The sequence below is a fragment of the Pelosinus sp. sgz500959 genome (genome assembly GCF_042610375.1).
In the GTDB taxonomy this organism is placed as follows: domain Bacteria; phylum Bacillota; class Negativicutes; order DSM-13327; family DSM-13327; genus CTSoil-075.
In genome coordinates, this window is sequence record NZ_JBGJZL010000001.1 from 57,672 (window position 1) to 173,014 (window position 115,343).

General features: G+C 38.4%; 93 protein-coding genes (2 of these 93 cut by a window edge). 3 read left to right on the forward strand and 90 right to left on the reverse strand.

Going from position 1 to position 115,343, the window contains the following annotated elements; all coding sequences use genetic code 11:
* The 16 genes from uvrA to secA all read right to left on the reverse strand — a co-directional run.
* Nucleotides 1-1,576, reverse strand: partial view of an excinuclease ABC subunit UvrA gene (uvrA, locus tag ACAN52_RS00265; protein ID WP_378950449.1) — the 5' portion only. The gene continues 1,274 nt to the left of window position 1, outside the view; the window shows 1,576 of its 2,850 coding nt (coding positions 1-1,576); its start codon is at nucleotides 1,574-1,576; its stop codon lies beyond the left edge, outside the window.
* A gap of 5 nt (nucleotides 1,577-1,581) precedes the next feature.
* Complete coding sequence (uvrB, locus tag ACAN52_RS00270) at nucleotides 1,582-3,654, reverse strand: excinuclease ABC subunit UvrB (RefSeq protein WP_378950452.1); 2,073 nt, start codon at nucleotides 3,652-3,654, stop codon at nucleotides 1,582-1,584.
* A gap of 98 nt (nucleotides 3,655-3,752) precedes the next feature.
* The gene (locus ACAN52_RS00275; RefSeq protein ID WP_378950455.1) at nucleotides 3,753-5,000 is read right to left on the reverse strand and encodes a PDZ domain-containing protein; all 1,248 of its coding nucleotides are present in this window, start codon (nucleotides 4,998-5,000) and stop codon (nucleotides 3,753-3,755) included.
* Between the two features lie 74 nt (nucleotides 5,001-5,074).
* The gene (locus tag ACAN52_RS00280) at nucleotides 5,075-6,217 is read right to left on the reverse strand and encodes a S41 family peptidase (RefSeq protein WP_378950458.1); all 1,143 of its coding nucleotides are present in this window, start codon (nucleotides 6,215-6,217) and stop codon (nucleotides 5,075-5,077) included.
* Nucleotides 6,218-6,351: 134 nt separating this feature from the next.
* A complete protein-coding gene (locus tag ACAN52_RS00285; protein ID WP_378950461.1) occupies nucleotides 6,352-7,479 on the reverse strand; it encodes a murein hydrolase activator EnvC family protein in 1,128 nt (375 codons plus the stop codon).
* A gap of 13 nt (nucleotides 7,480-7,492) precedes the next feature.
* Nucleotides 7,493-8,380: a permease-like cell division protein FtsX gene (gene ftsX / locus ACAN52_RS00290; RefSeq protein WP_378950464.1), complete on the reverse strand. Its 888-nt coding sequence runs from the start codon at nucleotides 8,378-8,380 to the stop codon at nucleotides 7,493-7,495.
* A complete protein-coding gene (ftsE, locus tag ACAN52_RS00295) occupies nucleotides 8,370-9,056 on the reverse strand; it encodes a cell division ATP-binding protein FtsE (RefSeq protein WP_378951783.1) in 687 nt (228 codons plus the stop codon). Before ftsE ends, ftsX begins: the two co-directional genes overlap by 11 nt.
* Before the next feature lie 105 nt (nucleotides 9,057-9,161).
* Complete coding sequence (locus tag ACAN52_RS00300; protein ID WP_378950467.1) at nucleotides 9,162-9,905, reverse strand: site-2 protease family protein; 744 nt, start codon at nucleotides 9,903-9,905, stop codon at nucleotides 9,162-9,164.
* Nucleotides 9,906-10,016: 111 nt separating this feature from the next.
* On the reverse strand, nucleotides 10,017-10,952 hold the full coding sequence (locus ACAN52_RS00305) for a transketolase family protein (RefSeq protein ID WP_378950470.1): 936 nt from the start codon (nucleotides 10,950-10,952) through the stop codon (nucleotides 10,017-10,019).
* 94 nt (nucleotides 10,953-11,046) lie between these two features.
* Nucleotides 11,047-11,892 carry a transketolase gene (locus ACAN52_RS00310; protein WP_378950473.1) on the reverse strand — a complete coding sequence of 282 codons (846 nt, stop codon included), beginning with the start codon at nucleotides 11,890-11,892 and terminating at the stop codon, nucleotides 11,047-11,049.
* A gap of 73 nt (nucleotides 11,893-11,965) precedes the next feature.
* Nucleotides 11,966-12,820 (reverse strand): YitT family protein, encoded by an 855-nt coding sequence (locus ACAN52_RS00315; protein ID WP_378950476.1) that lies wholly within the window; start codon nucleotides 12,818-12,820, stop codon nucleotides 11,966-11,968.
* Between the two features lie 3 nt (nucleotides 12,821-12,823).
* A complete protein-coding gene (gene csaB / locus ACAN52_RS00320; RefSeq protein ID WP_378950479.1) occupies nucleotides 12,824-13,933 on the reverse strand; it encodes a polysaccharide pyruvyl transferase CsaB in 1,110 nt (369 codons plus the stop codon).
* A complete protein-coding gene (locus ACAN52_RS00325; RefSeq protein WP_378950482.1) occupies nucleotides 13,926-15,977 on the reverse strand; it encodes a DUF5693 family protein in 2,052 nt (683 codons plus the stop codon). Before ACAN52_RS00325 ends, csaB begins: the two co-directional genes overlap by 8 nt.
* A gap of 35 nt (nucleotides 15,978-16,012) precedes the next feature.
* Nucleotides 16,013-16,705, reverse strand: a complete 693-nt coding sequence (locus tag ACAN52_RS00330) for an LmeA family phospholipid-binding protein (protein ID WP_378950485.1) — start codon at nucleotides 16,703-16,705, stop codon at nucleotides 16,013-16,015.
* Between the two features lie 32 nt (nucleotides 16,706-16,737).
* Nucleotides 16,738-17,836 (reverse strand): peptide chain release factor 2 gene (gene prfB / locus ACAN52_RS00335; RefSeq protein ID WP_378950488.1). Its coding sequence is split into 2 segments (ribosomal slippage): nucleotides 16,738-17,763 and nucleotides 17,765-17,836, totalling 1,098 coding nucleotides; the frame shifts between segments, so codons are not numbered across the junction.
* Nucleotides 17,837-17,865: 29 nt separating this feature from the next.
* Complete coding sequence (secA, locus tag ACAN52_RS00340; RefSeq protein WP_378950491.1) at nucleotides 17,866-20,382, reverse strand: preprotein translocase subunit SecA; 2,517 nt, start codon at nucleotides 20,380-20,382, stop codon at nucleotides 17,866-17,868.
* Between the two features lie 222 nt (nucleotides 20,383-20,604).
* Between secA and ACAN52_RS00345 the strand changes: the two genes are divergently transcribed.
* Entirely contained in the window at nucleotides 20,605-20,850 is a 246-nt protein-coding gene (locus tag ACAN52_RS00345; protein WP_378950494.1) for a hypothetical protein, read from the forward strand.
* A 19-nt stretch (nucleotides 20,851-20,869) separates the two neighbouring features.
* Here the strand turns inward: ACAN52_RS00345 and nrfD are convergent, their stop codons facing one another.
* The 65 genes from nrfD to ACAN52_RS00670 all read right to left on the reverse strand — a co-directional run bounded on the left by nrfD (nucleotide 20,870) and on the right by ACAN52_RS00670 (nucleotide 108,828).
* Entirely contained in the window at nucleotides 20,870-21,991 is a 1,122-nt protein-coding gene (gene nrfD, locus ACAN52_RS00350) for an NrfD/PsrC family molybdoenzyme membrane anchor subunit (RefSeq protein ID WP_378950497.1), read from the reverse strand.
* 22 nt (nucleotides 21,992-22,013) lie between these two features.
* On the reverse strand, nucleotides 22,014-22,862 hold the full coding sequence (locus ACAN52_RS00355) for a 4Fe-4S dicluster domain-containing protein (RefSeq protein ID WP_378950500.1): 849 nt from the start codon (nucleotides 22,860-22,862) through the stop codon (nucleotides 22,014-22,016).
* 45 nt (nucleotides 22,863-22,907) lie between these two features.
* On the reverse strand, nucleotides 22,908-24,449 hold the full coding sequence (locus ACAN52_RS00360; RefSeq protein ID WP_378950503.1) for a [FeFe] hydrogenase, group A: 1,542 nt from the start codon (nucleotides 24,447-24,449) through the stop codon (nucleotides 22,908-22,910).
* Nucleotides 24,450-24,629: 180 nt separating this feature from the next.
* Nucleotides 24,630-25,157 carry a ribosome hibernation-promoting factor, HPF/YfiA family gene (hpf, locus tag ACAN52_RS00365; RefSeq protein WP_378951786.1) on the reverse strand — a complete coding sequence of 176 codons (528 nt, stop codon included), beginning with the start codon at nucleotides 25,155-25,157 and terminating at the stop codon, nucleotides 24,630-24,632.
* A gap of 251 nt (nucleotides 25,158-25,408) precedes the next feature.
* Nucleotides 25,409-25,606 (reverse strand): cold shock domain-containing protein, encoded by a 198-nt coding sequence (locus ACAN52_RS00370; RefSeq protein ID WP_378950506.1) that lies wholly within the window; start codon nucleotides 25,604-25,606, stop codon nucleotides 25,409-25,411.
* A gap of 109 nt (nucleotides 25,607-25,715) precedes the next feature.
* Nucleotides 25,716-26,435 carry an amino acid ABC transporter ATP-binding protein gene (locus ACAN52_RS00375; protein ID WP_378950509.1) on the reverse strand — a complete coding sequence of 240 codons (720 nt, stop codon included), beginning with the start codon at nucleotides 26,433-26,435 and terminating at the stop codon, nucleotides 25,716-25,718.
* Nucleotides 26,422-27,087 (reverse strand): amino acid ABC transporter permease, encoded by a 666-nt coding sequence (locus ACAN52_RS00380; RefSeq protein ID WP_378950512.1) that lies wholly within the window; start codon nucleotides 27,085-27,087, stop codon nucleotides 26,422-26,424. The genes ACAN52_RS00375 and ACAN52_RS00380 overlap by 14 nt, the downstream gene beginning before the upstream one ends.
* A gap of 131 nt (nucleotides 27,088-27,218) precedes the next feature.
* Nucleotides 27,219-27,995 (reverse strand): basic amino acid ABC transporter substrate-binding protein, encoded by a 777-nt coding sequence (locus tag ACAN52_RS00385; RefSeq protein WP_378950516.1) that lies wholly within the window; start codon nucleotides 27,993-27,995, stop codon nucleotides 27,219-27,221.
* A gap of 158 nt (nucleotides 27,996-28,153) precedes the next feature.
* Entirely contained in the window at nucleotides 28,154-28,924 is a 771-nt protein-coding gene (locus tag ACAN52_RS00390; protein ID WP_378950519.1) for a basic amino acid ABC transporter substrate-binding protein, read from the reverse strand.
* A gap of 591 nt (nucleotides 28,925-29,515) precedes the next feature.
* Nucleotides 29,516-30,805, reverse strand: a complete 1,290-nt coding sequence (fliD, locus tag ACAN52_RS00395) for a flagellar filament capping protein FliD (protein ID WP_378950522.1) — start codon at nucleotides 30,803-30,805, stop codon at nucleotides 29,516-29,518.
* Between the two features lie 131 nt (nucleotides 30,806-30,936).
* Nucleotides 30,937-33,048 (reverse strand): peptidase domain-containing ABC transporter, encoded by a 2,112-nt coding sequence (locus tag ACAN52_RS00400; protein ID WP_378950525.1) that lies wholly within the window; start codon nucleotides 33,046-33,048, stop codon nucleotides 30,937-30,939.
* A 1-nt stretch (nucleotide 33,049) separates the two neighbouring features.
* Nucleotides 33,050-34,411: an HlyD family type I secretion periplasmic adaptor subunit gene (locus ACAN52_RS00405; RefSeq protein ID WP_378950528.1), complete on the reverse strand. Its 1,362-nt coding sequence runs from the start codon at nucleotides 34,409-34,411 to the stop codon at nucleotides 33,050-33,052.
* Nucleotides 34,412-34,414: 3 nt separating this feature from the next.
* Nucleotides 34,415-36,559, reverse strand: coding sequence for a peptidase domain-containing ABC transporter (locus tag ACAN52_RS00410; RefSeq protein WP_378950531.1), 2,145 nt, complete (start codon nucleotides 36,557-36,559; stop codon nucleotides 34,415-34,417).
* A gap of 135 nt (nucleotides 36,560-36,694) precedes the next feature.
* Nucleotides 36,695-38,449 carry a glycosyltransferase family 2 protein gene (locus ACAN52_RS00415; protein ID WP_378950534.1) on the reverse strand — a complete coding sequence of 585 codons (1,755 nt, stop codon included), beginning with the start codon at nucleotides 38,447-38,449 and terminating at the stop codon, nucleotides 36,695-36,697.
* Between the two features lie 14 nt (nucleotides 38,450-38,463).
* Nucleotides 38,464-39,573 (reverse strand): DegT/DnrJ/EryC1/StrS family aminotransferase, encoded by a 1,110-nt coding sequence (locus ACAN52_RS00420; RefSeq protein WP_378950537.1) that lies wholly within the window; start codon nucleotides 39,571-39,573, stop codon nucleotides 38,464-38,466.
* Nucleotides 39,573-39,989 carry an FdtA/QdtA family cupin domain-containing protein gene (locus ACAN52_RS00425; protein ID WP_378950540.1) on the reverse strand — a complete coding sequence of 139 codons (417 nt, stop codon included), beginning with the start codon at nucleotides 39,987-39,989 and terminating at the stop codon, nucleotides 39,573-39,575. The genes ACAN52_RS00420 and ACAN52_RS00425 overlap by 1 nt, the downstream gene beginning before the upstream one ends.
* A 49-nt stretch (nucleotides 39,990-40,038) precedes the next feature.
* On the reverse strand, nucleotides 40,039-40,410 hold the full coding sequence (locus ACAN52_RS00430; protein ID WP_378950543.1) for a tetratricopeptide repeat protein: 372 nt from the start codon (nucleotides 40,408-40,410) through the stop codon (nucleotides 40,039-40,041).
* A gap of 14 nt (nucleotides 40,411-40,424) precedes the next feature.
* Nucleotides 40,425-41,381 carry a radical SAM/SPASM domain-containing protein gene (locus ACAN52_RS00435; RefSeq protein ID WP_378950546.1) on the reverse strand — a complete coding sequence of 319 codons (957 nt, stop codon included), beginning with the start codon at nucleotides 41,379-41,381 and terminating at the stop codon, nucleotides 40,425-40,427.
* Between the two features lie 104 nt (nucleotides 41,382-41,485).
* Nucleotides 41,486-42,064 (reverse strand): GNAT family N-acetyltransferase, encoded by a 579-nt coding sequence (locus tag ACAN52_RS00440; RefSeq protein WP_378950549.1) that lies wholly within the window; start codon nucleotides 42,062-42,064, stop codon nucleotides 41,486-41,488.
* 4 nt (nucleotides 42,065-42,068) lie between these two features.
* Nucleotides 42,069-43,436 carry a long-chain fatty acid--CoA ligase gene (locus ACAN52_RS00445; RefSeq protein WP_378950552.1) on the reverse strand — a complete coding sequence of 456 codons (1,368 nt, stop codon included), beginning with the start codon at nucleotides 43,434-43,436 and terminating at the stop codon, nucleotides 42,069-42,071.
* Nucleotides 43,437-43,482: 46 nt separating this feature from the next.
* The gene (locus tag ACAN52_RS00450) at nucleotides 43,483-44,457 is read right to left on the reverse strand and encodes a ketoacyl-ACP synthase III (protein ID WP_378950555.1); all 975 of its coding nucleotides are present in this window, start codon (nucleotides 44,455-44,457) and stop codon (nucleotides 43,483-43,485) included.
* Between the two features lie 31 nt (nucleotides 44,458-44,488).
* Nucleotides 44,489-45,175 carry an MBL fold metallo-hydrolase gene (locus ACAN52_RS00455; protein WP_378950558.1) on the reverse strand — a complete coding sequence of 229 codons (687 nt, stop codon included), beginning with the start codon at nucleotides 45,173-45,175 and terminating at the stop codon, nucleotides 44,489-44,491.
* A gap of 5 nt (nucleotides 45,176-45,180) precedes the next feature.
* Nucleotides 45,181-45,888, reverse strand: coding sequence for an SDR family NAD(P)-dependent oxidoreductase (locus ACAN52_RS00460; protein ID WP_378950561.1), 708 nt, complete (start codon nucleotides 45,886-45,888; stop codon nucleotides 45,181-45,183).
* Between the two features lie 9 nt (nucleotides 45,889-45,897).
* Nucleotides 45,898-46,194 carry a hypothetical protein gene (locus ACAN52_RS00465; RefSeq protein ID WP_378950563.1) on the reverse strand — a complete coding sequence of 99 codons (297 nt, stop codon included), beginning with the start codon at nucleotides 46,192-46,194 and terminating at the stop codon, nucleotides 45,898-45,900.
* Entirely contained in the window at nucleotides 46,191-48,401 is a 2,211-nt protein-coding gene (locus ACAN52_RS00470) for a glycosyltransferase (protein WP_378950566.1), read from the reverse strand. Before ACAN52_RS00470 ends, ACAN52_RS00465 begins: the two co-directional genes overlap by 4 nt.
* 12 nt (nucleotides 48,402-48,413) lie before the next feature.
* Nucleotides 48,414-48,704 (reverse strand): hypothetical protein, encoded by a 291-nt coding sequence (locus tag ACAN52_RS00475; protein WP_378950569.1) that lies wholly within the window; start codon nucleotides 48,702-48,704, stop codon nucleotides 48,414-48,416.
* Between the two features lie 64 nt (nucleotides 48,705-48,768).
* Nucleotides 48,769-49,506 carry a class I SAM-dependent methyltransferase gene (locus tag ACAN52_RS00480; protein WP_378950572.1) on the reverse strand — a complete coding sequence of 246 codons (738 nt, stop codon included), beginning with the start codon at nucleotides 49,504-49,506 and terminating at the stop codon, nucleotides 48,769-48,771.
* Nucleotides 49,507-49,537: 31 nt separating this feature from the next.
* The gene (locus ACAN52_RS00485) at nucleotides 49,538-51,256 is read right to left on the reverse strand and encodes an alpha-1,2-fucosyltransferase (RefSeq protein ID WP_378950575.1); all 1,719 of its coding nucleotides are present in this window, start codon (nucleotides 51,254-51,256) and stop codon (nucleotides 49,538-49,540) included.
* Nucleotides 51,253-55,719, reverse strand: a complete 4,467-nt coding sequence (locus ACAN52_RS00490) for a glycosyltransferase (RefSeq protein WP_378950578.1) — start codon at nucleotides 55,717-55,719, stop codon at nucleotides 51,253-51,255. Before ACAN52_RS00490 ends, ACAN52_RS00485 begins: the two co-directional genes overlap by 4 nt.
* 35 nt (nucleotides 55,720-55,754) lie before the next feature.
* Complete coding sequence (locus ACAN52_RS00495) at nucleotides 55,755-61,766, reverse strand: tetratricopeptide repeat protein (protein WP_378950581.1); 6,012 nt, start codon at nucleotides 61,764-61,766, stop codon at nucleotides 55,755-55,757.
* Nucleotides 61,767-61,982: 216 nt separating this feature from the next.
* The gene (locus tag ACAN52_RS00500) at nucleotides 61,983-71,621 is read right to left on the reverse strand and encodes a beta strand repeat-containing protein (RefSeq protein ID WP_378950584.1); all 9,639 of its coding nucleotides are present in this window, start codon (nucleotides 71,619-71,621) and stop codon (nucleotides 61,983-61,985) included.
* A 212-nt stretch (nucleotides 71,622-71,833) separates the two neighbouring features.
* Nucleotides 71,834-72,181, reverse strand: coding sequence for a hypothetical protein (locus tag ACAN52_RS00505; RefSeq protein ID WP_378950588.1), 348 nt, complete (start codon nucleotides 72,179-72,181; stop codon nucleotides 71,834-71,836).
* Entirely contained in the window at nucleotides 72,168-72,560 is a 393-nt protein-coding gene (fliS, locus tag ACAN52_RS00510; protein ID WP_378950591.1) for a flagellar export chaperone FliS, read from the reverse strand. The genes ACAN52_RS00505 and fliS overlap by 14 nt, the downstream gene beginning before the upstream one ends.
* A 31-nt stretch (nucleotides 72,561-72,591) precedes the next feature.
* A complete protein-coding gene (fliD, locus tag ACAN52_RS00515; RefSeq protein WP_378950594.1) occupies nucleotides 72,592-74,190 on the reverse strand; it encodes a flagellar filament capping protein FliD in 1,599 nt (532 codons plus the stop codon).
* Nucleotides 74,191-74,217: 27 nt separating this feature from the next.
* Nucleotides 74,218-74,637, reverse strand: coding sequence for a flagellar protein FlaG (locus ACAN52_RS00520; protein ID WP_378950597.1), 420 nt, complete (start codon nucleotides 74,635-74,637; stop codon nucleotides 74,218-74,220).
* Between the two features lie 97 nt (nucleotides 74,638-74,734).
* Nucleotides 74,735-75,844: a Gfo/Idh/MocA family protein gene (locus ACAN52_RS00525; protein ID WP_378950600.1), complete on the reverse strand. Its 1,110-nt coding sequence runs from the start codon at nucleotides 75,842-75,844 to the stop codon at nucleotides 74,735-74,737.
* 11 nt (nucleotides 75,845-75,855) lie between these two features.
* Nucleotides 75,856-77,163, reverse strand: coding sequence for a nucleotide sugar dehydrogenase (locus tag ACAN52_RS00530; RefSeq protein WP_378950603.1), 1,308 nt, complete (start codon nucleotides 77,161-77,163; stop codon nucleotides 75,856-75,858).
* Entirely contained in the window at nucleotides 77,160-77,738 is a 579-nt protein-coding gene (locus tag ACAN52_RS00535) for an acyltransferase (RefSeq protein WP_378950606.1), read from the reverse strand. Before ACAN52_RS00535 ends, ACAN52_RS00530 begins: the two co-directional genes overlap by 4 nt.
* A gap of 1 nt (nucleotide 77,739) precedes the next feature.
* Nucleotides 77,740-78,993, reverse strand: coding sequence for a DegT/DnrJ/EryC1/StrS family aminotransferase (locus ACAN52_RS00540; RefSeq protein WP_378950608.1), 1,254 nt, complete (start codon nucleotides 78,991-78,993; stop codon nucleotides 77,740-77,742).
* A 96-nt stretch (nucleotides 78,994-79,089) separates the two neighbouring features.
* Complete coding sequence (gene pseI, locus ACAN52_RS00545; RefSeq protein ID WP_378950611.1) at nucleotides 79,090-80,139, reverse strand: pseudaminic acid synthase; 1,050 nt, start codon at nucleotides 80,137-80,139, stop codon at nucleotides 79,090-79,092.
* Between the two features lies 1 nt (nucleotide 80,140).
* A complete protein-coding gene (locus ACAN52_RS00550; RefSeq protein ID WP_378950613.1) occupies nucleotides 80,141-80,839 on the reverse strand; it encodes a PIG-L deacetylase family protein in 699 nt (232 codons plus the stop codon).
* Entirely contained in the window at nucleotides 80,836-81,630 is a 795-nt protein-coding gene (locus ACAN52_RS00555; protein ID WP_378950615.1) for a class I SAM-dependent methyltransferase, read from the reverse strand. The genes ACAN52_RS00550 and ACAN52_RS00555 overlap by 4 nt, the downstream gene beginning before the upstream one ends.
* Before the next feature lie 17 nt (nucleotides 81,631-81,647).
* A complete protein-coding gene (gene pseG, locus ACAN52_RS00560; RefSeq protein WP_378950618.1) occupies nucleotides 81,648-83,384 on the reverse strand; it encodes a UDP-2,4-diacetamido-2,4,6-trideoxy-beta-L-altropyranose hydrolase in 1,737 nt (578 codons plus the stop codon).
* A gap of 1 nt (nucleotide 83,385) precedes the next feature.
* Complete coding sequence (locus tag ACAN52_RS00565) at nucleotides 83,386-84,009, reverse strand: pseudaminic acid biosynthesis-associated methylase (RefSeq protein ID WP_378950621.1); 624 nt, start codon at nucleotides 84,007-84,009, stop codon at nucleotides 83,386-83,388.
* 54 nt (nucleotides 84,010-84,063) lie between these two features.
* Complete coding sequence (locus ACAN52_RS00570) at nucleotides 84,064-85,458, reverse strand: B12-binding domain-containing radical SAM protein (RefSeq protein ID WP_378950624.1); 1,395 nt, start codon at nucleotides 85,456-85,458, stop codon at nucleotides 84,064-84,066.
* A gap of 42 nt (nucleotides 85,459-85,500) precedes the next feature.
* A complete protein-coding gene (locus ACAN52_RS00575; RefSeq protein ID WP_378950627.1) occupies nucleotides 85,501-86,232 on the reverse strand; it encodes a cytidylyltransferase domain-containing protein in 732 nt (243 codons plus the stop codon).
* Complete coding sequence (gene pseC, locus ACAN52_RS00580) at nucleotides 86,229-87,392, reverse strand: UDP-4-amino-4,6-dideoxy-N-acetyl-beta-L-altrosamine transaminase (protein WP_378950630.1); 1,164 nt, start codon at nucleotides 87,390-87,392, stop codon at nucleotides 86,229-86,231. Before pseC ends, ACAN52_RS00575 begins: the two co-directional genes overlap by 4 nt.
* A 1-nt stretch (nucleotide 87,393) precedes the next feature.
* Complete coding sequence (gene pseB / locus ACAN52_RS00585; RefSeq protein ID WP_378950633.1) at nucleotides 87,394-88,377, reverse strand: UDP-N-acetylglucosamine 4,6-dehydratase (inverting); 984 nt, start codon at nucleotides 88,375-88,377, stop codon at nucleotides 87,394-87,396.
* A gap of 71 nt (nucleotides 88,378-88,448) precedes the next feature.
* Nucleotides 88,449-90,617, reverse strand: a complete 2,169-nt coding sequence (locus tag ACAN52_RS00590; RefSeq protein ID WP_378950636.1) for an LIC12162 family protein — start codon at nucleotides 90,615-90,617, stop codon at nucleotides 88,449-88,451.
* A 4-nt stretch (nucleotides 90,618-90,621) separates the two neighbouring features.
* Complete coding sequence (locus ACAN52_RS00595; protein ID WP_378950639.1) at nucleotides 90,622-91,542, reverse strand: NAD-dependent epimerase/dehydratase family protein; 921 nt, start codon at nucleotides 91,540-91,542, stop codon at nucleotides 90,622-90,624.
* Nucleotides 91,543-92,070 carry a dTDP-4-dehydrorhamnose 3,5-epimerase gene (gene rfbC / locus ACAN52_RS00600; protein WP_378950642.1) on the reverse strand — a complete coding sequence of 176 codons (528 nt, stop codon included), beginning with the start codon at nucleotides 92,068-92,070 and terminating at the stop codon, nucleotides 91,543-91,545.
* A 50-nt stretch (nucleotides 92,071-92,120) separates the two neighbouring features.
* Nucleotides 92,121-93,206 carry a CDP-glucose 4,6-dehydratase gene (rfbG, locus tag ACAN52_RS00605; RefSeq protein ID WP_378950645.1) on the reverse strand — a complete coding sequence of 362 codons (1,086 nt, stop codon included), beginning with the start codon at nucleotides 93,204-93,206 and terminating at the stop codon, nucleotides 92,121-92,123.
* 2 nt (nucleotides 93,207-93,208) lie between these two features.
* A complete protein-coding gene (gene rfbF, locus ACAN52_RS00610; protein ID WP_378950648.1) occupies nucleotides 93,209-93,976 on the reverse strand; it encodes a glucose-1-phosphate cytidylyltransferase in 768 nt (255 codons plus the stop codon).
* 37 nt (nucleotides 93,977-94,013) lie between these two features.
* On the reverse strand, nucleotides 94,014-97,334 hold the full coding sequence (locus ACAN52_RS00615; protein WP_378950651.1) for a glycosyltransferase: 3,321 nt from the start codon (nucleotides 97,332-97,334) through the stop codon (nucleotides 94,014-94,016).
* 61 nt (nucleotides 97,335-97,395) lie between these two features.
* The gene (locus ACAN52_RS00620; protein ID WP_378950654.1) at nucleotides 97,396-99,501 is read right to left on the reverse strand and encodes a glycosyltransferase; all 2,106 of its coding nucleotides are present in this window, start codon (nucleotides 99,499-99,501) and stop codon (nucleotides 97,396-97,398) included.
* 111 nt (nucleotides 99,502-99,612) lie between these two features.
* Nucleotides 99,613-101,232 carry a flagellin gene (locus ACAN52_RS00625; protein ID WP_378950657.1) on the reverse strand — a complete coding sequence of 540 codons (1,620 nt, stop codon included), beginning with the start codon at nucleotides 101,230-101,232 and terminating at the stop codon, nucleotides 99,613-99,615.
* Between the two features lie 202 nt (nucleotides 101,233-101,434).
* Entirely contained in the window at nucleotides 101,435-101,668 is a 234-nt protein-coding gene (csrA, locus tag ACAN52_RS00630) for a carbon storage regulator CsrA (RefSeq protein ID WP_378950660.1), read from the reverse strand.
* A gap of 2 nt (nucleotides 101,669-101,670) precedes the next feature.
* Entirely contained in the window at nucleotides 101,671-102,129 is a 459-nt protein-coding gene (fliW, locus tag ACAN52_RS00635; RefSeq protein WP_378950663.1) for a flagellar assembly protein FliW, read from the reverse strand.
* Nucleotides 102,130-102,158: 29 nt separating this feature from the next.
* Nucleotides 102,159-103,067, reverse strand: coding sequence for a flagellar hook-associated protein FlgL (gene flgL, locus ACAN52_RS00640; RefSeq protein WP_378950666.1), 909 nt, complete (start codon nucleotides 103,065-103,067; stop codon nucleotides 102,159-102,161).
* Nucleotides 103,068-103,080: 13 nt separating this feature from the next.
* Entirely contained in the window at nucleotides 103,081-104,565 is a 1,485-nt protein-coding gene (gene flgK / locus ACAN52_RS00645; protein ID WP_378950669.1) for a flagellar hook-associated protein FlgK, read from the reverse strand.
* A 12-nt stretch (nucleotides 104,566-104,577) separates the two neighbouring features.
* Nucleotides 104,578-105,075 carry a flagellar protein FlgN gene (locus tag ACAN52_RS00650; protein ID WP_378950672.1) on the reverse strand — a complete coding sequence of 166 codons (498 nt, stop codon included), beginning with the start codon at nucleotides 105,073-105,075 and terminating at the stop codon, nucleotides 104,578-104,580.
* A gap of 24 nt (nucleotides 105,076-105,099) precedes the next feature.
* Nucleotides 105,100-105,384, reverse strand: a complete 285-nt coding sequence (flgM, locus tag ACAN52_RS00655; RefSeq protein WP_378950675.1) for a flagellar biosynthesis anti-sigma factor FlgM — start codon at nucleotides 105,382-105,384, stop codon at nucleotides 105,100-105,102.
* 96 nt (nucleotides 105,385-105,480) lie between these two features.
* Entirely contained in the window at nucleotides 105,481-105,888 is a 408-nt protein-coding gene (locus tag ACAN52_RS00660; RefSeq protein ID WP_378950678.1) for a flagellar protein, read from the reverse strand.
* 108 nt (nucleotides 105,889-105,996) lie between these two features.
* The gene (locus tag ACAN52_RS00665) at nucleotides 105,997-106,656 is read right to left on the reverse strand and encodes a ComF family protein (protein WP_378950681.1); all 660 of its coding nucleotides are present in this window, start codon (nucleotides 106,654-106,656) and stop codon (nucleotides 105,997-105,999) included.
* Between the two features lie 18 nt (nucleotides 106,657-106,674).
* Nucleotides 106,675-108,828: an ATP-dependent RecD-like DNA helicase gene (locus tag ACAN52_RS00670; protein ID WP_378950684.1), complete on the reverse strand. Its 2,154-nt coding sequence runs from the start codon at nucleotides 108,826-108,828 to the stop codon at nucleotides 106,675-106,677.
* A gap of 202 nt (nucleotides 108,829-109,030) precedes the next feature.
* Between ACAN52_RS00670 and ACAN52_RS00675 the strand changes: the two genes are divergently transcribed.
* A complete protein-coding gene (locus ACAN52_RS00675; RefSeq protein WP_378950687.1) occupies nucleotides 109,031-109,276 on the forward strand; it encodes a TIGR03905 family TSCPD domain-containing protein in 246 nt (81 codons plus the stop codon).
* 50 nt (nucleotides 109,277-109,326) lie between these two features.
* On the opposite strand, the gene ACAN52_RS00680 is transcribed toward ACAN52_RS00675, so the two are convergent.
* The 8 genes from ACAN52_RS00680 to ACAN52_RS00715 form a co-directional block, all read right to left on the reverse strand.
* On the reverse strand, nucleotides 109,327-109,470 hold the full coding sequence (locus ACAN52_RS00680; RefSeq protein WP_378950690.1) for a YvrJ family protein: 144 nt from the start codon (nucleotides 109,468-109,470) through the stop codon (nucleotides 109,327-109,329).
* Nucleotides 109,471-109,501: 31 nt separating this feature from the next.
* Nucleotides 109,502-109,714, reverse strand: coding sequence for a DUF2922 domain-containing protein (locus ACAN52_RS00685; RefSeq protein WP_378950693.1), 213 nt, complete (start codon nucleotides 109,712-109,714; stop codon nucleotides 109,502-109,504).
* 64 nt (nucleotides 109,715-109,778) lie between these two features.
* Nucleotides 109,779-110,003 carry a DUF1659 domain-containing protein gene (locus ACAN52_RS00690; protein ID WP_378950696.1) on the reverse strand — a complete coding sequence of 75 codons (225 nt, stop codon included), beginning with the start codon at nucleotides 110,001-110,003 and terminating at the stop codon, nucleotides 109,779-109,781.
* 72 nt (nucleotides 110,004-110,075) lie between these two features.
* Nucleotides 110,076-110,657, reverse strand: a complete 582-nt coding sequence (locus ACAN52_RS00695; protein WP_378950699.1) for an RNA polymerase sigma factor — start codon at nucleotides 110,655-110,657, stop codon at nucleotides 110,076-110,078.
* Between the two features lie 148 nt (nucleotides 110,658-110,805).
* Entirely contained in the window at nucleotides 110,806-112,701 is a 1,896-nt protein-coding gene (locus ACAN52_RS00700; protein ID WP_378950702.1) for an ABC-F family ATP-binding cassette domain-containing protein, read from the reverse strand.
* Nucleotides 112,702-112,926: 225 nt separating this feature from the next.
* On the reverse strand, nucleotides 112,927-113,763 hold the full coding sequence (locus ACAN52_RS00705; RefSeq protein ID WP_378950705.1) for a family 1 encapsulin nanocompartment shell protein: 837 nt from the start codon (nucleotides 113,761-113,763) through the stop codon (nucleotides 112,927-112,929).
* A 41-nt stretch (nucleotides 113,764-113,804) separates the two neighbouring features.
* Nucleotides 113,805-114,146 carry a rubrerythrin gene (locus ACAN52_RS00710; RefSeq protein ID WP_378950708.1) on the reverse strand — a complete coding sequence of 114 codons (342 nt, stop codon included), beginning with the start codon at nucleotides 114,144-114,146 and terminating at the stop codon, nucleotides 113,805-113,807.
* A 127-nt stretch (nucleotides 114,147-114,273) separates the two neighbouring features.
* Complete coding sequence (locus ACAN52_RS00715) at nucleotides 114,274-114,438, reverse strand: hypothetical protein (protein WP_378950711.1); 165 nt, start codon at nucleotides 114,436-114,438, stop codon at nucleotides 114,274-114,276.
* A gap of 226 nt (nucleotides 114,439-114,664) precedes the next feature.
* Between ACAN52_RS00715 and ACAN52_RS00720 the strand changes: the two genes are divergently transcribed.
* Nucleotides 114,665-115,222, forward strand: coding sequence for a hypothetical protein (locus tag ACAN52_RS00720; RefSeq protein WP_378950713.1), 558 nt, complete (start codon nucleotides 114,665-114,667; stop codon nucleotides 115,220-115,222).
* On the opposite strand, the gene ACAN52_RS00725 is transcribed toward ACAN52_RS00720, so the two are convergent.
* Nucleotides 115,199-115,343, reverse strand: partial view of a hypothetical protein gene (locus ACAN52_RS00725; RefSeq protein ID WP_378950716.1) — the 3' portion only. It continues 332 nt past the right edge of the window; only the last 145 of its 477 coding nucleotides appear in the window; its start codon lies off the right edge, out of view — the gene reads right to left on this strand; the stop codon is at nucleotides 115,199-115,201. The genes ACAN52_RS00720 and ACAN52_RS00725 overlap by 24 nt on opposite strands.

Sequence of the window (115,343 nt, forward strand, 5' to 3'; positions counted from 1 at the left end):
AACGATTATTATCCCGTTGGTGAAGGCCAATACTCGGTTCATCCAAAATATAAAGAACACCAACAAGACCTGAACCAATTTGAGTTGCCAAGCGAATACGCTGCGCTTCCCCACCTGACAATGTGCCAGCAGCTCGATCAAGAGTCAAGTAATCAAGACCTACATTGAGTAAGAATCCAAGCCGTGCATTAATTTCTTTTAAAATTTGCTGAGCAATCATTTGTTCCCGCGTTGTCAGTTCTAGTTTATTAAAAAACTCCTGACACTCAGCAATGGTCAAACGAGTCACTTCATAAATACTTTTTCCGCCAACTTTAACAGCTAAGGTTTCAGGTTTCAGCCTAGCTCCTTTACAAGTTGGACAAGGTCTTGAACTCATATATTCTTCAATATCTTCCCGCGACCAGTCAGAAACGGTTTCGCGGTAACGGCGATTCATCAGCGGAATGACGCCTTCAAAGACGGCATTATAACGTTTATTTTCACCATACATATTGTCATATTCAAAAGTAAACTGCTCGCCATCTGAGCCATTTTTAACGATTCCTTGAACTTCTGGGGATAAACTATCCCAGGTATTGCTCAAAGAATAGCCATATTTATCAAGAACGGCATCCAATTGACACATAAAGTAAGAGTTAATATTCTTACTTAAAGGAGCAATCGCTCCATCAAGAAAGTTCTTACTTCCATCAGGGATAATTAAGGATTCATCAATTTCCATATTATTCCCAAGTCCAGTGCAATCTTGGCAAGCACCAAAAGGACTATTAAACGAAAAAATCCGGGGAGCAATTTCTGGCAGCCCAATGCCACACGTTATGCAGGCAAAATTTTGGCTGAATACTAATTCTTTATCGCCAACGACATCAACCGTGACTACGCCTTCACCGAGATTCAAAGCGGCTTCCAAGGACTCGGCAAGACGAGAGGCAATCCCATCTCGATTTACGAGTCGATCTACCACCACTTCGATGGTGTGCTTTTTATTTTTTTCCAATTTAATCTCATCTGTAAGTTCGCGAATTTCACCATCAATTCGCACCCGTACATAACCATTTTTACGAATATCTGCTAGGACTTTTTGATGCTCACCTTTTTTCCCGCGTATCACTCCAGCCATCAAAATCAGCTTTGTTCCCTCTGGTAATATCACTAATTGATCAACCATTTGCTGGATCGTCTGCTGACTAATGGGTAAACCACATTTAGGGCAATGAGGCCGACCCGCCCGAGCAAAGATGAGACGTAAATAATCATAGATTTCTGTGACGGTTCCCACTGTAGAACGTGGATTTCGGCTGGTCGTCTTTTGATCAATGGAAATAGCTGGAGATAACCCCTCGATATAATCAACATCAGGTTTATCCATCTGCCCCAAGAACTGACGAGCATAGGACGATAAGGATTCCACATACCGCCGTTGCCCTTCTGCATAAATGGTATCAAAGGCTAAAGAAGATTTACCAGAACCACTTAGCCCTGTAATGACGACAAGTTCATTGCGGGGTATCTCAATATCAATATTTTTCAAATTGTGCTGACGCGCACCTTTAATGATAATTTTCTCTTTCATTTGTATTATGCCTTTCCCTTTCTCCGCGGTTTTTTATCTTTCACGGCAGTTTTTACATATTGAGCTCGTTCTTTGAGTTCTACGATCATATCTCGCAGTTCAGCAGCCCGTTCAAATTGCAGTTGTTTAGAAGCAACGCGCATTTCTTTTTCTAAATTACCAATCATATCGATCATTTCACTTTGACTTAAATGACCGATACGATCCACTGTATAGACTTCACTTTGTTCTGCAACTTTCGTCGTTTCAATCAAATCTTTCACTCGCTTTTGAATGGTCATCGGCGTAATGTCATGCTCAACATTATAAGCCTGTTGTATGTCACGCCGTCGATTTGTTTCTTCAATAGCCCGTTTCATGGACTTGGTGATGACATCAGCATACATAATAACTCGGCCATTCACATTACGTGCGGCCCGCCCAATGGTCTGAATCAATGAAGTATCTGAGCGTAAAAATCCTTCTTTATCTGCATCCAAAATAGCAACTAAAGTGACTTCTGGCAAATCCAGTCCTTCCCGGAGTAGATTAATACCAATTAAAACATCAAAAACCCCTGCCCGCAGATCACGAATAATTTCACTTCGCTCAATGGTCGGAACATCAGAATGTAAATATTGTACTTTGATACCGATTTCTTTTAGGAACTCAGTCAAATTTTCGGCCATTTTCTTCGTCAATGTAGTGACGAGCACCCGTTCACGAGCGGCGACTCTTATTTTAATTTCACCTAATAAATCATCCATCTGACCAGTAATAGGACGTACCTCAATTTCAGGATCAACGAGTCCCGTAGGACGAATAACCTGCTGCGCTACCTGACCGGCGGCCTCTCCTAGCTCATATGGACTAGGCGTGGCTGATACATACACAATTTGATTAATACGTTCATTAAATTCTTCAAAAGTAAGAGGCCGGTTATCATAGGCTGATGGTAAGCGAAAGCCATTTTCTACTAAGGATGACTTACGGGCTTTATCACCAGCATACATAGCCCTAATTTGTGGCAGCATGACATGAGATTCATCGATAACAATCAAAAAATCTTCAGGAAAATAATCAATCAAGGTATAAGGGGACTCTCCAGGTTTACGTCCTGTCAGGTGGCGAGAATAATTTTCTATTCCCGAACAGTAACCCATTTCTTGCATCATTTCTAAATCATAACGAGTGCGCTGCTCAATCCGTTGGGCTTCAATTAACTTGCCATTATTCTTAAAATTTTCTAGTTGAGTCGTCAGCTCTGCCTCAATATCAAGAGCGGCCCGCTGCATATTTTCTCGTGTCGTTACATAGTGAGAAGCAGGATAAATGGCAATGTGTTTCCGTTCTCCCATGACCTCACCCGTTAATGTATCAATTTCTAGAATCCGCTCAATTTCATCACCAAAAAGTTCTACACGTATAGCGCTTTCGCCGTGAGCTGCAGGGAAAATTTCGACTACATCCCCTCGCACGCGAAATTTACCACGAACAAAATTAATATCATTTCGTTCATACTGAATATCAATGAGTTTGCGCAGAATGGCATTCCGATCTTTAACTTGTCCTTGTCTAAGGGACAATACAAGACCATGGTATTCATCAGGAGATCCTAGTCCATAAATGCAAGATACGCTGGCCACAATAATAACATCTCGACGTTCAAACAGAGAACTCGTCGCAGAGTGGCGCAATTTGTCAATTTCATCATTAATGGATGCATCTTTTTCAATAAAAGTATCTGTATGAGCAATGTAAGCTTCAGGTTGATAATAATCATAATAACTCACAAAATACTCTACAGCATTATGCGGGAAAAATTCTTTAAACTCACTAGCCAGCTGAGCAGCTAATGTTTTATTGTGGGCAATCACCAGAGTTGGCTTTTGCACTTTTTCAATTAATTTTGCAATAGTAAAAGTCTTACCTGTCCCCGTCGCTCCTAAAAGTACTTGAGCACGTTCACCTCTCATAATACCATCTTCCAGCTGACAAATAGCCGTAGGCTGATCACCCGTCGGTACAAATGGTGCTTCAACTTTGAAAGGGATGCCCCCTTCTTTGTATACAGTTGTTAGTTTAGGTACAGTTGCCATTACAATCACCAGTCTTTACTAAGTATTTATTATTTATTGATAGTCATTATATCACATAGTTACGCGATAAAAAATACTTTAATCGAACATACATACGATTATTTATTTTTTCTCATTACTTTCTTGCACCATTCCCACAACAAAAACTTATCCTCGACTAACTCGATATAATGCAATTCATCACCTGATGGTACTAAAATAACACCAAGTATCGTCTTTTCTTTGACCATCTTGATTTTTCGTTGTTTAATGCGTCCATTTCGTAATAATTCTATGATAAAAGAATGGGGAGCAGTCTCAAGGGCTGATGCTAATTGCCTAGGATGATCTATAGGTAAACCATGTACATTCAGCAGAATATCTCCTGGTTGCAAGCCTGCTTTATAGGCTGGACTATCAATGACTGTATCTAAGATCATCACCCCTTGCGCTGGTGGCACATAATGAGGAGAACTCTCGAATTCCTGGCGACTATCAAACTGAATGAACAGTTCATGACCTAAGGGAGATAGAAGAGCTGCTGTCAGCTGCAGCCATTTATATTGAACTGATAATAAGGCAACGGTTAGCAGCGTTAAACTATATATGGCTAAATACATGGCAGACCTACATCGCCTCCTTTGAGGCGAACTAGCAATCGCAAGATCAGTATAACCCAAGGCTGCCACAACAGGGATCATGGCATACATCCATTGATGTCCTTCAGGGAGCGCCTGAACCACAGGTAATAAAGGCCACCAATCAGGCATACTGATCATACTGGCAGATATCTTAGCATTTGGTACAGCGACAGCTGACATCAACACCAAAGGGAGGGGCCAAAAGTTTTGCAGATTAAAAGCTCCAACTAACTGGCCATCCGTGCGCCGTAAAATCACAGGAATGTTCCCATAACGCCCGCTCATGACAATCAATAGGCTTTCCGTAATGTGCAAAATTGCTACAAATACCAGGACCTGAGGGACATCAACAATAGGCCAACCAAATAACACCTTAGATAAAGCAACTAATCCTCCTGCATACGCAAAGCATAAATATCTCATGTTAATCGCCATGAGTACAATGGCGACAGGCCAAATATAACTAAGCCCTAATTGACTAAGATTAACCCCCATCAATGTGAGTAAAAAACTGCCAATTATACCGCCCACACTGCCAAAGAAAATCGTCATTGTAACTTGCTGCGGGAGTGAAAAAGTATCAACCCCGAGCATACGTCGCTGACTTTTCTGAACTTGCCAATACTGATAGATAATGAGCAGAATGACTAGCCAAAACATAGGCTCGAAATAGACTGCAACGACACCACTGATCATGAGTTGTAACATGTCCTGCCACGGAAACATACTTTCACCTCTAATCTAAAAAGTATTAAATGGGGAAAAAGCGGCTAAGGCCAAAGCCCGCCGCTGATACTCTACTATTTGATTATTTTTTCTTTTACAACTTCGATTGCTTTATCTAGCTGCACATCCTTTTGCGCATCTTTTTCCATTTCCACTTTAATATCAGGTTCAAGACCAATGCCATTAATTGAACGATCATTTGGTGTTAAATATTTGGCAATTGTCAGCTTAATTCCACCACCATCTAAACGAAGTATGGTTTGAACTGAGCCTTTACCATATGTTTTAGTACCAATTAGAGTGCCTGATCCTGTATCTTGAATGGCACCTGACACAATCTCAGAAGCACTAGCGCTCCCCCCATTGACAAGAACAGCAGCTGGATATTTTACTTTTTCCAAACTAGACGAATGTACTTCGCGCTGACCATCCCGAGTTACCACGGATACCACAGGACCTTTCGGTACAAATAGATTGGCAACCTTCACACTTTCTTGAAGTAATCCACCTGGATTATCTCGAAGATCTAAGACGACAGCTTTCATACCTTCTTTTTCTAGTTCTTGATATTTACGTACTAAATCACTGCCTGTATTCTCATTAAACATCGAAATACGAATATAACCAATTTCATCAGATAACATTTTTCCTGATACCGTCTTAATTTGAATACTAGAACGAGTCAAAGCATAATCTTTTAAGGGTTCATTGCCGCGACGAATCGACAAGGTTACAGTTGATCCTTCTGGTCCTCTAATTTTTCCAACAGCTTCATCTAACGCCATATCTTTACTGTCTTTGCCATCAATCTTGGCGATTTGATCACCACTTTTAATACCTGCTTTTTCACTCGGCGTGCCTTCGATAGGGGAAACAACAGTGAGCATTTTATCTTTCACACCAATGACAATACCCACACCACCAAAAGACCCTTCCGTTTCAATCATAAATTCCTTATACATCTTAGCATCCATATAAATAGAATGAGGATCACCTAAGGAATTAACCATCCCTTTTACAGCACCCGCCATTAAAGTTTCCATAGGTACCGGTTCAACATACCGACTTGTAATAATTTGTACTGCTCTGAAAAATTTTAACGTACTGACTACATCAGTAGAATTACCATTGATAAGGTAGATAAATCCACCAGCAGTTACAGAAAAAGTAAATATTACTAACAAAATAGCACCTATAATGATTTTACGACGACTCAATATACACACCCCAATTCGAGATATGGGCATCGCCCAATTCTTTAATGCAACTTATATATATGTAGAAAACCTAAAAAATATTCTATATACCGTAAGGGCACCCTAGACGGGTACCCTTACCATATCGTGACATTTTATAGATAGCTCAATGGGTTAACCGGAGAACCACCTTGTCGTACTTCAAAATGCAAATGTGGCCCTGTTGAATAACCAGTTGAACCAACTCTTGAAATCGGTTCACCTTTACGTACACGTTGCCCTTCACTTACAAGTAACTCTGAATTATGACCATATAATGTGGAGATACCATTGCCATGCTCAATAATCACAGCTTTACCATATCCACCCATCCAATCAGCAAAAATAACTACGCCACCATCTGCAGCTCGCACCGTATCACCATATTCAGCACCAATATCAATACCGCTATGAAAACGTTGTGAACCAAAAACAGGATGACTTCGCCAACCAAAAGGTGATGTAATTTCCGTAACTTCTGTCGGCCACATCATGGAGCCTGTGCTACCAGTTGGTCCTCCTTGTTTTGACGATTGCCGATTGCGAATCATCTGTTCAATTCTCTGCGATGCTTCTGCCAATTCTTGATAAGCCTGCTCTGATGCATTTTTTTCACTTACTGCCGCATCCAATACACGTTCGCGTTCTTTTTTACTGGCTTCAATTACTTTTTTCTTTTCGTCTATTGTTTGCTTTAATACCAAAATTGATGCCCGATCACGATCTAACTCGGATTTTGTCTGCAACACCAATTCTCGTTCAGCTTTAACTTTGAGAATCAATTCTAGATCTTTATTAATGATCCGTTTTAAAATATCTACACGCGTTGTAAAATCACCAAAATCATTCGCACCAAGTAATACATCTAAATAACTTAGCTGTCCATTTTGATAGATATCACGGATGCGAGTATTTAAGATCAAACTTCTTTCAGATAATTTTTTTTCTGTTGCTGCTAAAATCACTGTATTTTTTTTAATTTGCTCTTCTGTTGCACTTAGCTTATTTTGAACAGACTTGTAATCACCTTGAGCCGTTTCTAATTCAGTCTGGACCTTACGCAGTTGCTCAGATACACTATCAACCTTTTGCTGAGCCGCCGCCGTTTTCTCTTTCTGTTCTTGCATTTGTTGCTGAACTTGTTGTTGTTGTTCCCCAAGTTCACTTGCCAATACAGGTCCTACAACCATGATAGACATAAGCAGCACTAACCCGCAAGCAAGATATCGTCGAAATCTAAACATGAAAAACCTCCCGCTATACTTGCATAAATTTTCGCAGTGATATAGTACTGCCTAAGGCTCCAATGATAGTACCGATCAGCAGTAATACAATACTAATATAATTGATAAATGGATATTGTGGAATCAAGGGCAAAAAGGCTAAGGATTCATACACTTGATGAATCAAAGCACCATAGGTTTGATTCAGGAGCACGACTGCAAGGAGCGCTCCACCAAAACCTAAAATAATTCCCTCAAGCAGAAAAGGCCAGCGAATGAACCAATCAGTCGCACCTACATATTTCATAATACCAATTTCTCGGCGCCGTGCGAACACAGTTAAACGAATAGTATTGGAAATAATAAACAATGCTGCCAAAGCCAAAAAACCAATGAGAATTACGCCAAAGATGCGTATCATTCGAGTCAGCGTAAATAATTGTTCCACGACTTCTTGACCATATTTAGCATTTTCTACGCCTTTTATTTGAGCAATGGCTTGAGCGACAGGTTTAACCTTTTCAGGGCTGTCCATCTTCACCTCAAAGGCATTCGGTAATGGATTGTTACCATCAAGAGCCTTTAGAATGCTCTGCTGTTCACCCAATCGCTCTTTAAACCGACTCATCGCTTCTTCTTTAGCAACAAAAATAACCTGGTTTACTCCAGGAAGTTTAGTAATTTTGGTACCGATTTCACGCATTTGCACATCACTAAGTCCATCTTGCAGATAGACAGAAACCTGTACTTGAGATTCCAAATTAGATGCCATATTGTTCAAATTAAGAACCATAATCAAAAACATTCCCAGAATTAAAAGAGATAAAGCAACCGTACTAATGGATGCAAAACTCATTAAGCCATTACGTCGAATTGAACTAACGGCCTCTTTAATAAAATATTCAATTGTTCTAATCTTCATAGCCATATACCCCTTTGACCTCATCGCGAGCAATCTTACCCTTTTCAATGGCAATCACGCGTTTTTTCATCGCATCAACAACAGTTTTGTCATGAGTTGCCATCACAATTGTTGTTCCACCTTTATTAATGCGTGCAAAAATCTTCATGATTTCCCAAGAAGTTTCGGGATCTAGATTGCCTGTTGGCTCATCAGCAATGACCACCACTGGATTATTGACGATCGCCCTGGCAATGGCAACACGTTGCTGCTCGCCACCTGACAATTCACTGGGGCAACTTCCTGACTTATGTCGAAGACCCACTAAATCAAGTACATGAGTCACCCGTTTTTTAATATCCCGATGTGATGATTCAATGACTTGCATAGCAAACGCTACATTTTCATACACAGTTTTATTAGGTAATAAACGATAATCTTGAAAAACAATCCCTAAATTTCGCCTTAAATAAGGCACCTCTGATGGTTGAAGTTCACCAACATTACGACCATTGACAATAAGTTTCCCTTTTGTTGGAAGTTCTTCCCGAAAAATCATCTTTATGAAAGTAGATTTACCAGCACCGCTTGGTCCTACTACAAATAAGAAATCACCTTTAGGAATGTCAATCGTAATATCAGAGAGGGCGACACAACCATTATCATATACTTTAGAAACACCAGACAAATGAATCAATCTATAGTCACTCTCCCTACGAATCGCCAAGTTTCAATTCTACTTACTAAAACTTTGACATTTTTCATAAAATACCTCTTTTATTTATGATTTTTTTCATAAACCTTACTTTAAAATCTCGACAATATACAATGTTGTTCCTCCTAATACACCAACCAATCCGAAGTACCACCAACCCACCGACAGCCGCTGCCGAATCGTCAGCTTATAATAAAGTAAATTCTCATCAACATCTTGACTTTGCCACAATCTAAATAAGGAAAAGACTAGAATCAGAAAGACAAAGACATTATAAGTATATACAAATAACAGCCCAATCACAATACTTCCTAACCACCACAAACGAGGAGAAATTGCAGCAGCAATACGTCCACCATCCAAGGGTTCACAAGGTATCAGATTAAATAAATTGAGCAAACAAGCTGTATAGGATAATATTAACAATAACATATTATTTGTCCATAAGTAAAGAACCAAGCAAAACAAAGCACTGAGTGTCCCCATCGCCGGACCACCAATCGCAACATTGGCTTCCATTTTCACATTAAGAGGTAATTCTTTTATACGAATCACAGCCCCAAAAAAAGGAATAAAAATAGGACTAGAAACGTGTAGTCCTACCACCTTTGATGCTACTAAATGTCCAAATTCATGAGCAAAAAGTAATAATACAAAACCTAAAGCAAATTTCAAACCAAAAGCCACAGCATAGACCGCGATGGAAATGAGCATCGACAGGGCCATCATCAAAATTGGCCCAAGCTTTAGCATGGCAATACAACTTGCCAAACAAATCACAGTTCGCCGAATCATCTGCCGACCTAAACCAATAACTTGCCAAGCCTTCATACAGCCACCTCCTGCTCCTTACAATGGAATGTTTCTTCTCACTCTATTATCAATAAAAAAAGACTCTCTTCATGTTTATGCATGAGAGAGTCTTTTTATCTATCGTGTCGTTTATTTTTTGCGTCCCACTACTTTTTTTGCAGCAGCGATAATATCATCCGCTGTTAAATGATATTTCACAAGTAAAGTTGGTGGAGTACCTGATTCACCAAAGGTATCCATGACACCGATACGTTCCATTGGCACAGGCATATTTTCTACAAGAACTTCAGCAACTGCACTTCCCAGACCACCAATGATGCTATGTTCTTCACAAGTTACAATGGCACCAGTATCTGTCGCTGCTTTAATAATCGCCTCTTTATCGATCGGCTTAATGGTATGAAAATTTAAAACGCGTGCGCTAATCCCTGCACTCACTAAGGCCTCAGCTGCAGCTTTTGCAGGAGCAACCATAATACCCGTTGCCATAATCGTTACATCTGTACCATCAACTAATTCTACAGCCTTACCATGTTCATATTGATAGTCAGCTGTAAATAGATCCGGCACGGACATACGACCTAAACGAATATAGACAGGTCCCTTATACTCAGCAGCAAATGCTACTGCTTGGCGAGTTTCCTCAGCATCAGCAGGTACAATCACTGTCATGTTAGGAATACTGCGCATCAAAGAAATATCTTCAATCGCTTGATGAGAAGCTCCATCTTCGCCGACTGTCAAGCCTGCATGAGTAGCAGCAATTTTTACATTAAGCTGTGGATAGCAAATTGAATTACGAACCTGTTCAAAGGCGCGTCCAGCAGCAAACATAGCAAAAGTAGAGACAAAAGGAATTTTACCAGAGGCTGCAAGACCTGCGCCAACCCCCATTAAATTTTGCTCTGCAATCCCCACATTAAAAAATCGTTCAGGAAAAGCCTTAGCAAAAACAGCAGTCTTCGTTGATTTGGATAAATCTGCATCTAATACTACGATATCTTTATGTTTTGCTCCAAGTTCTTTTAGTATTTCTCCGTATGCTTCACGAGTTGCTAACCCCATTCTAAACTCCCCTTTCTGGCTATCTCAAAACGTCCACCTACATGACTACTTCTGCCGTGAACACTTGAACGTTTGAATTAGCCTTCGTTATATTTTATTGATTCTCTAAATCACTTAATTGTGCAAGGAATAATTCACATTGAGCGTGAGTTGGTGCTTTACCATGCCAGTCAGCGATGTTTTCCATTTCACATACGCCTTTACCTTTAACAGTTTTAGCCACAATCATGGTTGGTTTACCTTTAACTGTTTTAGCAGTTTGAATGGCATCATAAATTGCGTTTATATCATGCCCATCAATAACAAGCACATTCCAATTAAAAGCCTGCCATTTTTCAGGGATTGGTAAAGGTGATAGGACTTCAGATACAGGGCCATCAATCTGGAGTCCATTAAAATCAACAAAAGCTGTTAAATTATCCAGTTTGTAATGGGCAGCAAACATAGCTCCTTCCCATACCATACCTTCTTCTAATTCACCATCACCAAGGATGGTATAGATGCGACGATCACTGCCATCAAGACGAGCTGCTAGTGCCATGCCCGAAGCAACACTCAAACCTTGGCCTAGTGAACCAGTAGACATATCAATCCCTGGCAAATTTTTCATACTTGGATGACCTTGTAAACGACTATCTATTTTTCGTAATGTTAATAGCTCTTCTTTTGGGAAGAAACCTTTCTCTGCCAACGTTGCATACAGCACAGGTGCTGCATGACCTTTGGACAACACGAAACGATCTCGATCACTCTCTTGTGGGTTCTTGGCATCTACATTCATTTCAGCAAAATATAATGTTGTCAAAATATCAGTCGCTGATAAAGAACCACCTGGATGGCCAGACTGGGCCTCAGTCACCATAGAGACAATGCTAGAACGAATGGATTTTGCATAACTCTCAAGTTGCGCTACTTCTTCTGTCGTAAGTTTTTTAGACATAAATTCTACCCCCTTTTTTTACGAATTGAGACAATATATCACGTTCTCAATTCCAAGTAAGAACGACTAAGGCTTATGACCTCAACCTTTTCACCTCTGTAAAACCTTCGCCCAATACCTCATGGGCAGATGTAACAATAACAAAAGCCTTCGGATCAATTTCATAAATTAACTCTTTTAGTTGAGTCACTTCACTTGTACTGACCACACATAATAACATTTGTCTCGGCTCTCCAGTATAACATCCTTTGGCCTCCCAAAGAGTTACACCCCGATCCAATTCTATAAGAATCGCATCAGATACTTGAGTCGGTTGACTGCTCATCACAAAAAAAGCCTTAGATGAACTAGGTCCTTCCTGAACCAGATCAATAATCTGGCCTGTAACAAACATAGAGATCAAAGCATATAAAGCAAGTTCAGGGCTTTTAAAAGCCACACCAGCAAAAATGATAACAAAAAAATCTGCTGCCATCATGGCTTGCCCAATGCGAATTCCTAGTAACTTATTCAAAATAACAGCTGCTAAAGCCGTACCAGCAGTATTGCCCTTAGATCGAAATACCAGACCTAAACCAATACCACCCACTACTCCACCATATAAAGAACTTAATAACAAATCATTTGTAAGAACTGGAGTAAAAGGCGCTGTCATATCAATAGCCACAGAGAGTACACCAGCGCCAAATAATGTATTGATCCCATAGCGAGCACCCATGATCTTAATACCAGCGATAAATAAGGGAATATTAAATGCGAGCATGATAAGACCAACGGGCCAGCCTAACAAATGATGGAGTACTGTCGCTAAACCACTCACGCCACCTGCCGCCACCTTATTGGGTATCAAAAACATATTCAGACTCACTGCTGTAATAACAGCCCCTACTGTAATTCCCAGATAGTCACGCCATACTATTTTTTTCATGACTTATTCCTTTCTGCATGTTGCCTGTGAAATAAGCTCGAGAGCTAACTCAGCATTGCGAAAAGCTTTATCTCGCAAATAATGACTCTGCTGCGACTTTTGCTGATGACTATCGATCGCAGTTGGCCATAACTGACGTACTTTGTCGAGTAGCTTGTCTACTGTCACATTCTGCAAAGTTCCTGCATTACACTCACCAAGAGTCTCTAGAAATCGTTCAATTTTAGGATCATAGGAAATACCTACCATTGGCACATGCATCACAGCGGCGAAAATCAACGCATGGAGACGAATACCAATTAGTATATCAAAATTGCCAACTAAAGACAATAATTCATTGGTTGTATATTCTTCAGTCAATACAATCCCTTTTTCCTTAGTTCGGCTGGCAATTTTTCTAGAAACAGCAACATCTTCAGGCCACTGCATGGGTAAAAATACAATACGCGCTCCAAACTCAACTGCCAGTTGATCGGCAACTTGCGCCAAAACCTGTTTGTAATGTCCCCAATCTTTCCATTCCCGCACCGAGATACCAATAAGCGGAGCTGTACCTGTGACTCCTGCTTTTTGCAAGATTCTGCGCCCCACTTGTTTATCAACTTGATGCATCGCCAAGACTGGATCAGCAGTCACGTAGATCGGCGGCTTAGTAACTTGTAAGCGCTTGAGTTCATCTTGGGAACCTTCATCCCTTACAGTGATCAAATCCACCATATTGCCAATATAACGCATAATATTTCGCGCTAACCGCCCACGCACTGGACCAATTCCTTGTGCATACAACATAACGGGTGTGTTCAATTTTTTCGCTAGCATCATAATACTTAAATAGTAATATAAACTACGTTCACTCGTAACGTCTTGAAGTAAACTACCACCACCACTGATTAACAACTGACTTTTGGCCAGCAGTCTTGCAATTTCGGGATAATTAAGCCGATAGACCGACGCTACTCCATGACGTTTACGAGTTTCTTCCGGATTACCGGAAATAACAGTAATGTTTATATCTGATGCAAGTTCAGTCAACACTTCGATCATGGCTGCCAACATAGCTTCATCGCCAGCATTGCCAAAACCATAGTATCCTGAAATAACAATCTCACTCATGCTCAGTTGGTCTCCTTCCTAGGACAAACGACAAGTAAGTGAGTACCTGCACGCCAATAACTGCCAGTACACCAAATACTATGCCAACCACCATACCATCCAGCCCGCGGACGAAGGACATAAAGACAGGTGTACGCAAATGGGCAAAGGTTTCCACCAAAGAGCCTTGACCAATCGTCGCAACAACGATCAAAGCATAATGTATCACTCGCGGCCACTGACGATATACCGCCATCACTGCTAGAAAAAATGCGGGATGCCCTATCATAAATTCTTTTTCCCGAGGACGAGCGTACATAATACGTTCTAGAAAAGATCGCATTTTAATCTCAATATCAGGAACAGGTACGCCAGCGGTATGACCAGAACGACCAACAAAGACCCAAGCACCTAATGCTACAAAAGCAAACACTAACAAGGTCTTAATATAAATCGGATAATCAAGCATCTTGACGACCTGCTGCCAAATTCCTTTTGTATCACTATTTTTCGTTGAAAATAAGTCATATCTAGCTAGATATACGGCTGTAATCAAGAGAATCGGTGCAATAAATGTCAGTTTTACACCACGGAAAATTTCCATTTCTAAAAAGAAACGAACATCTCCCAGCATACCAGCTACATACATTCCACCAATCATTGATAACAAAACAGTCACGATAATTCCACCAATACCATGAATCATAATACCCATGAGAGCTCCCTTTTTCGGACTCACCATGTTTTTCCAACGATCAATCTGCCAGGTCATCGCTAATACAGGAAATAAAATTGCACTGGCCAAGGCTACTGCTTGACGAACTACATTACCACTGCCTTTTAGAATGGGTAGCATCAACGCAATCGACAATATAATTAGCAAACCATATTGATAATACGTATTAAAAGGGCGTACTAATGTTAAGAACAATACTCCTGCTGCCACTGCACCAAGACTGATGAGCGCTAACAAGAATGGATTGGGGAAGTAAGGCTTAAAAGTACCTGCTTGACCAATGGTAAATCCTTTTTCCACTAATCCTGTTTTTACACCTGTAATATAGTCGATATTTGTTTCCACAAGATTCTTGCCAGGTTCAGGTTTATCATATTTACGCAGTAGATTCATGCGAATATTTCGTTCCTGATCTGTAACAACCCAGCGTTGAATGGCTTCTTCTGATTTGAGTTTAGGCTGCTCATCTTTTGGAATTACATACATCCGTGCTGCTTGATAATCATTGTTTACAGCCATAGGAACAAGACCTTCTTGTTTAAAAAACTGCAATTGCAACGGATGCTCAATAAGAATTAAAGTCAATTTCTTGGCTTTTACCTGTTCAAGTGTAAGAGGTAACAAATCAGGATAACCCAATGCCTCATCACCAACAAACATGAGTGCTGAGACTTTATCAATGCCAGCTAGACGACCAAATACAGACTTTACATCATCCGCCTGTACTTTAGTATAATTGGTAGGCCTCGCCACTACATAGAAACCTTGATTTACCACATAATGCATCTCATCTGTCGGAAGACCTAAATTCCACTTGATCACTTTTTCATAATTTGCCTTTACTGATAAGATCTGCCCTTCTTTATCAAAGACAGCCACTCGTTCTGGACTCAATCTGAGCATTAAGTCTTCTTTCACCTCAGCAAATACTTGGCGATCATGACCAACGACATAAACATCTTCAGCTTGAATGCGACTACTTTCCACAAAACCACGCCACATTGGATCATTGAGCATACCTGCATGATATTGATTCAAGATTTGCGCTCCAGATAAGGCTGTAATTTTACCACTTTTATTTAACTTTTCTAAGGTAGTTTCATAAACTGCTAAGGAAGTGATACCTGCACTGCGAACTTGCTGCATGAGACCATCTAGTGGTACACCTTCAAGTTGAGCGAGTTCAACAACGTCCTCATATTCCATGACCAACTCAACCTTAGTATTACTTTCTTCCACATTGTGCCGTTGCCAGACAATTGTTAAAGAGGCCATTAAACCAATCAGAATACACACGAGTAATATCCGGTTATAGTTAAACTGTTTCAAAAAATTTCCCACCTTATGTAGAAATACGATTAAGTTTAATGTGAACGATTATCCAAATACAAAGTTACTTTTCCATTTCCCATTACAATATCACGAACACTCACATGAAATGGCAGCTTATTCAGATCAACTAAAGGAATCTCAGTTAGTAAAGAGCCGCCAATATTACCTGTTGTCATATTATTAATTAAAACTCGATCAGTAACAAATTTAATTTTTTGACTGTCACTAATAATTTTACCTTCCAAACTAACTGCCACATTCGCAAATCCGCCAATGGCAAAGGTACTACTGGCTTTTACTTTATCAGGAGTAATCACAACAGTCGCATTTTTAACCCCTTTAACGGATTGGTTGAGATGTTGAGCAAGTTCCTCTTGCCCAACCACTGCCGTAATATCAATATCATCAACTGATTTCAAATCAACAGCTCGACTACTCCAAAGTTTTCCCATATCGAGTTGAGCATTGGATAAGGCAATACTCAACTCAGAAAAAGTAATCTTATCAATCTTAGCATGATTTGCCATAATATGAATAGTATCAAATTTACCGCCAAGCATCAGCAGCGCTGGTTTTGTACTGACAGTTGTACTCGCACGATCACTACCTGCCAAACTCATCAGTCCTTGATTGAGAGCCGCTGACATCATCATTGGCAAAAATAGTTCACTGGCTACGAATAACATCAACACCAATAGGATTACGGCTATCAAGCGTTTTCCCACAACAGTGCGCCTCCCCTTGCCTTGTCTTGTCTTTACTTGCCTTGTTTTAAATAGGCTTCAATAAAGCTTGTGAGTTCGCCGTCCATGACAGCATTCACATTACCAGTTTCATTATTCGTGCGGTGATCTTTGACCAAATTATAGGGATGAAATACATAAGAGCGGATCTGACTTCCCCATTCAATCGCTTGATAATCCCCGCCCAGTTCTGTTTTGAAATCAGCTTGTTTTTGCTGTTCCAGTTCAAATAACCGGGCTCTGAGCATCTTCATACATTGTTCTCGATTTTTAATCTGTGAACGTTGACTCTGACATTGAGTAACAATTCCAGTCGGCACATGTGTCATCCGCACGGCTGAATCGGTCTTATTAATATGCTGTCCACCAGCACCTCCTGCACGAAAGGTGTCAACGCGAACATCAGCCATATTAATATCAATTTCCACATTATCATCAATTTCCGGCATGACATCAACAGCAGCAAAGGAAGTATGACGACGGCCACTCGCATCAAAAGGGGAAATGCGCACCAGTCGATGTACACCTTTTTCAGATTTCAAATATCCATAGGCATTAAGACCTGATATCAATAGTGTAGCACTTTTAATACCAGCTTCATCACCAGCTAAAAAGTCCATTGTTTCAACTTTATAGCCACTCTTTTCTGCCCAACGGACATACATTCTAAGGAGCATTTGGGCCCAATCTTGAGCCTCAGTCCCCCCTGCTCCTGCATGCAATGTCAAAATAGCATTGCTATGGTCATGGTCGCCGGATAACATGAGAGTAAGCTCCAGTTGCTCAATGGTTTGCGTCATACGGCTAATCATATCAACAAGTTCAGGATATACACTCTCATCATTTTCATCCATGCCAAGTTCCCATAACATGGTCATATCATCATGATTGGTCATCAATTGCTGGTACTGGGCTACAGTACTCTTTAGATCATTTAGTTCCTGAGCTACTTTCTGGGCTGCACCAGGGTCATCCCAAAACCCTGGCCCCCCCATTGTATCTTCTAGTAATGAAATCCGTTCTTCTTTGCCAGCAACGTCAAAGAGAAACCCTCACTTCAGCTAATTTTTCTTCAAAAGCAACAATAGACACTCGTAAATCTTCTAATAACAAACTTCTCAACTCCAATAAATTCAAAAATCTTATTGATTGGCTCCGCAGCATTTTTTATATTTCTTACCTGAACCGCAAGTGCATAATTCATTGCGGCCAGTATGTTCTTTATTGACTATCGGTTGTTTTACCTTAGGCACTTCTTCTTCTTCCTCACCGTGAACCGCATGAGCTTGTTGCAAACGGTCTTCTGGCTGACTCACAATATTCACCCTGTAGATATATTTTGCAATATCTTCTTGAATAATCTCAATCAATTGCTGGAACATATCATAGGCTTCAATTTTATACTCAATGAGTGGATCACGTTGACCATATGAGCGAAGACTAATCCCTTCGCGCAAGGTATCCATCGCATCCAAATGCTCCATCCATTTTGAATCAACTACTTTGAGCATGACTACTTTTTCCATTTCTCGCATGTTATCAGTACCAAATAGGGCTTCACGTCCATCATAAGAAACTGTTGCCACACGCAATAATTCTTCTCTTAATTCTTCGCGACTGAATTTAGCAAGTTCATCTGCTTTGAGCTGACCGGCAGGAGCAAAAATTTCCTCACAATACTCAACTAATCCTTGATAATCCCACTCTTCAGAGTAAACTTTTTCATCGGCAAAAAGTGTCATACCGCGATCAATTAATTTTTCAACCATATGAAAAATATTTTCTCGCATGCTTTCACCCATTAAAATTTGACGGCGTTGTCCATAGATCACCATACGTTGTTGATTCATTACATCATCATATTCTAACACATGTTTCCGTATGTCAAAGTTGCGACCTTCTACTTTCTTTTGAGCCTGTTCAATCGAACGGGTAATCAAACTGTGTTCGATTGGCTCATCTTCTCCCATACCTAGTTTTTCCATAATGGTCGCAATATTATCAGAACCAAATAAACGCATCAAATCATCTTCCAAGGATAAATAAAAATGAGAAGAACCTGGATCACCTTGGCGACCAGCACGTCCACGCAATTGGTTGTCAATACGACGACTTTCGTGACGCTCAGTTCCAATAATATGCAAGCCACCAAGTTCAGCTACACCTTCACCAAGAACAATGTCAGTACCACGTCCTGCCATATTCGTTGCAATCGTTACGGCACCCATTTGACCAGCTTGAGATATAATTTGCGCTTCCATTTCATGGTACTTAGCATTCAAAACATTATGGGGCACACCTTTTTGTTTCAGTAAATGACTCAATTCTTCCGATTGAACAATGGATGTCGTACCAACCAAAAGAGGTTGCCCTTTAGCATGACGCTCAGTAATAGATTCAACAACTGCCCGATATTTAGCCCTCGTATTTTTGTAAATAATATCTGGCAAATCTTGACGAGAAACAGCTTTATTCGTAGGAATTGTAATAACATCAAGATTGTAAATTTTACGGAATTCCGATTCCTCCGTTTTAGCTGTACCTGTCATACCTGACAATTTGTTGTACATACGGAAATAGTTCTGGAAGGTAATAGAGGCTAACGTCTGACTTTCGCGTTCTACTTTTACCCCTTCTTTAGCTTCGATTGATTGATGAAGACCATCTGAATACCGACGACCAAACATCAATCGTCCTGTAAATTCATCAACAATAACAACTTCTCCATCTTTCACCACATAATCCCGGTCACGCTTCATCAGTCCCCGTGCCCGCAAGGCTTGATTAAAATGATGAGACATTTCAATATTCTCACTATCATATAAGTTACTGATGCCTAATAGCTTTTCAGCTTTGGCAATGCCACTTTCTGTCGGCGCAACAGTACGAGCCTTTTCATCAATGGTGTAATCTTCTACTTCTTTTAATTTCGGAACAATTCTAGCTAATACATGGTAGAGCTCAGTGGATTTTTCCCCTGGTCCAGAAATAATAAGCGGAGTCCGCGCTTCATCAATCAAAATACTATCTACTTCATCCACAATAGCATAATTCAGCGGACGTTGCACCATTTGTTCAGGGTAAATTACCATATTATCACGAAGATAATCAAAACCAAATTCATTATTTGTGCCATATGTAATATCAGCATAATAAGCTTGTTTACGATCTACAAAATCCAAGCCATGGACAATTAAACCAACAGACAGGCCTAAAAAACGATAGACTTTTCCCATCCATTCACTGTCACGTTTAGCCAAGTAATCATTCACTGTAACCACATGCACACCTTTACCAGGAAGAGCATTTAGGTAAGTTGCTAGAGTACCGACTAAGGTTTTACCTTCACCAGTACGCATTTCAGCAATATTACCTTCATGTAATGTCACACCACCGAGCAGCTGAACATCAAAATGGCGCATTCCGAGCACACGACGAGATGCTTCCCGTACGACAGCAAAAGCCTCTGGCAAAATCTCATCAATCGTTTCGCCTTTCTCCAAACGACGCCTAAAGACCTCTGTCTTACCTGCAAGAGAAACATCACTTAGTTTATGCATTTCAGCTTCTAATAAGTTAATTTTCTCTACATATTTCATCATACGTTTAATTTCTTTTTCATTATCGTCGCCAAATAATTTTTTTAGAAACTTAATCAAAAGGTATCAGCTCCTTAATAATTGGCACATCAAACAATATTTTCATCATTTGGTTTACAGTATATGCCTAATTTTAAATTTTATCAAACTATCTGCTATAAGTCAAAATAAACAAGGTTTTTTCTATTATATAAAGATTTTTTCATTTTATTTCGTATTATTTCTTGAATATATGGGTACACTTGGTAATATAGTTTTAATTTCTTAGTGAGGTGCATTCTTTTGAAAATAAATGACATCAATCTGATTGGGAAGCTGGCAGACCTAAAAGATACAGAGTATAAAAATACCCTTGCGATTAGTATACTCATCGAACTCCTCATCGATAAAGGGATCTTCACGCGAGAAGAATTCACCCATAAATCATGGGATATTGAAAAATCAACCCTAAGTGAAATTATTTCTAAACGTCGTCTTGAACTGCTACACACTTCACAACTCCATCTCGAAAAGAAAGATCCCTGCTGAGCAAGGATCCACTTTTACATTATGCAGAAAGTTGACTTCTTTCTTCTATTTCTTCTTCATCATGACCAAAAACACGAAAGTTTTCTACAACAAAGCAATAAGCTAAGCAACCAAATGACAACAAGCCAATACTAACGATAAATTCCCAAACAGATGGAATATATCCTCCTCCACTCGTTTTGGACATCCCCACAAAAACAATATTTAAGCGATTCAGAACGACTCCACCACCTACTAACAATCCATAGATAAATAATCCAATGCGCGTCTTTCCTGCTTTACTAAACACAATCCCTATGGGAACAATAAGACCAAAAATGATCTCCATCAGAAAAAGATTTCCTTCTAAATTGCCAAGAAATATAAGTCCAAAAATATCACGTTCTACTAAATCATAAATCTTTAAGGTTAAATACATCATCATCGTATAACAACTTATTTTAGCTAGCCCATGCAATGCAGAAACAGAAATCTTATGATTAAAGACTTTACCAGCCAATATGGATTCCACACAAATCATGGCTGGCCCAACAAAAAAAGATGACATTAAAAAAAATAAAGGTATAAATGGCGACCACCACAAAGGATAGAGTTTATGAACAGCAATTAAAAATAATCCACCTAAGGACGATTGATGCACCGTCGGGAAAACCACACCGATAATCATCAACACGGGTAACATTTTCTTAAATAAATTGTGGATTTTCACGCCGATTCGTTCTGTAACAATTTCACCAAATTCAAGAAGTTGGATCGTCGTATAAATTGAAATGCACCAGAACACTTCAAACAGCACGGAAGAACTTCCCCACGATACAAAAGGTCTCCAGAAGTTAAACCATTGACCAATATCTAAAAACAAGCCTCCCATTACAAGCAGATAACCAAATAAAGATGTCAACAAAGCACTACGAGCGATCGAAAGATATTGATCACGATGCAGAATATGCACTATCAAAGCTGTAAAATACCCACCACCAGCCAGTGCCACTCCTGTAAGAACATCAAAAGCAATCCATAGTCCCCAAGGACAATCGTCACTTAAATTCGTGACCATACCGAATCCTGTAATTAAGCGAAAAATTATAACTCCTACACTCATAATGCCGATCATCATCAAGCCAATACGAGATTTAGTCATCGTAAACCTCCAAGGTGCAAACTCAGCTTTCATCTTTTTCTTCCCCCATTAACTTAGATTCATCAATCTGTTTCTTTATTTTTGGGCTACGATCTTTTTTGACTAATTTTTTATTAGCTATTTCGGCGCGTCGCTTCGTATAATAATACAATCCTGTCAATACCATCCCCCAAACAAAAGCCATGCCTGGAATATTTTTGAGAAAACTATGACTGTATGTTGGTAAAGCTGTCACCCCTAAATTCATTTTAAAACCTAACTCTTCAAAAGGTATATCTGAAATATATAGCCAAGCCGTTCCCCCAACTTCTTTTTCACCATATACACTTTTAACATACCCTTCATCCTTAGCAAGAGTATTTTTAGCCTGCAGCAATAGAGTGTTTCTTTCGCCAAATTGCATAACACCTGTAGGACAAACAGCGACACAAGCTGGGACCTCGCCTTTTGTCATACGTGTCGAACACATCTGACATTTTGTTACCAGCGGAAAAGATTTGTCCCATTCATATTTGGGAATATCAAAAGGACAAGCCACCATACAATATCGACAGCCTACACACAAATGAGGGTAATAGGTGACTGCACCTTCCTCGTCTTTCTGCAAGGCTTTCGAAAAGCATGCAGAAGCACATGCAGGCTCTTGACAGTGAAAACATTGCTCTTTCACAAAACGCCGTACAAGCTCATGATTTTTATTTGTTACTTCATGACCATTTACCACTGTCCAATTTTTAGCATCCAGTTTTATATTAGAGCCCATTGCAGGCTTTTCCTTATCATAGCTTAAACCATTCCACAAATTACAGGCTACCGTACAGCTTCCACATCCTATGCATTTTGTTACATCCACTAAAACACCTTTAGCCATCTCATCCACCTCGTCTTTTATCCAACACTATTGATTATGTTCTTTCTATTTTTTCTTGGCAGTCAATTGATGACTGCGGTCAGCATAATGAGTATGAAGCAGTTCTTCAGAAAGTTCACTCCCTGGATAGTTAAGATACTCAGTATATAAATCTTTAATTTCTTGATTTTTATAACTCACCCGTTTTTTATAAACTTTACCATCTAGATTGTACAAACCAGCGCTACGTGCCTTCCTGACCTCATCTGCCGCTGTTAGAGAAGTGCGTGGTTGGCCGCCACCACCGATACATCCACCTAAACAACTCATAAATTCAACAAAGTGCCATGGAGATTTCCCTGCCCGAACTTGATCAAGAATCATTCTGGCATTTTTTAAGCCATGACAAACGGCAACTTTCAATTTTCCGATTCCTGGGATATCAACTTCAGCCTCTTTTACACCTGCAAGCCCTCGTACAGGGCTAAAGTCTAAAAGTTCCTCTGGAGGATTTTCTTTGCTCACTAGAAAATAAGCAGTACGTACAGCAGCTTCCATAACCCCTCCTGTTGCACCAAAAATTACACCGGCTCCACTACTTTCACCCATCAGATGATCATAATGAGCATCTTCCAACTTGTTTAAATCAATGCCTTTAAGTTTGAGTAAACTTGCCAATTCTCTAGTTGTTAATACAATATCAACATCACGAATCGTAGGATTACCATTTTTTTCTCCAACAGCATTCATTTCAGGACGTTGACATTCGAATTTTTTAGCCGTACACGGCATAATGGCTACAGAAATGACTTTTTCTAACTGTAAACCTCGTTTCTCCCTGTAATAACTTTTAACAAGGGCACCCAATATTTGTTGAGGCGATTTAACAGAGGATAAATTACCAATTAAGTCAGGATAATAATACTCACAGAATTTTACCCACCCTGGACAGCATGAAGTAAATTGGGGCAATTTATTATGGTCTCTACCAGTGATACGTTTGATTAACTCTGTTGCTTCTTCCATAATTGTTAGATCAGCACTAAAGTTCGTATCAAATACAGTATTAAAACCCACTTTTTTAAGAGCAGCGACCTGTTTACCCTCTACCATACTGCCAGGTGGCAGACCAAATTCCTCTCCTAAAGAAACACGAGTCGCTGGCGCGGTTTGCACGACTACATGTACACTCTCATCATCAAGAGCCTTTATCACCTTACCAACATCATCGCGCTCCCTAATGGCAGCTGTTGGACACCACTGTGCGCACTGTCCACACCCTACACAAGTGATATCATTTTTTATCGGCAATTCATAGTATCCATAAACACTCTGTACCTTCTCACACACCTCCAAACACTGACCACATAGAATACACTTGCGGTCATCCCTAACGATAGAAGGATTGTTTGGATCAATGGGAATACGTCCTTTTACTTGTACTGGCCAGTTCCCGGTTCCACCATACTGTCCAGGAATCCACCCTTTACCGCCAACTGACTCATTCGTACAACCAGCGATACTAGCGGCCACACCCGTTACGGTAATTCCCCCCATTAATTTAAGGAAATTAAGCCTTGTAACTCCTGTTGTTTTTTTCAATTCCATACTATTCCTCCTCGATTGACCTTTCTGATGACTAATGCCTATTTTGGATATAAAAAAAGCACGCAAAGAAGACTTACTAACTATCGATAGGATAGTTTAGTATCAGTCTTCTCTGCGCACTATTCTCTACACTCTGTGCGACACAATACATTTATTCTTTTTTTAGTACGATGAGTAGCCTTATTTAAATTCTGGTTCAATCAACCCGTAATTACCATCTTTACGACGATATAGGACGTTAGCTTCTTCGGTTTCAGCATTAGTAAATACAAAGAAATCGTGGTTAATCAGATTCATTTGTAAAATCGCTTCTTCCACATCCATTGGCTTGATTGGGAAACGTTTTGTTTTTACTACTTTAGTTCCATCATCTTCAGGAACAACAGTAGTAACTAACTCACCTTTAAAATTACCACCTTTAAGACGACGGGATAATTTAGTTTTATATTTTTCAATTTGTTTTTCAATCTTATCAACTACAAGGTCAATTGAAGTGTACATATCGGCAGTAGCTTCTTGACCTCTAAGCATCATGCCATTAACAGGGACTGTTAGTTCAATAATATGACGACCTTTTTCCACGATAAGAATTGCTGTAATTTCGCCGAGAGAATCAAAATATTTTGTTATTTTACTCACTCGTTTCACAACATAATCCTTCAATGCTGGTGTAATCTCAATATTTTTGCCTCGTACAGTTATGGACATAATCGCCATCTCCTCTCGTGTATCATACATATATTATTCTCCATTAATCACTAAAGTCCTGTCTGAAAATTCATTATTCACTTAAATTATTATGTTTTTTTACAAATAAAAAAAGACTTGACTTGTGCCAAGCCCTCAGACGCAGGCAGAAGTCTTAGTCGTTCTTACTTGCGATCGAGAAAGTTCTATACTTTTTGATTGCGTCAAAAAAACCCGACTATAATAGCCGGGTATATTTGTCTAAATGCAAATTAAGCTTTAGCAACGTTAGCTGCTTGAGGTCCACGTGCACCTTCAACGATATCAAATTCAACTTCTTGACCTTCAGTTAAAGTTTTGAAGCCTTGATCTTGGATTGCGGAAAAATGTACAAAAACATCTCCACCATCTTCTCTTTCAAGAAAACCATAGCCTTTTTCAGAACTAAACCATTTAACTTTACCAATCATTATGAAACGCCTCCTAAAATAAACAATAAACTGCGATCAACCAGTGATCATACCACAAAGTATACCACCACTGGTTATTGCTGTCAACGTGAACACCGCGGCTCTTCTACTACAGTATCTTCGATAGAAAAGCTTGCGTACGTTCCTCTTTAGCAGACATAAAAATCTGTTCTGGCGTACCTTCTTCAACAATACGACCTTCATCCATGAAAATGACCCGATCACCCACTTCACGAGCAAATCCCATCTCATGAGTCACAATTGCCATTGTCATTCCTTCATGAGCCAAACTTTTCATAACATCAAGAACCTCATTTACCATTTCTGGATCAAGAGCTGATGTCGGTTCATCAAAAAGCATGACTCTCGGACGCATTGCTAGTGCTCTGGCAATAGCAACCCGCTGCTGCTGTCCACCTGACAACTGTTCAGGATAAGCATGAGGTTTATCGCCTAACCCAACTTTCGCGAGTAGATCAAGGGCAATTTTCTCGGCCTCGTCCTTACTCAATTTGCGTACTTGCATGGGAGCTAAAATCACATTTTCTAGTACTGTTTTATGAGGAAATAGATTAAACCGTTGAAATACCATCCCCACTTCAATCCGTACTTTGTTAACATTTGCCTCACTATCAAGAGGAATACCATCAACAACGATTGTTCCTTCAGTTGGTTCTTCCAAGAAGTTAATGCAACGTAGCAATGTACTCTTACCAGAACCACTTGGCCCGATAATAACCACTACCTCTTTTTCATCAATATGAAGATCAATGCCTTTGAGTACATGAAGTTTCCCAAATTTTTTATGAATATTTTTAATGTTTATCATCGATTTTATACCTCCGCTCCAAATAATCTACCAAGCGGGAAATTGTAAAAGTCATAATCAAATATATAAATGCGACTGACAACCAAATTTCAAAGGATCCATACGTACGGGCAATAATCAGCTGCCCTCTGCGTGTTAATTCTTCAAAACCAATGACTGATACCAATGAAGAATCTTTCATCATCGCAATAAATTCATTTCCTAAAGGTGGAATAATACGTTTAAAAGCTTGGGGTAAAATAATATGTTGCATCGTTTGTCTCCAAGTCAAACCAAGAGAACGACCAGCTTCCATTTGTCCTTTATCAATCGACTGAATGCCACCTCGAAAAATTTCAGCAACATAGGCACCACTATTAATACTACAAGCCGTAATAGCCGCGATAAAAGGATCAATACGTGTTCCCAGAACAATTGGCAAAGCAAAATAAATCAGAAATATTTGTACCAACAATGGTGTACCACGGATAAAATCCACATACACAGCCGCTAAGGCCTTAATAATCCATGTTTTTGATAACCGAGCAATACCGACAATCATTCCAATTAATAAACCAACACTCACACTAACTGCTGTAATTTGCACAGTAACGCCTGCACCTAACAGCAATAAAGGAAAAGAACGGACAACCAAATCAAGATCAAAATTCATATCTTTTCACCCTTAATTCAAATAATATAAACTTATGCATAGAAATACATAATATGATTATAATCATACAATATAGGACTGTCAATGATATTTAAATAGGCGTGATTCACATCACGCCTATTCAGAGATATTTATTGAGCTTTTTTGCCAAACCATTTCATATGAATTTTATCATATTCGCCATTCTTTTTAAGTTCGTCTAAGGCTGCATTTACTTTTTCTGTAAGCTCTGTATTTTTCTTCGTCATCGCCATACCATATTCTTCAGCATTCATGATATCACCAAGCAATTTAGCATTTTTATCGCCGCTTTTTGCCAAATAATATTCATTCACTGGCAAATCGTTAACCACAGCATCTACGCCGCCAGCCTTAAGTTCCATATAAGCTTCGGAATTACTATTATATTCTCGTACTTTTGCATCTTTAATTTTTTTGGCTTCCTCGGCACCAGTCGTACCAATTTGTACTGCAATATTTTTACCTTCTAAATCTTTAAAGCTTTTAATCGTAGCATTATCTGCTTTAACTACAATCGATAAACCTGACTTATAGTAAGGTTTAGAAAAAGCCACTTTTTTAGTACGTTCTTCAGTAATGCTCATTCCGGAAACAATAATATCAATATTACCAGCTTCCAAAGCAGGAATCAGTCCATCAAAGCCAACATTTTGAATTTGCACTTCATAACCCATTTGTTTACCAATTGCTCTGGCCAGATCCATATCAAAGCCAACATATTCTTTACTGCCTTCCTCTTGGAATTCAAAAGGTGGAAAAGTCATCTCCGCACCCACCTTCAGCACCTTGGATTCAGTTTTAGTTGCATTCTTTTGACCACAACCCGCCAAACCCAAAGACAGTATCATAACCCCCAAGATCAGTAGCGACATCAGTTTTCTAGACATGTAATAACCTCCACAGTATCTATATTTTTTCCCTCTTCCTATTGTACATGGTTTTACAGTATATTCAAGTCTTTTGTACTAAAAAAATAGTACAAATAAAACAACGTCCCATTCTACGCTTTCGTCATCGCATAGAATAGGACGTTATTGATTATTTTTTATTGAGCTTTTTTACCAAACCATTTCAAGTACATTTTATCATACTCGCCATTCTTTTTAAGTTCATCTAATGCTTTATTAATTTTCTCAGTTAATTCTTTATTTTTCTTAGAAACTGCAATACCATATTCTTCAGCAGTTAATGGTTGACCAATTTCTTTCGCATCTTTGCCACCAGCTTTAGCAATATAATAATCATTAACAGGTTTATCATTTACAACAGCATCAACGCCACCAGCTTTAAGTTCTAAAAATGCTTCTGGAGCGCTATTAAATTCGCGAATTTGAGCGTTTTTAACTTTTTTAGCCTCATCAGCACCAGTCGTACCTAATTGTACAGCAATTTTTTTGCCTTCTAAGTCTGCAAAACTCTTAATCGTCGTATTATCATTTTTGACTACAATCGTCAAACCTGATTTATAGTATGGTGTAGAGAAGTCAATCTTTTTACTTCTTTCTTCTGTAATCGTCATGGCTGAAATCGCTACATCAACAGTACCTGATTCAATACCTGGAATCAAACCATCAAAACCCATATTCTGAATTTGCACTTCATAACCCATTTGTTTACCGATCGCTTTAATTAAATCCATATCAAAACCAGCATATTCTTTTGAACCCTCTTCTTGGAATTCAAAGGGAGCAAAAGAAGCTTCAGAACCAACTTTAAGCACTTTAGGCTTAGCCGCTTCTTGCTTGCCACACCCAACTAAACCAAAAGATACTACAAGGACCATAAGCATCATGAATGACATTATTTTTTTAGACACTATGTATACCCCCCCACATATTTAAAATATGCTTATAATTATACATATTCATTGTATAATTAGTCAATGTTTTTTTATTAAAACATTGACTAATTATTGTTATATAATGGAAAGCCTGGATGATAAATCATCCAGGCTTTATAAACTATTCATTTTACTATTTTAAAAAGGACCATATTGCTTAGCTGACCTGGTCTTTGCCCCCACACCCGCCTGCTGGAAGGTTCGCTAATAAGAATTCAATCTCCTCACTACTACCACTCTCGAATCTAGCTAATTAAGCTAATAACTCGGCAGGACTTACCCCTAAACCGCACCATGCTCAGAGCCACTTTGGACTCCTTATGTGGATCGTTTCGCCTGCGACTGGCCTCGACTTTCAACCACAGACCTAAGCAATATGTTCGCAAAGTGTATTATAATTCTTTTAATGATAAATTGCAAGGTTTTTAAGGATAAAATCATCATATATAAAATCGACTTCATATTTTAAGTCTACTTTATCAGATTTTTCTTTTTCCTTAGGCTACATTCTGGACATAATATCTGCTACTCTTTCATCACTTAGAATTCCTTGAATATCCGTTCCCATCAAACCGTCATATTTAAAAATAGACCTTGCGCTAAATTATTATTCTTTGTTAACCAACCATTACTGTTATATGGAGAAGTATAATTTAATGTATCCAGCGCACTTGGTGGTTTTAAATAACTGTTCACTGGCGCAGTAGATATTTCCTTCGAAACACGCTCTACTATTTTCCCCAGGCTAGCAGAGCCGATTAATAAGCTTTTCACTTTATCAGGACTAGACGCTAAGGCAGTAGAAATTTTTTTGTCGTCTAATGCTAAACTACCAGTGGTTTTGTCTAATGTAATTCCGATGCTAGCAAAATTTGAAGACATGGTCTTGCCAACAAGAGATTCCACACCATCTAAAGCCCTTCCTCCTCGCTTAGTCACATAATCGCTATCACTTAATACATCATTCAATTTATTATAATTAGTAACAAGATTTTTTACTGCATCAACTACTTTACTATCGTCTTTACCAACATTAACTTTAATGGTGCCTGTCGTCGTACTATTTAAAGATAATGTTAGATTACCATGATCAAGAGATACTTTATTAGTGGATGACTGATAATTCGTTCCATTGACCACATATGAAGCATCTGCACTATTCTTCACCGTATTAGTCAATTGTAATGTCGTTGCTCCATTACCATAGATATCTCGAATGGCAAATGAGTTCGCAGCCCCTGTATCTTTGGAAATTACACTTAAATATTGATCATTACCTTTTGTTTTTACTTCAGCGCGTACGCCATTTCCACTATTATTAATCGCACTAGCAAATTTTTTCAGTGCCTGTCCATTTGTATCCGTTGCTAAGATATTTACAGATACCTGACGTTCGGTACCACTCCCAACGGTAATTCCCAAGGTAGAAAGTCCTGTAGACACTCCACCATACGCAGAACCTGTTAAGGTTTTTCCATCATTCTGTTGCCCTGTCGCAACCTGACTGACAGAAACATTGTATTGAGTTTCCGTCGCACCACTCTTCGCATCACCGCTCACAGCTGCCCCTGTACTTGTCGATACATACTTTTGATTAAAAAAATTAGCCGCTGTTAGTAGCTTAGCACTTTTATTTGTCTCACTCACACTATTATTAAACGTAGTAATCCGATTACGATATTGCTCTTGTTGTGTTTGAATATTTTGTATTGTGAAATTCGATAAGGCTTGTAACGACTGAAAATTATAATCCGATTGATCTTGTTGTAAATTCCCAGATTTCATATTAGTGGCAGAGGAAAGTGAATATAACTTTTTCCAAATAGAATTTGTACTGAGTTGGGAAATGCTACTCATAATATCCACACCCTTTTCATCACGTTACTTGCAATAATAACTTTGTCTAATTTTATTGTAGCACGTTGACAAATAAAGATAAATATGCGTACTAAATATAATTTGTTATATTTAGTACGCATATTGGAAAATTATCGTTCTTGTTGGCGATATAAATGATGATAAATTCCCTGCTGAGTAAGTAGTTCATCATGGGTACCCGACTCTGCGAGCATGCCTTTGTCAATCACAAGAATCACATCCGCCTTCCTGATCGTAGATAAGCGATGTGCAATCATAATCATTGTACGCCCATTCGCAATTTGATCAAGATTATCCATAATAATTTTCTCTGATTCATAATCAAGGGCACTTGTTGCTTCATCAAAAATTAAAATACTTGGATTAGGTAGTAGTGCTCTAGCAATCGCAATGCGCTGGCGTTGCCCACCAGATAAAGATGTCCCTCTTTCACCAACTGCAGTATCATACCCCTCAGCCAGTTCCATGATAAATTCATGAGCACCAGCAATTTGAGCAACGTGCAGTATTTCTTCTTGAGTAGCATTAGGTTTAGCAGTCGCAATATTATCTCGAACAGAACCATTAAACAAAAAATTATCCTGCAAAACAACACCTATTTGTCGCCTGAGCCATGCAGGTTCAATCTGAGCCAAATCAACTCCGTCAATAAGAACTCTACCAGACTCAGGAACATATAAGCGCTGAATCAGCTTGGTGAGTGTACTTTTCCCTGATCCCGAACGCCCAACAACGCCAACTCGCGCTCCAGCCGGAATATCAAGACTCACTTGCCGCAATATTTCACGACCATCAGGTTTATAGCGAAAAGTCACACGATCCAGTACAATTGAACCTTCAATAGCAGGTAATGTCGTACGATTGGGATTAAAAGCTGGCTCCGTCACATCATTTAAAATATCCCCTAAACGGTCGACAGATACCATGGTTTTCTGGAAAGACTGCCACAGATTAACCAACCTTAAAATAGGTCCAATGACCTGCCCCGCCATCATTTGAAAAGCAATCAATTCCCCCATAGAAAGATTGCCTTCTAATACCGTTCGAGCACCAATCCATAATAAACACAAATTAAAAGCCTGCTGTATAAAACCTCCAATATTACCAGCCACATTGGATACATTTGCGACAGTAAATGCTGTCTTTATCAAGCGCGAAAGCATCTGTTCCCAACGTTGAATAAAAGCAGCTTCAACGGCTAACGTCTTAACTGTCTGAATTCCAGTAATGGATTCAATTAAAAAAGACTGAGATTCACTGCCAATCTGAAATAATCTATTTAATAAGGTCTTATAAATAGGTGTGACTACTAAATTTAGTATTACGAATAATAAAACGACACCTAAGGTAATAATCGTTAGTATGCTATTATAACTAAACAATACAGCAATATAGATTGTTGCAAAAACAACATCTAAGACAACGGTCAAAGCAGAACCAGTAATAAACGAACGTACTTGTTCTAGTTCCCGCACACGAGAAACCACATCACCGACTTGCCAAGTTTCAAAATACTTTATGGGTAAGTTGCTAATATGACGAAAGATTTTAGCACTCAATACTACATCAATTTTATTTGTCGTATATGAAAACAAATAACTGCGCACTCCACCAAGAACAGTTTGAAAAACATTAACCACAATCATCCCGATCATCAACATATTTAGTGTATTAACACTACGATGCACCAATACTTCATCAATAATTACCTTGGTAAATACAGGGCTCAATAAGCCAATCAGTTGCAATATCAATGATAAAAACAACACCTGACCAAACAAGGATTTATATTGAATAATAATAGGAAAAAACCATGATAAACCAAATTTCCTTACTTTCTCCTGAATCACAAATCGTTTCGCAACAAGCAATACCTGTCCAGACCACTCAGAAAAAAACTTATCAAGAGGTACTCCAATGACATTTGGATAATAGGGATCAACCATGAAAACAGTCTGACCATCAGAGCGTAAAACCACGACCCAATTGTTATTTTTTAATAAAAACATGGCTGGTAATGGTAATTTCGCAAATCGTTCTGGCAACCTTTGTAACAAACGAGACTTTAAACCAAGTTCTTTGGCTGCCCTCATCAGACTGAATTGATCGATCCCCTTATCATCCATACTATAAGCCCGTTGCAACTGCTGTTCATCAGCTGGGATTCCAAGTAGCCTGGCTATGGTCACAAGGCATCGTAGAGCGGTATCTATTTTTTCCATACTACCTCTCCTTAAGTGCCTCATTTTTATATTTTCGGAAACTATCTAAGAAGAATTCAATAATTCTTTTCTCACGGATTTTAATCTCTGCATTAACAGTCATACCAGGGGACAAACTGCGTTGCTGATCAATGATATTTATGAAACTTTTATCCAAAGTTAAAATAACTCGGTAAGCCTGAGACTTTTCCTTGCTATCAGGGCGTTCTACAACATCTGGACTAATTTCCTTGATCTCTGCTTCTAACAACCCAAAACGTTGGAAACTAAAAGCATCTACTTTAATAGCCGCTTTTTGTCCAACTTTAACAAAACCGATATCTTTATTAGCGATCCAAGCTTCGACTTCCATTTGTGCATCCTCTGGTACAATCATCATCAACGTCTGAGCAGTCGTAACAATCCCTCCTACCGTATGGATTGCCAATTGATTAACTCTGCCTTCAGTAGGCGCGACAATATTAGATAACCGATTTTTTTCTTGTGCTTTTTTCAATTCTTCGTTTTGTGCCTGTAATTTTCGGCGTGATTCTACCATCTGTGTCGCAATTTCTTTATTTCTGGCTTCACGCAAACCCAGAATTTCTTTTTGGCTACGAATGACAGCCCATTGCGCCCTATCGACTTCTCCATCTTGCGCTTCTAACATCTTATACAGTTGAATACGCTGTGAACGCTGATCTAATAAGGTAAAATAAGCAACTGCATTCTCTTTGGTTAATTGTACAATTCGATCTTCCTTTTCACTGGCAATATCCAGTCTTTCCTTGTACTCTCCTTTGCGCGATAAGGCACTTGCTAACCCAGCTTCCGCTTGGCGGACATTAGTTTGAGCAATCTCTAATTTCATTTGATATTCGCTCATTCGTGTATCATATAAACTAAGCTGATACTCTAAATCCTTCTTATCGAGTCCTGGCAAATTAGTATTTGGTACAAAAGGTTTATCGAACTGTTCAGCTAGTAAACGGTCAATTTCCAACGTATAATAAGCTACATCTTTCTTAAGGCGTTCAAAGTCTGCTTGCGTGATGGTAGAATCCAGCTCAACTAAGAGTTCTCCCTTCGTTACTTTTTGTCCCTCAATCACATGAATATGTTTTACAATGCCTTTATCTTCTGCTTGTACCGCCTTAACATAACCTACAGGAATAATTTTGCCAGGAGCAGTGGCAACCTCATCCACTGTGCCAGCAATCGCCCAACCAAGTACACTGCTGAACCATATGAATAGTGCATAAATAACCATACGGGCAACAGGCGAAACGGGCGTTTCTACGACTTCAACCGCAGCTGGCATAAACTCAGTTTCTTCGCTGGTCAACATATCGTCAAACTTATTTTTCAGAAACTTTTTTAGCATCTCTTATCCCTCTTGTTGTAAATATAAATTATAATATAGACCTTTTTTCACCATTAGTTCGTCATGATTACCACTTTCAATGACCTTTCCATGATCAAGTACAATAATTAAATCACAACAGTGTACCGTAGAAAGACGATGAGCAATCATCAATACCGTTCGTCCAGCGCAAATTGTATCTAAGTTATCTAGAATGATTTTTTCCGACTCATAATCAAGAGCACTTGTTGCCTCATCAAAAATTAATATTTTAGGATTGGTAATGAGAGCGCGAGCAATCGCAATACGTTGTTTTTGCCCACCTGATAACGACATTCCCCGTTCTCCTACGGGAGTATCATACCCTTCGGCCAGTTCTAGAATGAAATCATGAGCGCCCGCTGCTTTCGCTGCTGCGATAACCTTATCAATCGGTGTACTAGCAGCCGCCATCGAAATATTATCACGCACACTACCAGTAAACAAATAATTTTCCTGCAATACAACACCAATCTGCCGACGCAAACAATTGACATCGAGCTGACGCAAATCTATACCATCCAATAGAATTCTTCCTGATTCAGGGAAATACAATCGTTGAATCAATTTGGTCAACGTACTTTTACCAGAACCAGACCGACCAACGATTCCAACCCTGGCTCCTTGTGGAATATGAATATTGACCTGATCTAAGATGAGTTTTCCTTCCAAGCGATAACGAAAATCTATATTTTCTAATATAATATCACCTTGTATCTCATAGTAAACAGCGTCTGATGGTGAATGAGCTGTTTCTGGAACAGCACTTATAACATCACCAAGTCTCATAACCGCCATGGCGACCTGCTGGACACTTGGCCACAAAGCAAATAATTTCATTAAAGTGCCCGTCGCCTGAGAGGCCATCATCTGAAAGGCAATCAACTGACCGATTGTCATATCGCCCTCCATGACAGAGTAAGCACCATACCATAGCACAGCAAACCCTACCATACTTTGAATTAAATTGCTAGTATTGCTAAGAATTAAATTAAATACAGAGGTATCAAAGGCTGTTTGTACATAGCGAGATAACAATTTTTCCCAGCGATGCACGAACTGGGGCTCAATCGCCAGGGACTTCATAGTATGAATCCCTGTAATTGCTTCTACTAAGAAAGAATTACTAAGGGCCGAAGCCGCCCATACAGTCTCTAATTTTTTTTGGTAAATCGGTGTAATGACAATATTTTGCAGTAAGCTAAGCGGCACGACCAATAAAGAAATAATAGTCATCGACACACTATAGTAGATCATCACCCCTAAAAAAATAAAAGAAAAAAATATATCTAAAAGGGCACCTAACGCTGGTCCTGTTAAAAAATCTCGCACACTATTCAGTGCAGCTACTCGAATTAAGGTATCCCCCACTCGCCTAGACTCAAAATATTGTAGGGGTAGACTGACAATCTGTCGAAAAAGCTTGATCCCCAAAATCACATCAATTTTATTCGTTGTATGATTAAATAAGTATGTACGCAAAATACTCGTAAGGGTCTGAAAAAATAGCATCAATAAAAATGAACCAGCTAGTACATCCAACGTAACTAATCCATTATTTGGCAAAACTTTATCAACAATGACTTGGGTGAACAAGGGCATTAATAACCCTAATAACTGCAAAAAGAAGGCAGCGATTAGGGTTTCACCTAATAAATCCTTATATTGAGAAATAATTGAGATAAACCAATCCAAATTCATTTTTCGCAACCATTCTCGCAAACTAAATGGTTGTTCTATCGTAATCAAAGTGCCGTCCCACGCTTGGAGGAATTGGCTAAGAGGCACATATACGGGTCGACCGATTAAGGGATCAACCACCATAATCCGTTCACCATTACATTGACCAACAGCGATATAATGACCATTTTTTATGCGAGTAATGGCTGGAACAGGAATATCTGGTAACTGTTCCACATCTACTGTCTGTACATAAACTTGTAGTTTGTGCTTTTTTAATGCTTGAATAATATTCTGTTCTTCTTTTTCTTCCTTCGGCCAAGCTAAACGCACCTCTTGATCACTGACTGTCCTGCCTAGAGAACGTAGTGCCATCCCCACACATGTAATGGCCGTATCTCTAAGAGCTTCCGACGGCTGAGTTAGCTCTTGTTGCATTTCACTTGTCATTACGTTACCTCACTTAGTCCTGTGTATATCAATAAAACTATTCTATATAGATATGGAGTTCTGACTCTATTAAATTGAAAATAGCACATAGTGTAGAATCTTACCATACTGTATGGTAAGATTCTACACTATGTATTATTTTCCTGCAGAAGGATTCTTCACACTAGTCATCCTATTAAAATCCCGCGCGATTTCACTCATTGACTCATGCAATAAATGAGCAACCCCATTTTTTCTGGCTACCTCATATAGACCGATCAATATATCAATATTCTGATCCGCTTGATGGATGATCCCTAAGCAATATTTTTTCACAATATCTTTACGCCATTTTTGTAAATCTTCTTTAGGATAATCACACACTAGGGCATTCATCACAGCTAGATCAATGTATTCTAACGTCATAGAATAGCTTTCTAAGGTTAAAATTCCACTACTTTTTTCAAACTCATCTGGACATTTTGCCACTACCTTATTATGAAAAGCAATATTACTTTCCACAAACATCCAAGGAAACATCAATTTATTAATATTTTTTAGATACCTTCCTAGATCACCAAAAAACAATTCTTGCTTGAAAATTGTCGTACAAGGTCTACACCACAATTTATCATAATTGGCAAACAGCCATTGTCCGCTAATTTTTGTGCAGGATTGTTCTGAGAAAATATCGATATTATCTAATCCACGTTCTTCCTGTATAAGAGCGCTTGATCCTTTTAACAAAGAATAATTAGCAAAGGAAATACTGATGTCCTCATTAGCAATCATGATTTTTACTGCTGATGTTATATATGTATGATCCGTAAGGTACTCTCCTACATTCATCAGCATAATGTAATCACCATTTAAAAGTTGCTTAACAAGTTCATAATTGGCCTCAAAAGGGACTTCCGCATATTGAACGGTCTTACCATATAATTGTTTTTCTCTTGCAAAATCCATATATTCTGACCAAAAATAGCAATGACTATTTACAATGATCTCAATATAATAATAATCTTGCGCCAATACACTTTCGATGGTTTGGTTTAATATTTTTAAATTTTCATCAACAGTTATATTTTCATTCATTTCAAAATTAATCAAAATCGAAACTTTAGGTACAAGTGGGTATAGTCGCAAATTATAATCAGCAATCACTCTCTCTGGAACAATTCCCCTTAAATCATATTCTTGTTTTAACCATTTAAGATAGATTATTTTTTCTAAGTTCCCTATGCTACTTCCCATAACATTCCCATGCTGCTGGCGCATATGAAGCATTTGTTGCTGATTGTATACAATTTTCCCACAATCTTTCTTTACACCACTTACGATTCCTCTCAAATGTGCATGACTTTCCTGTTGATACTTACGTGCATATTGTTCATCAAAGCACCCTTTACGAATCACATTCATTGAAATAAGCATATTCTCCAGTAGTAAATGAGGATTATAATGCTGTGAAAATAATACAAAGTCTTGGTAGCTCGTAAAACAGGAAGGCATTTGTACCAAATTTTGATATCCTGCCATTTTAAATATCAATAAGGCTGGCTCAAATTTTTCTAACTGTGCCAATATGATTTCAATTGCACCATCAACTAAAAGATCATTTTCACCAACAATCCAAATATATTGACCCGTTGGTTCTTCATAGGCTTGAAAGATTTGATCTACAATGCTAATCTCAGTTTCATTTTTTTTATAAATTAGGGGTAAATCAAAAGTTGAAATCAGCTCTGCCGTATCATCAGTTGAGTTATTATCAAAAATATGAATTTTAATAAGTTCGCTGAGAGGTGGTTGCTGAGTAATTTGCCTTTGTATCGAGTCCAGTAATTCTGTTAACTCTAAGCAGCAGTTTCTTGTAGGTATGGCAATGGATAGTTTTTCCTTCCTTTCCATGATAGCCTCCAATGTTAAATTCCTTCTCCCACGGAATATACTATTTTCTCGATTACATGTTTAGCTTGATCCTTCATATGCGGGCCTACGGGTAAACTCAATACTTCATTTGCCATTCTTTCAGCAATAGGATAATACCCTTTTACCCACCCATATTCTTTATATGCACCTGACAAATGGGGAGGAATTGGATAATGGATCAAACTACCGATTCCATGCTGCGTTAATTTTTTCTGTAATTCATCGCGTTTTTGGCTACGAATCACAAATAAATGCCATACAGGTTCTGCCCATTCCGGAACATAAGGTAAAAGAATTTCTTTACAATCGCCTAATTCATATAAATAACGTTGAGCGACTTCCATTCTGCGCTGATTCCACTCATCAAGGTGCCTAAGTTTTACTCTCAGCAATGCAGCCTGCAATTCATCAAGACGGGAATTATGTCCGACCACCTCATTATGATATTTTACACGAGAACCATAATTACGGAGGACTCGTACAGCATCGGCTGTTTCATCATCGTTAGTCGTGACAACTCCAGCATCACCAAAGGCTCCTAAATTTTTACCTGGATACATACTGATACCTGCTGCATCTCCCAAACCACCTACTCTTTTACCATAACATGTAGCACCATGAGCTTGGGCAGCATCTTCTAACACTTTTATATGATACCTTTTTCCAATCTCATTAATGGCAGGCATATCAGCAGGTTGTCCATATAAATGTACTGCAATAATTGCCTTGGTTTTTTCAGTGATTGCAACTTCAATTTTATTAGGATCGATATTATAAGTACGTTCGTCTGGTTCTACTGGTACAACTTTTGCCCCAGTATAAGTAACCGCTAACCATGTGGCAATATACGTATTGGTAGGAACAATGACCTCATCACCTTCGCCAATTCCCCATGCTTTTAAAATTAAAAATAAAGCATCTAAGCCATTGCCCACTCCAATACAATGTTTGACATCACAATATTGAGCAAACTCCTGTTCAAATGCTTCTACTTCTTTGCCAAGTACATACCAACCCGATTCCATGACCCGTTGATACGTCATATCCAGTTCATTTTTCAGTTCTAAATAAGGTGCTTTCATATCCAGAAATGGTATTTGCATTACTTCACCCCCGATTTGACTGCTGCTACAAACTCATCATAATCTCGATAATAATCAGCCTCATCATAATATTCCGATGCTAAAACCATCAATACTGAACCAGATGAAAAGTTAACAAGGTCACGCCACGTCATGGATGGTAAATATAATCCTTTATAACTCCGGTTCAGATTCACTGTCTTTTTAGCAAAACCATCATCTAACACTACATCGAAACTTCCAGACATGGAAATAATAAATTGTTGTAAATTTTTATGAGCATGTCCACCTCGCGTTTCTCCACCAGGAACATCGTACAGATAATACACACGTTTTATTTCAAAAGGAATATGCCTTGAACTTTCAACAAAAGTTAAATTTCCTCTCGGATCATGTATTTTGGGTAAATCTAATATTTTACATTGTTCCAAGCTCATATTGCTTCCTCCTTATTTCTAATAGCCCTTTAGCAAATATCACCTAAAATTATTTAACAGTATCGCCATAAGAAAGGGTTTGTATTAACAATTTTCGTGCAATACATTCCTCATAAACTATGATCGCTCCATTCAAGTCTCCTATCTTAGTCAACATTCGTGCCAAGGATAGATAATAAATAGTCTCCTCTGGTGCTGCAGCAATTGCACGACGCAACAATTCAACCGCTAGTTTATAATTTTTGGCATCAAATGCTAACTCTCCAAATAAAGACAGTATTTCAGCATGCTGTGGATATTTTTCTAGCATTAACTGATACAAAGTGGCTGCCGTATTTAAATCACCACTCCGATGAGCCGATACAGCCATCTGATAAATTTCTTCACCCGTCCAAACTTGATTTTCCAGGATGTTCATCATTTCCACCTCTGCTATTAAAATGCAATTTTAATTCGTTTATCATCTATATACTGATTAAGCTCTGGCATGAGAGAAAAAATAGCCTGACGATCCACTTGCAAATTTAAATGGCATAACTGACAAATATCTGGCGTTCTCCCTTGCAAAAATTCTCTGCGCACCTTAACTAACTGCTCATCGAAATAATAGCTTGTTAGACCTGTAAAACGTCCCAGGGAAATTTCCTTAAAATCAGTGCAACAAAGAGCCATCTCACCATTTGCTCTAATGCTAATCCGATCAAATGGCTGCATACAGGTTAATTTTTTTTGCCCCTCAATAAATTCAAAGTAATGGTCTTTCAGTTCTTCTACATAAATTCGTTCAAATAGTTGCCGCTTTTCATTCCAATGTTTCAAAGGCAATAACACATCGATACGAATGCTATCGACTAAATGACTCCAACAGTTAACAAACAAATTTACATTGGTTTTTCTAGTCAATAAGAGATTGACCTCACGAATCGGCCTCTGTACACCCTTACTCTCCAGTAATTTAATTTCGTGATCTAATCGTTCCATATTGTGTTTCACACTTGCAAATGATAATCCTTTGCGATAAAATTCATAACTTTCTTGATCCCATCCTTCGATGGAAAGTAACAAATTATCACATTTTAATAGATCATCCATAAATTTATGCGCCAATGCCATATTCGTAATACAATGAATTTTATAACCCCATTTTTTCAAAGCACTCACATACTCTCCAAAATAAGGGTTCATTAAAGGTTCTCCTGCGGCTGCTAATACGATCGTTCGTATGGAAGGTGTCTTTCTCAGTTCGTACAATACTTTATCAAAAATATCCGGAGTCATCACGCCCGAAAGTGGTGTTTGCAGATGCTGACGTAAACAAAAAGGACATTTTGCATTACAATTATATGAAATATCAATAAGCGCAGAGGTTACTTGGCAATAATAACTATACATCTTTCCACCCACACTCTATATGATTTTATCTATTTTAAAAACTCCTATTTATAAAAACGTAAAACAAACTTACGATCTAACTTTTGCTAAGTGAGTTTATTTCATTATGATTTAGACGAATACTTTGATAATAAATTAATCATTTCGATAAGTTTAGGACGGCAGATTTCTCGATATTCATTTTCTAATATTGATACCATGATACCACTGATATATTGACCATTATCATAAATGTAGTCTCTCAAAATACCATCTTGGTGATAACCTAAATAAGAACGCAATTTGATCATGCCTTTATTATCTTCTCGAATATCACCACTAATTTTATGCAATCCTAATGTTTCAAAGGCATAATCCAGTAATAAGACTTCAGCCTCAAAGGATACTGGTGCATTGCCGACAACAGACTGTTCACCAATTAACAACCTTCCAATGATTGCATTCCGGTGAGTTGTACTAATATCATGAAGAGCAATCATACCAACAGGTAATTGCTGGTACTCAATGATAAAATTCAAATCTCCAGCTTTTTCTCGGACTGCGATCCAATTTTCCTGTTGTTCTACAGTCTGCGCCCCCTTATTTAGAAGTCGTGCACGATCACTGAGTCTCCATTGCAAAGTAATGGGAGCATCCTCAATCCTTAACGGTCTCAACGTCGTAAGTTTACCTTTTAATTCCATATCCTTAATCCTTTATGCTTTCATCGTTCTTGCGTAATTTTTTAAAGCGTTGGCTATGTTGTTCATCTTTGGAAACAATCAGAAAACGCATGGGAACTTTATATTTAGCCAATTTTTCCAAACAGAGCTTACGCAGGCGCTCCTTTAATACGCTGTGGTCTTCTTCCCCATGAATTGAAATACGAGCATGAACGACTTGTCCTAATAATGGATGCCCTACACCATACACCGAAGCCTCGCAGATATTTTCTGCCTCTAGCAGCACTGTTTCCACCTCGACAGGAAATACTTTCTTGCCACCAACATTAATAATCTCTGACTTACGTCCTAAAAAACGCATGTATTCGCCCTTAACCTCAACTTGATCACCAGTACACATCCAGCCTTCATCATCAATCGGACTGGGAGCATTGAGATATCCCACCATATTAGCCTCAGAACGTACCCATAATATATCATCAACGATTTTTGTTTCAAAACCTTTACCACCAATTTTCACCCAGACGGAGTCATCATGTTCTGACTTTGAACGTAAGACCCCTAGTTCCGAAAGACCGTAGGTTTGCTTAAGCTTAGCATTCGGAAAAGCCTCTCGCACTTTTTTCAAGGTTACAGCTGACATTAATTCTGTACCATAGGTAATTAACTTGATGGATGATAAATCAAAATTCTTATAAACACCAGAAGCAAGAAGAAAATTGAGGAAGGTTGGCGTTGTAGGTAGCAAATCAGCCGAAGATTCTTCGATCGCACGACATACAGCTTCGGGAGTACGCTCACCGACACACACACTCATTCCACCATAAGCAAAGGTTGATAATAATGTATTAAATCCGCCAAAATGATCCATTAATAAAAAAAGGACTGTACGCCAACCTTGGCGGTTAACGACAAATTTCTTCATGACATACTCACAATCTTGGAGAATTCCCTTCGGCACACCTGTTGAACCGGAGCTAAATACAATGAGGCCCGGATGTTCCCTCTCCAAAAAAGACTCTACTAATGAAGGTATCTGAACATTGGAAAACTCTTTAAAATGAAAATCATCATTCATATCAAAGCTAATCATACATTGGACACCAGCAATCTGAGAAAATACAGGTATTTCTTTTTCAATTTCTCGCGTAAAAGGGACAATAATAGCTTTTTCCTTCATGAGCGCATAGAAAACCGCACAACTTTGAGGAGAATAATCGCCATGTACAGCGCAAATTGTCCCTTGACCGATCCCTAATTGATTGAAACGACCAATCCATTCATCGATAAGACTTACAAGATCAGAGTAAGAAAAGACCGTACCCTTCCAGTACATGGAAGATTTGTTTCCGTGTTCTCTCATTCGAGATATAACTTCTTTAATAGCCTCCATTCTTTACCTCCTTGAAACAAAATGAACTCTTTGGCAACTGTCTATTTTATATCCAATTAATAATGCATCCACCCCAAGAAAGACCTACACCAAAACCAACAGCCATAACACGCATTCCTGGTTTTAAAATACCTTGTTGCTCAGCATCATACAAAGCAATAGGGATCGACGATGAAACCGTATTCCCTTTTTCACTCAGATTGCAATATCGTTTATGTCTAGGTATGTGTAACATAGCATTTAAATAATCAAGAGTAATTTTACTCCCTTGATGGAAAACGAATAAATCAATATCATCCATCGTAAGTTCAGAGCCTTTTAATAAAGAACTGACCAAGGAAGGTACTTCTTTCTTGATAAAATCAAGTACTGCCGCCCCATTCATAGAAATGGCTTTTTCTTGTGCTTCGTTTTCTGCCGTTTTTCTAGCCCCACCTTCTGAGACCATAAAATGTTTCGCGCCACCCCCATCAGTTCCCATTTGGCAGAGGCCTAAACCATCTTTGCCTGCTCTTACAAGAGTAGCCGCAGCTCCATCACCAAAAAGGGTTATCGTCCCACGATCATCAGAATTCATTAATTTTGAATAGGTCTCTGCCGTAATTAACAAAACAAACTTAGCCGCCCGAGATCTGATCAGAGCTTGGGCTAAAAAGAGACCATAAACAAAACCAGAACAAGCCAATGTATAATCAAAGGCTGCTACATTTCGAGATAAACCAAGTCGTTCTTGTAACAAACAGGCATTGGGTGGCATGGGATAGTCTGGCGACTGGGTACAAAAAAGGACTGCATCGATTTTTTTTGGATCTATATCAAGTCGAGAAAATAGAGCATGGCAGGCTACCTCAGCAATATCTAGTGCAGTTTCGTTATCAGCACACCAGTGGCGATTTATCACTCCCGTCCTAGCTGCAATTTGATCCATATTCCATTCGGGATGTAGCATTGATAATTCAGCATTACTGATACAACTTGAAGGCAATGCGTACTCGATACCAGCAATATATGCCTCTGTCATAAAAGCCTCCTTTTTGATTATGAGCATGACTTTACTTTTCGAACTTATTGTATTCAGGTGGGCTGAGATGAATTTTCTGCCACCAAACCTTAGCTTCTTCTATAGGCCATGGTCGTCCATGTCCTGGAAAAAGAATCACTGATCCAATGTCCATCGCAAGCAGTTGGCTAATAGATTGTGTGATCTCCTGTACGCTTCCTCCTGGTAAATCAGTACGCCCAACATGTTCAAATAACAACGTATCACCAGTGAAGAGAACATCTCCCAAAAAATAACAAACACTTCCTGGAGTATGTCCAGGTGTTGGAATCGCCAAAATTGGACAGTTGGCAAAAGGTATGACTGGCAAATCTTCATATAAATGGACTTTATCAGGAACAGCAATCATCGCCCCAGTAAATCGTGCAGCATAAACGGGTGCCATTCTTAACAATCTTGCATCTGCTTTATGCAGATAGCACTCAACAGAGAAAATCTCACATAATTCTTTTACAGCCCCAATATGATCATGATGAGCATGGGTCAAAAGAATACCTTTGACGATTCCCTTCTGCAGATTTATTGTTTTAATAATATCCTCAGCATCACCACCTGGATCGATTAAAAGCATTTCCCTTGTCGGAATATGTTGTACAAGATAACAATTTTCTTTCCATTGAGCCCCTGTAATGATTCTAATAATCTCCCATTGGTTCATTGTGAATTGATCGGTATGCATAGACTTTACACCACCAATCCCATATGAACGACTTGTCCTGTTACACAGCTACTTTCGGGAGCCGAAAAAAATTCTACAACATTGGCAACTTCACGAATCGACAACACTCTTTTTATCGTTAATTTCTCCAAGGCTCTCGCAATAATGGATTCACCTAACACTTCAACTAAATCAGTCATAACCATTGATGGAGCTAAGACATTGCACGTAATACCCATGGGCGCCAGTTCCTTGGCAAGAATTTTCGTCATTTCAACAATTCCACTTTTCGAGGCAGAATAAGCCGCAGTCCCTTCTTCATGAAGCCCTACCGCCATTGAAGATAGAGTAATGATACGTCCACTGCGTTGCATCATCATGACTTTCGAAACTTCCCGGCACACCTGAAAAGTTCCTTTAATATTTGCATGAAATACATTGTCTAGCACTTCATCAGAAGTCATAGTTAAAAGCAAGTTCGCGGGTGCGATCCCTGCGTTACAAATTAATACATCAATGCGACCAAATTTTCTTTTTATGGATCGAATCCATGCCCGCACTTGAGCGGAATCCCCAATATCAACTTCATCATGACAATAAGCATCATTTAGAAAAGTAGTAGAACCTCTGCTGCATCCTGCTACCAGATAGCCGTGGTTAACAAAATACTCTGCCAAACCACGACCTATTCCTTTACTGGTTCCCGTTATAACCATTATAGGCAGTTGATTCATTTCAGACTCCTACTTTCCTGCCGCATAAACAATATAGTCAGCTAATTTACCAGCAGTAAGATACTGATTATCAATATTAAATTCATGAATTTCACTCAAAACTAAATATATTTCTTTCTCGGCTACACTACTGATGCGATCCTCAATATCAGTAATGAACATTACAAAAGCAATGGAATCGAGTGGTGATCCCGCGCCAAGTATCACGGTCTCTTCCTTAATTTTAATTTCCTGTTCTAACATTCCAGACCGATGTAAACTACTAAAAGCATCCTGAAGAATTTGAAAAGCAATTTCTTTTGTCATAATGATTGTCCTCCCTTATATAAATAACTCCATCCTGTCTTATACTGTAAATAACTCCATATCATATCCTCCTCGGGCCAAGAAGATATTTTTTCATATTCTGTTAAGATGGCATGTATTGCTGGTAATGAAGAATAAAGATCTTGTAAACCTTCATTCCATCCATCAATATGATCCGATTTAATCTTTTTTGCCAACTCATTTCCCACTTTATTTCGGAGGGAAACATCTTTGATTAACGCATCAATTTTTTGTTCATAGGTTAAATGATGCATAGGAAAAAGATCTTGCTCTCGCCCAAAAGATACATCATCAATTTTCAATAATTTTGCAATTTGCTTCTCAAAGCAGACGACTGGTAACCCTTTTAATCCTGCTTCCAAGGAGGCTGTCAAAGATCCGATAGAAAATGAATCCAAATAAAGATCCGCTGCACAATGAAATACATCCAAATCATACTGTGTACCCATGGCACATACTCGACCATTTGTCTGAATACGTAGTTGTCTCCACTCGTCCTCATCAGGCGGTCCAATCACCAATACTATAGCATGAGGATGTTTTTGTACTAATTCGTACAACATCTGTAAGAAATTATAATTCCCACAGGGTGTATACTTATAAGTTGCAGCAATACTTAACAATAGGACGGCATCCTCACCAATTCCCAGTTTTTCTCGTGCACTCTTTCGTGTATAGTGAGTAGCAGACTCCGCCATGGGAATGGACAGTAGCATCGAACGTGCTGTTCCTCTACGTTTTATTGTTACATCTTGCCCTGCAGGGCGAATCTCAGCAACCATATCCGCAATAAATGCACCAATCCAAAAGACATGATCAGCATGATTTAGCAACATAACAGGTGGACCACCATCGACACCAAAAGCAATACTTGGAATCACATCCCAGGGATGAATATGTAACACAATCACATCAGCCCAAGAGTATGCAACCTCTCTAAGTACCTTCGCCGTGAGAAGCAATGTCAAATTTTTTTGCCCTAAATCAAGATACCATCCTCCTGACGATTCCGCAATGTCTACAATCCATTTTGGCATCACCGGTCCAGCCCATAATGAAATGACAGAATGAATAGACTCAGAGTCCTGCTCCATCCACCGTGCTGCTAACCGTGTATGACCGCCGGTTTCATACCCCTCACTAAAAACATGCAAAACATGTCTTTTATCTCCTACCCTCTTAGGTCCATTTGTAATGGATTGCTTACAGATGGTATTCAAATTTTCTGCACAACATTTTAATATATTTTCTAGATCAGGAGAGAAAAATAGGCCTGTATGGTGATAATGTGCATCTTTCCCCGCCTTTTGTACAAGATCGGCTGCTTTTTCCCAGTCGCCAGATAACATTGCTTGTTCGGCGTCAAAAATATGTTGATTGAGTATATATTTCGAACGACTAAGTAATTTTTTTGCTAATGTAATATCATCTTCGGTAACAAGCCATTGACGTAAAAGCTCTGTTTGTTCTTCCTTATGTACTCGATCAGGTATAGGAGTTAGTTCATACACAGAAGGAAATAAATCCTTTGAATACTCATTTAAAAAAACTTGCCGATATTGTTCATAACCATTACTTATATTAGGCACTCCACTATCATGAATACACCAGGGCGTCTGTTGCTCAGGTATGCCTACTGCATAACCAGCTCGCAGAAACTCTAGACTCTGTGATATATCGTAAAAATGCCAACCTGTAAAAAGATCTTCTCGCCAAGTTATATCATATTGAGTGATCAAAATAAGTCCATCAACACATTGAACTGGCGCATAATCACCGTGAACATCATTAAATTGCAGTAATTCCATCCGATCCTTGTGAGTATCATAAGCAGTGCCATATAATTCTGTGGATTCCCACCACATCCCATTGGAAGGTAATTTCTTACAACCGATTACCCCCATCAACCCAAGATTGTCATGATTCTGAAATACTGTAATCACATCTTGAATGAAGTTTTTGTTAATAATAAAGACATCTTGATGCAAATAAACTTTATATTGGGCATCGGTAGAATGCATCGCACTATTGTACCCTTTTGTGATGGATGGAGCATGTTTAATCTGAATCTTTTGCACTTCAATTCCTTCAGGAATAATTAAGTGATCGATATACAATAATGATTCTTGATAGACTCTCTCATCATTAACACAGGTAATAAAACAAATCTTATTCTTATTCATCATGCCTCCATCATCTCACTCACCCGAAGTGGTCATCAATTCCGTCATACCCTGCTGATAACAAGCGGTCGCTACACTCTGCAACAATTCTTCTTTCTTGATCATATCTTTATGAATAATATAAGCTACATCCTTGGCTGCAATGATTTCCCCCATAATTAACTGTGCAAGTTGCTCAAGATTACGTTCTTTGTCAATATCATTTTCAATCCTTCGTAACATAAAAATGACTTCTTGCACATCAACCACTTGCTTACTGGCTGACTTTAACTGACCAGTGTCTTGGCTTTTAAATTTTTCAGTCATGGACAAAACTCCTCTTTCTGCCAAACTTCCTCACTCTATCACTTCAATGTGAACCATAACCATTCTACTGAAAATATCGTGTTTCAGTTTCTACTTTTTCCTTTGTTAACATTGTTAAAAATTGATAGGTGGATGCAAGTGGATCTTGAAGCAATTGAGAGATAAAAGCTGGATGTAAATTATATTTTTTTATATTGATTTCACTTTTATTTATGTCACGTTGCAAAAAATACAGTTTTTCAATCGTCATATCTAAATTGTGGATTAGTTGTTGCAGAGTCTGCAAAGTAAAGAATCTAAGATGGGTTTGTTCTAAAATTCCAGAGTCAACATATTCAAAATTTCCATGCAATAATGCAATTCGAATGGCACCAAATGCAATGTTGGGTACAGAGATTATAATTTTAGTTTTTAGCGAAATTCCTTTCAAAAGCTCTGTTAAAAACAGTAAGGGATCATCGATATGTTCAATCACATCAGCCAATACAATAAAATCATACTCTTCCTGTGCAATTTCATGAATCACATCTTGGGCAAAACCAATATGAAACTTACGGTAACGCTTAGAATCCCAAGCTAATTGGGCAGCCCGTTGATTAGGCTCAATCCCATCAATAATCAAGTTTTTATGTTCCGCATGTAATACATGAGCGAGCAAACCTGCTCCTGCACCGATATCCAAAACTTTAGAGCCGTCAGGAATTATTTTTGAAATTCGATTTAATGGGTTAGGTTCATCTTGTAAAACATTCATGACCATTTGCTGGTTATAAGAGTAGGTCTGATCTAACCGTTTAAACATTTGACACCCCCATATGTAATACTCTACAAAATTAACTGCGTAAGTCTGTTACGATTTCCTTAATAAATAATATTTTAGCAAATTTCTCATTGATATGTCCCTGATAACCAGATTGCCGAATTTCTTCTAATGACTGAACATCATAGCGTAAAAACAAGCGAATGAAAAAATCAATATAAACTTTCGAGAAATGATTAATTTGCAGCTTATCAAAAAGATAAAAATACTCAAATAAATTAATGGTTTTATTATTTTCGCAAATTGTTGTCATCTTTGTTTCATTGATGGCATCAATACAGATTAATGGTTGCTGTGTATAAACAAAATTCGGATTTAAACTCAGCAATTGAATATAAAAATCCAGATCCACCAACCATTTTAATTGATCATCAAATAACAAATCACACTTTCTAAAAATAACTGCACTTGGCGCACCAATAATATTAGCCAAAAATAAACGTTTAGGATCTCTATAGAGTAATTGAATTTCTTCAGTTGGAAGTATATGGCTAGAAATATAAACATCCTGTTCATAATGACGAGATGAACAAAAAGCCACCCCTGCTTGAGGATTTTGATCGAGCATCTCCACAAATGCACCTAAACTCTGTTCATCATAAAACCAATCATCATGATGGAGAATTTTAATGTATTCTCCACTGGCATGTTCCATCGCAAAATTCCAATTTGCAGGGGAACCCAATTGCTGTTCATTTTTGATATATTTAATGGTGAGCATGGAAGAAAATTCATCGACAACAGGCTTTAAACAATCATCCCGTGAGTCATCTGTGATAATGATTTCATAATCCTTAAAACTTTGCCTATCTATTGATGCTAAACACCTTTTCAATAAAGCTGGTTGACGATAAGCAGGAATACAGATTGACACTTTGGGATTTTTTCTTTCATATCCAACTGGCAAAGTAATCCATTGCTTTGGAATCAAATCCGAGATATTTGAAGTCAAATCGTTAAACCACTGCTCTGGTGCAATCACAATTTTATTCAAACTTTCGTTGAGCCACCCTCCCCACCAGCTATATGTGCTGTTGGCAATAATATTATGGCGACAGCGGCTCATGAGCCATAAATCTTCCTGACTTCCCTTCCCCCGTGTATGCTCGACGATCACACAGTTAGGTAGACTCGCAAATTGCTCCTTGCACCACTCTGTATCATCGGAAAAAATATAAAATCTAACATCTGAATTTTTTTGTCCAATGTAATGAATGGCACGTTGATAATATTCCATTCCCAAGACAGCATGATATGCGGCTTTTCCAAGATAATCACCTCGACGCACGTGAATGGCAACGGATGGCTGTTGGCTCATTTTCATGCCTAGACTCAAAGTTTCACTTGATAACGTCTGGCAGCTAGGGGTCAATTCTTGGCGAATGGTATCACTAAACTCCTGAAAGTATTGTTCACTTTGCCAATATCCCTCTGCTAAAATTACAGGTTCACGCAAAGAAAGTACTGCAGGATCAAAATTAAAATGTCGTTCTTTCCAAACAGAAATACCTTGAATCCCCAGCCTAAAACCAATTTCTTTCAATTCATCGAAGGAATGAATCAATCCTGCTTGTATATTTAATTTATCCAGTTCATAAGAACGCTGAGTATCGACCGCGTAATGGCGTAGATCCAGATATAGTTTTTTACCTGTTCGTAAAGCCAATGCCCTACCACACGCATATTGAAACATCTGATTGCCCAGTCCACCAAGTAGCTGTACTACAATCATATCAAACCTCCGCTATCATCTAGATCGTCAATCTTTTGCTGTTTCTTAATTAATTCCTCAGTCCACGTAATCTGCTCTTTGATGACTTTGGCAGGACTACCTCCAGCAATACAATTGCTGGGAACAGATTTAGCAACAACAGCCCCTAAGGCTACCACACTGTCCTTACCTATTTCCACGCCCTTTAGTACAGTCACATTTTTACACACCCAAACATGATTTCCTACAATAATATCACGCCCAAAATTCACTCTCTCCCGCGTAGTTAAATCAATCACGGAATGAGTATCGGAAGTCATAAAATTTATGCCCGAAGAAAATAAACACTCATCACCAATGATAATCTGAGTATCATCATCAGCATACTCAAAAACCGCACCATTAATGGTCACTAATTTTCCTAGTATCGCTTTGCAACCACCACATTCGTGATAAAACTTAAAATGGGTGTAAAACAAATTATTCGATTCATTAATAAAAACTTCATTATTAGAACCTGTAAAATGGAAGTAACAATTTTGTAAATTTACATTTTTACCGATCGTGACTTTATTATTACTTCCTTGGAAAGCAAAACTAACATTGGTCAGATTGCATTGATTCAATTGGATTCGATTATTAAGAATTGGCAAAAATTTCAATTCATCGACGTAATCACTATCAAGAGTAGCGTTTATCATGGATTCAATACCAAAAAAATCTCTAAATGGGATCTGGGGTATTGCCTCGCCTATCACTTTAACTTCTGCGAATAGCTTTTGTATTTTCCCTTGTTCATTTAGTTCAAAACATAAATAGTCATAGGGTACCCTGATCATTTCCCGTTCAGATTGAACCTCTATACAATCCTGTGCCAAAGATAAAATTTCATAAGACAAAGATTTTCCCCAAGGGGTAAAGTGATTGTCAACGCCTATAAAACCGACTACTTCCACACCATTTTCCTTAAAAAGTCGACAACGTTTTTCCCACGTCGATACTTCGCCAACTATAATAAGTCGCTGTGCATCCTTCTCTTTTCTTTCCTCTTTGGCAGTGTGTACCTCTTCTTGCTTTGATTGTTTGTCTAGTATAAACATCACTTGCTGATAAAGATGTTGTATACGTTCCTCTGCGATAAGAACCTGACAAACTGCCTGCCAATATCTCATCAATACAAGAGTAAATTCAGGTTCTGGATAATACAACCGTTTTGCATTAGCATTTTTTAATACAATCAGCCAATTACCTACGGCCTCAATAAATCCTAAATCGGCTGGAAATTGACTTAAATGCAATGCTCTGTGCACTAATAATTGTTCCTGGCTAGGTTCAATTCTCAATCTGTTAAGCTGCTCTACATAGACTTTTTCTGCCGTTCCAATTTGTACATCACTATATTGATGACTAACCTGTTCTTCAGAAAGCCGGTAATACAGCAATACCTCATTTATATTCGCTAAATTTTTTTCTGCAGCAAGATCAATCCACAGTTTATAATCTTCCCCATGATGATATCCTGATGAATACCGATGTTGTACACTACCAGATAAAGCATCGGCACGGAGCATGACTGTCGGATGCGCAATGGCATTATAGAATAACAATAAACATTTTAGGATTTTGCTATCTAAGGGATAACTATTTTCCCCCATGATCCTACTTTGGCTCACACCAATGGTCTCCATCCATGTTCCACAAACAGCGATATCTGGATGTTCTTGCAGATAAGTAAGCTGCTTTGCTAAACGTTCAGGCTTACTAATATCATCTGCATCCATTCGAGCAATAAATTCACCTCTAGCAACATCAAGACCACGGTTTAAGGATTTAATCAAACCCATATTATGTTCATTCTTTAGTAAGATAATCCTGGGATCATGATAAGATTGTATAATTTCTAAACTCTTATCCGTAGAACCATCATCAACAATCAAAAATTCAAAATCCGTAAACGTCTGCCCTAAAATACTCTCAATCGTCTCTCGCAAGTAAGTCTCACCATTATAAACAGACATCAAAACAGAAATGCGTGGTGTTAAGGGTCTTCCTTCTATCACCCTGATAAAATTTTCTAACATTTTTTCTTCCGTAAACAAATTAGCAGCGCGCTCATAACACTGCTCTCCGATGATCGAACAGCGTTTTCTATCAGAAGCCAACAATTCGATCATCCTAGCAAGCTCATGTACAGTATTTTCCGTATTCAAATTCGGGTCTGGCAATACAATTCCCGCATCATGTAAAATTTCTGGAATACCACCGACAGCACTGGCAATGACCGGCATTTTTTTAGCCATTGCTTCCATAATGCTTAAGGGTAAACCTTCCGTAAATGACGGCAATACAAAAATATCCGAGGCATCAAGTAAGTCGGTAATATCTTGTCGATTTCCTAGTACATGTACTTTTGACCTTAATCCTGCCTGAGTCACTATCTTTCCTATTTCTTCCTCTCGTTCACCCGAACCAGCCCAAACAAAAAACAGTTTGTCCCATACCTTCGTCCGATGCAAACGTTGTATCGCAGCCAATTGCAAATCAAACCCTTTTAATGAATCCAGCCGTGCTGCTGTAAAACAAACAACCCCTTCTTGGGGAATGCCTAAATCATTACGCAGGCGATTCCGAATCGTCATATTGCGAGGCTGAAAAAATTTAGCTGGTCGCCCAAGGTAAATAACCTCGCCCTGATCTGATGGCAAACGAAATAAACTCTCCAAGCACTCTTTACTAGCGTGACTCACAGCAATCACAGCATTGGCTTTTCGATAAATCCGTTCTCGTTCATCAAGTAACAGGGCAAATCGTTCTGCTAAAAAAGGTACTGTTGCATGTTCTACTTCAATAAAAGGTATTTTTAGCTCAATCGCCACACGTTTTGCAGCAAAATTGGAAAAAGGACAACAATCACTAAAAATAATTAAATCTGGTTTTTCTGCTGCAAAATATTTTTGAGGTTCATCCGTTTGCTGTACGGTTTTGCCAAATTCTTTAATCGTATCGTAAGCTAACCACAGATGCTTAATTCCAATGAGCTGCCGTTCTTTCACCCATGAATGTTCATTGTAGGTTTGCACAATGCTAACCTGATAACCAGCCCGGCGCAATCCCACGGTTAATGCATGATCAAAATGCGCCGCTCCGCCAAAACAAGGATCATCAGTATACACAAGTATATGTTTAGTAGCCGGCAATACCTTGTCAGTTAAAGGAATCGTCGCGAATCCATCATAGCTAGTAAGATACTTATAGGAAAAAGGTAAACTTTTATTTCCTTCTATCGTTTGTACTTCTTGACTCGGCATAATCACAAAATCCCAAACTTGCTGAAGATTGGTTTCATCTATCGAATTGCAATGCACACGTGGCAAATCTAAGAGATCCTCAATTAATTCATCATAACCCTCTTCTTTACGATACAATATGTCAACTTCTTCTTGCTTTCGATGTAGTTCCTGAATTTGTTGATAAAGATCTAGCCGTTTAGGAAAACTTTGACCACTGACCAAAATATTACGTTTCATTCGCGGCTCAAGAGTAAGGTCATATCGCGGCTCAACCATGCCATGCCACACCAAATCCAATAATTGCTGGCGTTTTTTCTCTGGCGAATGATTTGCCCAGACTTCTTGATAACCAGCTAACGCCATCTGAAAAACTTCTTGGGGGTGATCTAACAAATACTTGCTCTTATCAACTAAATCATGAAAAGAATCGTAATACAATAAGTGTTTTCCTTCTTCAAATAATAAATCCATGCCAGAATGAGGAGAAGGACGGTCTGCGAGTAGCATCCCGCCTGCAGATAAAACTTCAAAGGTTCGAAGTCCCACATTACTATTTAATGTACATTCTAAACTAATCAAAGATTGTGCATATGCTTGTAGCGCTTGTATACCAGGGATTTGCAGCACCTGCAAGGGAAATCCTTGCTGCTGTAAACCATCCAAAAAATTTTTACGTCGTGGATGAAACCGTCCTGTCTGACCAATAAACGTCATCACTTTCTGACGTTTTACCGCAAAAGGCATTTCTCTTGCTAACGCATTGAGTCCTGGCAACCAAAATATATTTTTACATCCTGCCTCACGAAAAAAATGCAAATGATGCCGATTATCAAAGGCCACTAGAAAATCCCACGGTTCAGACTTAGCATAAGCTATCACTCTTTCAATCGGTCTGTCCATATGATGTGTATCTGCAATCAATAATACCTTCGGTCCTGAAAAACATCCTAGATTATATGGCTGGGCTACACAACTGGAATCTGCCCAAACAACAATCATATCAGGCTTTTGATGAGCAGGTAGCCTATCAATGACTACCTTTATATCAAATCGTCCTGCTGGAGTCTGAATATGAGTATAACCATGTTCAGAGTGTCTCGTCGGCCAATTCGGACCACAAACAACCTGCTCATCAGATAAAACAGCACAACCAACATAGTGCTCGCTCGTATGAGTGCAGTACAAAATACGCATCGTTCATTCCTCACTTACATGAATTATCGGTTTTCTTATTTGCTTAGGCATTCTTCCCACATACTACGATATTGCTGCTCTAACTCTCGCGTAAATTTAATTCCGTCCAAAAGAAGAGAACTAGGCAGCTGCTGACTCAGTTTTTCACGTACTCGTCGTAAGCCTTCTACATCAGTTGCCAAATTTACCGCAAGCTCAATATATTCCCTTTCATTGCTGGCAATCAATTCTGGCAGACCCGAGTAGTGTAGTAAACTGGTTCCTACCCTTGACACGTGACTATCACCAGTAAGGGTTATAACTGGCACTCCCATCCACAATGCTTCACATGTCGTCGTTGTGCCATTATAGGGAAATGAGTCCAAAGCAATATCAATTTCTTGGTACATATCCATATGACTACTATGATTGAATTGATACCCTTGCAAGATAATACGCCCTGAATCAACGCCTTGTGCTGCAAAAAATTCTTTGATTTGTACCTGCACAACCTGATCGGCATGCCCAATTGATTTTAGAATAAGCCGAGAATTGGGCACCCTTCGAAGAATATGACACCAAACATTGAGTACCTGAGAAGTAATTTTCGTTAAATTATTAAATGAACCAAAGGTCACTCGTCCACCATGCTTGGTATAAGGCAGGATGAGTTGTTCTGAACGAGCTACTTTCGGTGAGTAACTCAAAAAACAATTGGGCATTCGTATAAGTTTTTCCGTATAAAACTCCTGAGTCATACCTATCGGATCAGCATAGTGATCTGTAATCCGATAATCTATGGCCTTCATCCCAGTTGTATTGGGATATCCAAGCCAAGTGACCTGAATTGGTGCAGGCTTGTGAGCAAACATGAGTAACCTATGACCTGCGGTATGACCAGACAAATCGACCAAGATATCAATGCCCTCTTGGTGAATGTGCTGCGCTACTACCTCATCACGCAATTGACTAATATCTATCCACTGGCTTGCCAAGCTTTTAAACTGCTGTGAAACAGCATCCAGCACGTTTCCATTATTATATAAAAACACTTGAAAATTAGCGCGATCATAATGTTGCAAAACAGCCTGCATGAAATAGGCTACCGAATGTTCCCGAAAGTCAGCAGAAACATAACCAATTTTTAGTACTTTATTAGTTTTAATCACTGTTGGATAAGTAAAATATTGTCGCAACGCATTAGCATGCCGCTCCCCCCAAGCACAATGTTCTTGAAAAATGACTTGATGGCTATAGGTTGGCAAACAATTCAATGTGGATAATAGATTGCTATGGTTTTCAATTAAAGTCGGGTTAAGCTCTGTGACTCTACGATAATACTCTAATGCTCTTGTGCTATTACCACTCATCTTATAGGCAAATCCCAATCCTTGCAGAATTCCTGTATCTTGAGGATAAACGGTCAAACCTTTTTCCAGCAAGGTAATCGCTTGGCTGCATTTACCACATTGAGTAAAAAAATCACTGACTTCACAAATAAGATCCTTCGATTCTCCTGATAATTGCAAAGCCTGCTGATAAAGACTACTAGCTCTATCAGCCTGTCCCAAGCTTTTATAGCCACGTGCCAAATTAATATTAACGCCTAGATGATAGGGCCTAAGGTTATACGCCTGTTCCAAATAAATTGTTGCCTGCTGAAGATCATATTTTTTTTGATATAATAATGCCGCATTATACAACGCTTCAAAATAACCAGGATCGATACCTACAACTTGCTTGATGAGTGAAATACCGCCTTCAAGATCTCCCCTTTGCCCCATAATCAATCCCAAACCATGTAAGGCAACAGTTTCCTGTGGTTTTAGTTGAAGGACTTTTTCATAAAATACCTTGGCACTGGCAAAGTCACCAGCTGCTAGTGCAGCATTACCTTGTACTAATTCGTGTTCTAATTCCTTCACATCAAAGCTTGCACTGCTATCGTCAGGTAAAACCTCACCCATCCTATTTAAGTGTCGTTTCCACAATTTATGATATGTACCTTCAAGATTCTTAGTAAATGCTCTAGTCTGCATGAGGGGTGATGCCAACATTCGTGGGCGGAGTTTTTCCCTAATTTCTGTTAGCTCCCTACGATCACTTGCTAATGCTACTGCAATAGCCACATATTCATCAGCAGTAACGGCAATACACTCTGCTAGTCCCACATTTGATAGCAAACTCACACTCACTCGTGATACATGGGCACTGCCAGCCAATGTAACGACGGGAACTCCCATCCACAGTGCCTCACAAGTCGTAGTTGTTCCATGATAAGGGTAGGTGTCTAAAGCAATATCCACCAAATGGTATTGTGCTAAATGTTCCTGATAAGAAGGGATTTGGCCAAGCATAATAATTCGTTCATTTTCGATCCCCATAGCATGGAACATCTCCAATGTCTTTTCTCTAACATAGGCATCAGCAAAGCCACTTGCTTTAATCAATAAACGAGAATGATCAACACTGTTTAAAATCTGTCCCCATAGTGAAATCACTTGATCTGATACTTTATTAAAATTATTAAAAGAACCAAAAGTGATATATTTTTTCTGCAAACAAGGTAATTCACTAACAGGCGGGCTATCTACTCTTGGAAGATAGCACAAAAAAGAATCCTTCAAACGTATCAATTCTTCTGAATGAAAGACCTCTGTCATCCCTATTGGATCAGCATAATGATCCGTAAAGCGATAGTCCATAGCAGCAAGTCCCGTAGTATTTGGATAACCAATCCATGTAATTTGTACAGGAGCTGCCTTTCTCGCAAATACCTGCATACGATTATCAGCCGTATGACCAGCTAAATCTACCAGAATATCAATCTCATCTTTGACAATCAATTCATAGGTCTGTTCATCGGTCAAACGTGAAATATCTTGCCAACTATCAACTAGATTCCGAATTCTAGCCGTAGCCCCATCTGGAAATTTGACATCCGAATATAACACGACTTCAAATCTTTGTCGATCATACTCTTGCAAAATTCCCTCAATAAAAAAAGCAACTGAATGATTACGAAAATCAGGCGATACATATCCAATTTTCAGTCGTTGCTCCCTTTGCCCCTTATCTCGCTTTTTAACAGGCAAGGAACTCCCTGGGTATAATATAGATCCATGACAACGATCCCACTGAAGATGTTCCTCATAGATCGCCTTTGAATCGATAGGATCTAAATAGGCCAATGCCAACAGAATGTTGCTATGTAATTTTGCCATATGAGGATTGAGCTGAAGAGCCTTACGAAAATTCGCTAAGGTTTCTGCAGCTTTCCCCTGTTTGGCTAAACAACTGGCTAAATTGCAATAGGTAATGGCTTCATCAGGCTGAATTTCCAGTGCTTTTTCATAAGTTTCAATGGCTCTTGTGACATCGCCTGCTTCGGTAAACAAATTTCCCAACGTATTTAATAGATCAACTGCAGTTGGCATAATCACTAAAGCTCGTTCAAGATACTCTTGTGCCTCTTTGCGCTGCCCTCTCCCTTTATAAACACTGCCTAAGCTTCGTAAAGCTTCTAGGTTGTTGATATCAATCTTTAAAATTTCCTTTGACCATCGAATCACTTGTTCCCAATTACCATTTTCCTGACAAAGTTGTAAAAGTTGCAAATAAGCCGACAGATAATCGGATTGAATTTCAACCGCTCTTTCGAGAAGTTGCACAGCCTCATTCTTCTTACCATTACTTCTAAGTAATATTGCAAAATTATGTAAAAGAGCATGGTTTTGTGGGTTAAGTTCAACAGCCCTTTGATAATGCTCTACGGCTTCTACGGACTGACCTACATGATGTAAGATAGCCCCTAAACTAGCATGGGCTTCTGGATGATTGGGTGCTAAAGCAATCACTTGCTGATACGCAGTGATAGCTTCCTGCCATTGCTGTTTATCTTTAAGATTGGTAGCAAGTTGATAATAAGCCATCACATTGAACGAGTTGCTTCTCAATTCTTTCGTAACAGCTCCTCCTTCAATCCTTTGTCTGATCCGCTGCCCATCCGTTGCAGGATTTGCAATTAGCCATTCTTGCCACATTTTTTTATACTCTATTTCAACATTGTTTGCCATATCCTTCCCATTAAGTAATGGTGATGCACTCATTTTTTGTCGTAAACCTTGACGTAAGGCAGCTAAGCGGGGTAAATCATTTACCAGATTGACAGCAAGATGAATATAGTCCCCTGGACTACTGGCTATCATCTCTGGTAAACCAACATTATGCAGCAAACTAACGCCTACACGTGATACATGACTTTTACCAGCCAAACAAATAACAGGTACCCCCATCCACAACGCATCGCATGTCGTCGTCGTCCCATGGTAAGGGAAGGTATCAAGAGCAATATCCACTTCATTGTAGTAATCGAAATGTTCTCGTATATTGCTACATCTTTCAGCAAAAATAATACGTTCTTCAGAAATTCCATGATCCTTAAACATGGATAGCAAATGCTGGCGTACACCGTCATCACCCAAGCCACGCGCTTTTAATAACAAACGTGAAGTAGGTACCCCTTGCAAAATATAACTCCATAATGCAATCAATGGCTGTGTTATTTTAGCTAAGTTATTAAAGGATGCAAAAGTGACAAACCCTTTTGTCAATGCGGGAACTTGCGCAGGCTCGGCAATATCCTGCCGTGGCGTATAACACAAAAAAGTCTGTGGCAGCCGCAAGAGTCGCTCCGTATGCAGCATGTCCGTTTCCCCTATCGGGTCAGCTATCGCATCGGTAAAACGATAGTCAATCTGAGACAATCCCGTAGTATTCGGGTAACCAATCCACGTAACCTGCACGGGTGCCGCTTTGAGGGCAAATAACGCTAAACGATTTTTTGAGCAATGACCAGCCAAATCAACTAGAATATCAATTTCATCCTGTCCAATCAACGCTTTTGCTTCATCATGGGTAAGATTTGAAATATCACGCCAACCATCAGTATGATTATGTAATCTAGCCGTTGTTTCATCAAAGTAATAAGGATGAGCACTATATAGAAAAATTTCAAAATCCTGATGATTATGATTGATGAGTACAGCTTCAAAAAAATACATAACCGAATGGCTATAAAAATCAGGGGATACATAACCTATCTTTAGACGACGGCCTGATATCCGTTCATTCGGAAAATCACTTGCTGATGCTACTACAGGAAATTTTCTGCCCCATTGTTCATGTTCAGCAAATATCGTCTGTGGACTAAAAGGTAAATAATTCATTGATAATAAAATATTACTATCAATGGCTGTTATTCCATCAGTATTAACCATTTTAGCTTTTTGATAAAACTCTAATGCTTGGTCAGCTCGCCCCTGTGACAAATAGGCATGTCCCAAATTATTGAGTAAAACGCAATTCATAGGTTGTTTTGCTAAAGCTTGTTCTAATACCCCTCTGCCTTCAGTGATACGCCCTCTGTCTAATAAAAGATTTCCCAAATTATTTGCCGCTTCAATCATTTCTGGGATAAGTGCTAATGCTTGTTGATAAACATGAATGGCTTCATCCCAACGAGTAAGCTTTTCATAGGCAAGACCTAGAAAATTATATGCTTTAGCGTTATTTGGCTCATAAGCAATTGCCATCTTTAAGTGAATAACAGCTTCTTCATAATTACCTTGCCGCTCATATAATGACCCTAGGTTACAAAGTGCTTCCACATAATCAGGTTTCATCTTGATAGCTTTTTGATAGGCAACTACCGCTTCCCCATTTCTACCTAGCTTTTCAAGAGCCACAGCTTTATTATTATATAAAATCCCATCATTAGGATTTTGTAGTAATGCAGTTTCAAAAGAGGTCAACGCCTCTTTATAATTTTGTTTTAGAAAAAATACGCACCCCAATAGGTATAAGACTTGAGAATTTTGTGAATAATTTTGTTCAAGATGACGCAATAGCCCCATTGCCTCATCAAGCTTGCCATCTTGTAAAAATTGTTTGACTTGTGCGAAATCGCGCTGTTCTTTTCCGACCTCCTGCACCTGACCATGTGCAGGTAGTTTAGTGTGCGATTGATTTTGTTGCTTCTTTTTTGCATTTTTAGTAGCTCGTTTCATCGTCTCCCCCTAATCAACCTGCGAATTTTATCCCACGTTACTAATACATATTCTACAAAGATTCTACAAAGTTAGACTCATATCCTGCTACCATTTTTTTCATTTTTTACACTAATTTTAAATTTAGAAAGACAGTATTCACTATATAAAAGGTCACAACCGTAACGATTGTGACCTTTTACTATACTATTGAAGATTAGCTACATAGACAAGTCATTAAGCCCATGAACTGCCAGTCCAGAACATAGTATGTGCACTATTCTTATCATTTAGATGCATACCAGTATGGGTGAAATTATTGTATCCCCAAAATTGATCGCCACCCACTAAATTGATACTTCCCAGATTGGCCGACGTACCACTAAAGCTAATTGTCAGATCGCCATTAGTCTGTTGCACCGTATTGAGAGTATAGCTTGCATTTGTACTGCCATCATAGTTAAAGCTTAACTTAGTGAAGTCAGTACCTCCACCGCCATAACCAACTATATTAATCGTGCTTAAATCCAAATGGGATGACACTCCAGACTGATAACCAAAGTTTACATTTACCGCACTCGTACCCCAGTAACCAGTGTTAAAGCTGACAGCATCCACGCCACCAGAGAAGGTTGTGAAATTAACGGATGTAACTCCAGCATTCACTTGTACATAATCAGCACCTGTACTACCAATCACTTTTTCAAAATTGGTAAATCCTGTACCATAACCACTGTTAAAGTTAATGGAAGACGCATTCGCCATAATTAAAGTGTCAATGCCACTGCCACCATTAATACTGCTAAAGTTAGTTGCACCTGTCCAAACAAAGGTATCATTACCAGATCCTAAATCAATACTCGTATAACTACTCGAAGTTTTTAACCAATCAGCTCCAGAACTACCAGTCACACCTTCAAAACTAGTAAAGGTTGTACCATAACCGGTTGTCAAATCAATGGATGTCGCTTTGGAGAATACTAAGGTATCCGTACCGCTACCACCACTGATGCTTGTAAATTTCGTCTCACCATTCCAAGTCATGGTATCATTACCAAGTCCAAGGTCAATACTCGCAAATTGAGTCGTGGCTGTAATATTATCAGCCTGTGAACTACCAGTCAATGCTTCAAAGTTCTTAAATACGGTTCCAGCACCTTTCGTAAAGTCCACTGTCGTTGCTGCTGAGAATACTAAGGTATCAGTACCTGTACCAGCATCTACGAACGTGAAGCCACTTACACCATTCCACGTAAACTGGTCATTACCAAGACCAAGATCGATTTTTCCATACTGGGTATTTGCCGTTACAAAGTCATTGCCTGTGGAACCTGTTAATGCCTCGAAATTACTAAATTTCGTACCATAACCACTGGTCAGGTCTAGCGTTGCACCACTTGCCATCACTAAAGTATCTGTACCGCTACCACCGCTAATGCTCGTAAAGTTCGTAGCACCAGCCCAGGTAAAGATATCATTACCTCCTGACAGATCCACGGTTGTAAAGTTAGTCGTTGCTTTAACAATATCTGCTGTAGAACTACCAATCAACGTCTCGAAATTGCTAAAGACAGTGCCATAACCTGCAACTAAGTCTAAGGTAACACTCTTACCTAAAATCAAGGTGTCTGTGCCACTACCACCGCTAACACTTGTAAACTTCGTCTCACCATTCCACGTTATGGTATCATTACCAAGTCCGAGGTCAATACTACCAAATTGAGTGGTTGCTGTAATCGTATCGGCCCCAGAACTACCAGTCAATGCTTCGAAGTTCTTAAATACGGTACCAGCACCCTTAGTAAAATCTACTGTCGTTGCTACTGAAAATACTAAGGTATCAGTACCAGTGCCAGCATCTACCAAAGTGAAACCACTTACACCATTCCATGTGAAAGTATCATTGCCTATACCAAGATCGATTTTAGCATACTGAGTATTCGCCGTTACAAAGTCATTGCCTGATGAACCTGTTAATGCTTCAAAATTACTAAATTTCGTACCATAACCACTGGTCAGGTCTAGCGTTGCACCAGTTGCCATCACTAAGGTATCTATGCCGCTACCACCGCTAATGCTCGTAAAGTTCGTAGCACCTGCCCAGGTAAAGGCATCATTGCCGCCTGACAGATCCACGGTTGTAAAGTTAGTCGTTACTTTAACAATATCGGCTGTCGAACTACCGATCAACGTCTCGAAATTACTAAAGACAGTGCCATAACCTGCAACTAAGTCTAAGGTAACACTCTTACCTAAAATCAAGGTGTCTGTACCACTACCACCGCTAACACTTGTAAACTTCGTCTCACCATTCCACGTTATGGTATCATTACCAAGTCCGAGGTCAATACTACCAAATTGGGTTGTTGCTGTAATGGTATCGGCCCCAGAACTACCAGTCAATGCTTCGAAGTTCTTAAATACGGTACCAGCACCCTTAGTAAAGTCTACTGTCGTTGCGGCTGAGAATACTAAGGTATCAGTACCTGTACCAGCATCTACTAAAGTGAAACCACTTACACCATTCCATGTGAAAGTATCATTCCCTGCACCAAGATCGATTTTCGCATACTGGGTATTTGCTGTTACAAAGTCATTGCCTGAGGAACCTGTTAATGCCTCAAAATTACTAAATTTCGTACCATAACCACTGGTCAGATCCAGAGTTGTGCCACTTGCCATGACTAAGGTATCCGTACCGCTCCCACCACTAATACTCGTAAAGTTCGTAGCACCTGCCCAGGTAAAGGTATCATTGCCACCACCCAAATCGACTGTTGTGAAGTTAGTCGTCGCTCTAACAATATCTGCCAATGAACTACCAATTAAGGTCTCGAAATTACTAAAGACTGTGCCATAACCTGAAACTAAGTCGAGGGTTGCACTCTTACCTAAAATCAAGGTATCTGTACCACTACCACCATTAACACTTGTAAACTTCGTCTCACCATTCCACGTCATGGTATCATTACCAAGTCCAAGGTCAATACTACCAAATTGGGTCGTAGCTGTAATGGTATCAGCTTGAGAACTGCCCGTTAATGCTTCAAAATTCTTAAATACGGTACCAGCACCCTTAGTGAAGTCTACTGTCGTTGCGGCTGAGAATACTAAGGTATCACTGCCACTGCTAGCATCGACTAAGGTGAAGCCGGTTACACCGTTCCAAGTGAATTGGTCATTACCAAGAGCAAGATCGATTTTTCCATACTGGGTCGTTGCTGTTACAAAGTCATTGCCTGAGGAACCTGTCAATGCTTCAAAATTACTAAATTTCGTACCATAACCACTGGTCAAATCCAGCGTTGCACCAGTTGCCATCACTAAGGTATCTATACCGCTACCACCGCTAATGCTCGTAAAGTTCGTCGCACCCGCCCAGGTAAAGCTATCATTGCCTCCACCCAAATCCACTGTCGTGAAATTGGTCGTTGCTTTAACAATATCGACCAATGAACTACCGATTAGGGTTTCAAAGTTACTAAAGACTGTGCCATAACCAGAAACTAAATCGAGGGTTGTACTCTTACCTAAAATCAAGGTATCTGTACCACTGCCACCACTAACACTTGTAAACTTTGTCTCACCATTCCACGTCATGGTATCATTGCCAAGTCCAAGGTCAATACTCCCGAATTGGGTTGTAGCCGTGATGGTATCAGCCCCAGAACTACCAGTCAGTACTTCAAAGTTCTTGAATGCTGTACCAGTACCTTTCGTAAAGTCCACTGTCGTTGCGGCTGAGAATACTAAGGTATCAGTACCTGTACTAGCATCGACCAAGGCAAAACCGCTTACACCGTTCCAAGTGAACTGGTCATTACCAAGACCAAGATCGATTTTCCCATACTGGGTATTTGCCGTTACAAAGTCATTGCCTGAGGAACCTGTTAATGCCTCAAAATTACTAAATTTCGTACCATAACCACTGGTCAGATCCAGAGTTGTGCCACTTGCCATGACTAAGGTATCCGTACCGCTCCCACCACTAATACTCGTAAAGTTCGTCGCACCAGCCCAAGTAAAGCTATCATTACCACCACCTAAATCTACTGTCGTGAAATTGGTCGCAGCTTTGACATTATCTGCCAACGAACTACCGATCAGGGTTTCAAAGTTACTAAAGATAGTGCCATAACCTGCAACTAAATCGAGAGTTGTACTCTTACCTAAAATCAAGGTATCTGTTCCACTACCACCACTAACACTTGTAAACTTCGTCTCACCATTCCATGTCATGGTATCGTTACCAAGTCCGAGGTCAATACTCGCGAATTGAGTCGTGGCTGTAATGGTATCGGCTTGAGAACTACCAGTCAAGGCTTCGAAATTCTTGAATGCTGTACCAGCATCTTTCGTAAAGTCCACCGTCGTTGCCGCCGAGAATACTAAAGTATCAGTACCTGTACCAGCATCTACCAAAGTGAAACCACTTACACCATTCCACGTGAAAGTATCATTCCCCATACCAAGATCTACTTTAGCATACTGGGTCGTTGCTGTGACATAGTCATTGCCTGAGGAACCTGTTAAGGCTTCAAAATTACTAAATTTCGTACCATAACCACTGGTCAGATCCAGAGTTGTGCCACTTGCCATGACTAAGGTATCGGTACCGCTACCACCGCTAATGCTCGTAAAGTTCGTCGCACCACCCCAGGTAAAGTTATCATTACCGCCACCTAAATCTACTGTCGTGAAATTGGTTGTAGCTTTGACATTATCCGCTAATGAGCTACCGATCAGGGTTTCAAAGTTACTAAAGATAGTGCCATAACCTGCAACTAAGTCGAGGGTTGTACTCTTACCTAAAATCAAGGTATCTGTGCCACTGCCACCACTAACATTTGTAAACTTCGTCTCGCCATTCCACGTCATGGTGTCATTACCAAGTCCAAGGTCAATACTACCGAATTGGGTTGTTGCGGTAATAGCATCAGCTTGAGAACTACCAGTCAATACCTCGAAATTCTTAAATACCGTACCAGCGCCTTTCGTAAAGTCTACCGTTGTTGCGGATGAGAATACTAAGGTATCTGTACCTGAACTTCCATCGACTAAAGTGAAACCACTCACACCATTCCAAGTGAAAGTATCATTCCCTATACCAAGATCGATTTTTCCATACTGGGTATTTGCTGTGACATAGTCATTGCCTGAGGAACCTGTTAATGCCTCGAAATTACTAAATTTTGTACCATAACCACTGGTCAAATCTAGAGTTGTACCATTTGCCATCACTAAGGTATCTGTACCACTACCACCGCTAATGCTCGTAAAGTTCGTCACACCTGCCCAAGTAAAGCTATCATTGCCACCACCCAAATCCACTGTCGTGAAATTAGTTGTAGCTTTGACATTATCCGCTAATGAGCTACCGATCAGGGTTTCAAAGTTGCTAAAGACAGTGCCATAACCAGACACTAAATCGAGGGTTGTACCTTTAGCCAAAACCAGAGTATCCGTACCACTACCGCCACTGATGCTGGTGAATTTCGTTTCACCATTCCATGTCATGGTATCATTGCCAAGTCCAAGGTCAATACTTGCAAATTGAGTGGTCGCTGTAATAGTATCCGCTTGTGAACTGGCAGTCAACGTTTCAAAGTTCTTAAATACGGTACCAGCACTCTTAGTAAAGTCTACCGTCGTTGCTGCTGAGAATACTAAGGTATCACTGCCACTGCTAGCATCGACTAAGGTGAAACCACTCACGCCATTCCACGTGAATTGGTCATTACCAAGACCAAGATCTACTTTAGCATACTGGGTTGTTGCCGTTACAAAGTCATTGCCTGAAGAACCTGTCAATGACTCAAAATTACTAAATTTTGTACCATAGCCACTAGTCAGATCTAGTGTCCCACCACTTGCCATGACTAAGGTATCCGTACCGCTACCACCGCTAATGCTCGTAAAGTTCGTAGCACCTGCCCAGGTAAAGTTATCATTACCACCACCCAAATCCACTGTCGTGAAATTGGTTGTTGCTTTCACATTATCCGTCAATGAACTACCGATTAGAGTTTCAAAATTACTAAAGACTGTACCATAACCTGCAACTAAGTCGAGGGTTGTACTCTTACCTAAAATCAGGGTATCTGTACCACTACCACCGCTAACACTTGTAAACTTCGTCTCGCCATTCCACGTTATGGTGTCATTACCAAGTCCAAGGTCAATACTACCGAATTGGGTTGTTGCTGTAATGGTATCAGCCCCAGAACTACCAGTCAATGCTTCAAAGTTCTTAAATACGATACCAGCACCCTTAGCAAAGTCTACCGTCGTTGCTGCTGAGAATACTAAGGTGTCAGTACCTGTACCAGCATCTACTAAAGTGAAACCACTTACACCATTCCACGTGAAAGTATCATTCCCTATACCAAGATCGATTTTCCCATACTGGGTATTTGCCGTTACAAAATCATTGCCTGAGGAACCTGTTAAGGCCTCAAAATTACTAAATTTCGTACCATAACCACTGGTCAGATCCAGAGTTGTGCCACTTGCCATCACTAAGGTATCTGTACCGCTACCACCGCTAATGCTCGTAAAGTTCGTAGCACCAGCCCAGGTAAAGCTATCATTGCCTCCACCCAAATCGACTGTCGTGAAATTGGTTGTAGCTTTGATATTATCCGCCAATGAACTACCAATTAGGGTTTCAAAATTACTAAAGACTGTACCATAACCTGCAACTAAGTCGAGGGTTGTACTCTTACCTAAAATCAGGGTATCTGTACCACTACCACCACTAACACTTGTAAACTTCGTCTCGCCATTCCACGTCATGGTGTCATTACCAAGTCCAAGGTCAATACTCCCGAATTGGGTTGTTGCTGTAATAGCATCAGCCCCAGAACTACCAGTCAACGTTTCAAAGTTCTTAAATACGGTACCAGCACCCTTAGCAAAGTCTACCGTCGTTGCTGCTGAGAATACTAAGGTGTCAGTACCTGTACCAGCATCTACTAAAGTGAAACCACTTACACCATTCCACGTCAAAGTATCATTCCCTATACCAAGATCGATTTTCCCATACTGGGTATTTGCCGTTACAAAATCATTGCCTGAGGAACCTGTTAAGGCTTCAAAATTGCTAAACTTTGTTCCATAACTACTAGTCAGATCTAGCGTACCACCACTTGCTATCACTAAGGTATCTGTACCGCTACCACCGCTAATGCTCGTAAAGTTCGTAGCACCAGCCCAGGTAAAGCTATCATTACCACCACCCAAATCCACTGTCGTGAAATTAGTTGTAGCTTTGACATTATCCGCTAATGAGCTACCGATCAGGGTTTCAAAGTTACTAAAGATAGTGCCATAACCAGACACTAAATCGAGGGTTGTACTCTTACCTAAAATCAAGGTATCTGTGCCACTGCCACCACTAACACTTGTAAACTTCGTCTCACCATTCCATGTCATGGTATCATTGCCAAGTCCAAGGTCAATACTTGCAAATTGAGTGGTCGCTGTAATCGTATCCGCTTGTGAACTGCCAGTCAACGCTTCAAAGTTCTTAAATACGGTACCAGCACTCTTAGTAAAGTCTACCGTCGTTGCGGCTGAGAATACTAAGGTATCACTGCCACTGCTAGCATCGACTAAGGTGAAACCACTCACGCCATTCCACGTGAATTGGTCATTACCAAGACCAAGATCTACTTTAGCATACTGGGTCGTTGCTGTGACATAGTCATTGCCTGAGGAACCTGTTAAGGCTTCAAAATTACTAAATTTCGTACCATAACCACTGGTCAGATCCAGAGTTGTGCCACTTGCCATCACTAAGGTATCTATGCCGCTACCACCGCTAATGCTCGTAAAGTTCGTAGCACCTGCCCAGGTAAAGGTATCATTGCCGCCTGCCAGATCTACTGTAGTGAAATTAGTTGTTGCCTTAACAATATCTGCAATAGAACTACCGATCAACGTCTCGAAATTACTAAAGACAGTACCATAACCTGAAACTAAGTCGAGGGTTGTACCCTTACCTAAAATCAAGGTATCCGTACCACTACCACCACTAACACTTGTAAACTTCGTCTCACCATTCCATGTCATGGTATCATTGCCAAGTCCAAGGTCAATACTTGCAAATTGAGTGGTCGCTGTAATGGTATCCGCTTGAGAACTGCCAGTCAACGCTTCAAAGTTCTTAAATACGGTACCAGCACCTTTAGTAAAGTCTACTGTCGTGGCCGATGAAAATACTAAAGTATCAGTACCTGTACTAGCATCCACTAAGGTAAAGCCACTGGCACCATTCCACGTGAAAGTATCATTTCCCATACCAAGATCTACTTTAGCATACTGGGTACCTGCGGTTACATAGTCATTGCCTGATGAACCTGTTAAGGCTTCAAAATTGCTAAACTTTGTTCCATAACTACTAGTCAGATCTAGCGTACCACCACTTGCCATCACTAAGGTATCTATACCGCTGCCACCGCTAATACTCGTAAAGTTCGTAGCACCAGACCACGTAAAGGTGTCATTACCTTCTGCCAGATCCACTGTTGTAAAATTAGTCGTTGCTTTAACAATATCTGCTGTAGAACTACCGATCAACGTCTCGAAATTACTAAAGACAGTGCCATAACCAGAAACTAAGTCGAGGGTTGTACTCTTACCTAAAATCAAGGTATCTGTACCACTACCACCATTAACACTTGTAAACTTCGTCTCACCATTCCACGTCATGGTATCATTACCAAGTCCAAGGTCAATACTTGCAAATTGGGTCGTCGCTGTAATGGTATCTGCTTGAGAACTACCAGTCAATGCTTCGAAGTTCTTAAATACGGTTCCAGCACCTTTCGTAAAGTCCACTGTCGTTGCGGCTGAGAATACTAAAGTATCAGTACCTGTACTCGCATCGACTAAAGTGAAGCCACTTACGCCATTCCAGGTAAACTGGTCATTACCAAGACCAAGGTCGATTTTCCCATACTGAGTATTTGCCGTTATATAGTCATTGCCTGAAGAACCTGTTAAGATCTCAAAATTGCTAAATCTTGTACCATAACCACTGGTCAGATCCAGTGTTCCACCATTTGCCATGACTAAAGTATCTATGCCGCTACCACCGCTAATACTCGTAAAGTTCGTCGCACCAGCCCACGTGAAAGTATCATTGCCACCTGCCAGATCTACTGTAGTGAAGTTGGTCGTTGCTTTAACAATATCGGCCAATGAACTACCGATTAACGTTTCGAAATTACTAAAGACAGTGCCATAACCAGAAACTAAGTCGAGGGTTGTACTCTTACCTAAAATCAAGGTATCCGTACCACTACCACCGTTAACACTTGTAAACTTCGTCTCACCATTCCACGTCATGGTATCATTGCCAAGTCCAAGGTCAATACTCCCGAATTGGGTCGTCGCTGTAATGGCATCGGCCCCAGAACTGCCAGTTAGTACCTCGAAGTTCTTAAATGCAGTGCCAGCACCTTTAGTAAAATCTAATGTAGTAGCAGTTGAAAATACTAAAGTATCAGTACCACTACCACCATCTACTAGGGTAAATCCACTCGCACCATTCCATGTAAAAGTATCATTCCCCGTACCAAGATCCACTTTAGCATACTGGGTACTTGCCGTAATGTAGTCATTACCTGTCGACCCATTCAGCACTTCAAAATTAGTAAATCTTGTACCATAACCACTCACAAAATCAACTGAAGCTGTCGTTGTCAGATTTAAAGTATCTGTTCCTAACCCACCGTCAACCAAACTATAACTCGTTGAACCATCCCAACTTACAGTATCATTGCCTCCTTGCATATCCACTGTAACATTACTAGCGCTGGAAGTACTTAAACTTATTGAATCAGCGTTCGTAGTACCATTGAGTGTTGCCATTTGTCATCCCTCCCTAGATTAACAATTTTCCTCATAGACATATTAATTTTGCTATTATGAGCCATATTCTTAATATAAAAGCAAAAATAAGCCTTATATTTACACTATACTACAATTATATCGAAATATCGGTAAATAAACTTAACACTTATTTGGTAGGATCTTCATAAAAAAACTCCAACTCTCATTAAGAAAGTTGAAGTCTTTTAAAATTATCTTTTCCATGTCATACTACTGACAATTTCTCCAGTTTCGCCACCATAAGCTCCCGCCACTTGATGTTGGCGTTTGCCAGCATTGATTTGAAATTGTAACGTATGGTGCAATAATTGACTATCTTGCCCTATTTCAACAAGCAGTTCCTGCCCTTGGGCGGAAGTTTTAAATCCATCATCATCTATTTCATTAATCATAACCTGCAGACGCTCACGCTGATCCATTAAATTATAGAATAGGTCCATATCTTTCTTGTCCAAAAACTTCAGCATTTCTTTGGTCAAAAAATGATAGTCTAACCACAGTTCTTTTGCTGTTTTTTTTAACATGTTACTTACCAGCAACTCGCCCCATGCGAGTTTGTTTCATTGCTGCTACCCAGGCTTCTCTAAGCTCAAAAAGAATCGTCTTTGCCTGCAAGAGCTGCTCTTTGTCTTTTTTGATATTACCTTGGATTAAACAATAGATAACATAGTCATATAATGGCATCCAAGTTTTTGATATTTCATAACTGGTGTCTAAAGTAGCCATAAATTCTCTCACGATATCTTGTGCGCGAAGATTGGAATTATGGGCTTGTTGCATGTTCCCTTGCTCCATCGCTGCTACGCTTTCAGTGATGAAACGAATGGCTCCATTATAGAGTAGTAACGTTAACTCTTCTGGTGAAGACGTCATGATTTGTTGATTTTTGTACGTATTGGCCATATTTGTATATACCATAATATATCCTCCAAACAAACTCAGTGAACAATTATCCTAATTGTTGAGACAACCAACTACTCTGCTTACTCAACTTGGAAAAAGCTGTTTCCATAGCATTAAATTTCGCATAATATGCTGACTCCATATCATCATCACGCACTTTTGCTGCCGCAATTCTTTTCGTATATTCTGCCATTTGCTTGGCAATATCACTTTTGGTATCTGTCGTAGCGGTTGCCGTTGTGCCCGATTTGGTGCTCAAAATATCCATGGTCGCTTGTAACGTATCATATAGTCGTGCTGCTATCCCTTGCGTTTGCGTATTGGCTTTTGTTTTTCCGTCCACTGTCGTCGTTGTTCCGACAGTAGCAAATACCTTAGTTAAAACTGTAGGATCATTGGTGATGGCTGTTCTCAGCTTTGTTTCATCGAGATACAGTTTTCCTTTTTCCGTATAGGCACCTGTTGAAAAGCCAATGGATGCTGTACTCGTATACTGACCTGTGATGCCTGTAACTGGATTGGCAAAAGCATTACGCATACTAGTGACTAAGCTATTTAAAGTAGTGTCGTGATATAACATACCGCTTTTGGCTTTAACGTTCCACGCCGTAATGTCATCGTCACTCATGGAACTCTTCTGATCATCCGTCAAGGGTAAGTAGGAACTATAACGCGCCTCATCTAGTTTCGCATTAAGAGATGCTAGGATCGTATTATAAGATTCCACCAAAGATTTAATATTTGCTACCGTTTTATCAATATCACTGGTAACAGCAATCGTTGTCGCTTGTTGCCCTAATATGGTCTTGGTTGAGTCATTGGGGTCCTGAATATTTGTATACGGTGTAGTACTTGTCAGATTATATACCACACTGGCAATCGTAAATTTATTACTTGATTGAGTCAAAGCCTGTCCATCTAAAGTAAACTGGGCATCCTTCCCATTTCCACTAGTATGGGTATAAGTAGTAACAGGGGGAACTGCACTATCCGTACTACTTGTCATTGTCATACCAAGCTTTAATTTAGCGATAAAGTCATTAGCGTTGGAATTACCAGAAAGGCTAATCCCAGCAGTAGACCCTGAATTCGTGGTAGACAAGAAAAAGCGATCTAAAGTCGTATCATAACTAGCCTGAACATTCGTCCCTGAACTATTGATTTTGCTCACAAGATCATTTAATGTCATAGTACTCGGATCAACGGTGATCGTTTTCGTTGCAGTACCATTTTTAACAGTAATATCAAAAGCAGTCGCCGCTACACCAAGTTGAGTCGCAATCGTCCCCGTTGCTCCAGTCGTAATCGTACTACTACTAGTTAACTTAACACCATCTGCTAACTGAGAAACGACTAAGGAATGAGATATATTACCAGCATCAGCTAAAGCCGTAGCCGTAGCAACAGATGTATTACTCGATGACACCGCTTTCGGATTTAAAGTAGCTCCTAATTTATAGTTGAAGACAGAATTACGAAAATTACTAATGTCTGTATATATGGAATTATATGCTGTTTTTTTCCACTCTAAGACGGTTTTTTTTTGGGTTAGTCCTGCACTGGAAGCCCGTTGAGCCGTCATTAAACTTTTAACAATTGCATCAACATCCATCCCTGAGCCGGATAAACCGTAAATTCTAGACATACTAACAACCTCCCTCAAAAATCCAGTTTATATTTTTTTATCTAATAAAAGTCCTACATACTCTCGAATATTCGCTATGGTATCTAAAAATTCATGGGATGGAAATTCTTTTAAGACTTGTCCACTTTTTGAATCAACAAATCGTACCATAAGTTCTTGGGTTTTTTCATGAAGAGTAACCTGCATGCCCGCATTAGAAACTTGTAAAAAATGATTCATTGCTTCAGTCATCTGTTTTACATCGTCTACATTTACAGGTTTTTTTTCTGTTTTATTCTCATTCGAAGGAGTTTCTGATTTTACTGCCGATCCATTTTTATTTGTTGTACTCACAACTTGAAATTCAGAACTACTTTTCATGGCAGGAACAGAAACTAAGGTTGGCGCTGGAGTGGAAATTGGCGTAGAAACAGGGTTTATTTTACCTTTCAATGCACTTATATCCATTACTTAAACACCTCTACATTTTCTCTATATTATACTTATCGTACGGAATACAAATAATCTTTAGAAATTATTAAGAAAACATTAAGAAAATAGGTAATTAGGTTGGTAATTTAAAATCTAAGGCATTAATGCATTTTTTGCTAACATTAATTCTTTGCCGTGAATAACTAGCCTGGTACGCATGTAAAATAATCGACATTGCTTTTTTTCCCTCTAAACCATTTACAAGAGGTTCTTGGTTAGTCTTGATACTCTTAATCAAATTGCCATACAATGTCGTATGACCCCATCCATAGATATGATCAATCTCTCGATTACACTCCTGTTGAATTTCCTCTAAGGTATCCTTCTTGTCAGCGAACTGCCAAACCAGAATCTTATCTAAGGCTCGCCCCCCAATCACAACAGTACCTTTTTCTCCTAAAATAGTTAAGGTTTCTTCTAAGTTCTGCGGATAGACGCAAACTGTCCCTTCTACATTTCCAATCGCACCACTATGAAACAGAATCTGGATACTCCCATAATCCTCTGCTTCGATATAAGGATGTATATAGTTCGCAATCATAGCTTGAATCTCAGCCATATCACCACCTAGCATCCATTGTAATAAATCAATATTATGAATACATTGATTCATCAAACAACCACCATCCTGGGTATATGTACCACGCCATGGAGCCTGTGCATAATAATCTTCATTTCGATTCCATAAAATTCGAGCATTCCCCGCAAAAATTTTACCGAATCGCCCTTCTTCTACAGCCTGTCTTAATTTTTGTACAGGCAGATTAAAACGATTCTGATGAGCTACACATAACTTAACCCCATGATCTCTGGCACATTCGATCATAGCATCTGCATCTTGCGTTGACAAAGCCATAGGTTTTTCTACTAATACATGTTTTTTTAACGACAAACAAGCTAATGAAATTTCAGCGTGATTACCTGATTTTGTACAGATTGTAACAATATCCACCTGTTCATCTTTTAACATTTTATTATAATCGCTATACATTCTAGGCATATGAACTTCGAAGGAAGCCTTTTGCATTTTCTGAATATAGTCCCGTGCTTTTTCTTCGGCATTTTCAATCACGACATCACAAGTCGCCACCAACTCTACTTCTGAGCAATTATGAACCAAGGCATCTATATGTTTATAAGAAATGCGTCCACAGCCAATCAGCGCAACCTTTAATTTCTCCACATTCTCACATCCTACAACTTTTCAATATTATCGCGATTAACTATATTCTTAAAGGCATTTTTAGTATCAAAAATCATACGAGCGTGTTTTTGAATAAACTCATAATCATATTCTGTATGCATGGTCGTCACAATCACCAAATCTGCATCTTGCAGAACCTCCGCTGTCAAAGCAATGGAACGATATTCTTTATTATTTAAGGTAAAATCACCAACAAAAGGATCATGATAAGATACACTTGCCCCATTTGCTTCCAAATGACTAATGACATGTAAAGCTGGGGATTGTCTAACATCATCAATATCCTGTTTATAGGCAACACCTAAAATGAGAATGTTAGAATTTTTTAGTGCTTTACCAAATCGATTGAGAATCTTCATACTGCGTTCTAACACAAATTCAGGCATATAATTATTAATTTCACCAGCTGTTTCAATCAAGCGAGTATGATAACCATATTCTCTAGCTTTCCATGTCAGATAAAAGGGATCAATAGGAATGCAGTGCCCTCCCACACCAGGACCGGGATAAAAAGGCATAAAACCATAAGGTTTCGACTTGGCAGCTTCAATCACTTCCCATACATCAATCCCCATCTTATGACAAAGAATCGCCATCTCATTAGCAAGTCCAATATTAATATTACGAAAGGTATTTTCTAAAATTTTCTCCATTTCAGCAACAGCTGGGCTGGAGACTCGCTCTACTTTTCCTTCCAAAATATTTTCATATAAAGTAGCAGCAACCTCTGTACAATCACTAGTCACACCACCAACAACTTTAGGTGTATTTTTAGTATTATAAAGTTGATTACCTGGATCAACTCGCTCTGGCGAGAAAGCCAAATAAATATCTTGCCCTACTTTTAGGCCTGTCTTTTCTAAAATAGGTTTTACAATTTCTTCTGTCGTCCCAGGATAAGTCGTACTTTCTAAAACAATTAGCATACCAGGATGTAGATAGGAAGCGATATCTTCGGTTGATTGTATCACATAAGAAACATCAGGTTGCTGATAGATATCGAGAGGAGTAGGAACACAAATTGCTACACAATCTACATCTTGAATAAAAGAAAAATCTTTAGTCGCTGTTAGCCTTCCACTAGCAACAACACATGTGAGTTCTTCAGGAACAATATCCCCAATATAATTTTGACCTGCATTCACCATATCGACTTTTTGCTCTTGCACATCAAAGCCAATGGTTTTATAAGCCATTTTAGCTTTTTCTACTGCAAGCGGTAAACCAACATAACCCAAACCAATGACACCTAACACAGCGGTTTTATCTTGAATTTTTTTTATTAATAGATCTTTCATTCTCCCACTTCTTTCACAATATCATCAGTCTTTATGTATTGACTACCACATGTTAAACACGTCGTATGACTATCTGTAAAATAAATTTTCTCACCGCATTGACACATCCAACCCACTCTTTTTGCCGGATTCCCCACGACCAAAGCATAGTCAGGCACATCTTTCGTAACGACTGTCCCAGCACCAATGAAGGCATACCTGCCAATAGTATGTCCGCAAACAATGGTTGCATTAGCACCAATGGACGCCCCTTGTTTCACCAACGTTTCTTTGTACTCATTTTTACGACTTACATGACTGCGTGGGTTGATCACATTGGTAAAAACACAAGAAGGGCCTAAAAAAACATCATTTTCACAAATCACACCTGTATAAACAGAAACATTATTTTGGATTTTCACATTATTACCCAATGTTACATTTGATGAAATAACGACATTTTGCCCAATATTGCAATTATAACCAATTTTACAATGGGGCATAATATGAGTAAAATGCCATATCTTTGTTCCTTTACCAATTTGGCAAGGTTTATCGACATAGCTGGATTGATGTACAAAATATTCTTTTTCCATCTTATTTTCCTCTTCTAGTATAAAATTCTTTAATTGAGTTTATTATATAATCCTGTTGCTGTACTGTCATCTCGGGAAAAAGTGGTAATGCCATTGTGCGTTGACTGAGCCATTCACTGTGAGGCAAATCACCTAAAGAATAACCTAGTTTATGCTTACCCATTTGATAAACTTTTTGTAAATGCAGTGGAACAGGATAATAGGTCCCTGTAGCAATACCTTTTTGATTTAAATAATGAGATAGTTCTTCTCGTTCTTCACACTTAACGATATATAAATGATACACTGATTCGACATGGCTAAGTGTTTCTTGGGGTATCAAAAAACCTGTTTCTAATAACCCTTCCTTTTCGAATCCTGCAGTATATCTCATACTTAATCTTTTTCGTGCCTGATTCCATTGGTTTAAATATTTTATTTTAATTTGTAAAATAGCTGCTTGCATAGCATCTAATCGACTATTCATGCCAATCAGGAAATTATAATATTTCGTTGGATCATAAATCGTAGAATTTGCTGATTCTGTATTTCCAATGCCAAAATCCACGATTTCACCAGTCAGTTGTTCATAGGCTTGCTTACCATTCATACCGCTACCATGTACCCGCAAAGCTTTTATAACTTGGGCAAGTTTATCATCATTCGTCGTCATCATGCCACCATCGCCATAGGCACCAAGGTTCTTAGTTGGATAAAAGGAAAAAGCGGCAGCATCCCCCATACTCCCTACTTTTTTCACCCTTCCGTCTGAAAAAGTATAGGTGGCACCAATTGCCTGACATGCATCTTCAATTACAAATAGATTATATCTTTTCGCAATTTCTACAATAGGTTCCATATCCGCTGGTTGACCAAAAATATGTACAGGCAAAATAGCCTTAGTTTTACTCGTAATGGCTTTTTCAATTTTAGTAGGATCGATATTCATCGTATTCGGATCAACATCGATAAAAACCGGAATTGCTCCTACTCTAGAAATACATTCAGCCGTCGCAAAAAAAGTAAAAGGTGACGTAATCACTTCGTCACCTGCTCCAATGTCCATTGCTTCCAAAATGAGAATTAATGCATCGGTACCACTGTTGCATGAGATAGCGTATTTGACTTCCAAATACGAAGAAAATGAATCTTCTAATCCATTTACTTCTAATCCCATAATAAAAGATCCTTGGTCTAGAAGATCTGCTGTTTTGTTTAAAATATCCACTTTCAAATTTTGTACTTGTTGTTGTAAATCCACTAAAGGTATCCTCATAAAAATCACATCCTATATTTGCGAATGAATACATTTTTATCACATATAGAAGAAATGCTATCAATATCAGTGTAAACTTCGCATTTAATAACTATTTTATAACATCATTTCCCACTGTAGCGACATACCTTTTTTTACATCAACCTTCACTTTTTTACCCAAAATTAAATCATAATACTTAGGACTTAATCCAAACCCTGGACGTATTATTCTGATATTTTCTTTACTTAAAATATCTCCAGCTTTAATATCTTCAGCAACATATATAGACCTTCTAAACTGCATTGATGCCTTTTCCGCTACCGAAGATTCATAACACACTTTCCCTAGCCCTTGCCAGGCCCTTGCAGTTTCTTCCACCAATACTTTCATCTCATCTGGTTCTAACGAGAAAGCTGAATCAACACCACCATCGGCTCGATTTAGGGTGAAGTGCTTTTCAATAACAGTAGCTCCTAGTGCCACACTAGCCACTGCAACTCCAATACCCAAGGTATGATCTGACAGACCAACTTCACAATTAAACAACTCTCGCATATGAGGAATAGTTGTAATATTCGAATCTTCTGGATTAGCAGGATAACTACTTGTACACTTTAATAGGACAATATCATTACAACCTGCTTGTCGAGTTGTACGAATAGCTTCATCTATTTCAGCAACTGAAGCCATACCAGTAGAAATAATCATGGGCTTACCAGTCTTAGCTACTTTGCGTATTAAAGGTAAATCGATATTTTCAAAGGAAGCAATCTTATAGAAGGGTACATCTAAAGATTCAAGAAAATCAACTGCTGTTTCATCAAAGGGTGTACTGAATCCAATCATACCTAGTTCCTTGCAACGATTTAAAATAGGTTTATGCCATTCCCAAGGTGTGTAGGCTTGTTGATAAAGTTTATATAATGATGTTCCTTTCCACAAACTATTAGAATCAGAAATATGAAATTCCCCTTCGTCTATGTCAAGCGTTATAGTATCAGCAGTATATGTTTGGATCTTTAATGCATTGACACCTGCATCAGCTGCCGCCTCTACTATGGCTAATGCACATTCAAGTGACTGATTATGATTACCTGACATTTCGGCTATAATAAAAGGTTTATTCTTTCTTGAAAAGATATCTTGAATACGTATTTTATTCATATTAACCTCCGCATATATGTCTACCTAAACTAAATGCTTCTGCAGCTTCCACACCAATCGTAGCACCACGCCATTTTGCAAGATATTCAACAGCGTTAATCGATCGAGGGTGAGGCCACTCTCTCATTTCTGATTGATATGCTTGCAATGCTTTTCTTTTCAATTGGACCGTATCTGAAACATCTACAAACCAATTAGGATTAAAGCTTGAATTTAAACTAGGAACTTGCCATTCTGTACTAGAAGCTACTTCAAAAAATAAAATAGTTTTAAACTTCACACCAGGTAATGGTCGACATGCTGTTATAACTGCACGATTAACAATCTGATGATCAACATTCACATCACCATGATGATGCGTATAAACTATATCAGGATTAAATTTTTCTATGAAAAATTCTATAGTTTTTACTACATCTAATAAATCTAATGAGTCCATACGATTATCAGGAAATGTACCAAATGTAACTGTAGATACACCTAATATGTCATTTGCACGCTTGGCGCTTTGCTGCAATTCTAAAAATAATTTACTATGTTGTTCACGATTGCGAATATTATCACGACTTGTTATACCTTCACCAAGAATAACTACATCTACTTTATCACCAGCTTGCACGTGTTTTGCCATAGTAGCCCCACAACCAAGCACTTCATCGTCCGGATGGGCAGCAATAACAAGAATTTTTTTTGCTCTCATAATATTTTTTTAGCAACATAAGCTATCACATGCTTGCTGACATTAAAACTTGCATTTTCTGCAAAAGTCGCTTCAAGTCTTTTCGAAAATTTTTCTTCCACCTGTTCATCATAAAAAGTAGATGCCTTCCAATAGCTCAATACTGCATCAACGCTTGGGTATCGTATTTCATTTTCAAATTTATATTCCTGAAAAGTTAACCCTAACTCAGTTAATAGTGGTGAGACCTCGCTTGCCATAAAATCACCAGAACTATATTTTACAAAATCAGGAATTTTGGTATATTTTTCTAATATTCTAAATAGCTGATGGTTATTTTCTCCATAAGGACCAACAATTAGAATAGTCCCCTCCTGATTTAAGTGTTGATAACACTCTTTTAAAGTATCAACAACACTTCTAGAATAATATAAACCATAGTGACATGATATCAAATCGAATTTCCTCTGGATAAGACCTGAATCAAAAAACATTTTTTCCATAGGAGTACAAATAAATTCTACGTTCTTCTCCTTCAAATCACCTGTAATTCTTTTCCGTGCAACCATTAACGACTCTGCCGAAATATCAACACCCACTATTTCTTCAGTATTAGGTCTCTCTATATAATGCATAATTTGGTTACCAGTTCCGCAACAAATATCTAATACAGATTTAAAATTAATATTATTTAAAATATCTCCAATAAATCCATTAAAATCATTCAATGCATACTTATTATTAATGCCTGAACGGCTCTCTAGATTTGCTGATGAAATTGCTCTTTCCATCAAAATTTTATCATCATTCATTCTTTTCCCCTCCACTATTATTCAGTTTTCCTGTATACCTTAATAAAATATTCGCAGCCATGAATCTTAATAAAGGCTGGATATTTCTCATTATCTACTACACGTAAAAGGTTAAATTGCTCACGAATTGTTTTATCTATATCTAACTGACTATCCTTAGATATTCTTCTAGGATAATAAGTAGCCATTCCTTCTTGTCTAACAGCATCTTTGATAATACCAGGATATCGACTTATAAATTCCATACACATCTGAATGGTGTATTTTGCTTGACATTCATGAAGTTCGCTTAATAATTCTGTCCCTTTAAACTTCATTGTTGTTTGCAGGTATATTTTCCCACTGTCTACCGCTTCCGCAGCTTCAAATAAGGATATCGGAATTTGCGTTTTCCCCTCTAATATTTGCCATGTTAATGGCGACCAGCCACGCCCCTGAGGGAGCGCACTCTCGTGAACAACCAAATTATGATGACTCTTTCCAAGTATTTCTTTTGGTATAATCTGTGAACAACTTAAATAAAAAACCATATCGCTACTTTCTACTTCACGTACATCATGCACCCATTTAACAAGATGATTTGCATTGCTAAGATCTTGGGTCATTGCAGAAATATAAGTATTGATCCAAGAATTTTGATCAGAAACTATCATAATTTTATATTTCATATCCATTAAATACTTCACAACCTTATCGATTCCTTTTCCATCTACAAAATCTATACCACGCTGTGATATAAGCTTCAACCTCTGTGGCTCCGACATTATTTTCTCGAGTTGAATAGCTATAGTATCTATATTTATAGTATCTGCAACACCTAAATCAATTAATAAACCTAACTGTTGAGCATCTTCTGTTAAACGCTCTTGATTATCTGCAATTCGTACTACTAATGATGGCAGACCAAGACATAATCTTTCCCAAGTCGTACTGCCACCAGCACCAATTGCTAAATCAGCCTTAGCCATTAATTCTGCCATATTATTGATTTGACAGTAAAAAGTAGTATTAGGAATGTGATTACATAATTTTTGGATTTGCGTTCTATGTGGATTAATCTTACCTACAATGACATCAACATAGAGATCATTACGATGTAGTAATCCTATGGCCTGCAATGCTTTAGACGTTTCATTAGTTGGATCACTACCACCAAAGAACACTATGATACGCCTAACTATCCCATCACGTACTTTTACCGTTTTTCTAGCTTCATAAAATTCTTGCCGCAATAATGCATACTGAGGGCCTAATAAGGTTTGGCAATATGCAGTTAGTAATCCATTATAGCGGGTTTGCATATCCCTATATAAATTTTGATCTAATAATAAATCACAGTCATGGTAACGATTGGCTAAATCATCAAGTACCATTATTTTTTCTGTATGTTTTCGCACCCTCTGCTCCCAGAGTATATCTAAACTATAATGATCAACGATAAGCCAATGTATCTTTGTTGTTACATTTATTTCTTGTAAAACTTGATCGGCTTGCTCAGCATCAGTTTGCCATCTTTCGCCCGCCCATAACGTTCGTTCGTCTATAGCATCATTTCCTAGTTGTATCTTATAGGGTAAGCGATATACCTTATAACCTTTACCTGCAATAAAATCACACATATGACCAGGTAATTCGCGACAAATAAATAGTATCATTATTCCTTGCTCATGTAAGGCATCGGCTAATGTCAAACATCGCATGACATGTCCTGATCCCATGGTTAGGGAAGCGTCTACACGAAAAACGACTTGCATATTATATTTTCTTTTCAATTAAAAACCAAGTTAAATCATCTTGAGGAAAAGTAGGATCACCATGATAAGCGAATCCATAATCAACTAATTTCAAATTAGAAAATCTTTGTATAAATTCACCAGCAAAATCACGCTTAAATAACTTCCCATTATGCCCACGATAACTAACTTCCACTGGAGATGGATTATAATATTCAGCAATCATTATATATCTCCGACTAGATTGATACAGCAAATCATAAACTTGTGGCAAACAATCAGGATTTATATGAATTAGCACTCCTTTGGTAAAAGCTAAGTCATATTGATTCTCTGGAATGAAATCTAGAATTGATTGAGGATAAATTTTAGTCAAATTCATTTTTTCAAGTTCCATAACCGCAGTAGGATTTATTTCAATTGCATGTAATTCACCATTAGGTACTAAACTCTTTAAAGCAAACAGATTTAAACCTATGTTGGCTCCAAATTCGATAATGGACTGTACTGATGATGTTTTGGAAAGTATTTTGCTAAACAACGCCAAATTACTGGCGATAAGACGTTCACCGTTATTTCGCTTAATATATTGATTTCCAAATTCACCAGCCCAAAACTGTTCTTGCTCCGTTTTGAATCGATTCATAAACCTGCTCCTCTCTCTTCTGATCTCCCATAAATAATTGAAACTATTTTTCTATTAATTATCTTTATAAGCCCTATAATATGTAGTACGAATTAATTCTTCGTCTTTAAGCCCAATTTTCAAGGCCTCATTCGTTCTTTTTAACCCAGCAACTACATGATTTTCAAATTCATCATCACTCATTTGAGTCATGTTAACTCGCAAATCCTGGCGATCCCCCATTGCAAGCAAATATGATTCAGGATCACCCTTGATCAGTCCTTTTTCTATCGCATAATCGTACATAACTGAACCTGGCTGTGGTAATAAATACCCGCTTGATGGATAAATTTTGTTTTCTATACAACAATCGAAGGTTTTTCTGATTGTTTCAGGAGTTTCCTGGGGATATCCAAAAACCAAACTAGTATATGTTGCCAACCCAGCCTTGCGAAGAAGTTCCGTTTGCCTAGAAAACTGAGCCACTGAAACATGCTTATTCATCGCCTTTAAAATTTCTGGATCAGATGACTCTAGTGAGTAACCCATTGCCAAACAACCGGCTTGTTTCATTTTTTCAATAATAAGAACATCTTGCTCCTCATCAAATAGATTTCCTCTACACGTTCCCTTCCAATAAAAATGAACTTTTTCCTCCAAAACTTTCTCTGCAAATTCTAATGCTTGTTTTTTTGAAAAGAACGTAAGTTCATCCCAGAACTGAATATAATTTAATGAATAGGTATCAACCATATGCTTGATTTCAGCCACAATGGCTTCAGCTGATCGATATCGATAAGGAACATTTTGAAAAACATGATAACAAAAACTGCAGTTAGCTACACAGCCCCTTGCCGTATTGACTGGCAACGCTCGTATCTCTTCTCTTGGTATAGGTAAGGGATCATCTGCACAAATCCGCGAATTTTCAATATATATCTCGATATCGAAGATGGAGAAATCAATAAAGGGGACTGTTGAAACATCTTTAATCACAGGTCTAGGCGGATTATGAATTACATTTCCTTCTCTCACAAAACAGATTCCAAGAACTTCATCAAGAGGTCTATTTTCATGAATTGTATGTAGTAAATCTACAATGGTTTCGTCACCCTCACCCATAACGGTAATATCTACTTGGGTTTTGTTTAATATGATGTCAGGAATCGACGTAGCAACTGAATTTCCCGCTATCACGATTGCATTAGGATGATATTTTTTCACCACATTTGCAAGGGATTTTACAAACTTATAACCAGTGACAATACACCCCATACATACAATATCGTACCTCTTAGCAGAAATTTTAGTTTCGATTTCCTCGTCACTATACCGATATCCATCAATATCTAGTAAATCAAATGCAAATCCTGCATTTTTCATCGCCGTAGATATATATCCTAGACTAATAGGAAAAAATTTTTTGATAGATTCCGGCCTAAGACTTATATTAACAAGTAAAATATTCACTGAATCCGTCCTCCTTAAAGTAGCAATTCACTATGCAATATATCACATTTTTTTCTGTTCAATATGTGAATTAATATTTTTCCATGCAGGATATTGATCTAACAATTCTATACAATCTTGTAAGGTAAAATTCTGCTTAATCGGGTATAATTGTTCAATCATTCTATGAATGAGTTGAAAATCTTCCACCGTATCAACTGTCCATCGGTGTGTGCTCAAATTCTCAGTATGAAAGACATTCGCCAAACGATATCTATCTGGATGACCGTATATAAAAGGTGTCACATGTTCTTTATCTGACATTTCAATTGCCTCTTGGTAAGCTTGATGAAGAATCTGAAATGAAAATACCTCTGTATCAAGACCACGCGGATAGGTACGTTTCAAAGTATTAGATACGTAATCATAATCACTTTTATTTTCTTTGTAAAAGGCTATGACTTTATCTACTACTGCTGGATCAATCAATGGACAATCGGAGGTGAGACGCACTACATGATCGGCATTATATTTTTTAGCAGCTTCATAGTACCTTTCCAAAACATTCAACTCTGACCCACGAAAGTAAGATATTGATAATTTTTCACACAAATCGACAATCGTTTGGTCATCATCATTGGTAGTTGTAGCAATAACAATTTCGTCAGCCAATTTTATCCGTTTCATTCGTTCTATTTGATAAGTCAATAAAGGTTTACCTAATATTGGCATTAACACTTTAGCTGGTAGTCTTGTAGATGTCATACGCGCCTGGACAATAATCACCGTTTTCATTTCAGCACCTCTTTTATGGATTGAATAATATAGTCTTGCTCTTCATTGGTCAATCTATAAAACATGGGAATGCTAATCGCTTGCTCATAATACTGCTCAGCAACAGGAAAATCACCATGACTAAATCCTAATTGTCGATAGTATGGCTGGGTATGTACAGGTATATAATGAACATTAACACCTAGTCCTCGGTCACGCAATTCCTCAAATACTTGTCTTCTACTTTTACTACATAACTCATTATTTATTTTTACTACATATAAGTGCCATGCCGAATGTATATCATCATTTTGATAAGGCAAAGTCAACGGCAGCCCTTGTAGTGCTCTTGTATAATATTCTGCCTTTTCCTCCCTCTTATTAATAAACTCATCAATGCGTTTCATTTGACTAATTCCTAACCCAGCCTGAATATCCGTCATACGATAATTAAACCCCAGTTCAATCTGCTCATAATACCAAGGACCATGAGTATCATTCATCATATCTTCTGAATTGCGGGTAATGCCGTGACTTCGCAATCGAAGTAGTTTTACATATAAATCCTGCCGATTGGTAACTACTATACCACCTTCACCTGTCGTAACAATCTTTACTGGATGAAAACTAAATACCGTCATATCAGAATAACGACATGAACCAATTTTTGAATCTCGATAACTGCCACCAATAGCATGGGAAGCATCTTCGATTACAGTAAAATCATACTCTGCTGCTAAAGCAGCAATCGTCACCATATCACATGATTGACCAGCGAAGTGTACTGGAATGACAACTTTAGGAAGTCTTCCCTCTATCCGTTCATGGCTTAATTTTTCAGCTAACTTTGTAGAGCTCATATTATAGGTTTTCTCATCAATATCAACAAAATCTACATCTGCGTCACAGTATAGCCCGCAATTAGCCGAGGCTACAAACGTATTTGGAGATGTCCATAAACAATCACCAGACTGAAGTTCTGCTGCCATACAGGCAATATGCAAGGCAGAAGTAGCACTATTTACTGCAACCGCATATTTGGCACCACAATATTCAGCAACCATTTGTTCAAATCGTTCTACAGTTGGTCCTTGCGTCAACCAATCCGTCTTAAGTACATCAACTACAGCCTCGATATCCTCTTCACTAATATCCTGCCTGCCATAAGGAATATGACGCATACTAAATCATCTCCCGCAATTCATCTACCGTCAAGAAATGTGGATTCGTCCCTGAATTGTATTCAAATCCCTGACTTACTATTTTACCAACTTCCTGTAACTGATTCACTCTATAATCTAGTGGAGAGAAAAATGTAATCGTAGGTTTTATTACATAATGATCAGGAAATTCCAATGTCAAATGTGAATCATCAATAGGGCACATAATTTCATGAAGTTTTTCACCAGGACGAATACCAATCACTTTTATCGGCATATCAGGTGCGATTGCTGTAGCAAGATCGATAATTTTGCTCGATGGAATTTTAGGTACAAAAATCTCACCACCTTGCATTCTTTGAAAAGATTTCATCACAAACTCTACCCCTTGTGGTAAAGTAATCCAAAAACGCGTCATTTTCATATCCGTAATCGGAAGTACTTCTTCCCCATTAGAAATAAGTTTTTGAAAAAAAGGTACGACGGAACCTCGTGATCCCACTACGTTACCATAGCGAACCACAGAAAAACGTGTTCTGCAATCACCTACTACATTATTCGCAGCAACAAACAATTTATCCGAAACTAATTTAGTAGCACCATATAAATTAATTGGGTTAGCAGCTTTATCCGTCGATAAGGCTATCACTTTTTCTACGTTATTTTCAATGGCTGCATTAATTACATTTTGTGCTCCATTAATATTCGTTTTGACACATTCCATAGGATTATATTCTGCTGCAGGTACTTGTTTTAAAGCTGCAGCATGAATAATATAATCTACACCGTTAAAGGCTTGTTTTAGCCGTTCAGCGTCACGAACATCACCAATAAAATAGCGCATGACAGAATCGCTAAATTCCTGTTGCATTTCAAACTGTTTGAGTTCATCACGAGAAAAAACGATAACTTTCTTAGGCTTATATTTTTCTAAAACGGTTTTGATAAATTTCTTGCCAAATGAACCTGTACCACCTGTAACTAAAATACTTTTATTATTAAACATCTAAGCCTCCCTCTGCAATTGTACGTCCTCTGTAAAGCAGGCTCTTAATTGCATTTCAACCTTCAAAATTCTTACCCATTCTTAATCGTTACACGTCCAAAATGTTCACCAAAAACAGTATTTAATAATTCTCGAAAAATAGGTTCTGGCAAATCACGAGCTGGGTTTATAATTTTCACAGTTGCAGGTATATATTTCTTCAAATACAATTCTTGTATTCTGCCTGAAGGTAAATCTGCTATTATGATAAGATCAGGATTTTCTTTCATTATTTCTTGGAATGAATTAATATTAACTCCCGATAAATATTTCCCAAAATTTTCTACATTTTCATCGATAATCCCCACTATTTTTTTATGACAGAGTTGAGAAATAAACTGAGCCATATATTGTGCAATTTTATTTATACCTAAAATTGCAATTTTTTCCCCAGAAAGCCCATTCAAATATTCCTGTAAATTTTCATATTGTATGTTCTCATGTTTTTCATAAGATATTTTTTTTGAATCTTCTTTTTTATCATCAAATAGGCAATCAAGCTCTTTAACCCACTGATCAACGCCTTCTTTCAAATATCCAGTAAATACTTTACATGCATTTTTTCTTGCACTCTGCCGAGCGTTATCATTCCACCACTCATCAATTTCTAAATAACTACGATTCAATAATTGAGCAGCCGAAGCTGGATTATCATATAAAATCCCAACAAAGTGTAGTTCATCAAAACATTTGACGGCTTCTGGATGTAAGAAATTTATATATTTTTTGTAATCGAAGTACAAGATAGCCGGTTTATTAAAAAGCAAAGCTTCCGTAAATGTAGTTTGAAAATTATCGCATACAATAACTTTGCTTTTTTGCATCCGTGCAGCTAATAATATTTCCCAACTTTCTAAAATGACATCTGGAGCAAATGACTTCCACCTTTTTTCACAATCTTGTCCCCAATCTCGTGCATATAATCTTACTCTTACACATTTTTTCAAATTGGGAGATAAGGTTTCCCAAAAAATCTGCTGATTATTAGAATATTCATTAGGGCTTAATGTGATTAGCCAGCTAAATGGCCCCTGATATCTTTTGATATTAGAACTAATAAATAATATATCGGAAAGATTCTCTAACTTTTCAAATTCAATACGAGCACAAAATTTAGGAGATGGAAGAACTTTCACTTTATTATTATCTTTATGTGTAATCAAGCCTGCAGCATAAAATCGATCACAGATTTTTTTCTCATGCTCTTCAAAATCAGAATAGGTAGAACCAGCCACTGAATGAGCAACTGCTATTAATTTAGTCCCATTTTCAGCACATGTAGCTGCCCACTGATTAAAAACGGCATCTGCATTATATGAAACAGCGGATAATATTCCTCTGGGTATTGTAGAATATACTGGATGTTCTTGATATTTTTTTTCTATATATCGATATCCTTCAATATAGGCTACAGGCATATTATTAAATATTTGACTAATAATAAAGTCTTCAAACTGATTTTCTGCCTTAATATTTAATTTCATCTTTTGTCTCGTTTGCTTGCAAATATTAAAATCAGGTAAAATAAATTCCTTTATCCAATGGCTTTCAATTGGGAAATGACACTTATTGATGAGCATCAGATCAACCATCTCAGAAAAATAAGACATATTCATAATAAGTGTGTCTGACTTTCGAAGTATTTTATTTTCTATCCTAATAGTATTATGATTTATACCCTCATTTTCTATTTGATACACCAATTTTTTGCTTGGGAAATTTTTACCTATAAATTTAAAAATCTGAGAGTAAATTTGCAAATTATAAAAATCATCACTTAGATAATTTAGTGTTTCTGTAAAATCTTTAGGTACAATATAACAACTTTCATCCAAAACTATAGACTCTAAATTAGGATCAATCTCCAACGCGTGTACGATCGAATAATAGCGATCATAAACAGCAAATATGTAATCATTTAACCATCGCCCGATAATAATTCGCCAATAACGTTTACCATAATTTACTTCATGCAAATTATTGAAAACAGGTACCATAGCTTCTAAAATTTTTTCAGTTGTTTGTTCCACTTCATGTAAGCATTGATGAATTTTTTCTTTGTTAGAGAAAACACTTGGCATTATTTTGTAATTTATATCTCTATTACGTTTACTAAAACGGTAACATCCTTCTTGTAAAAATAATATCTGTTTTTTTTTATCCCAAAATCTTTCAATTGCAGTTGTAGCAAGAAAATACATTATTTCACCTCGTTAATGTTGCCTTCTTTATTAATAAACATTGTAATAACTCTTTTACAAAATTCTCTATCCTCTTATCAGGTATATAAATATCTTTCAAATATAAACTCTCATATTGGAACACCTTTTCACTATGAGCCCCTTCAGGAAAAATAACTTCAATATCTTTATTGTATTCTTTTTTAATTACCGACTGAATTAGATATGCAAACTCTCGAATACTTAATTGATCTTTACCATGAATGTGTAATAAAGGTACTTTCTCCATTAAAGGATATACTGTTTCAATAACTTTACAAATATCATGGACTTCAATAAAATTTCTTCGTTGAAAACCAGGTGTGTTCAATATAATCTTGCCCGTCTCTACAGCTTCCTTACAGAAAGCTAATGGTATAAGACTCCAACGTTTGCAATCTTCAATTGGTAAAGGCACTCCAAAAAAATTGCTAGGTCTTATAACCGTTCCCAATATTTTTTTAGTTGCAGTATACATTTGAACGTACTGTTCTGCCTGCAAATGACTCATCCCATAATCATTCATTGGGCATGGCATAGCTTCTTCATTAATAAGACCTTCTGGATCACCAAATACATGAAATGTAGAAAGATATATGAATTTTTTAATATGATTAGAAACACAAAAATCCAAAGCTATTTTAGTTCCAATCACATTTTGATATATACTTTGATATGGATCTTCACGACAAGCGACCTCATGCGCAGCCGCTGCATGAATAAACAAGTCAACATCCATTTCGGTTTGAATACTCGCAGTCTTGGGGTTATTAAGATCAAAAAATAAATCATCGCCTTTTAGTCGAGTTGCTTTTAAAACCTTCCAACCTAAGCTTCTAAAATATTGGCAAGCAATACCACCAAAATATCCATTGGCACCTGAAATAATAACCGTTTTAGATTTCATTTAAAAATCACCATACTTTTTATCTTTTTCTGATATGCTAGTAGGATTGCTAGGCCATTTAATCCCAAAAGCTAAATCATCCCATCTCACACCCTGTTCACATTCAGGATGATAAAATTCACTCACTTGATAAAATACAGTTACATGATCACTCATCGTAAAATATCCGTGAGCAAATCCTTCTGGAACATATAGCATCCTACGATTATCAGATGATAACTCAAATGCTTCCCATTTTTTAAACGTAGGTGATGTCTCTCTTAAATCAATAATTACATCATATATTATGCCATTAAGACATGATACTAATTTAGCTTCTTGATATGGCTCTTTCTGATAATGCATTCCTCTGAGCGTACCAGCAATTTTATTGTATGCTAGATTACACTGCACTAAATTAGCATTCAGTCCATGTTTTAAAAATTCCTCTTTGCACCAAGCTCTTGCGAAAAACCCTCTTTCATCTTGAATAAATTCTGGCTCGATAACATAGGCATCAAATAGCGTAGTCGGTTTAAATATCATCATAGCACATCCAATCTATAAAAATTCATTGCCCCTAACTCATCAATTTCATATCAATTACTTCTGAAACTATGATTATCTACATATATTTCTTTCTGATACATAGAAATTTGTTCTAATGTTATCTTTTGAGGATCTTTAAAATCATAAAAATTTTTATACCATTCAACTGTCATAGCTAACGTATCTTGCATCGTTAAAAGGGGTCTCCACCCCAACATATGCACAGCTTTTGTTGAATCTAATTTTAAATAATAAGCTTCATGCATGTGATTATCTTTTTCAGTTTTCCATGTAGCATTATTTCCCCATAAACGACATAAACCTTCTACAACTTCTTTTACTGTCCATGCATGGCTATCGTTAGGACCAAAATTCCATCCTTCAGCGTATTTCGAACCATTTTCCCATACCTTTTGCGCTAAAAGTAGATATCCTCTCAATGGTTCCAACACATGTTGCCAAGGGCGAATAGCATATAAATTTCGAATTAAAATAGGTTCATTTTTAATAATTGCTCGGATGCTATCCGGAACAATACGGTCAGCAGCCCAATCTCCTCCGCCTATTACATTTCCAGCACGCACACTTGCAATCTTTGCAGTATTTTCTCCTGAAAAATAAGATCTCTGGTAACTGGATGTGATAAGTTCGGCACATCCCTTACTACAACTATACGGGTCATATCCTCCCATTGGCTCATTTTCACGATATCCCCATACCCATTCACGGTTTTCATAACATTTATCACTAGTAACATTAATAATGACACGAATACTATCCACATGACGTGCTGCTTCCAATACATTTGCCGTTCCCATGATATTCACAGACAATGTTTCTATAGGAAATTTATACGAATGTTGTACCAATGACTGGGCTGCCATATGAATGACTATATCCGGCTTATATTTTAATAGAGTTGTTTGCAACTTAGAATAATCCAATACATCACCTTGAATTGACTGCATTCCTTCTTCAATATGTGCCATATTAAAAAGCGATGGAGTTGAAGGCGGTTGTAGGGCATAACCAACTACATCAGCCCCAAGAAATTGGAGCCATAAACTCAACCAACTTCCTTTAAAGCCAGTATGCCCTGTAATAAATACTTTTTTACCTTGCCAAAAGCTGTTCATAATCACCAAACCTTCCAAGGTGCCATTCCAGTTTCCCAAAGTTGTTCAAGTCTGACTTTATCCCGCAAAGTATCCATAGGCTGCCAAAAGTCATTATGCTGAAAAGCTGATAGCTGATTGCTTTTCGTCAACCTTTCTAATGGTTCACATTCCCATATTGTAGAATCCCCATCAATTAACGCAAAGACATCAGGCTCTAAGACAAAAAAACCTCCATTAATCCATCCTGATTCTCCTTGCGGTTTTTCATAAAAATTAGTGACACGATTTTCATCCAATTCTAATACACCAAACCTAGCAGGAGGCTGCACCGAAGTTAAAGTCGCCATTCGTCCCTGTTTGTAATGAAAATTCACCAATTCTCCTATATTTACATTACTAACTCCATCACCATAAGTAAAACAAAACGTTTCGTTACCAACAAAATCTCGAACTCGCCGGAGGCGTCCTCCTGTCATAGTAGACTCGCCAGTATCCACCAAAGTAACTTTCCATGGATCAGCATGACGCTGATGTACTTCCATAGAATTATTAACCATATCTATTGTCACATCGGACATATGTAAAAAGTAATTTGCAAAATACTCTTTAATCAAATATCCTTTATAACCACAACATATAACAAATTCATGGATATTATATGCGGAATATAATTTCATAATATGCCATAATATAGGTTTACCCCCAATTTCAATCATCGGTTTAGGTTTCAAATGAGTTTCTTCTGAAATGCGTGTACCCATTCCACCAGCTAAAATTACTGCCTTCATATAACATCACTCCCTTCCGAGAAAAATATTAGCTTAATTATATATTTAATGAGGTTCTCAATGCTTGATATGCTTCTGGGTAGCTCTTTTCTATACTATTTAATAGATTTATAGCAATGTCTTCTTTTCCATTTGTATAATACGAAATAAAACACCAACGAATATATTTAAAAACTCTAAACGTAGTCCATTGATTCATAACCTCTGGATACATTCCTCTTTGTAAAGCCATTTCTTTTACTTTTTCTAACTCAATAAGTGTTTGGGCATCATCTTCCGGTATTAAATTATTGGAAGTACTAGCACTATGATATCTGTACACTGCTACATGGTCATCAATTACCCCTACGTCTCCTGCTAACATCAATTTTAAGTATAGCAACAAATCAAAGGCTAAGGATCTTTCAAGCAAACATCCTAGCTTCATTGCCACTTTTCTATCAAATAAAGATGTAACGAAACCACAGATATGTCCATAACCCGGTTGCTCGTAGTAGATGAAATAATCCATTCCTTTTGTTACTTTAGGCGTGTTAAGATTTGTATTCTCTATTTTATTAGTAGACATATCTAATAACTTACAATTAGCATGTACTAGAACTACACTGGGATTTTCCAACAATAATTGTACAGCTTTGCTTATATAGCTGCTATCAATAAAGTAATCATCATCTCCCATAATTAAAGCATAGTCACCTGTAGCCAAATTATATAATGAATTATAATGATTATAATAAAATCCTTTGTTTTCTTCATTCCTGTGGTATTTAATTCTTTTGTCCAATGAAAAGTCTTCCAGAAGTTCATTTGTGCCATCAGTCGAAGCATTATCACTTACTATAATTTCAAGATTTTTATAATCTTGTGCCAAAACACTTTCTAAAGATTCTTCTAAATATTCTCTACGATTGTATGTTGGAATAATAATACTCACTTTAGGCATAGAAAAATTCTTATTTATAGCAACTTGAGTTTTGTTCGTGCAATCAAGTATTGCAGTAAACTCTTGAGGAAACTTAGTTATTTTACCATTGCTACTTTTGAATAAATCATTAGCAAAATCTAAAGTAGTTTCCCCTTGTAGATAGTGAATAATCTCTTCTGTAATTTTTTCACCATAATTATATATATTCTGTAGTATTACCCCTCGGTTTCTTAAAGCTGTGATTGCCTGTTGTCTAGAAATCAGATCATTCGTTAGGCAATGATAACCTGATACTAATAAGGTCAATAAATGTAGAGCTATCTTTTTGTCGTTCATACTACCACATAAAGTAGAACCATTAATGCGCCTGACATATACATAACTGTCTGAAACTACTATTTTCTTTTTAAGGTTACTACTAAAAAAACGACTTAACCTTACATGATCTTCTCCTATAGTGAAAACTTTTTCTGCGCTACATTCTGCCATTTTTTTTGCATTATAGACTGCACCAGCATTAAAGGCTGCAATTTCACCGGTTAAGAAAAAATGTTTCAGTACATCTTCACACAACATATCATTAAATTGAATGCGGTCATATCCAAGCTGTAATTGATTTTTTTCATCTAAGTTCATAATATAACGAGGAATAATAATAGCACAATCCGCTTGATTGATTTTCTTCATATCAACAACAAACTGATCATCATTTAAACAAAAAAGAATATCATCATCATCTAATGACAATACATTTTTAGTGGGGCTATTTTTTAAGCAAGTATCCATTGCTACTGCTAATCCCTGATTTCCTGAATGATGTATAATATTTCCTATTCCAAATTTCTTATTAAGTTTCTTAATCACTGCCGTATGCTTAGCATCAGAATGATCATTTACAATTATTTTGGGCATTAATCCAAGTTTATAGCCTTTTTCTAAGTCAGCCAACAACACTTCTGATCGATTATAAGTTGTCATGATCATGGTAATATCTTTTATATGTTTCAAGTTCTTCACTGTTTGCTTTTGCTTAAATTTTTCAGAGACAGCAATTAAAATATCGGGGACAGCTTTATTTTCCTCTTCATCATTTGGAGTTTGCATGTTAAAGTTATGCAGTATTTTTTTTATACTGGAAATTTGTTTTTTACAAGAAAGTTCCATTTCAATATACTGTCTGTAGGTTAGCGATTCATAGTTTTCATCTGTGATCATACCAACGGCTTCTTCTTGTGTACTAAATAAATATTGTTTTGGATAGTGATCTTTTAATCCTTCACAATTATGCAAGATAGGTTTAATACCTGAAGCCATCGCTTCTGCGGCTGCATAACACAATCCTTCATCAATACTAGAAATAAGCATATAATCAATTTTTTTAAACCATTCAATTTTTTGCTGTGGATTTTTCCATCCTTCAAAAACGATAGATCGCTCCAACTGGTATTCTTTAATAAAAAATTGTAAATATCTCAGTGTTCTCTCATCTTGGAATTCTCCTGCTAAATATAGCTTATATCGAGAATCCATCAAATACATTTGGTAAAAAACATCTAGAGTTAAGGGTATATTTTTCTTAAAATTAATATATCCTAAATAACCTATATTATAGCCTTTTTTCCTTTCTTTAAAAGGATATAACGCTAAATCGACACCGCATAATACTAAATCTACTTTAGTATTATGTAGCTTTTTCTTATCGATTTTCTCTTGAAATATTCTTAAAATATGAGGTGCTACTACAATTAATTGATTAATATTTTCCCAATTGGCATTTAGTATCAAATCAGAGTAAACTTCATAACCATGTATCCTGCATACGATATATTTATTTTTCGCGATCTCTAATTTACTGCCATGAATGACTAATTCATCACACCATTCAAACCAACAAATATCTGCCCATTTCATTTCGTGATCAATTTGCCCTAGTTGGTCTACAATAACTTTTTTTATCTCGTAATCATCCGATAAACCATTTATCACATCACCAAGAAAACTATCCATTCCTTGTTTTACAAAAAATGCAATTTTTTTCTTATTCTTACTTTTCTTTGTTTCTGCAACTGCAAACTCTTGCAATCTCTGTAGAGCCTCTATAACTAACTCATGGTATTCATTTGTATTTTGATATGTACTCAACTTCAGATACAACTCATAAGCCTTTTGCTGTTTTTCTCGTGCTTCATATACGTATGCTAAATTATATATCACATCAAAATTATTGTTATCGATTTTTAAACCTTGCTGTAAAATGAGTTCTGCATCCGATAATCGATTTTCAAGTATGGCTATGATCGCTTGTATAGAATAGATTTCTACATCGTCAGATGCCATATTATGATACTGGCTACTTAATTCACTAGCCTCGGCTACCCTTCCTAGATCAATTAATTTTTTGATATTTTCTTTAATCTGTTTTTGATATTCCACGTACTTTAACTCCTCTGCCAAATAAGATCTAGACTTTTTCTAAGTCAGCAAGTATAGCAAATTAGTTTTCATATTTTTTTTGGTAAATTTCTGATTTTTTAGCTAATAATCTCAAATTATTACCAATAATACCTTCACACTCCATCACTATATCCAATGCATCATCGAACTGTTTACTCTCAATATGCGTTTCTACAATATCTAGTAATTTTTCAATTAATTGCGCTAGTTCTGTATCCGTATCTTGCTGCGATAGAGATTGTAAAATAATTTCAATCCCCTTGCTCATTTCAGGATACACGGCTAAGGCTTTTTTTAAGTATTGAACTTTTTTACTACTTTCTCGAGAAAAACGTTCTGCGAGAACCATATACATAATAAAGATTTCTTCCTTATTTTTCAGATCATAAATTAATTCTTCTTCAAATACGATCGCATTATAAAGAATCTCTAAATAATATTTACTCTTCTCTATATAAATAGCAAAAACACCCTTGTATTCCTGTTGATCTAACACTCCAGAAAACAATAGATACTTCGCCATATTTTTCTCTATTCTAGCCATTTGATAAGGTTTCGTTGGATTCCCAGGTAAAACACTTATAAAATTACGGCATATTCTAACAAATAAAGTTTTATCAACTTCATCCATATAAGTCATATAGTTAACTAAAGTTTGTTCTGAGAAATAAGGACTTACTCGCCATACTTCCTGAGGATAGGTTTCCATCATCGAGACAAAGATCGGTGCATAATAAGTTGGTAATTGATTGATCTCTCCGCCTATATTCTCTATGATATTTAACCATTCTTGACAACTAATTTTTTCATCACCCAATCGTACTCTATTTAAAAATCCGTATAATCCGGAAACCTGTTGAAAACATTCACTGAATTTTTTCTTTCCCTCATAATTTAATTGTTGCCAGTGGTGCTCAATTTCCTCTTCAATCTTTGTTATATCTTCCTGTCGTTTTCTAGCTACGATTTCCTCATAACAAACTTGGCAATTTTCATATTTTCTATCGTTTAAATCAATTTCAAATACTAGTCGTTGTATTTTATGCGTAAGGTCAGCATTGCTTACTGCCATACCTAGTACCTGATCGATATGTAACCTAGCTCTTTCATAGTTCTTGCTTTTATAGGACATTAGTGCCATATTATATTGATCATCTATTTGTCGATCAAGAGTATAATGAATAATCGACAAATTCGAACGTATTTTCAATTGAGCAAAATTCTTACTTAATTCTTCATGTTTATGAAAATAAGAATAGGCTTCTTCATACTCACCACGTAATTCATAAAGTTGCCCCAAAAAATAGTATAAATCTACATATTCAGGTTCTAACTTTATACCCTGAAGCCCAATTCGAATACTTTCATCCCCTGATTGACCATTTACTACATAAGCTTGCAATAAGCCACCATATAAATAGATATGCTTTTTTAATAATCCGTAATCATGTTGAGACTGAAAGTATGTTTTTTCCAATTCACGTAAAGAATCTTTCTGATCACCATGCATAGAATAAGTAATCGCAAGTTGATAACGATAATAGATATTTTTAGGGTCTTTTTCTAATTCTTTTTTTAATAAAGTGCTTGTCCTTTGAAACTTTCTTTCCATTAGTGCCTTATCTGTATAGAGGTAACCATAATGAAGTAATGCATCGCCACTATCAATGACAGTGCCTTTATACACTGGTTCATTATGAACTACTCCTTTATAACAAAATTCACGGTTTCTCCGAAAAATCCGTGGCGATAACGCTCCTACATGGGATTCAATATTCAATTCAGTAATATTTTTTACCTGTAACGCTAAAACACCGACTTTTCTATCAAGTCCAGAGCGCAAGTGTCGAATAATTCCATCTACACTTTCTAATTCTTCATCTGCATCAATAATAAAGACCCATTCACCAGTGGCATACCGAATTGAAATATTACGCATTTCAGAGAAATTGTTATTCCATAAATGATAATATATTTTATCCGTATATTGTTTAGCAATGGCCACGGTCTGATCTGTTGATCCTGTATCAACGATCACTAATTCTGAGGATATTTCTTGCATTAAGGGCTGCAAACTATCTAGACATCTTGCCAAATTTGCTTCTTCATCTTTAACCATCATACAAATACTGAGTATCGGTTTCATCCTTTACAACCTCGCCCTCTTGTTCTTTCTCTTTAGAATGCATTACTATAATAAAAGCCAGAAACATTATGTTTCTGGCTCTCATTATACAAGATCAAAATTCTCTTAATTTTAACGAAGAAGTTGAAGAACACCTTGTGGTTGTTGATTGGCTTGTGCCAACATAGCTTGAGAAGCCTGATTAAGAATATCACTCTTCTTGAAAGCTGTCATTTCTTTTGCCATATCTACGTCACGAATACGAGATTCAGCAGCAGTTAAGTTTTCAGAAGAAGTTCCTAAATTATTAATCGTGTGTTCCAAACGATTTTGGATAGCACCAAGATTAGAACGTTCAGCCGATACTTTTTTGATAGCAGCATCTAAAGTAGTTAGAGCAGAAGAAGCACTGGTTTGGCTACTAACATCCACACCACTAATGCCGATAGCGGCACTACGCATGTCTTTAATCCCAAAAGTAATCATTTGATTTTTATTTGCACCAATCTGGAAACTCATTCCACCACTACCTGCGGCACTGGTTTGAGCACTGCTAAGACCAAGATCGGCTACATCCGTATTACCAGCACGATCGGTCAACTCTACTGGACCGCTATCGCTACTGATTGAGAATTTCCCATCATTGGTAGCAACAACAGATACATCTTTAATAAATCCTTCTTGACCAGCAATTTTGCCTGTCGCTGCATTAACGGTAGCTATAGAAGCATTAATTGCAGTCGCTAAAGCTGTGGCTGCAGTAGTCATAGCTGTTGTACCACCAGTAGCAACAGAAGCTAAACTAACAGACATCAGAACTCCATTAACTTTAAGATCAGCTACGTTAGCTGTACTAGTACCATTATACGTACTCGTTCCAACAGTTCCTGCAGTATGGGTAAATAATGTTGCCATCACCCCACCAGTAGCACTACTTGTATCTACCTTAGAGTCAACACCTTGAGTTCCACTTTGTAGTGTAATAAGTCCACTCGTTCCAGAATTAGAACCAGTAATATGGGCAACATTTTTACCTGAGCTATCAATCGCAGCATTAATGGCATCAGTGATAATTTGTGTGGCTTTCGCAACTGCTGTTGTATCTGCATTTGCTGTAGCAGTTGTTTTTAAGAAAGTCTTATCAGCATCACTCAAACTAGCCCAGTTCACTTTAATATCAGTTCCATCAATATTGATGGTCTCTTCTTTAGCTAAAATTGTATCAGTTATCATACCTGAAGTAACCGCGATGCTTGTATTCGTAGCAGCTACCATTTTAGCAACAGCAGTACCTGTTGTATTATTAGCACCAACAATACCACTTGAAGAATTCAAACTACCATTAAGCAATTTTTTAGTATTAAACTCAGTATCATTACCAATACGGTCGATTTCTGCAGTCAATTGTTTTACTTCTGTCTGCATAGCAGTACGGTCATCAGCAGTGTTAGTGCCATTCGCTGATTGGTCAGCAAGTTCACGTACACGTTGCAGAATGCTGTGAGTTTCATTTAATGCACCCTCAGCAGTTTGTACCATGGAAATACCATCTTGGGCATTACGAGTGGATTGATCCAAACCACGGATCTGAGCTCTCATTTTTTCAGAAATTGCAAGACCTGCAGCATCATCGGCAGCACCATTGATACGAAGACCTGAAGACAATTTTTGCAAAGATTTAGTAGAATTATTTTCATTTACACCCATTTGACGTAGGGTATTAACAGCTGTCATATTGTGATTGATAATCATGATATGTTTCCTCCTTGATTTTTATACTAGGCGTCCTTGCCCAGTTTATTTTAGTCTACAGCACCTCTCCCTCCGGCCGGTTGGGAGAAGACTAGCTAGTTGACCTTTACATTATATATATCGTTAAGGTTGTCCAATTACTTAAGGGAAACTTAATAATTTATGACATTTTTTTATCTTTTTTTTAAAAAAATAATTTATTTTATTTTTTAATTTGCATTTTTTCCAACATGTCAATTTGTGGGATATTCACTAAACCTGCTGCTTGTTTATTCTCCATTGCAATTTCATCATAAATCTCACCGCGGTAAATCTTAATTTCTCGTGGAGCATCAATCGCCAAACGAATACTATCGCCTTTAATCTCCACGACGGTCACCACAACATGATCTCCGATGACAATGCATTCACCAGGCTTGCGAGTCAATGCCAACATGACTACTTACCTCCCTGAGCATCTTGCTGAAGAATCCCATCAGGAAAAAGTGAATGGCGTGTTCCATAGTTGGTCTTTTCCAAAATAATCTGCCGACCAATACGCTCCTGACTGTTGATGACTACAGGTGCTAATAAGTTAGCAGTCATATCTTCTAGCTTTTCTTTCACTGTAGCAATTACAAATACCTGTGGTGGATTTTCGGAGAATAGACCTAGTTCATGCGTTACTTCATCATCAATTTTAAATTCATATTCCTTAAAAAAAACAAACGGGTCTGCCAATAAAAAAGTCAAATTTGCTTCGACTGTCGACTGCAAAAAAGAAAAGGGACTATCAGGGGCATTGGCAACCAAAATAAATTTCTTTTCTTCTGGAAAACCTGGAATACCATGGGGGAAGTTAATGATTTCACTTTCATCAATTTCTAGTTTACCAAACCGCGTCGATTGTATGATCATATTTTATGCCACCTTGCTTATTTTGTTTACTATAGGAAGTCTGCTAAAGAAACCTGCATAATTTTCGCAGCAGCCTGAAGAGCGGTTTGATAGACAGTCTCACTCGTTTTCAAATCCGTAACAGCTTTTGGAATATCCAAATCTTCATTACTTGCCAAATCCTGAGTAATAATTGTATTGTTACCTTCTAGCATGTTACCTGCCATTTCATACATGGACATCCGTGATCCTAATGCAGTTTGGGCTTGGAGTATCGAAGCATGATCTGTATCAAGATTAGCCAGTCCAGTACTCGATAACCACTGTTGATCAGCACTAGTTCCTGACATAAGATGTTGTTTAATTTCAAGTAAATTATTTAATATTTCAGTGCCGCCGCTTCCAAAAACATCTTTCCCTGTCAGATTTACACTATCTTGATTAGGGCTGACCATACCTGGCTGCAGAGGCATAGAAATCTTATTCAGATCACCATCATAGGTAACGACATCCCCTGAACGCACAAAAGGGGTGGTTTTATCTTTTTGTCCAGCAAAAATATAACGATCGCCAATTTTGGTATTGCCAATATTCACAATTTGATTAATAAGACCATCAATATCAGTACCAATGGCTTGAACTGCCTGTTGGTCATTGGTACCATTACTGGCTTGAACTACTTTTTCTTTGATGCTGGTCATAATAGAACTCAAATCTGACATAGCTCCATCTGTTGTCTGCATCCAAGATTGAGCATCCTTGGCATTCTGCGTATATTGGGTATTTACGGAAAGACTAGTATTATTACGCAAACTTCGCACAGCCTTAATCGGATCGTCCGAAGGTCGATGAATAATTTTACCATCAGCTAGCTGTTCTTGAATTTTACTTTCTTTTTCCAAATTTTTTGTAAGACTATTTAAAAAATTATATGTCATTGTATTATTAGTAATACGCATCTAAGCCTACCTCCTATCTACCGACTGTACCCGTACTATTGATTAATTTGTCAAGCATTTCATCCATGGTGGTTAGTACTCTTGCAGCCGAGTTATAACCCTTTTGAAATTTAATCATATTAGTCAATTCTTCATCCATATTGACGCCAGCAGTCGATTCCCGCCAATTGGTAATTTGAGCAACAAGAGTCGTTTGATTTTCTGTTATCCGCTTCGCATCTTGTGATTGCACACCCAAACCAGTAATTAAAGATGAATAATAGTTATCAAGAGAAGAATTTCCAAGGGTGCTACTAATATCAGTCTTCAACCTAATACCAAGTTTTACTGCATTATCTCCACTAGCATTCCCTTGAGTACTCAAAGTCTTGGCAGCAATTTTAGCGAGCCCAGTACTTGGATCAAGAATCGTAGAATTGACCTGTAATTCTGTAACCCAGCCTCCTTCCCCATCTTGGGGTGACCAATTTTCATATTTTGTTCCATCGACACCAAAAAAATTAGTACCACCTACAGTATCATTTAATCCATAACCTGCTTTGTGAACATCATTAAAGTCTTGCAGTAAGAATTGACTCACTTTATCCAATTTATCCAAATATTCTCTTACTCCACCTTGGCTAGAATCGCGAGAATCTATGAGTCCTTTCATTTCTCCACTGCTAAAATTAATCACTTGACCACTACCAGCAACAACCACATTCTCCACTGAATATCCATAATAACTATCCTTTGATTTTACGGTATCCAATTTCTGTGAACCACTGGCATCTACCAATGTACCCCCTGAACTTTGAATTTGATAATTACCAGCTTTATCTTCTGTTACTGTAATATTCATCATAGTCGAAAGTTGATCAACGAGCAGATCACGGCGATCTCGCAAATCATTGGCATGATCTGTTCCGCCCGCTTCAACAGTCACAATTTGATGATTCAAGCCACCAATTTCACTAGTAATTTGATTAATACTACTTACTTTGAGGTTTATGGATGTATTGATATCCGTAATCATATCTTTCAGTTGTTGGTTCGCATGCTTAATCGCATTAACAAGTTCAACTCCACGTTGTTGAACTGTTGTTCGCGTACCATTATCAGAGGCATTCGTAGAGAGAGTCTGCAAAGAGGTCCAAAACTGATTCAATACTGTTTGTACTCCTGTATCCGATGGTTCTTGAAATACTCCTTCCACCTTGGTTAGTGAATTTTGCATTGTCTGCCCATAACCAAGCGTTGAAGATTCTTTCCACATTTGCTTATCCACAAAGCTATCTCTAGCTCGTGTAACCGATGCAATATTTACACCTGTTCCCAGCTGAAAATTACCATTTCCACCATATAAAGTTTGGGGATTGGTGGTTACCAAGTTAACATTCTGTCGTGAATATCCCGCCGTATTGGCATTGGCAATATTATGCCCTACTGTCTCAAGAGATGCTTGTTGGGCAGAAAGTCCCCGTACCATTGTATTTAATCCACTAAAAGCAGAACTCATCTTATCACTTCCTTACACTCTCGCATCAAACGCTGTGCGCTTGGGTGCTTGCTCATTATTTTGTCCTTTAGCCGCATAGGTGGGCCCTACTGCCGTTTGGGAGAGAAGATTAATATTATAATTAATAAAACCTAAGGCCTGCTTAATAAGCTCAGTATTAAGTTTATTAAGTGATCCTATCTCCGCCATCACCTTACTAAATTCTTTCTTGAAGATTTCAAGTTTCTCAATAATAGCTGGTTGAGCAACATTCGTCAATTCATCAAGAGAAGCTCGTCCATCTCTCATACCATATAGAACCATAAGTTCCTTCACAAGTTTTTCTCGAATCTCTTCTAATTTTCCAACCTGTAAAATTAAAACTTCTTCGCTTTTTGTCACTGTTTCCAATTCTTGAGGTTTAGCAGCCACCAAGATTCGATTTTTTTGCTGACTTAGAGTTAAAATAGCTTGATATATACTGAGCATCTGACTCAGCACGGCCAGTAATCCTTCCCACTTTTCATTCATGTTACCACTCCTCTAAGCCCAACATCATCCATAGATTCCCAACATTTTTTCAGCGATCCCTTGAGAATCCACTTGATAAGTACCAGCATCAATTTGGTCAGAAAATTCCTTAACTTTGTTTTCCCTTACGTCAGATAGACCTTTAGCGGCACTTAAAAATTGACTGAATTCTTGGGCACTTGGTGATAAAATAAACTCATCTTTCCCTTGAGCAATTTGATTCTTATCACTTTTGGTATTTTTTACTCCTTGGTTTTGTTCTCCATATACTTTAAGAACATTTTGAATTGATTTTCCTGAAATAATCATATGATTAGCACCTCACAATCTGCGCGTTGAATCTTTATATAGTTATTATCGACAAAAATGGCCGGGACATTAATCCCTGCCATTAAAAAATCTTATTTATTTTTTAATTTCATCATTTGTGTACATCCGTAGACCAGTCCGTTGATGTTCATTACGTTCTTCAAATGCCCTATTTTCATTCACTTTGCGAACTTGCTCTGCTAATCCACTTCCACAACTCCCACATAGCCGACCTTCATAAATAGGTTTGCGACACATTTCACAAGGATAGCCAATCATCCCATCACTAAAAAGCCGACCGCTTTTGAGCATGCGTACAATGATTTTTTCTTTAACACCAGTCGCCGCATGTATTTCTTCGATTGTCGCCTTACCCGTTTCTCGCAGAAATTCACCAACAGCATGTTCGTGAATTTCTTCTTGTGCATAACACTCAGGGCACAGTTTGCTTGGATTTTCAATGCATAATTTTCCGCATTCTAAGCAATTCTTAATCGCCATCATCTTTTCCCCACTTTCTACATGATAAATTCTATTTCTTATATGCATTATTATCTATATGATCAATTATATCAATCTATTTCGATTCTGAATATCAGATTTTTTCACTTTTCAGTGTGCACCACTGGCGATCACAAGAGCTTCAACACGAATTGCTCCAGCTTTTTTTAGAACTTTGGCACATTCATCGAGGGTCACACCCGTCGTAACAATATCATCGACAAGAATCACATGCTGTTTGTTTATGATTTCAGGTCGGGAAATCATAAACGCATCTTTCATATTTTGTTTGCGTTCACTAAGATTAAGCTCCCATTGTGGAATGGTTGGTCTTATGCGTAGTAATAGTTCAGGCATCCACGACAGATTTGCACTTCTTGCCCAGTTCTTAAAAATAGCCTCAGCCTGATTATAACCTCGCTCTCGCAGACGTTCTGTATGGAGAGGCACAGGAATGACATATTGAAGAGGGATAAACCCATTTGCATTACTATGTTGCTTTAAAAGCCACCGAAGATAGATGGCATATTTTTCTTGTTGGCGAAACTTCATATCATGAATCAGTCTTTTTAAAGTACCTGTATATTCGCAAATGACTTGACAAGAGTCAAGGTTCGTCAAACCATGTTTGCGCAGATTGAACTCTCGCAGTTCTACGATCTGGGTAAGACACATTGGGCACCAAGCACCTTGTTCATCAACTTGTTTCTTACAAGCAGGGCATTTCGGAGGATAGATGAAATCTAGAAGAGCAGTCCAATAGGCAGTCAACAGTTTTCACCTCTTTCATTAGATCCCCTCCCCTACTAGCCTTTCTGCCAACAACGAATAGCGCCGTTTAGTGCGGTCGTTGGATAGAGCGGTATTAAGGGCGGCTTTACTTCCTAATAGTATAACCTGCTCTTTGGCTCTGGTAACCGCTGTATATAATAAATTGCGTTGTAGCATCACATAATGACCAGAAATGAGTGGCATAATGACGACTGGATATTCACTGCCCTGACTTTTGTGTACACTCATGGCATACGCTAAATGAAGTTCTTCTACCTCACCCCGTTCATAAATTACATCTTGTTCAGGATAACGAACAGCGACCCGTCCTTGGTTGATGGCTGTAATAAAACCAATATCTCCATTATAAACGCCTTTTGTATAATTGTTTTTCATTTGCATGATTTTATCGCCTTCTCTAAGGATCTGATTGGCACCCACGATGGATGCTTTCCCGTCAGCCTCTGGATTGAGAGCCTCTTGCAAAAGTTTATTGAGATTTTCCACACCACATACCAAGCGATGCATCGGTGCAAGAACCTGAACATCATAAGAAACATTAAAACCTTCTTGAGGAAGTTTATCTTTACAAAGAGTAACGATTGCTTGAGCTACGGCCTCACCGTCGTTGATTTCAGCAAACTGAAAATCAGTGCTACCAAAATCAGGAGTCATACCCCGATTGATCTGATGGGCATTCATAACAATCATACTTTCTCCCGCCTGACGAAACACTTCAGTCAAACGCACTACTGGCACCGTGGCAGAACGAATAATATCCTTCAGTACGGAGCCAGGCCCCACTGCAGGTAATTGATCAACGTCTCCTACCAAAATAACACGGCATCCATCAGGAATCGCCTGCAAAAAAGAATTCATCAACGAAATATCCATCATAGAAACTTCATCAATAATAACCACATCAGCTTCAAGAGGCTGATCTTCATTCCGCATAAAGAGAGGGGCTCCTTCCACTCCTCCTGTGGATTCCAGCAAACGATGGACAGTCATGGCCTCCCGATCCGTGGTTTCACTGAGTCGTTTAGCTGCTCGCCCAGTAGGTGCGCCCAGTAATATTTTAAAACCTTGTGTTTCAAGAACAGCAAGCATTCCTCGCACAACGGTAGTCTTACCTGTACCTGGGCCACCCGTCAATACTAAAATGCCATGCATCAGCGCAGACAATACAGCCTCACGTTGAGCCGCTGCCAAGGTTATACCTGACTGCCCTTCCCAATGAGCAACAATTCCTGTAAAATCTTCATTTGGCGCTGGTTTTGCCCGATCTTTAAGGAGCAGCAGCCGCTCTGCCACCTGTTTTTCGGCATAGTACAAATAGCGAGGATAAATAAGTGTCATACCATGAAAATCTTCAATACAAAGCATATTGGCAGCAATGAGTTCTGACACATGCAAAGCTACCTCTCCAGGTTCAACAAGAAGCAGTTTAGCCGCTTCCTTCACTAAAATATCCTCTGGTACACAGCAATGGCCAGCTTGAGAAATTTGTAATAAAGCAAAATCAATCCCTGCCGTTAGCCGTTCTTCATGATTGCGCTCCACACCAAGGGACATGGCGATTTGATCTGCCGTGCGAAAACCAATGCCGCGGACTTCCTGTGCTAATTTATAAGGATTTTCCTGTAAAATTTCAATCGCCATAAACCCATATTTCGCAAAAATTTTACCTGCATAGGCCCCTGTTACCCCATTCATTTCTAAGAATAACATCACATCGTGCATTTCCGACTGCTCAGAATAAGCTTTATGAATGGCCTCGGCCTTCTTTTTGCCAATGCCTTCAACTTCAAGAAGACGATGAGATTTTTCACTAATCACTTTCAACGTATCAATGCCAAACTGCTTTACAAGACGAGCTGCCATGGCTGCTCCAATTCCCTTAATGGCTCCTGATGCTAAGAATCTTTCAATGCCTTTCACGCTAGAAGGAGCAACTTTCTTATAATTTGTTATTTTAAATTGCCGACCAAAACGCGCATGTTCCACCCACTCGCCTGTTAATTCCAGTTGTTCGCCTACAAGGGGTGATAACATACTGCCAACAACAGCTACAGGACTATTTTCATTGGATGGTTTGAGTTTAAATACGACAAACCCATTTTCTGCATTCTGAAATATGATATTTTCAACGATTCCTTCTAAATGTTCCACGTGCACTACTCCGTTATCTTTATCTTTATTTCCTTGGTATTCGCATCTTTCTGTCTAAATCCTGCTATTGGGGCAAAATACATGGAGATCAATCACTAAATAGTGCTAGACATGGCTCACTATTCAGTGTATCTTTAAAAAATAGAAAGTGATTTATGATTTTTCTTACCTATACTAATCATCGAAAGGAGTTATCACTAAAATGGCTACTTATAACACGGAAGGCGTCTGCGCTAAAGAAATTGATTTTGATTTGACTGACGGCATTGTCAGCAATGTTAGGTTCAAAGGAGGTTGTCCTGGAAACCTACAGGCCATTAGTTCCTTGATTGAAGGAATGCCTGCTGAAGAAGTCATCAAAAAAGTTAAAGGCATAAAGTGTGGTAATAAAACCACTTCCTGTACTGACCAATTAGCAAACGCCTTACTGCAAAAATTGGCAAAATAAAACAAAACCCGGAGCATCTCGTATGAGACACTCCGGGTTTTAGTTTACCCTTATAGTTTGGTTGCTATGACTTTTGCTAATTCATTGATACTACTCGAGAGCTGTTCAAGTTTGCCCTCCATACGTATCAATAAGTATAAACAAACGACCATAGGAAAGCCATAATTTCCAGTATAAGTTAATAACTGTTCCATACCACCTCTCCTTTTCCAGCAATCCCTTACACTAAGCCAATACGAGGGAATCATTGCTAAGGATGCGAGCTTCGACCACTTGAACTAAATCACCGCTTGTGGTGCTGAAAATATTTTTCGCGATAATGTTTTGCATCACAGCATGAACTTCTGCTAAGGTGATATCATCCTTTGGTTCTAACATACGCAGTACCACACTTTTACCTGTTTCATTCCGAAACTCCATTTCCAAGGTTTTGACCATTCGATTTCACCTCCCTCCCATTCCATGTATTCCTTTTTATAACCATACATTTTTACAAGATCCTTTAGAGAGTAATTAAATTTCCTTCGTCCATACGAGAAATACTCGTTAAGGGATACTTTTGCAAAGTTGCCATCCCTTGAGCGACTGCGTAAATATCAGCATCAATCGCATCTGGTTTTACGCTTTTATAGGTACGTTTAAGGTATACAGGCTGACCGCCTGTATTCACTCCATTTTGCAACGTAATGATCACACGACTGGTTTGCGGAACTCGATTCACTGCCATAAATTTCACCTCCTTTCTGACTTATCGGTAAGGCACTCAGTAGGGCTCCTTCCTCCGCCTCCCTGTCAGTGTTTAGTGCCTTATGCCTCTATACATTCCAGAGCAGAGTTTTTTTAAACGGGTCAATCCGCGTTTACGCAAATTATAGACGCCTTGAGCCGTGATCCCTAATTCTGCTGCCACTGCTATTAATTTTTCATCACCGATTACTGTTCGCAAAATGACCTGTCGTTGTTTATCTGGAAGAACTGCGACGATCATCATTAACTCTTGGGATAGATCGCGCATTTCAACTTCACTTGCTACATCCGTATTGTCAGCCAATTGTTCTAATAAGCAACGTCCTTCCTCTTGATTCCCCTCCAACTGACCTTCATGCTGCCAACGGCGACGTTCTCCTTTGAATAAATTCCAAATGGCATATTTTACCCGGCTTTCAATATAGCCAGCAAACTGAACCCCACAATAGGCATCATACTGTTTGATCCCTTGGACAACGGCTAGCCAGCCTTGAGACTGAGCATCTTCCGCAATAGGGCGAATATGAGGCTGAAATGCGTATTTTTTTACTAAACCTGTGAACCGCAGACAAATGTCGTAGATCGCTTGTTCATTACCTTCTTGAGCTTTTTTAACTAATTCCATTAACTCCATTTCTCTCATCCTAAGGGAGAAACCGGTTCCTCTTGTATTAGCGCTTGCTTTACTCTACCATGAGCTTTTAGGCAAAACAAAAGCCGACCTGAGTGTCATTCAACACACAAGTCGGCTTATAATAAGAGGAATTTGAACCTTAGGGTCTTTAGCTCTCCGTCAATTCCAGCCATGCATCATATTTTTCGGCTAAGTCAGCTTGGACTTTACTATACTCAGCAGCCAGTTCATGACTGGCTGCTTGATCAGCATGGCTCGCAGGGTCATTTAAACGATACTCAATGGCCTTAATATCGGCCTCAAGCATAGCAATTTCCCCTTCTAGTTTTTGTAAATTTTTGAGATTTTTTTCACCATCGGACTTTCGTTGACGAGGTTTTTCTTGTTTCTTAGTCGCAGCTTCGGTCCGGGCAACGACAACTTGGGCAGCGGCTAAGACTTTGTTTTCTGCTAGCTGCTTTTCCCGATAGTAGCTATAATTACCTACATATTCTTTTAGATTGCCATCGGCGAGTTCCATCATACAATTGGCTACTTTATCTAGAAAATAGCGATCATGAGAAACGGTTAGGAAAGTACCAGGAAAGCTCAAAATAGCTTCTTCTACCGCTTCTTTGGCAGGAATATCAAGATGGTTAGTCGGTTCATCTAAAATTAAGAAATTAGCTCCTGTTAGCATGAGTTTCATAATAGCAAGACGAGCTTTTTCACCACCACTTAAATCACCAATGATTTTAAAGACATCATCACATTGAAATAAAAAGGCGCCTAGATAATGACGAGCCCGTTCTTCGCTAAAGCCAAACTCAACCATGACTTCATTGACTACTGAGTTTTTAGGATTTAGCCCTTCATGTTCCTGTGAAAAATAACCAACCTTTACTCGACTACCTAGTTTCACCCGTCCATTGACTGGTGATAATTCACCGATCAGAAGTTTGAGCAATGTTGTTTTACCAGCCCCATTAGGTCCCACTAAAGCTACTCCATCACCCTTACGAATGAGCATTGATAACTTTTCAAAAATAACTCGTTCACCATAAGCCGCTGATACTTCTTCTAGCTCTGCTACCCGTTCAGCACACTCTCCAGGTGGATTAAAACCAAAAAAATCAAAGCGCGCAACATCCGGTGGTAATACAATGCGTTCCAAACGTTGAAGCTGTTTCTCCCGTCCTCTGGCCTGTTTGCATTTAATGCCTGCTCGATACATCCGAATATACGCTTCCGTTTTTGCAATATGATCTTGTTGTTTACCGTAAGCACTTTCAAGAGCTGCCATACGTTCAGCCTTTTGCTGCATATAAGCAGTATAGTTTCCTTTATACCCTGTGAGTGTTTTATTTTCTAGCTCAATCACCCGATTGACCACTTTATCCAAAAAATAACGGTCATGGGAAATAATGAGGACTCCTCCTGAATAACTTGCCAAAAAATCTTCTAGCCACTCGACCATAGCAATATCCAAATGATTCGTTGGTTCATCTAAAAAGAGAAAATCAGGTTGTCGGATCAGAGCCCTTGCCAAACAAATTCGTGTTTTTTGTCCACCGGAAAAAGTGTCTAATGTACGCGGAAAATCCTCAGCAGTAAAGCCAAGACCAAAAGCGACTCTGCGAATGATATTTTCATATTCATATCCTCCGCCTCGTTCAAATTTTTCTACGACTTGGGCATAGTCTTTCATAAGTCCAGCCAGAACCTCTTCATCCTTTTCCTTAGCAATGACTTCTTCCAGCTCACGCATTTTCTCCTGCCAATTTAAAACATCCTCATAAGCTGAACATAGTTCTTCATAGAGGGTCTCATGATTGAGGCTCGCATCTTGCTGAACATAACCGATTGTTTCTCCCGATGGTACAGATACTTGTCCACCGTCTGTCTGCTCTAAATTCAGCAAACAACGCAATAAAGTCGTTTTGCCAGTACCATTTGCTCCAATTAAACCAATTTTATCCCCCCGCCCTAGTTCAAAACTAACGCCAGTAAATAATGTTTCAATACCAAAAGCCTTATTCAGACCTTCTACACGTAAAATTCCCATCTATCCACCTCAACATACCCCGCAAGGCTATCTATTTCTTCTAATATTATACCTGCCAATGAGAATATAAGAAAGCAGTAGTTATAAATACCAATAGACCCGAAGAAGCAGCCCCCGAGTCATAAAAAGAATAAGATCCAAAGATGGTCCTTATAAAAGAAGTAAGGCGTATCGTATATGAAGAATGAAATTCTCCATACACGATACGCCCTATTTTGATCTTCTCTATTCGATTGTACAAATGGCGTCAGGACGACGCACAAGAAGTGCTGCTGTTTCGAGCACTCTAAATACATGGTTCATATTTGTTGGTCCCATATAGGACGTGACCATATCTTGACCCACTGCCAAGTTTAGGTTGTGTCCGCCAGTAGCGACTATCACAGCTTTGCTGCCACTGATCACATTGGAATAATATACGCCACCAGAAATCAAAGCCTTGACTTGGTCAAGTTCAAGCATTCCTGTGTTGCCATACATTCTGACCATCCGCCCAAAAAGTATTGGGCTGACAACCATAGCATAAGGACCATAATGTCCAGCTTCACTCAACGCCCCAGCTGCTTTTACGACATCAGCCAATGCAGTGCCTGTCTCATCCCAATTACCAATTTTCACGGTTAAGCGACCTTGAGCTGTGAACAAACCTTCATGCCCAAGTTCTTTATTACCATTGAAAATCAAATCATCTTCCTGAACAGCCATATAATTAGCTGCTACAGCAGCCGTACTGACATCAAGAGGTAATCCCAAATGACGATCAGCTTCTACATCGCGCCACATAATCTTAAAATCTTTGTATAACATAGGTAAGTTAATCGTAGCACGGGCAGTCGGTTCTACAACATAGTCATCCTGCTCCCCAACCATATCAATGCCTGTAGGCGATTTACCGCTGAACAAAGAATAAGGAATGCTATAGACTCCTGATCCGAGTGGTCCAAGAACTTCAATAACCTTACGACCAACTAGCATACGACGAGCTGTATTCACCACAGCCTCATCAATTCGTGCCCATTCGCCATCATTTAGGGGTGCTGATTTACGATCTAGAATATCCATCTCTTTAATCCTCCTTCTTTCAATCAAGCATGATCTTTACATTACTTTTTGCCGAACATACTGCCGACTGTCAAAATTTTACCTGAATCTTCTTCAGTAGCGACTCGTTCTTCCGCAGCTACAGTATGATCTTCAGCAAATTTTGCCCGTTGAATGGCATCAATTCGAGATATGGCATGAGTAATCTCTGCAACATGCTCTTTTTCATCGTCACGAATGTGTTCCAATAATTCCCGAATTTCCAAGTTGTCAATTCGATCAATATGGGCTTGATATTGATTAATAGCCTGTAATTCTCCAATAAGATCATCACGTAACAAAATCAAAACATCTTCTAACCCAGTATCTTTTCCACTCGCAGTATCTGTTTTTCCATAGGCCATAACATCATCAACCTCCTTCTAATTATTGAATCTTAGGAATTAAAAACCCATAAGGCCAAACTCCTGTTCAATAGTACCCATTCGACAATATAGATATTTTTTCCTTGTAGTAACTTTGTATATTTTTCTAATATTCTTCATGGTTCATCTCAACCACGCGACATTTCACTTCATCACAAATCATGGAACAAAAAGGACAGCGCACAGTATAATCCCCACAGGAACCAAACATACCACCACATCGGCTACATTTGTAACCTTCTTCTATGTCAGAAGCGCGTTCATTCAACATGTATTGCACACCTCCTCAATCTTGCAGTCAATACTCAGTATATGACAGTAGAGGCATAACTATACATAAAAAAACCTTCATCATTCTTACGTGCAATCAAGAAAATAATATACATTTTGACCTGCAAAAAATTTATCAATTAAATTTTTCTTGCTATATTTTCCAATTTTTGTTAGAATTTAATCATCTCCAGAGAACATGCGTTTGAATAAAGGAGGATGTATTCATGTTTATACAAACGTCTCATTATGATTCCATTGCCGCTATGATTCCAACATACACTCCAGAAGGAGACATCACAACCGTCATTGCTACCAATGGTCATCAACAAAAGGTCAAAGGGCGTGTCCGTACAGTACTCAATCGTTTAGCACGCAGTTACTCTACAGATCTCGTTGCCCTTAAAGAAAAAGTGACCTTGGCGACTGAGAGATCCCTGTTACAGCCATTACCTCTCGCCCCTGGACTTGTCCTCTTCCCTCTTAAACTAAGGCTTCCACGTGTATCTGGAGATCAAACCACAGGGTACATCAATTTTCATTCCGTTATTGACGTTGTAGAGAACCATATCCCTCCTTATCATTCCACAATCAGACTCATTGGCGGTACAGAAATACCTGTGCTCTGGACAACCCACACTGTTAAACAACATTTGCAGCAGGCCAGACTCGCTATATCCTACACCGCCTATGATCCAGAAATACCTCCTGACTTATCCATTCATATCTATCATGCCATTAAGGGACTCTGCCGCCTAGCATCATTTCGCCACTCTCCTCACTAACACTTCGTGACGATCCCCTAGCAGAGCACATACTGTCACCATAAATTCATCCGTACTCATACGGTGACTCAAATCTAGCATATGTACGACTTTACCACGACACAAAGGAACGGCTTCACCA

Bases quoted from the DNA above. Each gene is read 5' to 3' on its own strand.
- uvrB (WP_378950452.1), bottom strand. From the start codon at position 3,654: ATGGCAACTGTACCTAAACTAACAACTGTATACAAAGAAGGGGGCATC.
- ACAN52_RS00275 (WP_378950455.1), bottom strand. From the start codon at position 5,000: ATGTTTCCGTGGCAGGACATGTTACAACTCATGATCAGTGGTGTCGTT.
- ACAN52_RS00285 (WP_378950461.1), bottom strand. From the start codon at position 7,479: ATGTTTAGATTTCGACGATATCTTGCTTGCGGGTTAGTGCTGCTTATG.
- ftsX (WP_378950464.1), bottom strand. From the start codon at position 8,380: ATGAAGATTAGAACAATTGAATATTTTATTAAAGAGGCCGTTAGTTCA.
- ACAN52_RS00300 (WP_378950467.1), bottom strand. From the start codon at position 9,905: ATGAAGGCTTGGCAAGTTATTGGTTTAGGTCGGCAGATGATTCGGCGA.
- ACAN52_RS00305 (WP_378950470.1), bottom strand. From the start codon at position 10,952: ATGGGGTTAGCAACTCGTGAAGCATACGGAGAAATACTAAAAGAACTT.
- ACAN52_RS00310 (WP_378950473.1), bottom strand. From the start codon at position 11,892: ATGTCTAAAAAACTTACGACAGAAGAAGTAGCGCAACTTGAGAGTTAT.
- ACAN52_RS00315 (WP_378950476.1), bottom strand. From the start codon at position 12,820: ATGAAAAAAATAGTATGGCGTGACTATCTGGGAATTACAGTAGGGGCT.
- csaB (WP_378950479.1), bottom strand. From the start codon at position 13,933: ATGAGTGAGATTGTTATTTCAGGATACTATGGTTTTGGCAATGCTGGC.
- nrfD (WP_378950497.1), bottom strand. From the start codon at position 21,991: ATGACTAAATCTCGTATTGGCTTGATGATGATCGGCATTATGAGTGTA.
- ACAN52_RS00355 (WP_378950500.1), bottom strand. From the start codon at position 22,862: ATGGCTAAAGGTGTTTTAGTGGATGTAACAAAATGCATAGGATGTGGA.
- ACAN52_RS00360 (WP_378950503.1), bottom strand. From the start codon at position 24,449: ATGGAATTGAAAAAAACAACAGGAGTTACAAGGCTTAATTTCCTTAAA.
- hpf (WP_378951786.1), bottom strand. From the start codon at position 25,157: ATGTCCATAACTGTACGAGGCAAAAATATTGAGATTACACCAGCATTG.
- ACAN52_RS00370 (WP_378950506.1), bottom strand. From the start codon at position 25,606: ATGATTGGTAAAGTTAAATGGTTTAGTTCTGAAAAAGGCTATGGTTTT.
- ACAN52_RS00375 (WP_378950509.1), bottom strand. From the start codon at position 26,435: ATGATAAACATTAAAAATATTCATAAAAAATTTGGGAAACTTCATGTA.
- ACAN52_RS00380 (WP_378950512.1), bottom strand. From the start codon at position 27,087: ATGAATTTTGATCTTGATTTGGTTGTCCGTTCTTTTCCTTTATTGCTG.
- ACAN52_RS00385 (WP_378950516.1), bottom strand. From the start codon at position 27,995: ATGTCTAGAAAACTGATGTCGCTACTGATCTTGGGGGTTATGATACTG.
- fliD (WP_378950522.1), bottom strand. From the start codon at position 30,805: ATGAGTAGCATTTCCCAACTCAGTACAAATTCTATTTGGAAAAAGTTA.
- ACAN52_RS00400 (WP_378950525.1), bottom strand. From the start codon at position 33,048: ATGGAAAAAATAGATACCGCTCTACGATGCCTTGTGACCATAGCCAGG.
- ACAN52_RS00405 (WP_378950528.1), bottom strand. From the start codon at position 34,411: ATGCTAAAAAAGTTTCTGAAAAATAAGTTTGACGATATGTTGACCAGC.
- ACAN52_RS00410 (WP_378950531.1), bottom strand. From the start codon at position 36,559: ATGACAAGTGAAATGCAACAAGAGCTAACTCAGCCGTCGGAAGCTCTT.
- ACAN52_RS00415 (WP_378950534.1), bottom strand. From the start codon at position 38,449: ATGGAAAGGAAGGAAAAACTATCCATTGCCATACCTACAAGAAACTGC.
- ACAN52_RS00420 (WP_378950537.1), bottom strand. From the start codon at position 39,573: ATGCAAATACCATTTCTGGATATGAAAGCACCTTATTTAGAACTGAAA.
- ACAN52_RS00425 (WP_378950540.1), bottom strand. From the start codon at position 39,989: ATGAGCTTGGAACAATGTAAAATATTAGATTTACCCAAAATACATGAT.
- ACAN52_RS00430 (WP_378950543.1), bottom strand. From the start codon at position 40,410: ATGATGAACATCCTGGAAAATCAAGTTTGGACGGGTGAAGAAATTTAT.
- ACAN52_RS00435 (WP_378950546.1), bottom strand. From the start codon at position 41,381: ATGTATAGTTATTATTGCCAAGTAACCTCTGCGCTTATTGATATTTCA.
- ACAN52_RS00440 (WP_378950549.1), bottom strand. From the start codon at position 42,064: ATGGAATTAAAAGGTAAACTTACGACGTTGAGACCGTTAAGGATTGAG.
- ACAN52_RS00445 (WP_378950552.1), bottom strand. From the start codon at position 43,436: ATGGAGGCTATTAAAGAAGTTATATCTCGAATGAGAGAACACGGAAAC.
- ACAN52_RS00450 (WP_378950555.1), bottom strand. From the start codon at position 44,457: ATGACAGAGGCATATATTGCTGGTATCGAGTACGCATTGCCTTCAAGT.
- ACAN52_RS00455 (WP_378950558.1), bottom strand. From the start codon at position 45,175: ATGCATACCGATCAATTCACAATGAACCAATGGGAGATTATTAGAATC.
- ACAN52_RS00460 (WP_378950561.1), bottom strand. From the start codon at position 45,888: ATGAATCAACTGCCTATAATGGTTATAACGGGAACCAGTAAAGGAATA.
- ACAN52_RS00465 (WP_378950563.1), bottom strand. From the start codon at position 46,194: ATGACAAAAGAAATTGCTTTTCAAATTCTTCAGGATGCTTTTAGTAGT.
- ACAN52_RS00470 (WP_378950566.1), bottom strand. From the start codon at position 48,401: ATGATGAATAAGAATAAGATTTGTTTTATTACCTGTGTTAATGATGAG.
- ACAN52_RS00475 (WP_378950569.1), bottom strand. From the start codon at position 48,704: ATGACTGAAAAATTTAAAAGCCAAGACACTGGTCAGTTAAAGTCAGCC.
- ACAN52_RS00480 (WP_378950572.1), bottom strand. From the start codon at position 49,506: ATGTTTAAACGGTTAGATCAGACCTACTCTTATAACCAGCAAATGGTC.
- ACAN52_RS00485 (WP_378950575.1), bottom strand. From the start codon at position 51,256: ATGATTGTAGTACAGCTACTTGGTGGACTGGGCAATCAGATGTTTCAA.
- ACAN52_RS00490 (WP_378950578.1), bottom strand. From the start codon at position 55,719: ATGCGTATTTTGTACTGCACTCATACGAGCGAGCACTATGTTGGTTGT.
- ACAN52_RS00495 (WP_378950581.1), bottom strand. From the start codon at position 61,766: ATGAAACGAGCTACTAAAAATGCAAAAAAGAAGCAACAAAATCAATCG.
- ACAN52_RS00500 (WP_378950584.1), bottom strand. From the start codon at position 71,621: ATGGCAACACTCAATGGTACTACGAACGCTGATTCAATAAGTTTAAGT.
- fliS (WP_378950591.1), bottom strand. From the start codon at position 72,560: ATGGTATATACAAATATGGCCAATACGTACAAAAATCAACAAATCATG.
- fliD (WP_378950594.1), bottom strand. From the start codon at position 74,190: ATGTCTAGAATTTACGGTTTATCCGGCTCAGGGATGGATGTTGATGCA.
- ACAN52_RS00520 (WP_378950597.1), bottom strand. From the start codon at position 74,637: ATGGATATAAGTGCATTGAAAGGTAAAATAAACCCTGTTTCTACGCCA.
- ACAN52_RS00530 (WP_378950603.1), bottom strand. From the start codon at position 77,163: ATGAAAGATCTATTAATAAAAAAAATTCAAGATAAAACCGCTGTGTTA.
- ACAN52_RS00535 (WP_378950606.1), bottom strand. From the start codon at position 77,738: ATGGAAAAAGAATATTTTGTACATCAATCCAGCTATGTCGATAAACCT.
- ACAN52_RS00540 (WP_378950608.1), bottom strand. From the start codon at position 78,993: ATGAGGATACCTTTAGTGGATTTACAACAACAAGTACAAAATTTGAAA.
- pseI (WP_378950611.1), bottom strand. From the start codon at position 80,139: ATGAATAAAATACGTATTCAAGATATCTTTTCAAGAAAGAATAAACCT.
- ACAN52_RS00550 (WP_378950613.1), bottom strand. From the start codon at position 80,839: ATGAGAGCAAAAAAAATTCTTGTTATTGCTGCCCATCCGGACGATGAA.
- ACAN52_RS00555 (WP_378950615.1), bottom strand. From the start codon at position 81,630: ATGAATGATGATAAAATTTTGATGGAAAGAGCAATTTCATCAGCAAAT.
- pseG (WP_378950618.1), bottom strand. From the start codon at position 83,384: ATGCAAGTCGTTTTTCGTGTAGACGCTTCCCTAACCATGGGATCAGGA.
- ACAN52_RS00565 (WP_378950621.1), bottom strand. From the start codon at position 84,009: ATGAATCGATTCAAAACGGAGCAAGAACAGTTTTGGGCTGGTGAATTT.
- ACAN52_RS00575 (WP_378950627.1), bottom strand. From the start codon at position 86,232: ATGAAAACGGTGATTATTGTCCAGGCGCGTATGACATCTACAAGACTA.
- pseC (WP_378950630.1), bottom strand. From the start codon at position 87,392: ATGCGTCATATTCCTTATGGCAGGCAGGATATTAGTGAAGAGGATATC.
- pseB (WP_378950633.1), bottom strand. From the start codon at position 88,377: ATGTTTAATAATAAAAGTATTTTAGTTACAGGTGGTACAGGTTCATTT.
- ACAN52_RS00590 (WP_378950636.1), bottom strand. From the start codon at position 90,617: ATGTATTTTCTTGCTACAACTGCAATTGAAAGATTTTGGGATAAAAAA.
- ACAN52_RS00595 (WP_378950639.1), bottom strand. From the start codon at position 91,542: ATGAAATCTAAAACGGTTATTATTTCAGGTGCCAATGGATATTTTGGT.
- rfbC (WP_378950642.1), bottom strand. From the start codon at position 92,070: ATGATGATATTTAAACCGACTACGCTATTTGATGCCTATGTTATCGAG.
- rfbG (WP_378950645.1), bottom strand. From the start codon at position 93,206: ATGAACAGCTTTTGGCAAGGTAAAAAAGTATTTATTACAGGGCATACT.
- rfbF (WP_378950648.1), bottom strand. From the start codon at position 93,976: ATGAAGGCAGTAATTTTAGCTGGTGGAATGGGTACACGCATTTCAGAA.
- ACAN52_RS00620 (WP_378950654.1), bottom strand. From the start codon at position 99,501: ATGAAACCGATACTCAGTATTTGTATGATGGTTAAAGATGAAGAAGCA.
- ACAN52_RS00625 (WP_378950657.1), bottom strand. From the start codon at position 101,232: ATGATTATCAATCACAATATGACAGCTGTTAATACCCTACGTCAAATG.
- csrA (WP_378950660.1), bottom strand. From the start codon at position 101,668: ATGTTGGCATTGACTCGCAAGCCTGGTGAATGCATTGTCATCGGAGAT.
- fliW (WP_378950663.1), bottom strand. From the start codon at position 102,129: ATGATCATACAATCGACGCGGTTTGGTAAACTAGAAATTGATGAAAGT.
- flgL (WP_378950666.1), bottom strand. From the start codon at position 103,067: ATGCGTATTACTAATAATACAATGACATATAATTTTTTAAATAGTCTT.
- flgK (WP_378950669.1), bottom strand. From the start codon at position 104,565: ATGAGTTCTGCTTTTAGTGGATTAAATACAATGGTACGGGGACTTTCT.
- ACAN52_RS00650 (WP_378950672.1), bottom strand. From the start codon at position 105,075: ATGAATGAAAAGTGGGAAGGATTACTGGCCGTGCTGAGTCAGATGCTC.
- flgM (WP_378950675.1), bottom strand. From the start codon at position 105,384: ATGATTATTTCAGGAAAATCAATTCAAAATGTTCTTAAAGTATATGGA.
- ACAN52_RS00660 (WP_378950678.1), bottom strand. From the start codon at position 105,888: ATGATGGCGATTAAGAATTGCTTAGAATGCGGAAAATTATGCATTGAA.
- ACAN52_RS00675 (WP_378950687.1), top strand. From the start codon at position 109,031: ATGGCTACTTATAACACGGAAGGCGTCTGCGCTAAAGAAATTGATTTT.
- ACAN52_RS00680 (WP_378950690.1), bottom strand. From the start codon at position 109,470: ATGGAACAGTTATTAACTTATACTGGAAATTATGGCTTTCCTATGGTC.
- ACAN52_RS00685 (WP_378950693.1), bottom strand. From the start codon at position 109,714: ATGGTCAAAACCTTGGAAATGGAGTTTCGGAATGAAACAGGTAAAAGT.
- ACAN52_RS00690 (WP_378950696.1), bottom strand. From the start codon at position 110,003: ATGGCAGTGAATCGAGTTCCGCAAACCAGTCGTGTGATCATTACGTTG.
- ACAN52_RS00695 (WP_378950699.1), bottom strand. From the start codon at position 110,657: ATGGAGTTAATGGAATTAGTTAAAAAAGCTCAAGAAGGTAATGAACAA.
- ACAN52_RS00700 (WP_378950702.1), bottom strand. From the start codon at position 112,701: ATGGGAATTTTACGTGTAGAAGGTCTGAATAAGGCTTTTGGTATTGAA.
- ACAN52_RS00705 (WP_378950705.1), bottom strand. From the start codon at position 113,763: ATGGATATTCTAGATCGTAAATCAGCACCCCTAAATGATGGCGAATGG.
- ACAN52_RS00710 (WP_378950708.1), bottom strand. From the start codon at position 114,146: ATGGCCTATGGAAAAACAGATACTGCGAGTGGAAAAGATACTGGGTTA.
- ACAN52_RS00715 (WP_378950711.1), bottom strand. From the start codon at position 114,438: ATGTTGAATGAACGCGCTTCTGACATAGAAGAAGGTTACAAATGTAGC.
- ACAN52_RS00720 (WP_378950713.1), top strand. From the start codon at position 114,665: ATGTTTATACAAACGTCTCATTATGATTCCATTGCCGCTATGATTCCA.